At 48.8% G+C, this 115,343-nt stretch carries 108 protein-coding genes and 4 tRNA genes (1 of these 112 running past the window's edge); 40 read left to right on the plus strand and 72 right to left on the minus strand.

Going from position 1 to position 115,343, the window contains the following annotated elements; all coding sequences use genetic code 11:
• Positions 1-409: 409 nt before the first annotated feature.
• The gene (gene pssA, locus ACXAH4_RS11690; RefSeq protein WP_474842426.1) at positions 410-1,231 is read right to left on the minus strand and encodes a CDP-diacylglycerol--serine O-phosphatidyltransferase; all 822 of its coding nucleotides are present in this window, start codon (positions 1,229-1,231) and stop codon (positions 410-412) included.
• 329 nt (positions 1,232-1,560) lie between these two features.
• Between pssA and xdp1 (ACXAH4_RS11695) the strand changes: the two genes are divergently transcribed.
• The 3 genes from xdp1 (ACXAH4_RS11695) to xdp1 (ACXAH4_RS11705) all read left to right on the plus strand — a co-directional run bounded on the left by xdp1 (ACXAH4_RS11695) (position 1,561) and on the right by xdp1 (ACXAH4_RS11705) (position 6,610).
• Positions 1,561-2,463 carry an exosortase-dependent surface protein XDP1 gene (xdp1, locus tag ACXAH4_RS11695; RefSeq protein ID WP_474842428.1) on the plus strand — a complete coding sequence of 301 codons (903 nt, stop codon included), beginning with the start codon at positions 1,561-1,563 and terminating at the stop codon, positions 2,461-2,463.
• 83 nt (positions 2,464-2,546) lie between these two features.
• The gene (locus tag ACXAH4_RS11700; protein WP_474881999.1) at positions 2,547-5,357 is read left to right on the plus strand and encodes a tetratricopeptide repeat protein; all 2,811 of its coding nucleotides are present in this window, start codon (positions 2,547-2,549) and stop codon (positions 5,355-5,357) included.
• 314 nt (positions 5,358-5,671) lie between these two features.
• Positions 5,672-6,610: an exosortase-dependent surface protein XDP1 gene (xdp1, locus tag ACXAH4_RS11705; protein WP_474882001.1), complete on the plus strand. Its 939-nt coding sequence runs from the start codon at positions 5,672-5,674 to the stop codon at positions 6,608-6,610.
• A 96-nt stretch (positions 6,611-6,706) separates the two neighbouring features.
• Here the strand turns inward: xdp1 (ACXAH4_RS11705) and clpB are convergent, their stop codons facing one another.
• From clpB to rluD, 3 genes are all read right to left on the minus strand, one after another.
• Complete coding sequence (gene clpB / locus ACXAH4_RS11710; RefSeq protein ID WP_119501907.1) at positions 6,707-9,277, minus strand: ATP-dependent chaperone ClpB; 2,571 nt, start codon at positions 9,275-9,277, stop codon at positions 6,707-6,709.
• 169 nt (positions 9,278-9,446) lie between these two features.
• Positions 9,447-10,190 (minus strand): peptidoglycan editing factor PgeF, encoded by a 744-nt coding sequence (gene pgeF, locus ACXAH4_RS11715; protein WP_474842434.1) that lies wholly within the window; start codon positions 10,188-10,190, stop codon positions 9,447-9,449.
• Positions 10,191-11,174 (minus strand): 23S rRNA pseudouridine(1911/1915/1917) synthase RluD, encoded by a 984-nt coding sequence (gene rluD / locus ACXAH4_RS11720; RefSeq protein WP_474848084.1) that lies wholly within the window; start codon positions 11,172-11,174, stop codon positions 10,191-10,193.
• 169 nt (positions 11,175-11,343) lie between these two features.
• On the opposite strand from rluD, the gene ACXAH4_RS11725 reads away from it, so the two are divergent.
• Entirely contained in the window at positions 11,344-12,111 is a 768-nt protein-coding gene (locus ACXAH4_RS11725) for an outer membrane protein assembly factor BamD (RefSeq protein WP_119501909.1), read from the plus strand.
• A gap of 74 nt (positions 12,112-12,185) precedes the next feature.
• Here ACXAH4_RS11725 and ACXAH4_RS11730 read toward each other — a convergent pair whose 3' ends face one another.
• From ACXAH4_RS11730 to ACXAH4_RS11740, 3 genes are all read right to left on the minus strand, one after another.
• A complete protein-coding gene (locus tag ACXAH4_RS11730; protein ID WP_474882003.1) occupies positions 12,186-12,896 on the minus strand; it encodes a ChrR family anti-sigma-E factor in 711 nt (236 codons plus the stop codon).
• Entirely contained in the window at positions 12,889-13,500 is a 612-nt protein-coding gene (locus tag ACXAH4_RS11735) for a sigma-70 family RNA polymerase sigma factor (protein ID WP_119501911.1), read from the minus strand. The genes ACXAH4_RS11730 and ACXAH4_RS11735 overlap by 8 nt, the downstream gene beginning before the upstream one ends.
• Positions 13,501-13,612: 112 nt before the next feature.
• Complete coding sequence (locus ACXAH4_RS11740; RefSeq protein WP_474882005.1) at positions 13,613-14,188, minus strand: LON peptidase substrate-binding domain-containing protein; 576 nt, start codon at positions 14,186-14,188, stop codon at positions 13,613-13,615.
• A 180-nt stretch (positions 14,189-14,368) separates the two neighbouring features.
• On the opposite strand from ACXAH4_RS11740, the gene ACXAH4_RS11745 reads away from it, so the two are divergent.
• The 5 genes from ACXAH4_RS11745 to ACXAH4_RS11765 are packed head-to-tail and all read left to right on the plus strand — an operon-like array spanning position 14,369 to position 18,814.
• A complete protein-coding gene (locus tag ACXAH4_RS11745; RefSeq protein WP_474842444.1) occupies positions 14,369-14,797 on the plus strand; it encodes a nuclear transport factor 2 family protein in 429 nt (142 codons plus the stop codon).
• Positions 14,794-15,513: an SDR family NAD(P)-dependent oxidoreductase gene (locus ACXAH4_RS11750; protein ID WP_474882007.1), complete on the plus strand. Its 720-nt coding sequence runs from the start codon at positions 14,794-14,796 to the stop codon at positions 15,511-15,513. Before ACXAH4_RS11745 ends, ACXAH4_RS11750 begins: the two co-directional genes overlap by 4 nt.
• Positions 15,514-15,525: 12 nt before the next feature.
• Positions 15,526-16,797, plus strand: coding sequence for an NAD(P)/FAD-dependent oxidoreductase (locus tag ACXAH4_RS11755; RefSeq protein WP_474882009.1), 1,272 nt, complete (start codon positions 15,526-15,528; stop codon positions 16,795-16,797).
• Positions 16,794-17,555, plus strand: coding sequence for a DUF1365 domain-containing protein (locus ACXAH4_RS11760; protein ID WP_474882011.1), 762 nt, complete (start codon positions 16,794-16,796; stop codon positions 17,553-17,555). The genes ACXAH4_RS11755 and ACXAH4_RS11760 overlap by 4 nt, the downstream gene beginning before the upstream one ends.
• Positions 17,555-18,814 (plus strand): class I SAM-dependent methyltransferase, encoded by a 1,260-nt coding sequence (locus ACXAH4_RS11765; RefSeq protein ID WP_474842452.1) that lies wholly within the window; start codon positions 17,555-17,557, stop codon positions 18,812-18,814. The genes ACXAH4_RS11760 and ACXAH4_RS11765 overlap by 1 nt, the downstream gene beginning before the upstream one ends.
• A gap of 31 nt (positions 18,815-18,845) precedes the next feature.
• Here ACXAH4_RS11765 and ACXAH4_RS11770 read toward each other — a convergent pair whose 3' ends face one another.
• Complete coding sequence (locus ACXAH4_RS11770) at positions 18,846-19,772, minus strand: flagellar motor protein MotB (protein ID WP_119501917.1); 927 nt, start codon at positions 19,770-19,772, stop codon at positions 18,846-18,848.
• 6 nt (positions 19,773-19,778) lie between these two features.
• On the minus strand, positions 19,779-20,540 hold the full coding sequence (pomA, locus tag ACXAH4_RS11775; RefSeq protein WP_474848069.1) for a flagellar motor protein PomA: 762 nt from the start codon (positions 20,538-20,540) through the stop codon (positions 19,779-19,781).
• 236 nt (positions 20,541-20,776) lie between these two features.
• Here pomA and xseB point away from each other — a divergent pair, with 236 nt between their 5' ends.
• The 3 genes from xseB to dxs are packed head-to-tail and all read left to right on the plus strand — an operon-like array spanning position 20,777 to position 23,865.
• Positions 20,777-21,022, plus strand: coding sequence for an exodeoxyribonuclease VII small subunit (gene xseB, locus ACXAH4_RS11780; protein WP_119501919.1), 246 nt, complete (start codon positions 20,777-20,779; stop codon positions 21,020-21,022).
• 51 nt (positions 21,023-21,073) lie between these two features.
• Complete coding sequence (locus tag ACXAH4_RS11785; RefSeq protein ID WP_474882013.1) at positions 21,074-21,967, plus strand: farnesyl diphosphate synthase; 894 nt, start codon at positions 21,074-21,076, stop codon at positions 21,965-21,967.
• Between the two features lie 32 nt (positions 21,968-21,999).
• Positions 22,000-23,865, plus strand: coding sequence for a 1-deoxy-D-xylulose-5-phosphate synthase (dxs, locus tag ACXAH4_RS11790; RefSeq protein ID WP_474882015.1), 1,866 nt, complete (start codon positions 22,000-22,002; stop codon positions 23,863-23,865).
• 79 nt (positions 23,866-23,944) lie between these two features.
• Here dxs and ACXAH4_RS11795 read toward each other — a convergent pair whose 3' ends face one another.
• The 10 genes from ACXAH4_RS11795 to lpxD form a co-directional block, all read right to left on the minus strand.
• Positions 23,945-24,436 (minus strand): phosphatidylglycerophosphatase A family protein, encoded by a 492-nt coding sequence (locus tag ACXAH4_RS11795; RefSeq protein WP_474842461.1) that lies wholly within the window; start codon positions 24,434-24,436, stop codon positions 23,945-23,947.
• The gene (thiL, locus tag ACXAH4_RS11800) at positions 24,436-25,401 is read right to left on the minus strand and encodes a thiamine-phosphate kinase (protein ID WP_349587900.1); all 966 of its coding nucleotides are present in this window, start codon (positions 25,399-25,401) and stop codon (positions 24,436-24,438) included. The genes ACXAH4_RS11795 and thiL overlap by 1 nt, the downstream gene beginning before the upstream one ends.
• Before the next feature lie 61 nt (positions 25,402-25,462).
• Entirely contained in the window at positions 25,463-25,882 is a 420-nt protein-coding gene (gene nusB / locus ACXAH4_RS11805) for a transcription antitermination factor NusB (protein WP_119501924.1), read from the minus strand.
• A gap of 11 nt (positions 25,883-25,893) precedes the next feature.
• Complete coding sequence (gene ribH, locus ACXAH4_RS11810) at positions 25,894-26,367, minus strand: 6,7-dimethyl-8-ribityllumazine synthase (protein ID WP_119501925.1); 474 nt, start codon at positions 26,365-26,367, stop codon at positions 25,894-25,896.
• Positions 26,368-26,452: 85 nt separating this feature from the next.
• Entirely contained in the window at positions 26,453-27,553 is a 1,101-nt protein-coding gene (gene ribBA, locus ACXAH4_RS11815) for a bifunctional 3,4-dihydroxy-2-butanone-4-phosphate synthase/GTP cyclohydrolase II (protein WP_119501926.1), read from the minus strand.
• An 18-nt stretch (positions 27,554-27,571) separates the two neighbouring features.
• Positions 27,572-28,237 carry a riboflavin synthase gene (locus ACXAH4_RS11820; RefSeq protein ID WP_474848063.1) on the minus strand — a complete coding sequence of 222 codons (666 nt, stop codon included), beginning with the start codon at positions 28,235-28,237 and terminating at the stop codon, positions 27,572-27,574.
• A 21-nt stretch (positions 28,238-28,258) separates the two neighbouring features.
• Positions 28,259-29,380 carry a bifunctional diaminohydroxyphosphoribosylaminopyrimidine deaminase/5-amino-6-(5-phosphoribosylamino)uracil reductase RibD gene (gene ribD, locus ACXAH4_RS11825; protein WP_474882017.1) on the minus strand — a complete coding sequence of 374 codons (1,122 nt, stop codon included), beginning with the start codon at positions 29,378-29,380 and terminating at the stop codon, positions 28,259-28,261.
• Positions 29,381-29,388: 8 nt separating this feature from the next.
• A complete protein-coding gene (gene nrdR, locus ACXAH4_RS11830) occupies positions 29,389-29,838 on the minus strand; it encodes a transcriptional regulator NrdR (protein WP_119501929.1) in 450 nt (149 codons plus the stop codon).
• Between the two features lie 102 nt (positions 29,839-29,940).
• Complete coding sequence (glyA, locus tag ACXAH4_RS11835) at positions 29,941-31,197, minus strand: serine hydroxymethyltransferase (RefSeq protein ID WP_303573109.1); 1,257 nt, start codon at positions 31,195-31,197, stop codon at positions 29,941-29,943.
• Between the two features lie 193 nt (positions 31,198-31,390).
• Positions 31,391-32,428, minus strand: a complete 1,038-nt coding sequence (gene lpxD, locus ACXAH4_RS11840) for a UDP-3-O-(3-hydroxymyristoyl)glucosamine N-acyltransferase (protein ID WP_474842470.1) — start codon at positions 32,426-32,428, stop codon at positions 31,391-31,393.
• Positions 32,429-32,647: 219 nt separating this feature from the next.
• Between lpxD and ettA the strand changes: the two genes are divergently transcribed.
• On the plus strand, positions 32,648-34,321 hold the full coding sequence (ettA, locus tag ACXAH4_RS11845) for an energy-dependent translational throttle protein EttA (protein WP_119501932.1): 1,674 nt from the start codon (positions 32,648-32,650) through the stop codon (positions 34,319-34,321).
• 143 nt (positions 34,322-34,464) lie between these two features.
• Positions 34,465-34,866, plus strand: a complete 402-nt coding sequence (locus tag ACXAH4_RS11850) for a PilZ domain-containing protein (RefSeq protein WP_232373373.1) — start codon at positions 34,465-34,467, stop codon at positions 34,864-34,866.
• A gap of 4 nt (positions 34,867-34,870) precedes the next feature.
• Here the strand turns inward: ACXAH4_RS11850 and radA are convergent, their stop codons facing one another.
• Entirely contained in the window at positions 34,871-36,235 is a 1,365-nt protein-coding gene (gene radA, locus ACXAH4_RS11855) for a DNA repair protein RadA (RefSeq protein ID WP_474882018.1), read from the minus strand.
• Positions 36,236-36,402: 167 nt separating this feature from the next.
• Here radA and ACXAH4_RS11860 point away from each other — a divergent pair, with 167 nt between their 5' ends.
• Complete coding sequence (locus tag ACXAH4_RS11860; protein ID WP_474842476.1) at positions 36,403-38,931, plus strand: PilZ domain-containing protein; 2,529 nt, start codon at positions 36,403-36,405, stop codon at positions 38,929-38,931.
• Between the two features lie 54 nt (positions 38,932-38,985).
• Here the strand turns inward: ACXAH4_RS11860 and serB are convergent, their stop codons facing one another.
• The gene (gene serB, locus ACXAH4_RS11865) at positions 38,986-39,996 is read right to left on the minus strand and encodes a phosphoserine phosphatase SerB (RefSeq protein WP_474882020.1); all 1,011 of its coding nucleotides are present in this window, start codon (positions 39,994-39,996) and stop codon (positions 38,986-38,988) included.
• 135 nt (positions 39,997-40,131) lie between these two features.
• On the opposite strand from serB, the gene ACXAH4_RS11870 reads away from it, so the two are divergent.
• The gene (locus ACXAH4_RS11870; protein ID WP_474882022.1) at positions 40,132-40,737 is read left to right on the plus strand and encodes a hypothetical protein; all 606 of its coding nucleotides are present in this window, start codon (positions 40,132-40,134) and stop codon (positions 40,735-40,737) included.
• 10 nt (positions 40,738-40,747) lie between these two features.
• Here the strand turns inward: ACXAH4_RS11870 and ACXAH4_RS11875 are convergent, their stop codons facing one another.
• The 10 genes from ACXAH4_RS11875 to rpoE form a co-directional block, all read right to left on the minus strand.
• Positions 40,748-41,554 carry a TatD family hydrolase gene (locus tag ACXAH4_RS11875; RefSeq protein WP_474842482.1) on the minus strand — a complete coding sequence of 269 codons (807 nt, stop codon included), beginning with the start codon at positions 41,552-41,554 and terminating at the stop codon, positions 40,748-40,750.
• Positions 41,527-42,165 (minus strand): pyridoxamine 5'-phosphate oxidase, encoded by a 639-nt coding sequence (pdxH, locus tag ACXAH4_RS11880; RefSeq protein WP_119501938.1) that lies wholly within the window; start codon positions 42,163-42,165, stop codon positions 41,527-41,529. Before pdxH ends, ACXAH4_RS11875 begins: the two co-directional genes overlap by 28 nt.
• Positions 42,166-42,199: 34 nt before the next feature.
• The gene (gene era, locus ACXAH4_RS11885; protein WP_119501939.1) at positions 42,200-43,111 is read right to left on the minus strand and encodes a GTPase Era; all 912 of its coding nucleotides are present in this window, start codon (positions 43,109-43,111) and stop codon (positions 42,200-42,202) included.
• Entirely contained in the window at positions 43,098-43,787 is a 690-nt protein-coding gene (gene rnc, locus ACXAH4_RS11890) for a ribonuclease III (protein WP_119501940.1), read from the minus strand. The genes era and rnc overlap by 14 nt, the downstream gene beginning before the upstream one ends.
• The gene (gene lepB, locus ACXAH4_RS11895; RefSeq protein WP_474882024.1) at positions 43,787-44,695 is read right to left on the minus strand and encodes a signal peptidase I; all 909 of its coding nucleotides are present in this window, start codon (positions 44,693-44,695) and stop codon (positions 43,787-43,789) included. Before lepB ends, rnc begins: the two co-directional genes overlap by 1 nt.
• Positions 44,695-46,491, minus strand: a complete 1,797-nt coding sequence (gene lepA / locus ACXAH4_RS11900) for a translation elongation factor 4 (RefSeq protein ID WP_474842491.1) — start codon at positions 46,489-46,491, stop codon at positions 44,695-44,697. Before lepA ends, lepB begins: the two co-directional genes overlap by 1 nt.
• A gap of 172 nt (positions 46,492-46,663) precedes the next feature.
• Positions 46,664-47,137 carry a SoxR reducing system RseC family protein gene (locus ACXAH4_RS11905; RefSeq protein ID WP_474842493.1) on the minus strand — a complete coding sequence of 158 codons (474 nt, stop codon included), beginning with the start codon at positions 47,135-47,137 and terminating at the stop codon, positions 46,664-46,666.
• Positions 47,130-48,344, minus strand: coding sequence for a MucB/RseB C-terminal domain-containing protein (locus tag ACXAH4_RS11910; protein ID WP_474842495.1), 1,215 nt, complete (start codon positions 48,342-48,344; stop codon positions 47,130-47,132). The genes ACXAH4_RS11905 and ACXAH4_RS11910 overlap by 8 nt, the downstream gene beginning before the upstream one ends.
• 7 nt (positions 48,345-48,351) lie before the next feature.
• Complete coding sequence (locus ACXAH4_RS11915; RefSeq protein ID WP_119501945.1) at positions 48,352-48,942, minus strand: sigma-E factor negative regulatory protein; 591 nt, start codon at positions 48,940-48,942, stop codon at positions 48,352-48,354.
• Positions 48,943-49,038: 96 nt separating this feature from the next.
• Positions 49,039-49,617 carry an RNA polymerase sigma factor RpoE gene (gene rpoE, locus ACXAH4_RS11920; RefSeq protein ID WP_119501946.1) on the minus strand — a complete coding sequence of 193 codons (579 nt, stop codon included), beginning with the start codon at positions 49,615-49,617 and terminating at the stop codon, positions 49,039-49,041.
• Between the two features lie 220 nt (positions 49,618-49,837).
• Here rpoE and nadB point away from each other — a divergent pair, with 220 nt between their 5' ends.
• Complete coding sequence (nadB, locus tag ACXAH4_RS11925) at positions 49,838-51,529, plus strand: L-aspartate oxidase (RefSeq protein ID WP_474869935.1); 1,692 nt, start codon at positions 49,838-49,840, stop codon at positions 51,527-51,529.
• Positions 51,530-51,540: 11 nt separating this feature from the next.
• Here nadB and ACXAH4_RS11930 read toward each other — a convergent pair whose 3' ends face one another.
• From ACXAH4_RS11930 to ACXAH4_RS11940, 3 genes are read right to left on the minus strand one after another with little or no spacing between them, the layout of a single operon-like run.
• Positions 51,541-52,428 (minus strand): MaoC family dehydratase, encoded by an 888-nt coding sequence (locus ACXAH4_RS11930; RefSeq protein WP_474882026.1) that lies wholly within the window; start codon positions 52,426-52,428, stop codon positions 51,541-51,543.
• 6 nt (positions 52,429-52,434) lie between these two features.
• Complete coding sequence (locus tag ACXAH4_RS11935) at positions 52,435-52,875, minus strand: protein YgfX (RefSeq protein WP_474842502.1); 441 nt, start codon at positions 52,873-52,875, stop codon at positions 52,435-52,437.
• Positions 52,862-53,113 carry an FAD assembly factor SdhE gene (locus tag ACXAH4_RS11940; protein ID WP_119501950.1) on the minus strand — a complete coding sequence of 84 codons (252 nt, stop codon included), beginning with the start codon at positions 53,111-53,113 and terminating at the stop codon, positions 52,862-52,864. The genes ACXAH4_RS11935 and ACXAH4_RS11940 overlap by 14 nt, the downstream gene beginning before the upstream one ends.
• A gap of 142 nt (positions 53,114-53,255) precedes the next feature.
• Here ACXAH4_RS11940 and ygfZ point away from each other — a divergent pair, with 142 nt between their 5' ends.
• Positions 53,256-54,218: a CAF17-like 4Fe-4S cluster assembly/insertion protein YgfZ gene (ygfZ, locus tag ACXAH4_RS11945; RefSeq protein WP_474882028.1), complete on the plus strand. Its 963-nt coding sequence runs from the start codon at positions 53,256-53,258 to the stop codon at positions 54,216-54,218.
• A gap of 53 nt (positions 54,219-54,271) precedes the next feature.
• A complete protein-coding gene (locus ACXAH4_RS11950; RefSeq protein WP_303573091.1) occupies positions 54,272-54,757 on the plus strand; it encodes an FKBP-type peptidyl-prolyl cis-trans isomerase in 486 nt (161 codons plus the stop codon).
• A 55-nt stretch (positions 54,758-54,812) separates the two neighbouring features.
• Here ACXAH4_RS11950 and ACXAH4_RS11955 read toward each other — a convergent pair whose 3' ends face one another.
• Entirely contained in the window at positions 54,813-55,151 is a 339-nt protein-coding gene (locus tag ACXAH4_RS11955; RefSeq protein ID WP_119501953.1) for a P-II family nitrogen regulator, read from the minus strand.
• 247 nt (positions 55,152-55,398) lie between these two features.
• Between ACXAH4_RS11955 and ACXAH4_RS11960 the strand changes: the two genes are divergently transcribed.
• Entirely contained in the window at positions 55,399-55,941 is a 543-nt protein-coding gene (locus ACXAH4_RS11960) for a GspH/FimT family pseudopilin (protein ID WP_303573090.1), read from the plus strand.
• Here ACXAH4_RS11960 and ACXAH4_RS11965 read toward each other — a convergent pair.
• The gene (locus tag ACXAH4_RS11965; RefSeq protein ID WP_474882030.1) at positions 55,938-56,324 is read right to left on the minus strand and encodes a type IV pilin protein; all 387 of its coding nucleotides are present in this window, start codon (positions 56,322-56,324) and stop codon (positions 55,938-55,940) included. The genes ACXAH4_RS11960 and ACXAH4_RS11965 overlap by 4 nt on opposite strands.
• A gap of 83 nt (positions 56,325-56,407) precedes the next feature.
• On the opposite strand from ACXAH4_RS11965, the gene ACXAH4_RS11970 reads away from it, so the two are divergent.
• From ACXAH4_RS11970 to ACXAH4_RS11985, 4 genes are all read left to right on the plus strand, one after another.
• Positions 56,408-56,917, plus strand: coding sequence for a prepilin-type N-terminal cleavage/methylation domain-containing protein (locus tag ACXAH4_RS11970; protein WP_474842513.1), 510 nt, complete (start codon positions 56,408-56,410; stop codon positions 56,915-56,917).
• Positions 56,911-57,516: a hypothetical protein gene (locus tag ACXAH4_RS11975; protein ID WP_474882031.1), complete on the plus strand. Its 606-nt coding sequence runs from the start codon at positions 56,911-56,913 to the stop codon at positions 57,514-57,516. Before ACXAH4_RS11970 ends, ACXAH4_RS11975 begins: the two co-directional genes overlap by 7 nt.
• Before the next feature lie 73 nt (positions 57,517-57,589).
• On the plus strand, positions 57,590-58,627 hold the full coding sequence (locus ACXAH4_RS11980) for a hypothetical protein (protein ID WP_474842517.1): 1,038 nt from the start codon (positions 57,590-57,592) through the stop codon (positions 58,625-58,627).
• 14 nt (positions 58,628-58,641) lie between these two features.
• Positions 58,642-59,160 (plus strand): hypothetical protein, encoded by a 519-nt coding sequence (locus ACXAH4_RS11985; protein ID WP_474882033.1) that lies wholly within the window; start codon positions 58,642-58,644, stop codon positions 59,158-59,160.
• A 6-nt stretch (positions 59,161-59,166) separates the two neighbouring features.
• Here ACXAH4_RS11985 and ACXAH4_RS11990 read toward each other — a convergent pair whose 3' ends face one another.
• The 11 genes from ACXAH4_RS11990 to murJ form a co-directional block, all read right to left on the minus strand.
• Positions 59,167-59,637: a type IV pilin protein gene (locus ACXAH4_RS11990; RefSeq protein ID WP_119501960.1), complete on the minus strand. Its 471-nt coding sequence runs from the start codon at positions 59,635-59,637 to the stop codon at positions 59,167-59,169.
• Positions 59,637-63,704 carry a PilC/PilY family type IV pilus protein gene (locus ACXAH4_RS11995; RefSeq protein ID WP_474882035.1) on the minus strand — a complete coding sequence of 1,356 codons (4,068 nt, stop codon included), beginning with the start codon at positions 63,702-63,704 and terminating at the stop codon, positions 59,637-59,639. Before ACXAH4_RS11995 ends, ACXAH4_RS11990 begins: the two co-directional genes overlap by 1 nt.
• Positions 63,705-63,715: 11 nt before the next feature.
• A complete protein-coding gene (locus ACXAH4_RS12000) occupies positions 63,716-64,288 on the minus strand; it encodes a PilX N-terminal domain-containing pilus assembly protein (protein ID WP_119501961.1) in 573 nt (190 codons plus the stop codon).
• Positions 64,288-65,127, minus strand: a complete 840-nt coding sequence (locus ACXAH4_RS12005) for a PilW family protein (RefSeq protein WP_474848027.1) — start codon at positions 65,125-65,127, stop codon at positions 64,288-64,290. The genes ACXAH4_RS12000 and ACXAH4_RS12005 overlap by 1 nt, the downstream gene beginning before the upstream one ends.
• Positions 65,124-65,744 (minus strand): type IV pilus modification PilV family protein, encoded by a 621-nt coding sequence (locus tag ACXAH4_RS12010; RefSeq protein ID WP_303573082.1) that lies wholly within the window; start codon positions 65,742-65,744, stop codon positions 65,124-65,126. The genes ACXAH4_RS12005 and ACXAH4_RS12010 overlap by 4 nt, the downstream gene beginning before the upstream one ends.
• A 156-nt stretch (positions 65,745-65,900) precedes the next feature.
• Positions 65,901-66,845, minus strand: coding sequence for a 4-hydroxy-3-methylbut-2-enyl diphosphate reductase (ispH, locus tag ACXAH4_RS12015; RefSeq protein ID WP_119501964.1), 945 nt, complete (start codon positions 66,843-66,845; stop codon positions 65,901-65,903).
• A 17-nt stretch (positions 66,846-66,862) separates the two neighbouring features.
• Complete coding sequence (gene fkpB, locus ACXAH4_RS12020) at positions 66,863-67,309, minus strand: FKBP-type peptidyl-prolyl cis-trans isomerase (RefSeq protein WP_119501965.1); 447 nt, start codon at positions 67,307-67,309, stop codon at positions 66,863-66,865.
• Between the two features lie 14 nt (positions 67,310-67,323).
• Entirely contained in the window at positions 67,324-67,842 is a 519-nt protein-coding gene (gene lspA / locus ACXAH4_RS12025; RefSeq protein ID WP_303573080.1) for a signal peptidase II, read from the minus strand.
• A complete protein-coding gene (ileS, locus tag ACXAH4_RS12030) occupies positions 67,835-70,654 on the minus strand; it encodes an isoleucine--tRNA ligase (RefSeq protein ID WP_474882036.1) in 2,820 nt (939 codons plus the stop codon). Before ileS ends, lspA begins: the two co-directional genes overlap by 8 nt.
• 54 nt (positions 70,655-70,708) lie before the next feature.
• Positions 70,709-71,641, minus strand: a complete 933-nt coding sequence (ribF, locus tag ACXAH4_RS12035) for a bifunctional riboflavin kinase/FAD synthetase (RefSeq protein ID WP_474842535.1) — start codon at positions 71,639-71,641, stop codon at positions 70,709-70,711.
• Between the two features lie 90 nt (positions 71,642-71,731).
• Positions 71,732-73,291 (minus strand): murein biosynthesis integral membrane protein MurJ, encoded by a 1,560-nt coding sequence (murJ, locus tag ACXAH4_RS12040; protein WP_474842537.1) that lies wholly within the window; start codon positions 73,289-73,291, stop codon positions 71,732-71,734.
• 308 nt (positions 73,292-73,599) lie between these two features.
• Between murJ and rpsT the strand changes: the two genes are divergently transcribed.
• A complete protein-coding gene (gene rpsT, locus ACXAH4_RS12045) occupies positions 73,600-73,860 on the plus strand; it encodes a 30S ribosomal protein S20 (protein WP_119501969.1) in 261 nt (86 codons plus the stop codon).
• Positions 73,861-73,934: 74 nt separating this feature from the next.
• Here the strand turns inward: rpsT and ACXAH4_RS12050 are convergent, their stop codons facing one another.
• On the minus strand, positions 73,935-75,113 hold the full coding sequence (locus ACXAH4_RS12050) for an alpha/beta hydrolase (RefSeq protein WP_474882038.1): 1,179 nt from the start codon (positions 75,111-75,113) through the stop codon (positions 73,935-73,937).
• A 434-nt stretch (positions 75,114-75,547) separates the two neighbouring features.
• Here ACXAH4_RS12050 and ACXAH4_RS12055 point away from each other — a divergent pair, with 434 nt between their 5' ends.
• The 5 genes from ACXAH4_RS12055 to ACXAH4_RS12075 all read left to right on the plus strand — a co-directional run bounded on the left by ACXAH4_RS12055 (position 75,548) and on the right by ACXAH4_RS12075 (position 80,355).
• Positions 75,548-75,739 (plus strand): hypothetical protein, encoded by a 192-nt coding sequence (locus tag ACXAH4_RS12055; protein ID WP_474882040.1) that lies wholly within the window; start codon positions 75,548-75,550, stop codon positions 75,737-75,739.
• 168 nt (positions 75,740-75,907) lie between these two features.
• The gene (locus ACXAH4_RS12060; RefSeq protein ID WP_474842544.1) at positions 75,908-76,708 is read left to right on the plus strand and encodes a UDP-2,3-diacylglucosamine diphosphatase; all 801 of its coding nucleotides are present in this window, start codon (positions 75,908-75,910) and stop codon (positions 76,706-76,708) included.
• A gap of 127 nt (positions 76,709-76,835) precedes the next feature.
• Positions 76,836-78,554 carry a bifunctional ornithine lipid synthase OlsF gene (gene olsF, locus ACXAH4_RS12065; protein ID WP_474842546.1) on the plus strand — a complete coding sequence of 573 codons (1,719 nt, stop codon included), beginning with the start codon at positions 76,836-76,838 and terminating at the stop codon, positions 78,552-78,554.
• Positions 78,555-78,758: 204 nt separating this feature from the next.
• Positions 78,759-79,154, plus strand: a complete 396-nt coding sequence (locus ACXAH4_RS12070; RefSeq protein ID WP_474882041.1) for a BlaI/MecI/CopY family transcriptional regulator — start codon at positions 78,759-78,761, stop codon at positions 79,152-79,154.
• Positions 79,147-80,355: a M56 family metallopeptidase gene (locus ACXAH4_RS12075; protein WP_474842550.1), complete on the plus strand. Its 1,209-nt coding sequence runs from the start codon at positions 79,147-79,149 to the stop codon at positions 80,353-80,355. Before ACXAH4_RS12070 ends, ACXAH4_RS12075 begins: the two co-directional genes overlap by 8 nt.
• A gap of 65 nt (positions 80,356-80,420) precedes the next feature.
• Here ACXAH4_RS12075 and ACXAH4_RS12080 read toward each other — a convergent pair whose 3' ends face one another.
• The 4 genes from ACXAH4_RS12080 to ACXAH4_RS12095 form a co-directional block, all read right to left on the minus strand.
• Entirely contained in the window at positions 80,421-81,941 is a 1,521-nt protein-coding gene (locus ACXAH4_RS12080; RefSeq protein ID WP_474882043.1) for a DHA2 family efflux MFS transporter permease subunit, read from the minus strand.
• The gene (locus tag ACXAH4_RS12085) at positions 81,942-82,994 is read right to left on the minus strand and encodes an HlyD family secretion protein (protein WP_474882045.1); all 1,053 of its coding nucleotides are present in this window, start codon (positions 82,992-82,994) and stop codon (positions 81,942-81,944) included.
• Positions 82,995-83,007: 13 nt separating this feature from the next.
• The gene (locus tag ACXAH4_RS12090) at positions 83,008-83,481 is read right to left on the minus strand and encodes a MarR family winged helix-turn-helix transcriptional regulator (RefSeq protein WP_303573068.1); all 474 of its coding nucleotides are present in this window, start codon (positions 83,479-83,481) and stop codon (positions 83,008-83,010) included.
• A 120-nt stretch (positions 83,482-83,601) separates the two neighbouring features.
• Positions 83,602-83,916 carry a hypothetical protein gene (locus ACXAH4_RS12095; protein ID WP_474842558.1) on the minus strand — a complete coding sequence of 105 codons (315 nt, stop codon included), beginning with the start codon at positions 83,914-83,916 and terminating at the stop codon, positions 83,602-83,604.
• Between the two features lie 219 nt (positions 83,917-84,135).
• Here ACXAH4_RS12095 and ACXAH4_RS12100 point away from each other — a divergent pair, with 219 nt between their 5' ends.
• Positions 84,136-84,312 carry a hypothetical protein gene (locus ACXAH4_RS12100; RefSeq protein WP_474882048.1) on the plus strand — a complete coding sequence of 59 codons (177 nt, stop codon included), beginning with the start codon at positions 84,136-84,138 and terminating at the stop codon, positions 84,310-84,312.
• A 73-nt stretch (positions 84,313-84,385) separates the two neighbouring features.
• Here the strand turns inward: ACXAH4_RS12100 and ACXAH4_RS12105 are convergent, their stop codons facing one another.
• The 4 genes from ACXAH4_RS12105 to lon all read right to left on the minus strand — a co-directional run bounded on the left by ACXAH4_RS12105 (position 84,386) and on the right by lon (position 90,521).
• The gene (locus ACXAH4_RS12105; protein WP_474842560.1) at positions 84,386-85,372 is read right to left on the minus strand and encodes a glycosyltransferase family 4 protein; all 987 of its coding nucleotides are present in this window, start codon (positions 85,370-85,372) and stop codon (positions 84,386-84,388) included.
• A gap of 80 nt (positions 85,373-85,452) precedes the next feature.
• A complete protein-coding gene (gene ppiD / locus ACXAH4_RS12110) occupies positions 85,453-87,345 on the minus strand; it encodes a peptidylprolyl isomerase (protein ID WP_474848009.1) in 1,893 nt (630 codons plus the stop codon).
• Between the two features lie 235 nt (positions 87,346-87,580).
• Positions 87,581-87,853, minus strand: coding sequence for a nucleoid-associated protein HU-beta (gene hupB, locus ACXAH4_RS12115; RefSeq protein ID WP_119501982.1), 273 nt, complete (start codon positions 87,851-87,853; stop codon positions 87,581-87,583).
• Between the two features lie 313 nt (positions 87,854-88,166).
• The gene (gene lon, locus ACXAH4_RS12120; protein ID WP_474882050.1) at positions 88,167-90,521 is read right to left on the minus strand and encodes an endopeptidase La; all 2,355 of its coding nucleotides are present in this window, start codon (positions 90,519-90,521) and stop codon (positions 88,167-88,169) included.
• A gap of 302 nt (positions 90,522-90,823) precedes the next feature.
• On the opposite strand from lon, the gene ACXAH4_RS12125 reads away from it, so the two are divergent.
• Complete coding sequence (locus tag ACXAH4_RS12125) at positions 90,824-91,339, plus strand: prepilin-type N-terminal cleavage/methylation domain-containing protein (RefSeq protein WP_349588024.1); 516 nt, start codon at positions 90,824-90,826, stop codon at positions 91,337-91,339.
• 106 nt (positions 91,340-91,445) lie between these two features.
• Here the strand turns inward: ACXAH4_RS12125 and clpX are convergent, their stop codons facing one another.
• The 7 genes from clpX to ACXAH4_RS12160 all read right to left on the minus strand — a co-directional run bounded on the left by clpX (position 91,446) and on the right by ACXAH4_RS12160 (position 95,601).
• The gene (clpX, locus tag ACXAH4_RS12130) at positions 91,446-92,720 is read right to left on the minus strand and encodes an ATP-dependent protease ATP-binding subunit ClpX (protein WP_119501985.1); all 1,275 of its coding nucleotides are present in this window, start codon (positions 92,718-92,720) and stop codon (positions 91,446-91,448) included.
• 74 nt (positions 92,721-92,794) lie between these two features.
• Positions 92,795-93,421: an ATP-dependent Clp endopeptidase proteolytic subunit ClpP gene (clpP, locus tag ACXAH4_RS12135; protein ID WP_119501986.1), complete on the minus strand. Its 627-nt coding sequence runs from the start codon at positions 93,419-93,421 to the stop codon at positions 92,795-92,797.
• Between the two features lie 98 nt (positions 93,422-93,519).
• Entirely contained in the window at positions 93,520-94,824 is a 1,305-nt protein-coding gene (gene tig / locus ACXAH4_RS12140; RefSeq protein WP_474882051.1) for a trigger factor, read from the minus strand.
• 276 nt (positions 94,825-95,100) lie between these two features.
• Positions 95,101-95,177, minus strand: a tRNA-Pro gene (locus ACXAH4_RS12145).
• Positions 95,178-95,269: 92 nt separating this feature from the next.
• Positions 95,270-95,345 (minus strand) — tRNA-His (locus ACXAH4_RS12150).
• 78 nt (positions 95,346-95,423) lie between these two features.
• Positions 95,424-95,500: transfer RNA gene (locus tag ACXAH4_RS12155), tRNA-Arg, on the minus strand.
• Positions 95,501-95,524: 24 nt separating this feature from the next.
• Positions 95,525-95,601: transfer RNA gene (locus ACXAH4_RS12160), tRNA-Pro, on the minus strand.
• Between the two features lie 232 nt (positions 95,602-95,833).
• On the opposite strand from ACXAH4_RS12160, the gene folD reads away from it, so the two are divergent.
• Both folD and ACXAH4_RS12170 read left to right on the plus strand, forming a co-directional pair.
• Positions 95,834-96,688 carry a bifunctional methylenetetrahydrofolate dehydrogenase/methenyltetrahydrofolate cyclohydrolase FolD gene (folD, locus tag ACXAH4_RS12165; protein WP_474882053.1) on the plus strand — a complete coding sequence of 285 codons (855 nt, stop codon included), beginning with the start codon at positions 95,834-95,836 and terminating at the stop codon, positions 96,686-96,688.
• A complete protein-coding gene (locus tag ACXAH4_RS12170) occupies positions 96,685-97,239 on the plus strand; it encodes a DUF1415 domain-containing protein (RefSeq protein ID WP_474882055.1) in 555 nt (184 codons plus the stop codon). Before folD ends, ACXAH4_RS12170 begins: the two co-directional genes overlap by 4 nt.
• Positions 97,240-97,252: 13 nt before the next feature.
• Here the strand turns inward: ACXAH4_RS12170 and ACXAH4_RS12175 are convergent, their stop codons facing one another.
• Genes ACXAH4_RS12175 through ACXAH4_RS12190 form a run of 4 tightly spaced genes read right to left on the minus strand, consistent with a single transcriptional unit; the run spans position 97,253 to position 101,761 of the window.
• The gene (locus tag ACXAH4_RS12175; RefSeq protein ID WP_474848003.1) at positions 97,253-98,245 is read right to left on the minus strand and encodes a DUF4340 domain-containing protein; all 993 of its coding nucleotides are present in this window, start codon (positions 98,243-98,245) and stop codon (positions 97,253-97,255) included.
• Complete coding sequence (locus tag ACXAH4_RS12180) at positions 98,242-100,101, minus strand: GldG family protein (protein WP_474848001.1); 1,860 nt, start codon at positions 100,099-100,101, stop codon at positions 98,242-98,244. The genes ACXAH4_RS12175 and ACXAH4_RS12180 overlap by 4 nt, the downstream gene beginning before the upstream one ends.
• Positions 100,102-100,103: 2 nt before the next feature.
• A complete protein-coding gene (locus tag ACXAH4_RS12185) occupies positions 100,104-100,835 on the minus strand; it encodes an ABC transporter permease subunit (protein WP_119501991.1) in 732 nt (243 codons plus the stop codon).
• A complete protein-coding gene (locus ACXAH4_RS12190) occupies positions 100,835-101,761 on the minus strand; it encodes an ABC transporter ATP-binding protein (protein WP_474847999.1) in 927 nt (308 codons plus the stop codon). Before ACXAH4_RS12190 ends, ACXAH4_RS12185 begins: the two co-directional genes overlap by 1 nt.
• Before the next feature lie 329 nt (positions 101,762-102,090).
• Between ACXAH4_RS12190 and tsaA the strand changes: the two genes are divergently transcribed.
• The 4 genes from tsaA to ACXAH4_RS12210 all read left to right on the plus strand — a co-directional run bounded on the left by tsaA (position 102,091) and on the right by ACXAH4_RS12210 (position 106,449).
• On the plus strand, positions 102,091-102,816 hold the full coding sequence (tsaA, locus tag ACXAH4_RS12195; protein ID WP_474847997.1) for a tRNA (N6-threonylcarbamoyladenosine(37)-N6)-methyltransferase TrmO: 726 nt from the start codon (positions 102,091-102,093) through the stop codon (positions 102,814-102,816).
• A 94-nt stretch (positions 102,817-102,910) separates the two neighbouring features.
• Positions 102,911-104,605: a proline--tRNA ligase gene (locus ACXAH4_RS12200; RefSeq protein WP_474847995.1), complete on the plus strand. Its 1,695-nt coding sequence runs from the start codon at positions 102,911-102,913 to the stop codon at positions 104,603-104,605.
• 69 nt (positions 104,606-104,674) lie between these two features.
• The gene (locus ACXAH4_RS12205; protein WP_303573055.1) at positions 104,675-105,514 is read left to right on the plus strand and encodes an MBL fold metallo-hydrolase; all 840 of its coding nucleotides are present in this window, start codon (positions 104,675-104,677) and stop codon (positions 105,512-105,514) included.
• Between the two features lie 11 nt (positions 105,515-105,525).
• Positions 105,526-106,449: a phospholipase A gene (locus ACXAH4_RS12210; RefSeq protein WP_474847993.1), complete on the plus strand. Its 924-nt coding sequence runs from the start codon at positions 105,526-105,528 to the stop codon at positions 106,447-106,449.
• Between the two features lie 6 nt (positions 106,450-106,455).
• On the opposite strand, the gene ACXAH4_RS12215 is transcribed toward ACXAH4_RS12210, so the two are convergent.
• The 3 genes from ACXAH4_RS12215 to ACXAH4_RS12225 all read right to left on the minus strand — a co-directional run bounded on the left by ACXAH4_RS12215 (position 106,456) and on the right by ACXAH4_RS12225 (position 110,281).
• The gene (locus tag ACXAH4_RS12215; protein WP_474847991.1) at positions 106,456-107,367 is read right to left on the minus strand and encodes a histone deacetylase family protein; all 912 of its coding nucleotides are present in this window, start codon (positions 107,365-107,367) and stop codon (positions 106,456-106,458) included.
• 60 nt (positions 107,368-107,427) lie between these two features.
• Positions 107,428-109,050, minus strand: a complete 1,623-nt coding sequence (locus ACXAH4_RS12220) for a methyl-accepting chemotaxis protein (RefSeq protein ID WP_474847989.1) — start codon at positions 109,048-109,050, stop codon at positions 107,428-107,430.
• A 208-nt stretch (positions 109,051-109,258) separates the two neighbouring features.
• Positions 109,259-110,281, minus strand: coding sequence for a zinc-binding alcohol dehydrogenase family protein (locus ACXAH4_RS12225; RefSeq protein ID WP_474847987.1), 1,023 nt, complete (start codon positions 110,279-110,281; stop codon positions 109,259-109,261).
• Between the two features lie 264 nt (positions 110,282-110,545).
• Here ACXAH4_RS12225 and katG point away from each other — a divergent pair, with 264 nt between their 5' ends.
• The gene (gene katG / locus ACXAH4_RS12230; protein ID WP_474847985.1) at positions 110,546-112,786 is read left to right on the plus strand and encodes a catalase/peroxidase HPI; all 2,241 of its coding nucleotides are present in this window, start codon (positions 110,546-110,548) and stop codon (positions 112,784-112,786) included.
• 227 nt (positions 112,787-113,013) lie between these two features.
• The gene (locus ACXAH4_RS12235; RefSeq protein ID WP_474882057.1) at positions 113,014-114,060 is read left to right on the plus strand and encodes an NAD(P)-dependent alcohol dehydrogenase; all 1,047 of its coding nucleotides are present in this window, start codon (positions 113,014-113,016) and stop codon (positions 114,058-114,060) included.
• Between the two features lie 51 nt (positions 114,061-114,111).
• On the opposite strand, the gene ACXAH4_RS12240 is transcribed toward ACXAH4_RS12235, so the two are convergent.
• Together ACXAH4_RS12240 and guaA are read right to left on the minus strand one after the other, a co-directional pair.
• Positions 114,112-114,837, minus strand: a complete 726-nt coding sequence (locus ACXAH4_RS12240; RefSeq protein ID WP_474882059.1) for a PEP-CTERM sorting domain-containing protein — start codon at positions 114,835-114,837, stop codon at positions 114,112-114,114.
• Positions 114,838-115,080: 243 nt separating this feature from the next.
• Positions 115,081-115,343: the 3' portion of a glutamine-hydrolyzing GMP synthase gene (guaA, locus tag ACXAH4_RS12245; RefSeq protein ID WP_474882060.1), read on the minus strand. 1,315 nt of this gene lie beyond the right edge of the window; 263 of the gene's 1,578 nt are visible here — the last part of the coding sequence; its start codon lies beyond the right edge, outside the window — the gene reads right to left on this strand; its stop codon occupies positions 115,081-115,083.

Here is a 115,343-nt window from a genome sequence, read left to right on the forward strand (position 1 = left end):
AAATATATCGAAAAACTTTTATGAATCGTCGGTTGACACTCTTAACGAGTGCCCACACAGATTGTCTTGTTATAAATTTTTAAAGAACAATTGCTTAAGCCTTGCTGTTAGCCGTCTCAAGCGGGATGCGTATGTTACTCTGCATCATTTTTTTGTCAATCATTTTTTTGAAGTTTTTTCTTCTCAAAACGCTTTCCAAAAACTCGTTTCCGGTGCTTTGTGTCAGCTCCCTGAACCGAGGACGCGCATTCTACTCACATGAACCTTCCCGTCAACCCTTAATTACCGTAAAAAGTAAAAAAGCGACCTGAGCGGTCGCTTTTTAAACACATTGATAATTAAATAAACAAAACGTCTTAATTTCGTCTGTTCTGATATCTCTTTTCTAGATTATTTCAGGTAACCGGTGCTATGACTTATGCTCTGGTTCATCATTATCAATAGTTTTTTCATCTGCCTTATCATCATCAACAGAAAAATCGGCGTCCTTCTCTTCATGGTCCCCCACTACATCCTGAAGCGTTACCTTATCAACCGTACGGAATGTATTAATGGGTCCGGCAAGTGCATAAAGGGCAAAGACAAGGAAAAGCACTAATGCAGGCTCTGTCGCCACAATTACAAACACAAGCATAATAATAAGAAGCGCAACAAAAGGAACTTTGCCGTTCCAGTTTACTTCTTTAAAGGAGTTATATTTGAAGTTACTCACCATGAGTAAGCCGGCCGCACCGGTTATCAGTGCTACAACAAAACCGTAATCGTTGCCATTCACATCATATTCAACGCCTACCCAGACCAACCCGGATACAACGGCTGCAGCAGCCGGGCTTGCCAACCCCTGAAAGAATCGTTTGTCAGCAATACCCACCTGCGTATTGAACCGCGCCAGACGTAACGCTGCACCAGCTACATATATAAAGGCGGCGAGCCATCCCAGCTTACCTAATTCACTTAAACCCCAGTTGTAAGCAACCAGCGCCGGAGCAACCCCAAAGGACACCATGTCGGCCATAGAGTCGTATTCAGCACCAAACGCACTTTGGGTGTTGGTGATCCTGGCAGCCCTTCCATCGAGCCCATCAAATATCATTGCAACGAAAACGGCAACCGCAGCAGCTTCGAAACTGCCGTTCATAGACGCGACTACGGCATAAAAACCCGAGAACAACCCTGCGGTGGTAAGTAAATTAGGCAACAGGTAGATGCCTTTCCTTTTTGTGTCCGTCATAAAACCTCAAGTTAATTAATACTGACCAATCCATTATTTCATACATACCCGCACTACGCACGGTTCAAATATACCAGAGAATGCCTATTACTTAGTATGGGCTGACATACCTCAATTTAATTCACGAGATCTTTCATTAACACATTGAATTATAATAAATAAATCAACTTTAACTACTTTTGTATCATGTCAGTATTTTTTACGTAGGAATTTTTAAACCTAAATCCAACCTAAATTTTCCCTATAAAAATCAACACAATAACAAGTGGCACGGTAAGTGCTTAGATCGGATTGAGGTATGAAATCGAGGTATAAAAGGGGTTTTTAATATGAAGATAAGTAAGATCGCGTCAGTGACGACACTCGTCCTTGCAAGCGCTATTACTGCACCTGCTATGGCAACTAACTATTCTGGTGGTTGGCACAGTGGTTGTGGCAATGGTGGCAACACAGGTGATGGCTGTAATGCAGCTGACTATTTCGCAGATGACTTAATGTACAGCCTGGCCAGCGATGGTATCAGCAATGCAGTAGTTGATGGTGTAACTATCAACGCTTCTGCTTATTCTGATACCAAAGGTATGGAGAAGGTAGGTACGAAATATGGTTACTATGACATTGTCTCCGACGTAAACGTCGAAGAAGCCAGCCTTAAACAATACGGTAATGGATACGGGATCGTTAACGAAGATGAAAAGGCGAAATATTCGCCGGACCATTCAATTGACAACGAGAAAGAAGAAGGTTGGTCAAATTACCAATACGTAATTGATACTGACTTTGACTATGTGCTTATTTCTTTCGACGAGGACGTAAACGTAACTGGCGCAACATTTAGCTGGCTATGGAAAGAAACTGAGACACAGGTTTCTGTTGCAGCATTGAGCGACACATCTATGCTTACTTCAGGCGTGAATACATGGGGCGAGATTGCAGGTGATGCGCTGGCAGTAGGTTCGTTTGATGTTCTTAACTGTGACGATACTGATTTAGCAGAAATCAGCGGTCTGGATAATGTTTATTCTCAATACTGGATTATCGGAGCGTATAACACAGTCTTCGGCGATATCGGGCATAGTATGTACGATGACGGTTTCAAGTTAGCCAGCGTAGGCTTTAATAAAAAGCCTGGTGAAGAGCCACCAACAACGCAGGTAACTGAACCCGGTACATTCGCGATGTTGTTCATGGGCGGTGCCCTGGCAATGTGGCGCAGAAAACGTAATGCTTAGTCAATTTGATTAAGCCTTAACAGGCATTACCCGTAAAAGGTGGCTTAATGCCACCTTTTTTGTTCGGCAAATTCAGGTGAATTATGAAAAATCAACGGATGTTAGCTTCACGCGTGCGCAGCGCGCTTTTCGGTCTGGCCGGACTGAGCCTTATTGGATCAGCCCATGCTACAACCTTTGAAGATTATGAACAGGCACTGGAAGCCTACAATGCAAAACGATATGAAGAATCGTTTGTTCACCTAAAAAATAGTCTGCAAAAAGATCCTGATAACCTGACTGCCAAGATATTAATGGGTCGCCTGCTTCTGCAAAACGGTTATGTGCGTGCTGCTGAACTGGAGTTTCAGGAAGCCATCGACATGGGCGCTGACCTGAATCTGGTTGCAGAACCGCTGGGAACAGCCTGGTTGTTTATGAACCGCTTCCGCGACATTCTTGATTTTCAGGAGTACAAGCGTCTGGGCTCTAAACAAAAATCAAGCTGGCTACAGATCCGGGCAACAGCCTGTACAAAACTTGACGATGATGTCTGTGCTGAACAAGCTTATCAGGACATGCTTGCCATGCCCTACAATAAGGACAACGCGCTGAACGGACTTGCTGCAATTGCAATGCGGGCCGGTGATACAGAAATCGCTGAAGACTTTCTCGCACAATCCCGCGAAATTGATGATAACAGTGCCATTCTGTGGCGCCTGACAGGTCAGCTCAGCTACCGTCAGGGCGACGTTGATACCGCTATCAAAGACTTTAAACGTGCACTTGAAATAAATTCAGACGATCCCATTGCTCTGCGTAATCTGGTTAATATCTACATTGCCAGAGATGACTTTGAAAGCGCCCGTGCATATGTGGATGAAATCATGTCCCGTACTCCGGACGATCCACTGGCTATTCTGCTTAACAACTGGTTGATGACACAGGAACAGACGGTCACATCAAACAGTACTGAAATTCAGAAACTGAGTAATACACTCTCCGAGTTGTCGCCGGACGTAGTTGAATCCCAACCGCTACTTATTTATATCAGCGGCCTTACTGCCTATTTTAATGGCAACATCGAAAAAGCGGTTGGCGATTTCGAACGTTACCTGGGTAAGGTGCCTGATGACTTGCAGGCAATAAAATTACTGGCCAAAGCATATATTTCTACTCAGCGCCCTAAACTGGCGTTAACACTGCTGGAGAAAAAACAGTCATTGTTGATGCAGGATTTAAACGCAGCCCTTTTGCTGGGTGATTTGCTGATAGATCAGAACAAAAGCTTCCGGGCAGACAGTCTTGTTCGCGCATTGGAAGAAGAATTTCCAAATACCCTGCAATTGCAACTATTTAAAATTAAGCTGATGACAGTGCGGGGTATGGAAGAACAGGCACTGGCACTGCTTGATAAAAATTATCCTGCTCAGCAGCTTAATCCGACTTTCCTGTTTACCTACGCATCTATGAAAATGCGATTCGGCATGTACGATGACGCTCATAATGCGGTAGATGCGCTCATCGACATTTTTCCGGACAAAGCCGATGTTTATAATCTAAAAGCTACTTTATTTATACAACAGGAAGAATTTGCCAAAGCCCGTAACTTGCTGGATAAAGCCCTGAGTATCAATGAGAGCAGTTTTTCAGCCAGATTCAACCTTGCAGCTCTGGATGCTAAGACGGGTAACCTGCCTGCATCGCTGGAACTCCTCGATGCGTTACTGGCACAAGTTCCCCGTCATGTTCCTTCGCAACTGTTGAAAGCACAAAACCTGCTAAGACTTAAAGATATTGATAATGCGGTACTGATATACAAAGATGTGCTTACCTTGCATCCCAACAATCAGGAAGCGCGGGTAAAACTGGTTCAGGTTGCCGCAGCCAAAGGCGACATGAGTGGTGCACTCTACCAGCTAGACAAGCTCCTCAAAGAGGATTTTGATAATCCTGCATACTTGCTGCAGAAAGCCGATATCCTTATCGGGATGGACAGAGTTGACGAAGCCGAACAGGCTATTGTGCTTGCCAGGGATGTTATTCAGACTAATCCCAAATATCTGGAGCGTTATGGCAACATCCTGATTAAACTTGGACGTCCTGATGAAGCACTGGCAGCATTCACAACTGCCAGAGAAATCTCTCCTTACGATAATGATCTTGCCCTGCATACGGCTAAACTGCAGATCGCAATGGGTAAAGTATCTGACGCGGCGAACACTATTGCTTCACGTATTGAGAAAAACCAAAATAACGCGGACTTCTGGTATGTGGCTGGTCTGCTGGCAGAAAGTCGCAACAGTTTTGATAAAGCTGCACAGGCGTATGGCCGTTCACTGACTATCGCACCTGTTTATGCTCAACCCCTTCTGGCGGCTTATAAAATGGCTGAGCGGGGCAACAACCCTGAAGGTTTTGTATCAATTGCCAGAAAATTAATGAAAGACCACCCTGAATATCTGTTACCGGCCAACTTACTTGCACAGTATTTCTATAATGCCGGGGAGTTTGAGAAGTCGATACCTGTATATATCGAGCTGGCTAAATTACCCAATGTACTGAACAAACCGAAAGTACTGAACCGTCTGGCAGAAATGTCAGCTCAGACAAATACCATTCAGGCCAGTCAGTGGATTAAAGAGGCATTTCAGTTGAATGCCAGCGATCCGGAAATACTGGATACTTATGGCTGGGTACTGGCGAACGAAGGAAAATATGCTGAAAGCCTGGAAATGTTGAGACGGGCGTTCAGTCGTCAGGCGACTAACCCGAAACTCCGCTTCCACCTCGGGTACACGCTGGTGAAGATGGGACGCGAAGCTGAAGCGCAGGAACACCTTGAACTGGCTGCCAACTCTGAAGTGGAATACAACGGCAAGACGCTGGCAGTCAGACTACTTAACGGTATATGACACACCGCACCTGACTCTGAAATAATCAGGCCGCACTGAACCCCATTTTCCGTGCGGCTTTTTTGTTCTTTTATCATGCACAGCACACCCGCGCTCTGTATTCATCCTGTCCCCTTTGTATAAAGACGCATACTTCATAAAGGGCCCGCCCAAACTACAATACAAGCCTGTATTCCGTTCAGCATACGGGTGCCTCCAGGCGTCACGTAAGAGATTTCTGTCGCAACCCTCCGGGTGTAAGAGCAGGAAGATAAACGGTTAATTGTACTCAAAGTGAAGACAGTGATTCATTGTCCCCACGTAAGGTTTTATTTATGAAGTTTAATAAAATTATGAGTGTCACCACACTGGTTGCGTCAGGGGTATTCATCGTACCTGCACAGGCTACCAGTTGGAGCAGTAAGTGTGGCGATAATCACACCGGCTGCTCAGCCAGTGACTACTTTGCTGAAGATTTGCGTTACATGATTGCCAACGATGGTATCAGCAGCGCCGTTGTCGATGGCGTGACAATCAGTACAACAGCGTATTCGGATACGGGAGGCCGGGGCTTTTCTTCCCGTAATTACGATTACACCTACAACCAGTCCAACGGCAAGCACTACCTGAGCGACGACATTGTAGAAACAGCCAGCCTGATTAATTATGGCGAGGGTTACGGTATCATCAATAAAGATGTGACTAACACGCCGTTTACCAGTGACACCCGCAGTGGCGAATATGGTGTCCCCCAGCATGCCGCAGACAATATTAATCTGGACTGGTATGCCAGCGGTTATCACATAATTGAAACCGATTACGATTTTTACATTATCTCCTTTGATGAAGAGGTTAATGTAACCGGAGCAACGTTCAGCTGGCTCTGGAACAGCGGTGATACACAGGTATCTGTAGCAGCTCTGAACGACACCTCTATGCTGACATCCGGTGCAAACACCTGGGCAGATATAGCCGGAGAGGCGCTGGCAGTGGGTTCGTATGACGTACTTAATTGCGAAGACACCAATCTGGCGATGGTGGATATGGATACAACCTATTCCCAATACTGGCTGATTGGAGCGTATAATCTGGTGTTCGGAGATATTGGCGGAACCTTGTATGACGATGCCTTTAAACTGGCTTCTATCGGTTTTTCCAAAAAAGAAATGCCACAAACCGATGTACCTGAACCCGGTACTCTGGCGCTGTTCCTGATGGGTGGCTCACTGGCATTCTGGAGACGCAAACAACAAAAGTCTTCAGTGACTCAATGAACTCAGATCATTAATGAATAAAAAAGACCCCTCTGCCAGGCAGAGGGGTCTTTCATTTTTCCGGACATCTTATTTCCAAACCAGAGACGGAATGGCTTACATCACGATAAGGTGATCGTCCTTCACATCAATACGAATTGTTGATTCAGGTAACAACACACCGGATAACAGCTGCTGTGCCAGCGGGTTTTCGATTTGTGTCTGAATAGCCCGCTTCAGTGGACGGGCACCGAACACCGGATCAAAACCTGCGTCCGCCAGCTTATCCATGGCCGCACCGGACAACTCCAGTTTGTAACCTTTTTCAGATAAACGCTGACGTAATGATGCCAGCTGTATTTTAGCAATGGATTTAATTTGCTCTTTACCCAGCGGATGGAATACCACCAGATCATCCACACGGTTAATAAACTCGGGCCTGAAGTGCTGTCCGACCACGCCCATCACACGTTGCTTCATTTCATCGTACTGACTGTCGTCGTGGGTGTCCTGAATCACGTCAGAACCCAGGTTTGATGTCATGATCACAACGGTATTTTTGAAATCTACCGTACGCCCCTGCCCGTCTGTCAGACGACCATCGTCTAACACCTGCAACAAAATATTAAACACATCAGGATGGGCCTTTTCGACTTCATCCAGCAGGATCACGGAATACGGTTTACGCCGCACGGCTTCAGTGAGATAACCCCCTTCTTCGTAGCCAACATAGCCCGGAGGCGCCCCCACTAAACGGGATACCGAATGCTTCTCCATGAACTCAGACATGTCGATACGTACCAGTGCATCTTCCGTGTCAAACAGGAAACCGGCCAGTGCCTTCGACAGTTCGGTTTTCCCTACCCCGGTAGGCCCCAAAAACAGGAACGAACCAATGGGTCGGTTTGGATCTGCCAGGCCAGCCCGTGAGCGTCTGATAGCGTTGGACACAGCATTTACCGCTTCCGCCTGCCCCACTACCCGCTTATGAAGTACATCTTCCATTCTGAGTAGTTTTTCCCGTTCACCCTCAAGCATTTTGGATACGGGAATACCTGTCCAGCGGGACAGCACATCTGCAATTTCAGCGTCGGTAACCTTGTTTTTCAATAAGAAGGTTTCTTTTGTTTCGTTCTCCGCCGCTTTTTCCAGCTTCATTTCCAGCTCAGGAATACGACCGTACTGCAGCTCTGACATACGATTCAGATCTGACGCCCGGCGGGCGATTTCCAAATCGAGTTTCGCCTGCTCCAGTTCAGACTTGATGGTTTGCGTGCCCTGCATCGCATCCTTTTCTTCGCGCCATATTTTATCCAGACCGGACAATTTGTTTTCAGCCTGTTCACGCTCCAGCTCGATCATTTCCAGGCGCTTGTGGCTGGCATCGTCTGTTTCTTTTGCCAGTGCCTGCTCTTCCAGTTTTAACTGGATGATGCGGCGCTCAAGCCTATCCATATCTTCAGGCTTGGAATCAATTTGCAGACGAATGCTGGAAGCCGCTTCATCAATAAGATCGATAGCTTTATCAGGCAACTGACGGTCACTGATATAACGGTGTGACAATGTAGCCGCCGCGACAATGGCCGGGTCGGTGATATCTACCGAGTGGTGAAGCTCATAACGTTCTTTCAAACCACGTAAAATGGCGATGGTATCTTCCACACTCGGCTCATCCACCAGCACTTTCTGGAAGCGACGTTCAAGAGCAGCGTCTTTCTCGATATACTGACGGTATTCGTCCAGCGTGGTTGCGCCCACACAATGCAGTTCACCGCGAGCGAGCGCTGGCTTAAGCATATTACCGGCATCCATCGCGCCGTCGCCTTTCCCGGCGCCGACCATGGTATGAAGCTCATCAATGAACAGAATGACACGGCCTTCTTCTTTGGCCAGTTCATTGAGTACCGCTTTCAGCCGTTCTTCAAATTCACCACGGTACTTCGCACCGGCCACTAACGCGCCCATGTCGAGGGACAGTACCCGCTTATCCTTCAGCCCTTCCGGTACTTCACCATTAATAATACGCTGGGCAAGTCCTTCAACAATGGCGGTTTTACCTACACCGGGTTCACCAATTAACACCGGGTTATTCTTGGTCCGGCGTTGCAATACCTGCACGGTGCGGCGGATTTCATCATCACGGCCTATCACCGGGTCCAGCTTGCCCTGTTCTGCCCGTTCGGTCAGATCAGTGGTGTATTTTTCCAGCGCCTGACGCACATCTTCAGCGTTAGGATCTGTCACTTTCTGACCGCCACGCATTTTATCAATGGCCGTTTCGATTTGATCCTTTGTCACATTCAGGCTTTTCAGCAAATCACCTAATTTGCCTTTGTCCTGAAGCGCTGCCAGCACAAAAATTTCAGATGTGATGTATTCATCTTTGCGCTGCTGGGCAATCTTGTCGCACAGGTTCAGCAAAATTCCGCTGTCCTTGCTTAACTGTACATCGCCACCGATGCCGTCAACCCGTGGAAGCCGCTCGATCGCTTCAGCCAGAGAAGAGCGTAATGCATTCACATTTACGTGGGCTTGATCGAGTAACGGACGTACAGAGCCGCCCTGTTGATTCAGCATGGCTGTCATCAGGTGCACGGGCTCAATAAACTGATGATCCCGACCCAGTGCCAGAGACTGTGCGTCGGAAATCGCTAATTGAAATTTACTGGTAAATCTATCTAATCGCATGAAAAATCCCCTGCAATAACGTTGCTAATTTTATGGGTATTAATCTGCTGTGATTCAAGTTATCTGATTAAAAAATAACTCAAGACCAGGTTAATTTGTTGATTAACATCAATGTTGGGATCTGCCCGGCTCACAAAACAAATGATACCGGGTGACTGATTGAAAAGGCTTAACGCAAACCTATGACAGACACGATGCGGCCGGTTTGCCCCCTGCCTTCATGCGTTGCCCGACGGTGTGAATAAAATTGGCGGGGATCGGAATAGGTACAGAGACCCGATTGCGTCACGTTTTTTATGCCGGCATCGTTCAATTGTTTAAGTGCAATCAGTGGTAAATCAAGCAAACATTTATCGCTGCCGTCTATTTTCCCAATCGCTTCAGGGTAACGGGCAAAACGCCCGGCCAGAGAACGGGGAACTTCATAGCAAGGTTGACTGATAGCCGGTCCGATCCAGGCCATTAGATTATCCGCAGATGATTTCATCGCGCTGACGGTGTGTCCGATAATCTCCTTTTCCAGTCCCTGCCAGCCTGCGTGAATTGCAGCCACTTCCGTACCGGCAAGATTACACAGAAGAACCGGCACGCAGTCTGCTGTCATAATGGCACAGGTGCGTGCCGGGGTCCTGCTGATACAAGCATCGGCCTGTAAAGGCGACGCCGGTAAAGGGCCGGTCACGTCTGCACCGAAAGTAACGCAGTGTTCTCCATGCACCTGATCCAACCAGACAATGGAGGCATGGCCGGGCAATAACGCACGGTTACCGGCCACTAATTGCAGATCGTCACCCACGTGGGCACCGGTGTTTAAACTGGCGTAGTTCCCGCTGCTGAGTCCGCCGTTGCGGCAACTGGTATAAGCAAACACATTGTCCGGAACAGGCCATGCCGGTTGGATCAGGGGTATCACTTATACGTCATCCATACCTTTGATTTTGGTGTCTTCACGCACAGTGGCAATCAGCTGAACCATGTCATCAGGAAGCGGCGCCTGCCAAGTCATCCATTCATCGGTTTCAGGGTGGAACAGAGACAATTGCGCAGCATGCAAGGCCTGGCGGGGGAAAGCACGTAATGCCTCAACACACTCCTCCGTAGCGCCTTTTGGCAAACGGGTTCTGCCGCCATAGGCAGTATCACCCACCAGCGGGTGCTTGAGGTGTGCCATGTGCACGCGGATCTGGTGTGTACGGCCAGTTTCCAGTTTCAGGCGCAGGTGCGTATGTGCGCGGAACTTTTCGATAACCCGATAGTGAGTAACTGCCGGCTTACCGGTTTCGCGAACGGCCATGAGTGTACGCTTAGTTGCATGACGGCCGATAGGCGCATCGACGATACCACCGGCAACCATAGTGCCGTATGCCAGTGCTTCATACTCCCTGCTCATCACCCGGTCCTGAAGTTGATTAACCAAATGCGTTTGCGCCGGTACGGTCTTCGCCACCACCATTAATCCGGTGGTATCTTTATCCAAACGATGCACAATGCCAGCCCGTGGCACCACTTCAATACCCGGTACATGGGCCAGCAACGCATTCAGCAAAGTGCCGTCCTGATTACCTGCCCCGGGGTGAACCACCAGATCAGCAGGCTTATTAAGAATTAAGATCGAATCATCTTCGTATACAATGTTCAGGTCGATTTTCTGTGGCAGGCTGGCGGTCTGCACTTCCATTTCAGCCGTGACCTGTACATATTCATCACCCAGCATTTTTTGCCGGGGAGTGGTCAAAACATCGCCATCCACAGTGACATTCCCTTCCAGAATCCAATTTTTTAACTTTGAACGGGAATATTCAGGGAACAAATCAGCCAAAACCTGATCTAACCTCTGACCAAAATGGTGTGGCCCGGTGTTTGCCTCAAGCTTGACGGTGTTTACAGGCTGGGTCATATAACTCTTTCGCTGTTACAAAAAAGCGCATTATACCAATCTTTACGTTAGTTAAACGGAAAGTTTCCGGTTTTTATGTGGAGTTTGCGTGTTTGAGTGCGCTAGAATGCCGCTATAATGAAAATGCAGTTAAACGTATCAGTCGGTTAAGCAGGAATAGACAACAGATATGAAATCAATTCGATTAGTGATGCCCCTTGTTGTTGGTGTCATGATTAGCGTAACGGGCTGCAGCTCGTCTGACGATTCAGAACAACGCGCGGCGCTGGCGAACATGGGTTCCCAGCAAATGTATGATAATGCCAAACGTAATATGCAGAACGGAAATTTCGGTGCTGCGTCTACCGCACTCAGTGAACTGGATTCACGCTACCCGTTTGGTCCGTTGTCTAATCAGGTTCAACTTGACCTGATCTACAGCTACTACAAGTCAGGTAAAATTGATGAAACGCTGGCGACCATTGACCGCTTCATCCGTTTGAACCCGAACCACTCAGACGTGGATTATGCGTTCTACATGCGCGGACTGACCAACATGGAAGCCGACGCAAACATGTTTCAGCAATTGATGCAGATTGACCGCTCAGACCGTGATCCCAGTAAATCGCGGGAAGCTTTCACAGATTTCAGACGTCTGATCCAGCAATACCCTGACAGTAAATATGCTGCTGATGCTAAAAAGCGCATGGTGTTTATCAAAGAAAGGCTGGCGAAGTATGAAATTGCCATCGCCCGATTCTATATGCGCCGGGAAGCTTTTGTCGCGGCGGCAAATCGCGGACGCTACGTACTGGAAAACTACTCCAATACAGATCAGGTGCAGGAAGCGCTGGAAATCATGGTATCAAGCTATGACCAGTTAGGTCTGACTGAGCTGAAAGAAAATGCTATGAAAACACTGCGTCTGAATTTTCCGGACAGTGATTTCATCAGTTAATCAGATGATAAACGAAAAAGCGCTACGGCGCTTTTTTTGTGTCTTAAGCATGCTCACAGAGCCGCGAGGAAGGCTTATCTGAAGAAAAGATGACTAAACGGATTCAACAGTCTGGCGATACCTGATGTGAAATGCAGCGGTTCATCCAGTAAGGTAAATACCAGACAGCCACTGATGTGATCCGAATAAGGCGCATGGGTATCCTTGCCATCCATCACCACAAAGTCTCCGGTACGGTAATGGTGCTTGCCGTCATGAAATTCACCGTCAAGTACCAGCGTATACTCGACACCGCGGTGTGTATGCTCTGGTACACTGCCTCCCCGCCCCATGTAAATAAAGTTGGCGACACCGGTATATCCGAGATCGACCGGAGCCTGCCACAATTTACCAACAAGCCCTGACCATGAACCCGTTTTGTGGATAACACGCTGTAACGTCGGCGGGAGTTCGAAAGTCTGACCATCCAGTTCAATGGTTTTCTCTCCACGTCCGCGTTTCGCAGTGATAGAGCTTACAGAGGCGGCCTTTGTTGCCGGCTTTGCCTTAGCAGGGAGTTGGGTAATGTCAGCAAGCATGGCGCTGTAACTTTCCAGTTGCTCGTCTTGAGACAGTGATGAAAAATCAAATACCTCTGCAGCGAACCGTGAAGTTTCTTCTGACACTATTTTTCTACATCTGGGACACAGATCGCAATGCGCCGAGACAATGAATGACTCGGCGGGGGATAAACTACCTTGAACAAATTGTGAAAGCTGGTTTTGTTCCGGATGGTGATTAATCATGATCCTGTAGCATGCCTTTCAGGCGTTGCAGTGCAAGTCGGGTACGGGATTTAACAGTACCCAACGGAATATGCAGTTCATCTGCAACTTCCTGTTGAGATTTACCATCAATATAGATGGCTTCAATAACAGATTTTTGTTTCTTCGGTAACTCTTCAAACATATACCCGATTTGTTCAAGGGTAATCTGTTCGTCCAGCGACTGTTCATTCACGTCTGGTGTCTGCTCACAAAGAACCGGCCACAAGTCGTCAGAACACACGTCTTCTTTTCTGTTCTGTAATTTCCGTAACATATCAAAACGGATGTTACGGGCAATGGTAAAAATCCAGGTTGAAGGACTTCCCTTCTCTGCATTAAACAGATGTGCCTTTTGCCATACGTTGGACATGGTATCCTGGACCATTTCCATGGCTAAAGCTTCATTACCCATCTGCTTTAACGCATAAGAACGTAAACGCGGAGCAAAATATCCAAACACCCTTGCAAACGATGCTTTGCAGCGCTGTTCGGCAACTTTAACAATATAGTCTGACATTTCTGCCGCACAATCTTTCGGCTTAATTACACTGTTACTTTGTTCCACTGGGATTCCAACTAACATAAGTATTTGTCCATATCCTATCAAGTTAATAGTTGCTACAGACGGGTGTTTCAAGCAGATTACAGAATTGTAATGGTTTCATGCCCCAACCATGTAAAGTTTACACGGTGATTTACTGCACAAGTGCCTTTAAGTAATCCAGTAACTTATGGCAATCGCGTTGAGCAAGAAAATACTGTTTCTGTTTAGCGTCTACGGGCAATAATTCGAGCCAGCGGTACATTACCCAAATGGGATTCCGGAACTCCGGAACATCATATAACTGGCCTACCTCAGCGTAGCGCTCAAAAATCTCCTGCAAACGTTCGTCTATAGGTGAAATTTGTTGAGAAGTAATATCACAGTGCCAGTCTGGTAGTGGCTGACAGTGTCCTGTACGCAGCCCGTCGGGCTCAGTCTTCACATTACTTATCTCTACACAGTTAACACCAGCAACCTTTATGCCAAGCAACCCGTCATCGAGCATATCGAAGTCGATAACAGTCGCTGCAGTGCCCACAGGATAGAAGTGTGTGTTGGCTTCCTTTTCACCCTGTGTGTTGAGCATACAAACCACCAGTTGACCATTACCGGCACATACCTCTTTAACCATGCGCACGTAGCGTGGTTCAAAGATTCTGAGTGCCATCCGGCCACCGGGAAGAAGGTGTGCTGACAAGGGAAATAAAGGGAGATTTTGAGCCGTCATAAACACAGTATTTTCATTATTCACTGAGCTTAACTACGGCGAAAAATAAATTTGGATCGGAGTATTTACACGCTTTAATAATTCGTCTGCCGGCCTGATTCTGATCCGCGTGTAAGTAAAATTGGTATACATTCAGGACGATTTTACATACTTCATTACTCAGTCAGTAAATATTGCATCATGAGCATCATTGAACGGTTTTGTGAATTTTATTCCGAATTACATAAGGTCAACCCTGACCACCTTGATAGCATTTATACAACTGATATCGAGTTTATAGACCCTATCACCACTCATCACGGGCTGGATAATGTGATTGGGTATTTCAGAAAGTTGCTGAATGAAACCCAATCATGCCGGTTCGATATTCACGAAACCCTGCTGTCTCAGAAAGATAACACCAACGCATATACCGTTATCTGGACAATGCATTTAGTGCTGGCGCAACCGGCAAAAACTATCACGCTGGACGGTGTCAGTATTGTAAGGGTTCGTGATGACAAAATTTTCTACCACCGGGATTACTACGACATGGGAGAAATGGTTTATGAGCACATTCCGCTTCTCCGCTGGATTATCAAAAAAATAAAGGCAAGGTTGGCTTCATGAAAACAATGTTGGTTACCGGGGCAACGTCGGGCATAGGAAGGGCTTTCACACTTCATGCCGCCCGTCAGGGATATCATGTTATTGCTTGTGGCAGAAATGAGGAAGCGCTGTCGGAGCTGGCATCTGAATCCAATATCACCACCGCAAAATTTGATTTAACAGACCTTGATGCTACCCGCACCGCCATCGCGCCGCTGCAATTTGATATCGCAGTACTGAATGCCGGCAATTGCGAATATGTAGACGTAGATAAATTTGAACCTGACATGTTCAGACGGGTGTTTGAGATCAACTTTTTCGGGATTATTCACAGCGTCGACGCATTATTGCCTAAACTTAAAAAAGGCGATCAGCTGGTAATCGTAGACAGTATGGCCAGGCTCATTCCGTTTACCCGCACAGAAGCTTACGGAGCAAGTAAAGCGGCTGTGCATTATTTTACTAAGAGTCTGGATGTGGATCTGGCGAAAAAAGGCATTATTGTTCAGTCAGTGTCTCCGGGCTTTGTAGAAACACCGCTGACAGATAAAAATGATTTTGATATGCCTATGAAAATAACGGCAGAAGAAGCGGCAAAAGCGATGCTCGACGGCATTGAAAAACAAAAGAAGAGTCTGTTCTTCCCTACAGGGTTTGGCTGGATTATGCGCACGCTGCATAACCTGCCAGCAGGCATACAGAGGTGGCTGTCTCTGAAAATGAGACAACAGCAGTAAGGTACGAGAATAATGCATCGGCGAATTGCGATTATCGGAACAGGGATTTCCGGACTCACGTGCGGACATTTATTGCACAAAGAACATCAGATCACTGTGTACGACGCCAACGATTATATTGGCGGACACACGGCAACAAAATTAATAGACGTAAAAGGCAGACAGTGGCCCGTGGATACGGGCTTTATCGTTTTCAATGACTGGACTTACCCCCGCTTTATAAAATTAATGGATAAACTTGGGGTCCGGCGGCAGCCCACTGAGATGAGCTTTTCTGTCCGCAGCGAAAAAACCGGCCTTGAGTATAACGGTAACAACCTGAATACTCTGTTTGCACAAAGACGTAATCTCTTCAGACCACGGTTCTGGCGGATCGTACGGGATATTTTGGCATTCAACAAAGCCTGCAAAGAACGCGCTGCGGAAAATCAACAAAGTGATTTCGACATCACACTCTTTGACTATATTAAGTCCCTCGGGCTCAGTGACGACTTCGCTAATTATTATATTCTGCCAATGTGTGCGGCAATATGGTCTGCCAGTCTGGAGCAAACGAAGCAGTTTCCTCTTGCCTTCTTCCTGCAGTTCTTCAACAACCATGGTCTGCTTAACGTCACTAACCGCCCCCAGTGGTACACCCTGATTGACGGCTCTCACAGCTATATTCCTAAGCTGACAAAAGGGTTTGAAGACAATATAAAGTTGTCGACACCGGTTTCACGGGTAGAAAAAAACGGTAACGGCTGGCTGGTAACGGCAGGCGGTCTGGAACCTGAGCAATATGATGAGGTCATCTTCGCCTGCCACTCAGATCAGGCGCTGGCCATGCTGGCTGAGCCTACGCCTTCACAATCTGCCATTCTCAGTGCGATTCCTTATGCTAAAAATGAAGTCGTGCTGCACATGGATACCACCCAGCTACCCGACAGAAAGCTTGCATGGGCAAGCTGGAACTACCGACTGAAAGAAACACCTGAAGAAAATCATGCCCCGGCGGCTGTTACCTATAATATGAACATATTGCAGCGTTTCGATACCGCACCGGTGACCTTTTGCGTCACGCTCAATAATACTGCTGCCATTGATCCGGCAAAAATTCTGCGACGCTACGATTACGCCCATCCTCAATACAGTGCGCCCATGGTCGCAGCCCAGCAGCGGCGCGCCGAAATCTGCGGGAAAGAAGGTCTGCATTTTTGCGGCGCTTACTGGTACAACGGATTTCACGAAGATGGCGTCAGAAGCGCTCTGGATGTGTGCGAACGCTTCGGGGCAACTTTGTGAGTCAGCAAGTGGTTTCTCAGACGGAAAGCGGCATCTACCTGGGCAAAACGTTCCACCAGCGGTTCAGGCCGGTGGAACACAAGTTTGAATACGATATCGCTTTATTCTGGCTGAAACTGTCGGAAGCAGACAGTCTCGGTGAATCACTTAAGTGGTTTTCCGTACACAGGAGAAATTTCACCCGCTTCTATCGACCCGATTATTGTGGCGACGCCAGTGTGCCCCTTGAAACTGCGGTAAAGTCTAAAATGACGTTACTGAACAAGGGAGCTGAACTCGACGGTGATGTTTACTTTCTCGGCCAGTTGCGCACCCTTGGCATGTACTTCAGTCCGGTAAATTTCTATTTTTTACGGCACCCTGCCTCAGGCATCTATACTCACATGATGGCTGAAGTCAGTAATACACCCTGGAATGAAAGACATTATTATCTGGTCGATATGGCCAGCCAACAGGATACGGAAAAAGCATTTCATGTGTCGCCGTTCAACCCGCTGGAGATGACCTATAAATGGCAGATAACGCCGCCGGGTGAGCGCTTTTCCTTATCCCTGTCCTGTCACACGGAGAAAAAGGATTTTGTAGCCGGCGTGAACATGACAAGAATTTCACTTAATAATGAGAATCTGCGCTCTACACTGAGACGTATACCCAGTATGACAATAAAAACCGTAGCCGGTATCTATTGGCAGGCACTGAAATTATTTATCAAGCGCGCGCCAATTTACGATCACCCTAAAAGTCAGGAACCGAGATAATGTCACACGGCGAATCCACTTTTATATTTCAGCAGGAAGCCAGCAGTATTGACCGCGCTTGCAGAAGTGCATTTTTTAAAGTGTTGTCACTGTTACCCGAAGGTCACATGACAATCAAAGAACATGGCACTACCGTAGCCCAATTTGGCGATCCGGAAAGTGAGCTTAAGGCCGATGTAAACATACTCAACGTAAAAGCTTACCGACATTTGCTGTTTGGCGGCAGTGTGGCATCAGGTGAAACTTACACTGACGGTTTATGGACCAGCCCGGACCTGACTTCAGTGATCAGAGTGTTCGCCCGTAACTTACCCGTACTGGACAAATGGGAAGAGAAATTCCGTCTGCTGGTGCTCCCTCTCCAGAAGGTACAGCATTTTTTACGCCGTAATACTGAAAGTCAGGCGAAGAAAAATATTGAAGCTCATTATGACCTGGGTAACAAGTTATATACGCGGTTCCTTGATAAGACCATGATGTATTCTTCGGCTATTTATCCGGATCCTAACGCTTCGCTGAGCGATGCCCAGACTCACAAACTAAAAACAATCTGTGACAAATTACAGCTGAAACCATCGGATCACCTGATGGAAATCGGCACCGGCTGGGGCGGTCTGGCTGTTTATGCAGCAAAGCACTATGGCTGCAAAGTCACCACCACAACCATCTCTGAAGAGCAACATGCTTATGCTGCGGCCTGGATAAAAAGAGAAAATCTGGGTGACAGAGTCACCCTGCTAAAACAGGATTACCGGACACTCGAAGGCCAGTATGACAAACTGGTGTCCATCGAGATGATTGAAGCTGTAGGTAAACGTTACCTGGGCAACTTTTTTGATAAATGTGCCTCACTACTGAAAGCCGATGGTTTGATGCTATTGCAGTCGATTGTCATTGATGACCGTCGTTACGACAGTTACAGCAAGAGTGTGGATTTTATTCAGAAATATATTTTCCCGGGCGGGTTTCTGCCCTCACAGCTGGTTATCAACGACTACCTCAAACGTTTCAGTGATTTATCTGTAAGAGATTTACAGGATATCGGGCTGGATTATGCCAGGACGCTGGATGACTGGTACAAGGCTTTCATCAATGCCAAAGAGCCGTTGATGCAGGATGGTTATGACGAGCGCTTCATGCGCATGTGGACTTACTATCTTAAATATTGCGAAGGCGGATTTCTGGAACGGACTATCTCGACAGTTCAGCTGGTCCTGTCAAAACCTCACTTCAGAGACACAATACAACGGGGAGCGTAGCGCCTAAGCGCTGCGCCCTTCTCCCGCCCTGCTATTCTTCCAGTACCGAAATAGGTTCAGACAATAACGGTTTGCCCTGATTGATGTTAATTTCTACCCGGCGGTTGCGGGCACGGTCGTCAGCAGTGGCTGCGTTTTCAACCAGAGGTTTGGTGTCAGCCAGACCGGTCACGGACATACGTGACTCATCAAATCCCGGCGCTTTGCGGATCTCTTCCGCCACGGCCACAGCGCGTTGTGCTGACAAATCCCAGTTAGAGCGGTACAACTCATTGGCAATATGCTGGCCGTCACTGTGTCCTGAAATTTCTATTTCACCGGGCATTTCTGCCAGTAAGGTGCCGATTTTTCTCAACACAGGCTTAAACTGAGGCTGCAAAAATGCCGAACCGGCGGAAAATGAACCGTTTTCTCTGATCCGGATAGTCAGTTGCTGACCCAAAGACTCCATTTCAATAGAGCCGTCCGCCACTTCTTTTTGCAGTTGTTCAGCCACCTTCTTCATCATTTCGTTGTCCTGCTCTTTGTCAGAGCTTTGTGACGATGAAGCCGCGGAGTCTGATGCAGTTTGCTGAGCCTGACCACCACGCTGGGACCCGCGCTGTGTCTGCCGGCCACCGGATGAGTCCTCATCCCCGGCCTGAAATTCCAGCGTTGGCTGAGTCATATCGATGGTTTGCTGCTGAATGGTTTCAATAGGCGTCGGATCCGGACGGCCCGGGCGAAACTCCATCGCGATAACACTGGTTCCCTTGGGAATGTCTTTAACTTCAATTTTATTCTGCACGCCGAAGGCAAACTTCATGGAGCCGGCGATCTGCTTAAATTTCAGTACATCCATTTCCGAGAAAGACAGCAGCAGAACGAAGAAGCACATCAACAGTGACATCAGGTCAGCGAACGTCCCCATCCACGCCGGCAGGCCGGGAGGGGGACATTTAGGGCATTCATCTGACATAGCAGATTACTCCTCGTCCCCGCCGCCACGTTTGCCGGCAGCGATGTAGTTTTTCAAAATTCCCTCAATGACTTTCGGGTTCTGACCGTCAGCAATACCAACGATACCGTCCAGGACCAGAGACTGATTCAGTTTCTCTTCCTCTTTACGGTTGTCCAGTTTAGCTGCAATCGGCAAACAGATAACGTTTGCCAGGAAGGCGCCGTAAAGTGTTGTTAAAAGTGCTACCGCCATGGCAGGACCGATTGATTTAGGATCATCCATGTTTGATAACATAGCAACCAGACCAACCAGTGTACCGATCATCCCCATCGCCGGCGCAACATCGGCCAGACCTTTAAAAATTGAACCACCGAACTCATGGCGCTCGGTGGTCATCTGAATATCTTTTTTCAGCGTTTCTCTGACCACTTCAATGTCGTGGCCATCTACCAGCATATCTACGCCCTTTTGCATAAAGGCATTATCGATTTCGGCTTCTTCAAGTGCGAGAAACCCGCCCTTACGGGCCGCATCAGCCATTTCAACGATTTTTTCAATCAGCACTTCCGGCGGATCGATTTTGAACATGAACGCTTTGCCGGCCACTTTACCGGCACCGAAAAACTGACCCAGCGTAAACTGAGACATTACTACGAAGATAGAACCACAGAATACAATGAGCACTGAGGCAACATCGACGAACATGCCCAAATCCCCACCCAGGATCATGGCCATGACAATAAAGCCGATACCACCTAACATGCCTATGACGGTTGCTAAATCCACTTATTGCTCCTCAAAAAACTCTCTTATCGCGATGCCATTAACTCTATCGGCCGGTATTATGAATTCTATAATCAAAATACAAGATTACCAGATGAATGCTGATTATTAGGTATCACCAATAAAACCAGAGAGATACCCGCCGTCTGACCACACAGGAACAGGACAAACCAATTGACCCCGCGTGCCTGCCCGGTTAATGTGCGCGATTATCATTAAAACTGCACCGGGTATCCGACGTGACCACAGAAAAAACGCCATCTGCGCCCTCTTTTGAAGCATCACTGGCTGAACTTGAAGCCATTGTGACGGAAATGGAATCGGGAGAATTGCCGCTGAATGAAGCTTTAGAAAAATTCGAACGTGGCGTAAAATTATCCCGTCTGAGTCAACAGGCTCTCGCGCAGGCAGAACAGAAAGTCAAAATATTGCTCGCTGAGCAAGGTGAACAAACGCTGGTTGATTTCACCCCTTCTGAAGACTGATAAAATCTGGCGGAGAGACCGCTCCGCTCCACCTTGTTATACAGGTAATTCATGACAAATATTGACAGCTTACGTCAGAAGATTAAGCACGACACTGACGAAAGCTTGCTGCGCCTCGTTGCCGCACTTCCTGATCACGCACCACAACTTCGCGCAGCCATGGAATATGCGCTCCTTGCCGGTGGCAAACGTATGCGTCCGTTACTGGTGCATATCATCGGAAATACACTGGATATTCCCGGTCAGGATCAGGCCGCAGTGAGCATGGCGATAGAATGCATTCATGCCTATTCTCTGGCCCATGACGACCTGCCGGCAATGGACGATGACGATCTTCGCCGTGGAAAGCCCACCTGTCACATTCAGTTTGATGAGGCGACGGCTATCCTTGCCGGAGATGCCTTGCAAACCCTGGCGTTCAGTATTCTTGCTGATGCTCCCATGAGCGACTACGCCAATGGTCAGCGCTCAAAACTGGTCAGTATTCTTGCCAGAGCCTCTGGTTACGCCGGCATGTGCGGTGGCCAGGCGATAGACCTTGCAGCTACCGGCTCCACCATCGACATTGCGTCTCTAACCCGTCTGCATCGCCTTAAAACCGGCGCATTGCTACAGGCCTGCGCGGAAATGATTACGGTACTTTGCAGTGATCTTAAACCGGAACACCGCGAAGCACTGACGGGTTACGCGGGAGACATGGGACTGGCCTTTCAAATTCAGGATGACATTCTGGATGTGGAAGGTGATGCCGAAATCACCGGCAAACCGCAGGGTTCCGATATTGAACTTGGCAAAAATACGTTTCCGGCATTACTGGGAATGGCACAGGCGAAGGCTGAATTAAACCGTCTTCATGCCAGTGCCCTTCAAGCTTTAGACAGTTTGCCCTACAATACCGGATTGCTGTCTGAGTTTACGGACCTGATGGTAAAACGGACATACTGATTTATGCTAAACAACATAATGAAACGATAACAATGAGTTTAGAATTAACGCACTATCCTGTTCTGGCACAGGCACTGACGCCGGATGAACTCAGAAAGCTGCCACAGGAAAAACTCCGTGAACTGGCTGATGAGTTGCGACAGTTTTTACTGGCTTCAGTTAGTCAGACCAGTGGCCATTTTGCTTCCGGCCTTGGCACAGTAGAACTGACCGTGGCTTTACACTACGTGTATAACACCCCATTCGACCGTTTATTATGGGATGTAGGCCATCAGGCTTACCCGCATAAAATTTTGACCGGCCGTGCCGGCCGCATGTCGACGATCCGACAAAAAAATGGTTTGCACCCGTTCCCCTGGCCTCCGGAAAGTGAGTACGACACCTTTGCTGTCGGTCACTCGTCCACATCCATCAGCGCCGCGCTGGGTATGGCTGTCGCAGCAGATAAAGAAGGCAAAGACCGCAAAGTGGTTGCTGTTATCGGCGACGGTGCGATGACAGCAGGTATGGCGTTTGAAGCGTTGAACCATGCCGGGGACATTAACAAAGACCTGGTGGTGGTACTTAACGACAATGAGATGTCTATCTCGGAAAACGTCGGTGCACTTAACAGTCACCTGGCGCGTCTGCTTACCGGTAACTTTTTCAATAAAATCCGCGATGGCGGTAAAAAGCTGCTAAGTAACGTTCCGCCGATTAAAGAGTTCGCCAGCCGTGCAGAAGAGCACATCAAAGGCATGGTAGTGCCGGGCACTATTTTTGAAGAACTCGGGTTCAATTACATTGGTCCCATCGACGGCCATGATGTTAACGGCATGGTCGATACCCTGCGCAACATGCGTCAGTTCTCAGGCCCGCACATCCTGCATGTGGTTACACGAAAAGGGAAAGGCTATCCGGTAGCGGAACAGGATCCGATTAAATTCCACGCTGTACCAAAATTTAATCCGGAAGATAACGCCCTGCCTAAATCTGCACCTTCAGCCCCCACGTTTTCGGCCATTTTCGGCCAGTGGTTGTGCGATATGGCGGCTCAGGATCCCAAACTCATGGCTATTACCCCTGCCATGCGTGAAGGATCTGGCATGGTGAAGTTTTCCCAGCAGTTCCCTGAACAATATTTTGATGTGGCCATAGCAGAACAGCACGCTGTGACCTTCGGTGCCGGCCTTGCCAAAGAAGGGTATAACGCCGTTGTTGCCATTTACTCTACCTTCTTGCAAAGGGCTTACGATCAGTTGATCCATGACGTGGCACTGCAAGACTTACCTGTGCTGTTTGCCATCGACCGCGCCGGTGTGGTTGGTGCAGACGGTCCCACTCACCAGGGCGTATTTGATATTGCGTTTTTACGCTGTATACCTAACATGATCATTATGACCCCTGCTGATGAAGATGAATGCCGTCAGATGCTTTATACCGGTCATAAGGCGCAGAAGCCGGCTGCAGTGCGTTATCCCCGTGGTGCCGGCAAAGGCATCACGCCGCAGCAAAGCATGACTGAAATCCCGTTAGGCCAGTCACGTACGCTTCGCAAAGGTAACAAGCTTGCTATTTTGAATTTCGGTACATTGCTACCTTATGCAGAGAAAGCCGCTGAAGCTCTCGATGCCACAGTGGTTGATATGCGGTTTGTTAAACCTCTGGATACTGCGGTTATTGATGAAATCTGCAAGGAGCACGAAGGCATCGTGACCCTGGAAGATGGCTGTATCATGGGCGGTGCCGGTTCTGCAGTAACAGAATATCTGCAATCTGCGAAGCAAAGAATGCACACACTCCATCTTGGTCTTCCTGACAGCTTCATTTTGCAGGGTACCCAGCAGGAAATGTATGCTGAACATGGTCTCGACACCGCCGGTATTATCCGTCAGGTAAAGTCGTATTTTGGCGACTGAGAAAGGATACTGTAATAGATAAACGAAAAAGCCGTTCTGCTTCACACAGAACGGCTTTTTTTTCGATAAGCCCGTGAAGTTAACCTATGGCGGGAACCAGCCATATAAGAGCATGCAGGCACACACAAGCCATAATCCCCGCAAGAATATCATCCAGCATGATGCCAGGTCCCCCGTGAACCGTTTTATCAACCGGTCCGATAGGCCAGGGCTTCAAAATGTCAAAAATGCGAAACAACACGAAACCGGCAATAAGCGTAGACATACTCAGCGGAACAAATAGAAAAGTGAGAAGCATACCGGCCACTTCATCCCAGACGATGGAGCCGTGATCATGAACGCCCATATCTGTGGCAGTTTTACCGCAAAAGTAAACGCCGGCAATGCAGCTCAATATCGTCGCCGTGATAAAAATAAAGTTACCAGCCGGCGCAAGGAGCAGAATTAAGGGAATCGCTGCCAGAGAACCAAACGTCCCCGGCATCAACGGGATCAGACCGGAGCCAAAGCCCAGTGCACAAAAATGCACCGGATTTTTCATTGATACTCTTGCACGGTACTCAGGTTGCATTAAAAATCGTGCTCGTAGCCCGCAACGTCTTTCAGTTGATACGGCTCGTCATACAATTTTAAGTCTGTTTTGCCTGCCTGGCCGGTTACCTGACCGATACAGGTAGCCTTTACACCTGTGCTGGCCAGAGACGTTTCCAGATTGCCACGCTGCTCTTCGTTTACAGTGAACACCAGTTCATAATCATCACCGGCAGTCAGCGCATAACGGTAGGCATCCTGTGCACCCACACAATTGAACAAGGCCGAAGACACGGGTAAGCGGTCTACGTGTACAGTTGCACCGCAATTTGATGCTTTCAGAATGTGATTTAAATCAGCCAGCAGGCCGTCTGACACATCTATACAGGAAGAGGCAATGCGTCGCAGCGCCGCTCCGACAGCTACTCGCGGAGTGGGATACAAATGACGTTTAACCAGAAACTCCCTGTCTTCCTCTTTGGCTTCACGTGACCCTTTGAGAATATCCAGACCAGCGCCGGCATCACCGGTAGTGCCGGTCACATATATCCAGTCGCCGGGTCTCGCCGTGCTGCGCTTCAACGCTGCTTCGGGGGGAATAAAACCCTGCGCAGTGATAGTCATCGCCAGAGGACCGCGTACCGTGTCACCGCCAATGAGCTGCACAGAATAGTATCTGGTGAGCTCATACAGGCCACTGGCAAATTCTTCCATCCAGGCCTCGTCCACATGAGACATAGACAGGGAAAGAGAAATCCAGGCTGGCTCTGCACCCATTGCGGCGAGATCACTGAGATTAACAGCAACTGCTTTATAGGCAACGGATCTGGCAGGCGCATCTTTAAGGAAATGCACGCCGGACACCAGTGTATCAGTGGTAATGGCGAGCTGCTGATTTGCAGGAACAGACGTAACGGCACAGTCATCACCGATGCCGACGATTACGTCTTTTCGTTGATGGCCGCCATTTGCAAAGTAACGGCCAATAAGATCAAATTCTTTCACGTTTTACCGGTTAATTCAGTGTCGTCGTGTCATTACGTACAGGTACGTAAATAGATCGCTGTTAACGCTCGTGCTGACGTAACGTCTTCACCGCTTTATCTAACGCACCATTGATAAACTTATGGCTTTCTTCGGCACCAAAAGATTTAGCAAGTTCAATGGCTTCGTTAATAATTACACGATAAGGCACGTCCATGCGCTCAGTTAATTCATAGGTAGCAATACGCAGAATCGCTTTTTCGATAGGATCCAGTTCTTCCGGTAAACGGCCAAGGTATGGCTTAATTTTTACGTCTAATGCTTCTGCATTTTCCGCAACACCGCGCAACATGGCCTGGAAATACACCATGTCGACTTTCTGCATATCGTTACTGGTCGCAAGTGATAACTCCACCTGGGCGATATCGTTCTTGCTCATTTGCCATGAATAAACACCCTGAAGGGCAAGTTCTCTGGCTTTATGACGTGCGGATACTTTCACGTAACCCCCGGTTAAAGATCGTTAAGCGCTGAAACAACGTTCACCATCTCAAGGGCACCCAGTGCAGCTTCTGCACCTTTGTTCCCCGCTTTGGTACCGGAACGCTCAATAGCCTGTTCGATAGAATCTGTGGTGATAACACCGAAAGAGACCGGAATACCATACTCCAGTGATACTTGGGCCAGACCTTTGTTACACTCACCGGCAACAAAATCAAAGTGAGGCGTACCACCGCGGATCACCGCACCTAAAGCGATAATCGCATCGAACTGGCCTTTTTCTGCCAGTTTTTTCGCTGCTACAGGTAATTCATATGCACCCGGTACGCGAACCAGGGTGATGTCATTGTCGCTGACTTCACCGTGACGCTCTAACGTATCCAGCGCACCTTCAAGCAAGCTTTCTACAACAAAACTGTTGAAACGTGACACAACAATCGCGAATTTCTTGCCTGTCGCGCGAATATTACCTTCAATTACCTGCATGGTATTCCACCCCTATGAAAAAACGGCGCGCAGTATAGCATAACTGCGCGCAAACTAAATCGAATGTTCACGAATTACACGGGAACTAATTATGAATGTATTCCACCACATCCAGTCCGAAGCCGGACAGCGCATGGTATTTGACCGGCTTGCTGAGCAAACGCATTTTTTTAACGCCCATGGTCGCCAGAATCTGGCTGCCAACACCTACGGTACGTGATGAACCGGTCCAGGTTTTTCCTTCCGGCTTTTCACCACGGTCTTCTGCAGCAAATTGTCTGACCTGCCCTTCCAGGTCTTCTTCTTTACCCAGCACCACCAGCACACCACCCTCGTCTGCAATGCGCTTCATGGCATCAGGTAAAGTCATGGTACGGTTTATCGCGCGGGTAGAACCCAGTAAATCACTAAGCGTATTATGCAAGTGAACACGCACAAGTGTAGGTGTTTCCGGGTCAATGTCACCTTTCTTCAGCGCAAAGTGAATCTGATTATCGATAACATCTTTAAAGGTATGCAGTTCGAACTCACCATATTCCGTAGGCAGGCTGCACTGGGCAACTTTCTCTATTGTGGTTTCGTTCAGATTGCGATATTCAATCAGATCCGCAATTGTGCCGATTTTTATATCGTATTTTTCGGCGAATTTTTCGAGCTCAGGACGACGGGCCATGGTGCCGTCTTCATTGAGGATCTCGACAATAACAGCAGCTGGCTCACAGCCACCAAGGCGGGCAAGATCGACGCTTGCTTCGGTATGACCTGCACGATTCAGCACACCGCCTTCTTTAGCAATTAACGGAAAAATGTGGCCCGGCTGCACAATGTCAGTTGCTTTAGCATCTTTACCTACCGCGGCCAGAATCGTGGTCGCGCGGTCTGCAGCAGAAATACCGGTGGTTACGCCACGTGCTGCTTCAATGGAAACGGTAAAGGCGGTATGAAATTGTGCGCCGTTTTTATCTACCATCAGCGGTAAATTCAAACGTTCACAGCGCTCCTGCGTCATGGGCAGGCATACCAGTCCGCGGGCATGAGTAACCATAAAGTTAATCGCTTCCGGCGTCACATGCTCAGCGGCCATGATGATATCGCCTTCATTCTCGCGATCTTCATCGTCCATCAGGATAACCATTTTACCCTGACGGATATCTTCAATTATTTCAGCTGTGGTGTTGAGTGCCATAATTTCACTTATGTAGGGTTATTTTCTAAGAAAACCATTTTCGGCCAGGAAGGCCATACTAATGTCTTTTTTGGTGGTCTTTTCTGCTGCCTTATCACCCATCATCAGGCGTTCCAGATAGCGGGCAACCACGTCTACTTCCAGATTGACCCGACTGCCGGCTTTATACGTGCCGATAACCGTTTCCTGCAGGGTGTGAGGGATGATCCACAACATAAACTCATTGCCATCCACCTCATTCACAGTCAGGCTGACGCCGTCCACCGTGATACTGCCTTTATGGGCAATATACTTTGCTAACTCAGTGGGGGCAGAAATCCAGATTTCAATGTAAGTACTGTGTTTAACAATCTTTTTGACTTCACCAACGCCATCCACATGGCCGGATACAATATGACCACCAAAACGATCTGTGGGGCGCATGGCTTTTTCCAGATTCACGGTACTGCCGGGCTTATAATTGGCAAAACCGGTGTAACGGATGGTTTCGGCTGACACGTCAGCACAATAATAATCTGTACCGAAGTCGGTTACTGTGAGACAGACGCCGTTTGTGGCAATACTGTCGCCAAGGGCCACATCAGACATATCCAGCTTTTCCGACGACACAGTCAGCTTGATGTCTTCGCCCCGGTGATCAAGAGACTGAATCGTCCCCAGGGCCTGAATAATTCCGGTAAACATCGTATACCCTCTACAAAAGCGTTACTTAATTATATCGTATGACAAGCGGATATCAGGGCCGGTTTGCCGTACGTCAGTCAGTGACAGTACCGGCGTTTCATCCAGCGACACAAATTCATCCAGCGTGAGCATGCTTTGTGCTTTGTCACCTAACAGTTTGGACGCCTGATACACCACAAGCCGGTCAACTTCACCGGCAGTAAACAATGCACCGGCAAGACCCGGGCCGGCTTCCACCCACACATCATTAATTTGCCGCTCCCCCAGCTTCTCCATGAGCTGAGACAGGTCTATGTAATTGCCACGCATGGAGACGGCTAGTGCAGGGACACTGGTTTGCGGCGCAACTGGCTGACCGGTTACCCGCAGGGTTTTGTGTCCGTCTGTGAATACTTGCAGATCGTCCGGTAACCGGTTGTGGCTGTCTATCACGACCCTGAGCGGCTGCCTTACCGGCGAAACAGGATAATCAGAAAAATTGGCTTCATTTTCCCTGACCAGCAAAGACGGATTGTCGGCCAGTGCAGTGCCACTGCCGGTTAGAATGGCACAACTTGCAGCACGGTGTAATTGCACATCGCGACGGGATTCGGGACTGGTGATCCATTGACTGACGCCGTTAGACAACGCGATTTTGCCATCAAGACTGATACCCAGTTTTACCGTTACCCGCGGTTTGCCTGATACCATGCGTTTGATAAAACCGGGGTTCAATGCTGCCGATTCGGCCGCCAGAATATCAGACACCACATCAATGCCGGCATCCTGAAGTTTTTTTATGCCACGGCCGCTCACCTGAGGGTTCGGATCAGTCATGGCGATAACCACTCTGCTGACACCAGCCTCCACTAAAGCATCGGCACAAGGAGGCGTTCGTCCGAAATGACTGCAGGGCTCAAGTGTGACATAAGCCGTACCGCCACGGGCCTTATCGCCCGCTTCACGAAGAGCATGTACTTCCGCGTGGGGAGTGCCGGCCTGAATATGGTAACCCTGTCCGGCTAAGTCGCCGTTACTGTCAAGAATAATACAACCGACACGGGGATTCGGAGATGTGGTGAACTGACCCTGCGTAGCCAGTCTGATGGCTTTCGCCATCCAGGCGTAGTCCTGAGAAATGGAAACAGCTGACGTGGTTTTCATGGCGGTTATCAGTCTCCTAAACGGGCAATTTCCTCACCAAACTCACGAATATCTTCAAATGAGCGGTACACTGACGCAAACCGTACATAAGCGACTTTGTCCAGCACCTTCAGTGCATCCATAATCAGATTACCAAGGAATTCACTGGAGACTTCCCGCTCACCGGTAGCACGCAATGCAGATTTCAGCGACAAAATCACTTCTTCCACTTTCTCCGTGCTCACAGGGCGCTTTTCCAGTGCCCGCTGCAAGCCGGCGCGCAGCTTATCTTCATTGAACGGCTCTCTCGAACCATCCCGTTTAATGACTCTCGGCATCACTAATTCAGCACTTTCAAAGGTAGTAAAGCGCTCGTGACAGATAACACATTCGCGACGGCGACGTACCTGATGCCCTTCTGCCACCAGACGGGAATCGATAACCTTGGTTTCCTGTGCCGAACAAAACGGGCAAAACATAGCAGGTCCTTTTAACAACAAAGCCGCCAGGCAGCACAGGCTGCTCTGACGGCATAAACTCTTACTGACTAAGAGCGGGAAATTTCATACCGATAAAGCGGCTTACCCGTAAACCGGGAACGCTTTACACAGTTCAACAACTTCACCTTTAACACGCTCAACAACACTTTCATCACCCATGTTGTCCAGAATGTCGCAGATCCAGGTCGCAACCTGTTTCGCCTGCTCTTCTTTGAAGCCACGACGGGTAATCGCCGGACTACCGATACGCAGACCACTGGTCACGAACGGTGAACGTGGATCTTTTGGTACAGAGTTTTTGTTTACAGTGATGTTTGCACGGCCAAGCGCGGCATCAGCGTCTTTACCTGTGATATCTTTCTTAATCAGATCCAGCAGGAACAGGTGGTTTTCAGTACCGCCTGACACTACGTCGTAACCACGCTCCAGCACCACTTCAACCATGGCTTTTGCGTTTTTCACAACTTGCTGCTGATATTCTTTAAATTCAGGCTGAAGGGCTTCTTTGAACGCTACCGCTTTAGCTGCAATAACGTGACACAGTGGACCACCCTGGTTGCCCGGGAATACAGAGCTGTTCAGCTTCTTGTAGATGTCTTCGTCGCCACAGGCAGACAGGATCAGACCACTACGTGGACCCGCAAGGGTTTTGTGAGTCGTGGTAGTCACTACGTGTGCATGAGGCAGCGGGCTCGGATAAACACCGGCAGCAATCAGACCGGCAACGTGTGCCATGTCGACCAGCAGGTACGCACCTACTTTATCTGCGATTTCACGGAAACGGGCCCAGTCAACCACTTTTGAATAAGCAGAGAAACCACCGATAATCATCTTAGGCTTGTGCTCTAAGGCCAGTGCTTCAACCTGCTCGTAATCGATTTCGCCGGTTTCTTCATTCAGACCATACTGTACCGCGTTGTAGGTTTTACCTGAGAAGTTTACGTGAGAACCGTGAGTTAAGTGACCGCCTTCAGACAGACTCATACCCAGAACAGTATCACCGGCATTAATTAGAGCCATAAACGCAGCAGCGTTGGCCTGAGAGCCTGCATGGGGCTGAACGTTGGCGTACTCAGCACCAAACAGTTGCTTAGCACGGTCAATCGCCAGTTGCTCTACCACGTCTACATGCTCACAACCACCATAGTAACGCTTGCCGGGATAACCTTCTGCGTACTTATTCGTTAACTGAGAGCCTTGCGCCTCCATGACACGTGGACTGCAATAGTTTTCTGATGCGATGAGCTCAATGTGATGCTCCTGACGCTCAGCTTCTTTGGCCATGGCATCTGCCAGTTCCGGATCGTAATCCGCAATAGTCATATCGCGAGGTAACATGAAGGCTCCTTACTCTGCGTTTTATGGACAGCTAAAAAATGAGGGGCATATTTTAGTCATTTTAAGCCGCATGTATACTGCTTTATGCCCGTTTCGTTTATATCCGCAGCGGCAGCATTTCTTAACACTGCCCTACCGCTTATACGCCGCGGCCTGCGGCCATATATAACGTTTAATTACAATTCAGAAAGATTTAACCTTTTTCCAGCGCTTTCACACGGTTAAAGAGATCATCGATCTGACGGGTCCGTACAGTCACTTTACGCCAGTCGCGGTTTTTCATGGCCGGCTGACCGGATGAATAAACGCCGGACTCGGTAATATCCTGCACAATCATGGTATAACCGGTTACCTGCACATTGTCGCAAATGCTGATATGTCCATTCACACCACAGCCTCCGCCAAGTATGACGTATTTGCCGATATGACAACTGCCAGCAATGCCTGTAGCGCCGCAAATACAGGAGTGATCACCAATGATACAGTTATGTCCTACCTGTACCTGGTTATCGATAATCACATTCTTACCGATGATGGTATCTTCCATTGCGCCACGGTCGATGCTGCTTGAAGCACCAATTTGTGAATCATCGCCAATCTGTACACTGCCGGTTTGCGGAATGGGCAGCCATGTTCCTTTGTCGTTTGCGTATCCAAAACCTGCCGCTCCAATAACGGTCTGGCTGTGAATAGTCACCCGCTTACCAATCACAATATCGTGATACACGGTGACGTTGGGATAAATGGTCGAACCCTCACCAATTTTCGTGCCTTTTCCAATCACGGTATTTGCGCCGATTCTGACGTTATCACCCAGCATGACATTATCTTCAACAATGACATTGTGACCCAGCGACACATTGGTTCCCAGCGTAGCAGAAGAAGCCACAACCGCTGTTTCAGCGATACCGGATGCCACCTCCGGGGTGGTGTCGAACAACTGGGCTATGCGGGCAAAGGCTGCGTGGGGATTACTGTGAACCAGCGCGGGAACCGGACAGTCGTCCAGCATTTTCTCATTCAAAATCACCGCTCCGGCGGCCGTATCAGCCAGTTGCGACTTATATTTTACGTTGGTCAGAAATGAAATCTGGTGGCCTTTGGACCCGGCCAGAGTGCCCACACCACTCAGCTTTGTTTCGTTGATACGGGCTTCATCACCCGCCACACTGCCACCCACGTGGTCAGCCAGCTCAGTTAAAGTGTATGTGCGTTTTGCGTGTGCCGTCATAGCTTAACCTGTTAGTCAATTTCCTGTGTGTATGGTAATGCAAAATCCCGGATTCGTCCTGACCCTCACCATTAATTTCCTGCCATCCGCCATGTAAACGTTCAAAATTAACCCATTATTGAAAATCACTGCTGGCTTTACTGGTCAGATTGAGGACAAAGCGAGTACAATAGATGGCATATCATTTACTTATATTGAAGCAAGGACACTGTTCGGAACATGTCATCACAATACGTATATTCCATGCACAGGGTTGGCAAAATTGTGCCACCCAACCGTCATATTTTAAAAGATATCTCTCTGAGCTTTTTCCCTGGCGCCAAAATCGGTGTTCTGGGTCTTAACGGTGCGGGTAAATCTACCCTGCTCCGCATCATGGCCGGCGTGGACACCGAAATAGAAGGTGAAGCCCGCCCGCAGCCGGGTATCAACATTGGTTACCTGCCACAGGAACCTAAGCTGGACGAGTCCAAAGACGTACGCGGCAACATCGAAGAAGCGGTTGCTGATGTAAAACACGCCCTTACCCGTCTTGATGAAGTGTATGCCGCCTACGCCGAAGCAGACGCCGATTTTGATGCGCTGGCAAAGGAACAAGGTGAGCTGGAAGCGATTATTCAGGCGAAGGACGGTCATAACCTGGACAACGCCCTGGAACGTGCTGCGGATGCCCTGCGTCTGCCGCCATGGGACGCCGATGTTTCCAAACTGTCCGGTGGTGAACGCCGCCGTGTAGCATTGTGTCGCCTGCTGCTTGAGAAGCCGGATATGCTGCTGCTTGACGAACCGACTAACCACCTGGACGCAGAATCTGTTGCCTGGCTGGAACGCTTCCTTCACGACTATGAAGGTACTGTGGTAGCCATTACCCACGACCGTTATTTCCTTGATAACGTTGCCGGCTGGATCCTGGAACTCGACCGTGGTCACGGTATTCCGTGGGAAGGTAACTATTCATCCTGGCTGGAACAGAAAGAAGCCCGTCTTGCCCAGGAAGAACGCACTGAAAATGCCCGCGTGAAATCCATGAAACAGGAACTGGAATGGGTGCGCTCGAACCCGAAAGGCCGTCATGCTAAATCGAAAGCACGTATGGCCCGCTTCGAAGAAATGTCCACGTCTGATTACCAGAAACGTAATGAAACCAATGAGCTGTTCATTCCACCGGGTGAGCGCCTGGGCGATAAAGTCATTGAAGTGAAGCACCTGAAGAAAGCTTACGGTGACCGTGTACTTATCGATGATATGGACTTCGTAGTACCGAAAGGCGCTATCGTCGGTATTATCGGTCCTAACGGTGCGGGTAAATCTACCCTGTTCAAAATGATCTCAGGTCAGGAGCAGCCGGACGAAGGTGAAGTGGTTATTGGTGATACCGTTCATCTTGCCAGTGTGGAGCAGTTCCGCGACCACATGAATGACAAGAATACAGTGTGGAAAGAAATCTCTGACGATTCTGACATTATCCGCATCGGTAACTTTGAAATTAACAGCCGCGCTTACTGCAGCCGCTTTAACTTCCGTGGCAGCGACCAGCAAAAGTTCATCGGCGATCTGTCCGGTGGTGAGCGCAACCGTGTTCACCTGGCCAAACTGCTGAAAGCCGGCGGCAACGTGTTGCTGCTCGATGAACCGACCAACGACCTGGACGTTGAAACCCTGCGTGCACTGGAAAATGCCTTATTGGAATTCCCGGGCTGTGCCATGGTTATCTCGCACGATCGCTGGTTCCTCGACCGCGTAGCCACGCATATCATTGACTACCGCGATGAAGGTAAAGTTAACTTCTTTGAAGGAAACTACACCGACTACGAAACCTGGCTGAAAGAAAACTTCGGACAGGATGTGGTAGAGCCGCACCGCCTGAAATATAAGCGTATGGCGAAGAAGTAATACACAGGCCCCGCATTTGCGGGGCTTTTACTATCTGGTTGATTAATTTTCCGGCTTTCACAGGATTAATTTGAACGATCAGGTTGACCTTACCCCGTTGTTTACACTAATAATTAAGGGGTAAGTTATCAGGAAGAACAATTGTGGATAAACGACAGTTTCAGCGTGTAGATTTAAAGGTACCGGGAGAGCTCAGTCTCCACGGTAACAGCATACCTGTTACTGTTGAGGATGTATCACTGCAGGGCCTGCGCCTCAGCGCTGCAGAAGCCATGTTGGACATGTTGCCCTTCGACAGTCACGACCCTTACACAGTGATGTTTAAAGCAAATCCCGACAGTCCGTTAATGACACTGTATCTGATCCAGCTTTACCGCCAGTCTCCGCAAAAAGCCGGCGTCATTTATATCGGCTGTAAAGTTGATCACATCGATGTGGAATGTCTCGCCGAACTGCGCCGCCTGATCAACCTGAACAGCGGCGACGATGCGCTAAGCGAAAAAGACATGGACGCCCTGCTCAATGCAGTCTATCCCGGCAACTGAATGCTTAGCTGAGTGCATCCAGCGCTTCTGACAATTGACTCACCGGCACGACCTGCAATCCGGCTACCGGCAGTTTGGGCGCATTGGATTTGGGTACGATAGCCCGTTTAAAACCGTGCTTGGCGGCTTCTGTGATCCGCTCACTGCCGTTCGGTACCGGTCTGATTTCACCGGCCAGACCCACCTCACCAAATACAATCAAATCTTTTGGTAAAGCACGATTGCGGAAACTGCTGACCATCGCCAGCAATAAGGCTAAGTCAGCACTGGTTTCTGAAATTTTTACACCACCCACCACGTTAACAAATACGTCCTGATCGTTCATCTGTACATTACCGTGACGGTGCAACACTGCCAGTAACATGGCGAGCCGGTTTTGTTCCAGACCAACTGCAATCCGGCGGGGATTAGCCATCTGCGAATAGTCCACCAGCGCCTGAATCTCTACCAGCAACGGTCTGGTGCCCTCCCAGACTACCATCACACTTGAACCCGGCGCCTGATTTTCCCCCCGGCTGAGGAAAATAGCGGAAGGATTGCTAACTTCTTTAAGACCTCTTTCCGTCATGCCGAAAACGCCAAGCTCATTAACAGCACCGAAACGGTTCTTATGACTGCGTAATGTTCTGAAGCGCCCGTCACTCTCACCTTCCAGCATCATTGAACAGTCGATACAGTGCTCAAGGACTTTCGGGCCGGCCAGATTGCCGTCTTTCGTTACGTGGCCAACGATAAACATGGCGATATGATGTTGTTTCGCAAAACGGGTCAGATAAGCGGCACTTTCCCTCACCTGCGATACACTGCCGGGAGCTGACTGTACATCAGCTACATTCATTACCTGAATCGAATCAATAACCATAATTTTAGGCTGTTGTGTCAGTGCCAGTTCGCAGATAGTCTCCACATTGGTTTCTGCCAGCATCATCAGCTTATCAGTGGGCAACCCTAATCTTTGAGCGCGCATGGCCACCTGTTGCAACGACTCTTCACCGGTAACGTAAAGCGCGCTGCGTTCTTTGGCTAACTGACACATCACCTGCAGTAACAGTGTACTTTTACCGGCACCGGGTGAACCGCCTATTAACATAGCCGCGCCGGGTACAATGCCACCGCCAAGTACCCGGTCCAGCTCTTTGAAGCCGGAGCTGAATCTGGGTAATGCTTCCAGATCGATGGCATTAAGAGGTTCTATACGGGCATTCGTCTGACCGGCGTAACCGCTGAATCCGGCCTTTGCTGTTTTAGCAGGGGAAACCACAAACTCTGAAATGGTGTTCCAGGATTTGCATTCGCTGCATTGTCCCTGCCACCTTGGAAACTCTGCGCCACAGTCAGAACAGACGTAGGCTGTTTTACGTTTTGCCATTTGAATTAATTTAAAGGTATTATTTTGGGCTATTCTAACGTTATTATGAAGGCACTGCATACCGTATTAAAGTAGGGATGGAGTCCGGGTAAATGTTCACTTACAGTCTCAGCGAAGTCTGCCGATAAGAAATACAACAGGGCAGCCAATTAAGATCAGTAGTTAAAATGGAAAAAGAACTTCAGCAATATGCAGACATCATAGAGCAGCTGAAATCATCAATCGGCGCCCCTGAATTCAATCAAGTTTTGATGCAACTGACGCAGAACCTTCCGTCAGAAAAACGCTTTCTCATCAAAATGGAGTTGAAAAGACTGGCCAAGCCCTGTGTACGCTCAATTGATCTGCGCGGTCAGGTGGACGGTGAATGCAAGCTCTTCGAATACCGTGGCAGGAAGCACTATCTCGATGACGTTGCCATAGACGTTTTTAACCGCCAGGTGAATATCTTCGGAAATTACACCTTTGGTGTTTACGAAACGGTGATGGCAACAGAAAATAACTTCAGAGTGATGCGGGAGCGGGCTGAACAACAAGCTCTGCAGGGCACGGTTAAATCTGACGCTGAAACCAAACAGGAAAATCTTCATCAGTACTCCATTCCTGTTGTTAATTTGCTGAACTATGCTCACCGTAATCAGGAACGGATGAACTTTGCTGTCGCAGTTGAAATACAGGATGAGAGCGGTAGTCAGTACAAAGCCAGTAGTGTGGATATTTCTACTGAAGGGCTCAGGTTGAAGTTACCGAAAGAATACCGCTTCCGGCCAGAACAGAAGTTACACATATTCTTCCGGGGCCTGGAAGATGAGTTTGCCATGGATAAGCGCTCGGGTATTGTTTATGAAGTCATTACCACCAAGTTTGAAAAATCAAATTATTACCTCATTCTTAAACGTAACCGGCAATTCCCTTCCCCGTCATTCGACAAGTTTCTCGATAACTTCATTCATGGCAACAAACGCCGTTATAAAGTTAACCTGACGAACACCATTGATGCCATCGTCAATAAAACTGCAGAGCAGTATATTTCCCCCTGTAGTCCGTCGCTGCCGGTATTCATCGACAGTATCAATGACGCATTGCTTCCCCGTTATGCCATGCTCAATACCATCAACAAGGATATCCTGGATTACTGGAAGGATGAGACCGGTGAGATCAAACTGGGCTATTTGCTGAAACCTTCGCGACTGGCAAAATTGCAGGCTGATGCAGATAAACATAACGAACTGTATGTTTATTGTTTCACCCACATCCAGAACGGTGCGGTGTATTTCTACTCGGCGTCCACACGTGAACTGGAACAAAAAGAATCACTCAAGTCTGTTTTCATCGGATTTGGTTCCCGGAAAGTCAGCTGGCGGGTATTTAAACTGACAATTAGCACCATGTCACCGGATGAAGCGCATTGTCCGCTTTCTATTCCGGATGACGTAGGCAGTGTGGCAAAGAAACAAAACACGCCGCCTTCAGCCCGCCTGATGGCAAAACTAAAACGTCTTCAATACCTTGTGCATATTACAGATGTCACCTCTGAAAGCGGACAACGGCAATATGCGGCGTTAAAATTTGACCGTAGTAACCTCGCCCATCTTCGCATTTTTGCTCACCCCAGAAATAAGCAACCGGCCCCTATCCGCCCTTATCGTTATCGTTTTCAGGAACAACGGATGGAAACCCGCTACATTCTGCGGTCGCCAGTTGTGTTAAGTGGCCTGAATGAAACCATGCAGTGCAAGGGGATTTCTGAAGATATCTCCATATCCGGCCTGCGCCTTGAAATTCCCGGCGAGTTTGACGGAGAAAAAGGCAGCCTGGTGAAAATTGCGCTGCCTGAACTGCAAGCGCTGACGACCAGGCACGATGTGACCGGATTGATTTACGAAGTGGTTTATTACAATACAGACCGCAATATTGTGCATCTTCGTGCCGCCGAAGGTGAACCGGGCGCTGCAGCCAGAAAGTTTTTTGATAATCTGATCAAGCAGAACAAACAGGCACTGCAAACCTATCCGGAAGAAGAGGAAATTCCGGGTATCGGTCATGCCCTGCGTTGTATTAACGCCCGTCACACACCTAATTTCGCTTTTCTGCTGGCCAAAAACGGTATTCGCTACGAGGCGGATATGGCTGTCATGAACGGAGTGAATTCTGTATCAGCACGCATGCTGACCCATTTCACCGGCAGTCGTAAAACCAACGTTGAGTTTCTCTACCGGGATAAGAACCTGGAAGCTCCGCTCATGCTTCATGGCATTAAAACCATGAGACTGGAAAATCAGCCATTACGGCAAGAGCTTTTTGTTGCTTATGATCCGGCCCGTAAGAACAGCAAACTGGCCATATTGCCTAAGCTGGATAAAGATTTTGCCAATGATGACACCAGAAAGTCCTTTATCACTGAAGCGCTGGCAAGAGGTCACTTTATTGCCATGCAGGTTATTTTAACGACCACAGGTAAACCGGATCTGGACATGCTGCAAGCCGAATTAAGCTATGTCAGCATGTACGCATTGCACCGCGCTAAAGAACTGGAAGAGAAGATCTGGGGTATGGGCGCATCTGTGCACCTTGTCGATATGACCAGCGAAGTAATGACGCGTTTTGGCTATGACAAAGCAACCATATCCCGTAACAGTCAGCTAAGAGCCGTCAGCGAATCGACAGCGCAGATTGAAAAAATCCTCAACAATTAAACAAAGAAGGCATGCTCACGGCATGCCTTCATCGCTTTGCTCTGTTTCAGGTTGTTATTCAGCCAGCAAATACAACATGCCGTGCAAACCTGAGAACCGGATGGCCGTATCAGCTTTTTCCCTTACCAGCGGTTTAGCATGACAAGCCACACCCAATGCTGCTTTTGCCATCATTACCAGATCATTAGCGCCGTCTCCCATAGCGACGGTTTGTGACATAGGTATTTGCCATTCGCTGGCCAGAGACTCAACCGTGCGCGCTTTCACTTCAGCATCCACGATTTCACCGGTCACCTCTCCGGCAAGCACGTCGCCATCGGTTTTCAAGGTATTGGAGAATGCTGCATGCAGGCCAAGCCGTTCTTTTACGTGATCGGCAAAATAAGTGAACCCGCCGGAGGCAATAGCGATTTTCCAGCCATGCTCTTTTAACACGGATACCAGTGGTACAACGCCCGGCATTAACGGAATACTGTCACGGATTTGGGCCAGCTGTGAAACCGGTACACCTTTCAGGCAGGCCACCCGTGATATTAAACTTTCACTAAAAGCCAGTTCCCCGCGCATGGCCCTTGCGGTTACAGCGGCAACCTTGTCACCGAGGCCGGCCAGTTTGGCTATCTCATCAATACACTCAATTTGTATGATGGTGCTGTCCATGTCCATCACCAGCAAACCGGGCGCAGACAACGATGGCCGGGCAGCCTGAACCACTACATCTACCCACAACGATTCAGCCAGTTTTTCCAACAGCGGCTTTAATGCCTGCACATCAGCCGTCTTTATTGACCCCGTTACGACGGTTTCGTGGAACTTACCGCTAAGGGCATGTAACCGGAAACCGGACAGCGTTGCGACTGGTGCCAGTGCGTCAGACACTTTTTCAAGTTGCCAGGCTGTGAGCGCCGGCGCATAGACAGTGATAACAGCGTCATTATTGTCTGAAGAGACTGCACCTGTGCTCTGCCACTGTCCGCCTGAAAAAACGATGCCGGCAGGATGCGTTTCCAGCGCAATAATTAGCGCAGTATGTGAATGTACTGAAGATAAAGCTACTGAATTCAATGTAGGAGGTTCCGCTACTCAAAGTATGCGTATCCTAGCGAATTCAGTGACCGGGGAAAACTGCCATTTATGAATAGATTATGCTCATGATGGCAAAAACGGTATGATGACGGCAAATGCGCTTTTTCTCTGACTATGACTGATAAATACGCGGCCTGGAGAACACCGGCCCCGGAAAAGAAACACTGGTTTGCCTGGTTGCAACGCAGAAGTGTGCACATTACTGCATTCACCCTGCTGATTATGGCACTGGTGAGCCTGTGTGTGATTGAGTCGCGGCATGCTTTACGTGAAGCGGGACAGGCAGCGTCAGCCCCGGTCGACGTGCTGGGCGAACAATACGCCCTTATTCTGGCAGGTCCGGTTTATTCAAAGAATGGCGATGTCATTGCACTACATTTAAGCCGCCTTGCAGAAACAAACTTCATTCTCGCTGCGGCAGTATTCGATAATAAAGGCAAACGCCTCGGTGTGGTGACACAGAAATCTTCAGTAACTGAAGAGTCTCCGGAACAAAATCAGCTGGTAAGATTATTTTCCATAACAGACGACAACGGCAGTCAAACCGGCGTGTTGCAGATCACCGTTGACAGTGCCCGACTTCTCAACGACGAATACGCACTAATGCAGTCTGAACGTGCAATTCAGGCGGGGATCTTAATGACCGGATTATTTGCCGGATGCATTCTGACCGCAGCGGGCTGGCGATACCGCTACTATTTTATCAATAAAATGCGTTAGCCAGTGCAGCTCAGGGCTGAACAAACAGGTCACGGAAATTGGCAGTGGTTTTCGTTGTAACCTCAGCCACAGACACACCAAATGCTTCTGCCAGCACCTGTGCAATTTGCACCAGCCGCGCCGGTTCATTCCGTTGCCCCTGAAACCCTAGCAGGGGCATGTCCGGAGAATCGGTTTCCAGCAGAATATTATCCAGCCCGGTCTCAACCAGAGCATCCAGTGTTTTCTTACCACGGGGATAGGTAATTGTGCCCCCTGCACCTAATTTAAAGCCCATTTCAACATACTGAGCAGCGACCTGTGTATTGCCGGAAAAAGCATGCACCACACCGCCACAGGAAAAGCCTGCCTGTTTAATCATTGCGGGCAAACGATGATGAGTTTTAAGGTGGTGAAGGATAACCGGTAATTCACACTGCTTTGCCACGTCCAGTTGTGCGAGTAACCACTTCTCCTGTTCCGCAAGAGGCAGTTCTATTGTGGCATCGAGACCAATTTCGCCGATAGCGCATACTGACTGGCGGTGTTCTGCGACCGCCTTTTGCAATTTTGACACAGCATCATCAAGGGAACCGCGAATAAACCAGGGGTGGATGCCAAAGGCGAGGAAGATATCAGAATGGCGGGCCTGGATGGCAAGCTGTATTTCCCAGCCTGCCGGTGTGGTGCCGGGGATCAGGAAGCCACTGATACCTGCCTCCCCTGCCCGTTTAAGCACACCGTTAAGATCATGCTCAAAGGCGGGTAAATCAAGGTGACAGTGGCTGTCTATCATGTTGCGGGCATATCTCAGGGCATAAGCCGCTGAGTACTCCATGTACCGTCTTCTGTTTTATTGTATTCGAAACGATCGTGAAGCCGGTCTTCACCACCCTGCCAGAATTCAATCTGATGCGGCTTTACACGGAAACCTCCCCAGAAATCCGGCACAGGAAGTTCTTTATTAGCAAACTTGTTTTTCAGTTGCTGAAATTGTGTCATCAGCAATTCACGGGTAGCAATGGGCTGGCTTTGTTTTGATGCATATGCTGCCAGCTGGCTGTCTTTCGGGCGGGAAAAGAAGTACTTTGCATTTTCCGCAGTACTCAATTTTTCGGCCACGCCGCATACCCGCACCTGGCGCTCCATGAAAAACCAGGGAAAATGCAGAGAGATTTTATTATTCTGTCCCAGCTCTCTGGCCTTACGGCTGCCAAGGTTGGTATAGAATAAAAAGCCTTCTTCACTCACATCTTTCAGCAGCACAATACGCTGAGATGGTTGCCCGCTGCTGTCTACCGTTGCCACAGTCATGGCTGTAGGATCCGGAATATTTGCGTTAATGGCATCGTTCAGCCACTGCCGGAACAACGCTACCGGATGCTCAGTTAACTGAGTATCATCCAGACGGCCAGCAGAATATTGCCGCCGCATATCAGAAAGAGACATAGCACCTCCTTACAACGGTGAAACAAAAAGTAGATTAATCGTCGCCGTAGCCTAATGAACGCAAGGCCCGGTCATCGTCCGCCCAGCCTTGTTTCACTTTAACCCAAAGTTCAAGAAACACTTTGTTGTCGAACAGGTTTTCCATATCTTTGCGGGCCTGCTCGCCGATAGTTTTAATATGATTTCCGGCTTTGCCGATGACCATGCGTTTCTGGCTGTCACGCTCAACCAGGATAAGACCGTTAATACGGTATACCCCGTTTTCCATCATTTTGAATTGTTCTATTTCAACCGTAGTGGAATAAGGCAGTTCATCACCGGTGAAGCGCATCAGTTTTTCACGGATAATTTCCGCCGCCATGAACCGGCTCGAACGGTCGGTAATGTAATCTTCGGGGAAGTAAAATTCGCTTTCCGGCAAAGACTGCTGCACGGTTTCCCGTAACGCATCCACCTGCTTGCCGTTTTTCGCACTGACGGGGAAAATATGCTCAAACGTGTGCAGTGACGACAGCTTCTGGATCTGAGCCATCAGACTTTCTTTGTCTTCTACCTTGTCGACTTTATTGACCACCAGGTAACAGGGTAAACGGCTGTTTTTAACCTTTTCCAGTACCATGGCATCGTCTTCGGTCCAGCGTGTGCCTTCCACCACAAACAGAACCAGACCCACTTCAGCCAGTGAGCTCGATGCAGCACGGTTCATGTAACGGTTAATGGCCCGTTTCTCGTCCTGGTGCAACCCGGGCGTATCCACGTAAACTGTCTGGCATTGTGCCTCGGTATCGATACCCAAAATACGGTGACGGGTGGTCTGGGGCTTTCTGGAAGTAATACTGACTTTCTGACCCAGGATACGGTTCAGTAATGTAGATTTACCCACATTCGGACGGCCGACAATGGCCACCAGGCCACAGCGGGTATCAACATCTTCATTCAGATGCATGTTCAAGCTTCTCCAACGTTTCTTTTGCAGCTTGCTGTTCTGCTTTACGCCGGCTGTTCCCTGTGCCGAAAACGGGCTTTTCAAGTTGCGCTACAGTGCAACTGACTTCAAAAGTCTGCGCGTGATCCTTGCCGCTTATTCCTACCACTTCATACACCGGAAGAGGTTCACGGCGTGACTGTAAATATTCCTGTAAACGGGTTTTACTGTCTTTCGGGTGTTCATTCGGATCGAGCCGGTCAATACGGGCAGACCACAAACTCAGAATCACTTTGCTGACGGTGTCTATTCCGGCATCCAGATAGATGGCACCCAGTATGGCTTCCACAGCATCAGCGAGGATGGAACTGCGGCGATGACCACCACTTTTCAGTTCACCCTGCCCCAGTTTAAGCAATTCACCTACGCCGGCTTCTTTCGCCATTTCAGCCAGGGTATCGCCCTTCACCAGGGTTGAACGCATGCGGGTCAATTTCCCCTCCGGTACAGACGGGAAACGGGCGAATAACGCATCTGCGATGACCATGCCTAATACGGCATCGCCCAGAAATTCCAGCCGTTCATTGTGCTTTTTCGCTGCACTGCGGTGGGTTAACGCCTGCTCAAGCAAACCTTCGTCTTTAAAGCGGTAATCCAGTAATTTTGATAACCGTGCGTATCTGTCGATACCCTGCATTACTCTATGCCACCAATCCGGTTAAATCTGATACCTGTCGGTACCCATCCCGGTAACACGCTGTCTGCCGGACGTTCAAACTCAAAACTGATCCAGATAGCAACGGCTTTACCTACCAGATTATCATCAGGAACAAATCCCCAGAAGCGGCTGTCACGGCTGTTTTCACGGTTGTCGCCTAAGACAAAGTATTGTCCTTCAGGAACAATCCATTCATTACTGCGGGTACCCGGTTGCGTGTAAAAATTTGATGCCGGAATACTGCGTCCGGGATTGCGCAAAATGTCGTGGGTCACATCGCCAAGTTGCTCGGTGTAACGCAACAACGGCACCATATCCTGCACAAATTCGCCGCGCTCTTTAAATTCCAGAGGTACCGGTTGCTGTTTCGGGCAGTCGCTGCCGCCGCTCTCACAGTATGGCTTAATAAAAACTTGTTTGTTCTGATACACAATGGTGTCGCCCGGCAGACCCACTACACGTTTAATGTAGTCTACATTCGGATCTTCGGGGTATTTGAATACCACGACATCGCCACGCTCCGGTTCACCGGTTTCCAGAAACTTGCTGCGGAACACCGGGTCTTTTAAACCGTAGGCATACTTTTCTACCAGAATGAAATCGCCTACCAGTAAGGTAGGCATCATAGATCCGGAAGGGATCTGAAACGGTTCGTACAAAAATGAACGTAACACCAGTACAAACGCGATGACCGGAAAAATTTGTTGTGATGTATCCACCAGCCAGGGCAACTCACTTTGAGGACCCGTTGATGAACCACCGGCTACCGCTTCACCACCTGCGAGCTTTTCCTTTCTTGCCGGTGCCCACAGCAAACTGTCCAGCAGCCAGATTAATCCGGTTGCTACTGTCAGGATCACCAACAAAATTGAAAAATAATTTGCCATTACTTACCTACCTTGAGAACAGCGAGGAACGCATCCTGAGGTAATTCAACATTACCTACCTGCTTCATGCGTTTCTTTCCTTCTTTTTGTTTTTGCAGCAGTTTTTTCTTACGGCTCACGTCACCACCATAACACTTGGCGATAACGTTTTTGCGCAGCTGTTTAACTGTGCTTCGTGCAATAATATGGTTACCGATAGCAGCCTGAATAGCGATATCAAACATCTGGCGCGGGATCAGTTCACGTAACTTTTCAACCAGTTCACGGCCACGACCCTGACTGTTTTCACGGTGCGTGATCATGGCCAGTGCATCCACACGTTCGCCGTTGATAAGTACATCAACACGCACCATGTCAGACTGCTGGAAGCGCTTGAAGTTATAGTCCAGTGAAGCAAAACCACGGCTGGTTGATTTCAACCGGTCAAAGAAGTCCATCACGACTTCAGCCATCGGTATTTCATAGGTTACCGCGACTTGCTTACCATGATAAGTCATGCTGGTCTGCATACCACGCTTCTCAACGCAAAGTGTGATGACATTACCGAGGTATTCCTGAGGAACGAGAATGTTTGCCTCTACCATCGGCTCGTGAATCTCTTCGATTTCATTCACCGGCGGTAAATTAGAAGGGTTATCAACCTGTATGGTTTCCCCTTTGGTTGTAACAACCTGATAGATTACGGTTGGTGCGGTGGTGATAAGATCAAGATCATATTCCCTCTCCAGACGCTCCTGAATGATTTCCATGTGCAGCATGCCAAGGAAACCAATCCGGAAACCAAAGCCAAGAGCGGCCGAGCTTTCCGGCTCGAAAAACAACGACGCATCGTTAAGGCTTAACTTAGATAATGCATCACGGAAATCTTCGTAATCGTCTGAACTGACCGGGAACACACCGGCATAAACCTGAGGTTTTACTTTCTTAAAGCCCGGCAGCGGCTTGTCAGCCGGTTCACGTGCCAGGGTGATAGTATCACCCACAGGGGCACCGTGGATTTCTTTAATACCGGCAATGATAAAACCAACTTCTCCGGCACGAAGAACACCGGTTTCAGTTTGCTTAGGAGTAAAGATACCCACTTTGTCCGCCTGGTGAGTCTGCCCGTTAGACATGATTTTAATTTTGTCTTTTACGTTCAGTTCGCCCTGTACAATCCGTACCAGAGATACAACGCCCTGGTAGTTATCGAACCAGGAATCAACAATCAGCGCTTTCAGCGGTGCATTTCTTTCACCTTCCGGCGGCGGAACACGGTTAACAATAACTTCCAGTACGTCTTCAATACCCACGCCGGTTTTGGCTGAGCAACGCACAGCATCGATGGCGTCAATGCCGACGATGTCTTCAATTTCTTCTGCTACACGCTCAGGTTCAGCCTGCGGCAAATCAATTTTGTTGAGGATTGGCACCACTTCCATATCCATATCAATGGCGGTGTAGCAGTTTGCCAGAGTCTGTGCTTCTACGCCCTGTCCGGCATCAACCACCAGCAGCGCACCTTCACAGGCTGCCAGTGAGCGGGATACTTCGTAAGTGAAGTCCACGTGTCCCGGCGTATCGATAAAGTTTAACTGATAGGTTTCACCATCTTTCGCGGTGTAGTTCAACGTTACACTTTGCGCTTTGATGGTAATACCACGTTCGCGCTCAATATCCATCGAATCCAGCACCTGTTCGGCCATTTCCCTGTCAGTCAGTCCTCCGCAATGCTGGATAAGACGATCAGACAGTGTAGATTTACCGTGATCGATGTGTGCGATGATGCTGAAATTACGTATGTGCGACTGTTGCATAATGCTGGAAAATGTCCTGCGAGAATTAAGTTAAACAAACCGGATTTTATTTGAACCGGCAAAACCACAATACTTCTGCCCGGGAAAGTTAATACGGCAGCGCAAAGCGTGCGGATTTTACCTATTTCTTCACTGAAAAGCGAATCAGTATACAAGCCTTTTCTGGCTCAGTTCAGGGCTGATGTCGCTGAACGGCTCCGTTAGCAGGAATGGAAGAAAGAATAACAGGACGGAAACGGGTCTGGTCGCGCTTTTTCAGGTAACCTGAAATTACCGTGAAGGCGAGAAAAGTCACACACAGGCTACCCAGTAAAACCCAAAATTCGCCGCTGAGTCCCACAGCCGGCAGCAGTGCAGTAAAGCTCAGCGCACTGGCAATAAAGATAATGAGAGGTATGACGTAAAGCCAAAGAGAAGCAGTCACAATGCCGGCTTCCGGCACGCCGATACTAACTTTGTCTCCCACCTTACAGGGCACCGGCGATTGTAAAGTCAGTTGCTGGGTTTTCGGCGACAATGCGCGGGAAATCACACCGGAGCCACAGTCAGATTGCGCCTGACAGGATGAACAGGTGGTTTTGATAGCGGCTTCGACGGTGATCACGTCACCGTCAACCGCAATAACCGTAGCGGTTTCTTTAATCACCGCTGACCTCTTTGAGCTTCAGAGAGGTGGCAATGGCATTAGCAGTCTGCAGAGGAATTTCCCCGATGACTGTTACCTGGGCCTTGCCATCGGTGAGAGTCAGAAACGTACTCAGGTCATGGCGCAGGACTAAATCGGAACCGATTGCGTCACTGGCAGGCTGTACATATACAGACACATCCACCAGCCCGTCAGAGAACAGTTTGTATTCCACCACTTGCCCTGTCATCGCCAGGCGGCGGATATCTCTTTTCACTTCGACCATACCATCAGGAAGATAATCAACTTCCCAGCCTTGCTGACGATTTGTCGACGGCGTCAAAGCCAGCGGCCTGGGAAGAGAAGCACGGTTCACACGGGCAAAGTACGCAGGCGGCGTGTCTGACATTGTCAGTGATGTAACCTGAATTTGCTCCAGCACATTGCCCTGTAAATCCAGCGTATTAAGTTTCAGCAACATCCCCGACTGTTCGTCCAGCCAAAGCTGGTAACTGAAACGGGTATTATCACGACTGACGATCCTGATCTGCTGAGCTGGCCGGCCGGCCACACGGGCTCTGCCCACAGACACAAACTCGTAGCCTTTGGTCAGAGAAACCGGTTCGTAAAGCAACTCTCCGGGTATAGGACCATTGATATACTGAGAGTGCAGACTGTAAGGCTGGGTATCCGGTTCAAATATACTGACCACATCCCCTACCCGGATGAGCTCTCTTCCGGGGCCGTTTTGCAGATTCAACTGCTCAACGCTGGTACCGTCTTCAAGTACACCGTGTCGCCACAAATAGGGCACAGTTTCCTGATTTAACCGGCTGACGACATAGGCCACCTGAAAATTCAGTGTACGGGTCGCTGCAGTCATTTTCTCCAGCCATCCGGTCACCGACTCCGGCTTAACCTGCGCTGATCCAACAGACTCCGGTTCTGCGCTGTCATTGTGTGCTGCGGCTTTCTGGCTGATAGCTTCTTCCGCTGTCACGATAGAATCGGGAGGTAAAATATCCTGAGACACCGGATTCTGAGCATCAGATTCTGCTTCGATTTCAGCAACAACCTGCCGCGAAGCCCCTTCAGTCCCGTTTTCCTGAGCAGGAACAGGAGAAGAAAAAACGATAAAGGAAAATGTGCATGCCAGAAAAGCATGCCCTGAAAACGCGCGTACCAGCTCCACTGGAGCTGGTACGCGTTGTATAAATGATTTTGTCATTTAGCTCTTAATTTGGATTAGCGTCAGACTCAGCACGTTCTTCTACGGCTTTACTTTGATCTTCTGCCTGCTTCAGCTGAATCTGTTGTTCATGGTCAGCGATGATAGCATTGATCTTACGCTTTTTCTCCAGCACAACATTCATATCATTGCGCGGAATCGTACGGGTCTGTTCCAGACTAACCGGAGAAAGACCACCCAGACGGGTATTCGTCTCAAACGTAGAGAACGGTTCTGCAGGTTCCGGCTGATTCATTTGTTGAACACCCAGAATCACCGCCACAGCTACAGAAGCAGCAACGGCGAATTGTCCACCTTGTTTGGCGAATGGCACCACACTACCAACCAGCGGCAATGATTTCCAGCCTGAACGCTTCGGCGCCATCACTGTAGGTTCACTTTCTAAGGCAGCGGCTACCGCAGCAGTAATGTCTAACTGAGGTGCGACCGTGGCTTCTTTACGTAAACCACTACGAATAACATGATATCGCTTCCACTTTGTTTTTAGCTCTTCATCATTAAGGATTGCATCCATGATGTCAGCGCTGTTTGTCTCGCCATCCATAAAGGCTGACAATTTTTCTTGCTGTTGCGTCATATTATAAAATCCTGATCGAAATGATCGTTTACCACCTTAACACAGCTAGTTAGTTCGTTTCATCCCGTGAAAGTTCAATTTCATCGTGAAAAAAAATCAATTTTCTAACAATGGCTGTATGACCTTGTCGATTGCCTCACGTGCCCGGAAGATCCGGGAGCGGACTGTACCGACAGGACACCCCATTACGCTGGCGATTTCCTCATAACTTAAACCTTCAATTTCCCGCAGGGTAATTGCCATACGTAAATCGTCGGGTAACTTCTCCACAACACGGAATAATGTAGCTTCGAGTTCATCAGACAACAAACTGCGTTCCGGCGTGGATTGCTCTTTCAGCGCATCACTGCCTTCATAATAGTCTGCGTCTTCAGCGTCGACATCATTTGCAGGCGGCTTTCGCCCCTGTGCCACAAGATAATTCTTAGCGCTGTTAACGGCAATGCGGTACAACCAGGTGTAAAACGCACTGTCGCCGCGAAAATTTGGTAACGCGCGGTAAGCCTTGATAAACGCATCCTGAGTGACATCTGCAACGTCACCGGAGTTTTTGACATATCGAGACACCAAATGCATTACTTTATGCTGATAACGGGTTACCAGTAAGTTAAATGCATTTTTATCACCGCTTTGTACCTTTTCAACAATCTGTTGATCGGTTATCTGCTCGCTCATCCGAGCTATTTCTCCTTAACATCTACCACATAAACAGCTCATGCAAGCATCAGGTAGACTGCATTATTCCCAATAAGTTCGCAAAAAATGCGGACAATCTTTAAATTATCAATAAATAATATAAGAAAAATCCTGCAGACGCGCGCTCTATGCTTTGCGTTTTGCTGTGCTTCCTTTAGACTTGCCGGACCTTAGCCTACAAGTAAACCGCTAAAATACCATGAAATCAGTGGCTTCTTCACTAACATCAGCGGATCCGAAAGGAATTGAGCACCAATGTGATGTTTTAGTCATCGGCAGTGGTGCTGCCGGATTAAGTCTGGCGCTCAAACTGGCAAATCATTGTAATGTGATTGTGCTGAGCAAAAGCGACCGCAATGAAGGATCGACCCGATACGCCCAGGGCGGTATTGCCGCCGTTTTCGACGAACATGATTCTGTTGAAGCACATGTTGCTGACACATTAAATGCCGGCGCAGGATTGTGTGAAGAAGACGCAGTACGCTTCACAGCCCAAAATGCTAAAGATGCACTGAACTGGCTGATAAATCACGGCGTACCTTTTGATACTGAAACGAATGAGCAGGGTGAGGAGCGTTTTCACCTGACCCGTGAAGGTGGTCACAGTCACCGCCGTATTTTACATGCTGCCGATGCAACCGGTGAAGCGCTGCAAATTACTCTGAATGATGCGGTGTCATCCCACCCCAATATCCGGTTTCTGGAACGGTACAACGCCATCGACTTAATTAAGTCCCGCAGTAATAACCTGCACTGTACCGGTGTGTATGCGTGGAATCTGGAACAGGCCCATGTGGAAGTTATCCGCAGCCGTTTCATTGTGCTGGCCACGGGCGGCGCGAGCAAAGTGTATCAGTACACATCTAATCCGGATGTGTCCAGCGGTGACGGTATTGCCATGGCCTGGCGTGCTGGTTGCCGTGTGGCGAATATGGAATTCAATCAGTTCCATCCCACCTGTTTGTATCATCCTCAGGCAAGAAACTTCCTGATTACCGAAGCACTGCGGGGTGAAGGTGCACAGCTGTGCCATGCTGATGGGACACGCTTTATGACACGCTTCGATGAGCGGGGCGATTTAGCGCCCAGGGATATTGTTGCCCGTGCCATCGACTACGAGATGAAACGTCTGGGTGCTGACTGTATGTATCTGGATATCAGTCATAAGCCGGCTGACTTCATTGAAAAGCATTTCCCGAACATTTACCGCAAGTGTCTGTCTGTGGGCATCGATATCACTAAGGAGCCTATTCCTGTGGTGCCTGCCGCGCACTATAGCTGCGGTGGTGTGATGACTGACTTTAATGCCAAAACTGACCTCGATAACGTTTATGCCATTGGTGAAGTAGCTTATACCGGCCTGCATGGTGCGAACCGCATGGCATCAAACTCTCTGCTGGAATGTGTGGTCTACGCCGCAGCTGCCGCGAAAGACATCCTTACTCATTTGCAGGACGACTACACTGAAGAGACGATTGCGCCCTGGGATGAATCACAGGTTACGAATTCAGACGAAGAAGTCATCATTCAACATAACTGGCATGAACTGCGTTTGTTCATGTGGGATTACGTGGGTATTGTCCGCACCAACAAAAGACTTGAGCGCGCACTGCGACGGATCCAGTTGCTGAGTCAGGAAATTCAGGAATATTACGCACACTTCCGGGTCAGCAATAACCTGTTGGAACTGCGTAATCTGGTGACGGTTGCAGAGCTGATTGTACGTTGCGCAATGAACCGTAAGGAAAGCCGGGGCCTGCATTACAATGTGGACTATCCGGACCTGCTACCGCAAGCCAGACCCACAGTACTCAAACCATTACCGGCCAAATGTCAGCCTGAACCCGGTTCACTGGCCACCAGTACTTACCGGGAAGAAGAGCAGCTTTAACAACCGCCGGTTCAGTTTTTCGCTGAACCGGTTTCGCCGGATTTAACGGCACCTTTTATTAATGGCTCACCATTTGCTGAATTTTCCAACAGGAAATCTGTTGTGCCCTCTCCCCTGCTAATTTTAAGGTCCGCATTGCCGGGCAAAAAAAGTGGACGCTTAAAATCACAATTTATATCAGTGCTGTGATCAGCTTTATCTGTTTCTGCATAACTCACCGCCATGGCCAGCGTCCACATGCCGTGGGCAATCGCTTTGGGAAAACCAAACAGCTTTGCTGTAAATGCGCTTAAATGAATGGGGTTGGCGTCTTCTGAAATCTTTGCATAACGCCGGCCGGCATCCGCCGGGGCAGAAAAACTAGCAATGCTCTGCCAGCGTTTTGCAACCTCTGTTTCCTCAGAGTGTTTAGTCACTTGCGCTGAAGGCTCCACACCGTCGCCCACATGTGGCGCTTTTACCCGCACCAGATAAGTAGCTTCTGCGCGGTAGCATTCCCTCTCTTGTTGTGTTGCAGTGGTATACATATGAATATCCCAGCCCCGCCGGTGAGGTGTAACCGCAGAAAAACCCGTGCGTAAAGTGACAGGTTTAGACAGCCTGATCCCGCTTTGCTGGCTGATTTGGTTTTTCCTGTGTACCAGGCCAAATAAGGGGAACGGACTTCGCGGGTGTGCCAGACACCGCATCTGCAATGGCAGAGACAGCATCTGCAGATAACAGGGGTGCAGTCTGTCCCCGTGCTGCCAGTGGGTAATATCACAGTACCGGTGATAATGTGAGGGGTTAATCAGTTGTGTTTTCCCCCCATGAACACCCGGCACCGCAGGAGGCTTAAATTGCTTCAGCAATTGTTTGTCAGGCCGGTGCGTCAGCGCCCGGTACAATAAACTCATCATAGTTACTCAATCCCCTTGTGACTGATGCTGAACCAGTCTCACCAGACGACGATAATAAAGCTTCTTACATTCCCCCGGTAACACCCAGCGATAGCAAGCTGTGCCATCATAATCTGTACCGGCAAGGTAAATACCGAAAATCGTCACTTTGCTGCCGGATGATATTGTCAGCGGCCTCACTGTACCGCTGCGGGCAGGCTCATACCACCGGTTGCCGTCCACCGATATGCTTTCACAACCTTGCCGCATCTTTTGTTGTCCGGCAAGCAGGATTAGCAGAAAGGCCGGCACAACAGAGCACAGGAATACGGAAATAGTGTAATCAGGAAACCACGAAGCGGCGCTGGCAGGCAATGACCATATCGCGATGCCTGCAGCCACAAGAGGGATAGCTACTGCGGCCATCCGGATGGCACGGTAGCGGATAACGAAGCTATACTTTGACACGATCCAGAATGATTTTGACCATTCTTGCCAGCTCAGGGTCTTCACATTTCTGATGGCCCATGAACCAGGCAAACAAATCGGGGTCGTCACAGGTAAGTAAACGTTCAAATAAAACCTGATCGTCGTCGTTTAAGTCGTCGAATGCTTCTTCTACGAATGGCAGAAATAATACATCCAGTTCCAGCATGCCCCGGCGGCATGCCCACTTTAGCCGGTTACGTCTTTTCTCAGTGAACATCAATTAGGACCTCTTCATTGAACGGCAGCACTATACCAGAAGAGTTACGCCGGCTCACCGTACTTTTTGTCAGATTACCAACTTGTGAATTACAATTCGCCCCCCATAGTTAGAGTTCACGTTTAAAAGTTACGGACGGTTTATGTCAACGCCAGATTCACTTAATGAGTTAGTTTCAGACTTTGTTATTCCTCTGACGGGTTCCTCAGTCATTGCTGTTGAAGGTGAGCAGCAAAATGATTACCTGCACGGACAACTGACCATCAATGTAAAAAATCTTGCTGACAATACAGCCCGCCATGCTGCGCATTGTGACTTTAAAGGTAAGACATGGTCGCTTAGCACTGTTTGCCGCTGGCAGAACAGCATTCTGATGCTGATGCCATCGGGTTGTGCAGAAACCTCTCTGGAACAGTTAAAAAAATACGGCGTATTTTCAAAAGTTACCATTGAGAAAAAAGACAGCCAACTGAAGCAATATGCAGTGAAAGGCAAACAGGCAGAGCAATGGATAAGCGAGTTTTTCGGCTCACTGCCAGAGCAGACACTGGCCACTGTTCAGCACTCTGACGGTGTAGCGATCCGCGCAGATTATCCGCAGGATGTGTTTATTTTGCTTATCAGTGAAACCGCTGCCGGCACGCTGGAACAATGGCAGGCAGAACAGAACATCCAAACTTACAATTATTGCGTTTATGACGCCTTAATGGTGTCTCAGGGTATTCCTGAAGTCAGCGGTGAAGTGGTTAATGAGTTCGTTCCCCAGATGATGAACGTACAGGCGCTGGACGGCATCGATTTTAATAAAGGCTGCTATATGGGTCAGGAAGTCGTAGCCCGCACCCGTTACCTGGGAAAAAATAAGCGCGCGGGATACGTCTTTTGTTTACCCGCGGCAATTGATGTTAAAGTAGGTGATACCGTTGAGAAGGCACTGGATACAGGATGGCGCAGAGGCGGCACTGTTATCCGCTGTGCTACATTGGGCAAAGAGACCTGGTTCATGGCCGTGCTGCCCAACGACACAGAAGCAGACACGCCACACAGACTGGCGGACTCGCCTGACGTTCAGGCATGTTTTTACGCATTGCCATATACTGTATAGCAGGCAATGCAAATTCACGTGTTGAGAAAACACACCCCAAAACAGGAAATATTATGACAATCACGTCAGACAGTGTGGTAACACTACACTATACCGTTTCAACAGAAGACGGCACTACACTGGACTCTTCAGAAGGCAAAAACCCGTTGGTTGTGCTGCTCGGCAGACGCTTCCTGATTGAAGGTCTGGAAGATGCTCTGATGGGCAAAAATAAGGGTGATAAATTCGACGTCGCTGTAGCGCCTGAAAAAGCTTACGGTGAGCGTGCAGATGAACTTGTACAAAGCGTACCTAAGTCAATGTTTGACGGTATGGATGTGCAACCCGGCATGTCTTTCCGAGCTACTTCTGAGGGCGGCGAACAATCTGTGATCGTAATTGAAGTCAGTGAAGAAGAAGTGATTGTGGATGGCAATCACCCACTGGCAGGCGTACCTTTGAAATTTGATGTGGAAGTAGTAGATATCCGTGAACCGACTCAGGAAGAGCTGGAACATGGTCATGTACATGGCGAAGGTGGCTGTGGTCATAACCACTAAGCCCTGAACGGAATAAAAGAAGCCGGTGCAGCGTCAGCTCACCGGCTTTTTTGTATCAGATCGCTTCTTCGTTCTGTTCACCGGTACGAATACGGATAGCCGTTTCAACCGTGGTAACAAAGATCTTCCCGTCACCAATCTTGCCAGTTTTTGCTGATGACTCAATGGCTTCAATGGCCTGCTGAACCTGATCGTCTGCAAGTACCAGTTCCACTTTAATCTTTGGCAGAAAATCTACCTGATATTCAGCACCACGATAAAGCTCAGTGTGCCCTTTCTGACGTCCAAAGCCTTTTACTTCGGTGACAGTCATGCCGGCAATTCCTACTTCGGCCAGTGCCTCACGAACATCATCCATCTTGAACGGCTTGATAATCGCTTCAATTTTTTTCATAACTTGCTACTCGTTGTTTAGTGAACTGATACGACTAAGTCTATGTCGTTATTGCAATAGTTTACACAAAGATTGCCTGACGTACATAGACAAAGCATCTCTTTGACCTGCAAATTACCACACCGGAACTGCATTTTACTTTGCTCGGTAAAGTATAGAGATCCAGCCGTTTGCTGTCTTTTATATACGCATTTTCTGTGCATTTCGGTTAATCTGACCTTCGGGTAACTGAATAATTGCATCAGGTATGAACGCGCAAAAAGGACTGTCTCTGATAGAACTGATGATCACTGTAGCCATCATGGCTCTGCTGATCACTGTCGGCGCACCTGCCATGCAGTCCGTTCTCCAGCAAAACAGGGTGATAGCGGCAGTAAATGATATCAGCGGCGCTGTGCGGATGGCCCGTTTCACCGCCATTGATCAGGAGCAGACTACCCTGCTTTGCCCCACATCTGACTACAAAAATTGTTCAAATGACTGGACTCAGGCAAAAATCGTTTTTATGGATGCCAATCTGAATGGTGCCAGAGACAACGATGAACCGCTTATACTCTCTACTGATCCTCTGGGTACCGGCCTTGGACTGGACGGAGTATCAGGCACCCTGACGTTTGCCGCTGATGGCAGTGTCAGCAATGCTGTCACCATCAAAATTTGCCCGTCGTCAAAGGATGCCAAAGCCGCATCGGCCGTGCTGATTACCTTATACGGCCGCGTATCTGTTGCCACAGATGCCAGTGGTAACGGCATTAAAGAAGATCTCAACGGCAGCGATTTGTCCTGCTAATGCCAGCATTTTACAGGCGCATATGTGCCTGCAGCATCCAGCGTCAACGTATCGCAGCCATCGTTTAACCCTTTAATCCGGTCAGCACGAAGTACATACCCGCCTGCAGAAACATTAATGACCGTGAACGTATACTTCTTAATGACCGGGGCCGATAACGCCACCTGACCGGCATAACCCGCATTCGCCAGACGAAACCGTATTTGCTCTGCCTGCCACCGCAGCAGCTGACTTCTTGCCTGTTGCTGTTCGTGCCGGTTTAGCAAATCAACGAAGCCGGGTACTGACAATGCACTGAGAATACCGGTGACAGCCAGTGCCATCATCAGTGACATCAGCGTCACACCCCGCTGAGATAAAAAATCTTTCCTTTGGTACAGCATACAATTCCCTGCTCACAAAATAGACTGACATCACTTTATCAAAACGGCAGACCAGTTCGCTGCCGCCTATAAGGACAGTTGTCATGCGTCAGGGATTTTCGCTTACAGAACTGCTGGCCGGACTTGCCATAACAGCGATAGTCGCGAGTCTTTCTTTGCCTGCTATTCAACATCAATATCGTCTGGGACAACTGACCAGGTTGCTGGATGCAGTACAACTGCAATTCAGACGGGCGCAGTCTGTGGCACTTGCCGGCGGCCAGCACGGTTACATTGCCATCCATGCCGGCACATCCTGGTGTACGGTGGTTACGTCAACGGTGTGTCATTGCAATATTCCTGCGTCCTGCTCAGCCTCAGCACTTTTTAAGCCGGTGAACAGTGGCGGCTACCCGGCCACATCACTGGTTAATAATACTTTTAACCCGGCTCATTTTGCCCGGTTCAGCAAGGGTAGCGGCAAAGCTTCCGGTAATGCAGGCTCCCTGACATTCGATGTGTCAGGACTTCGGGGCAAGATGATTGTAAGCAGCCAGGGCCGCATCCGCGTTTGTCTTGAAAATATGGACTACGGAGGATACCGGGCATGTTAAAAATTCAGGCGGGCTTCAGTCTGTCCGGCATGCTCATTTCCATGGCGACCGGCCTGACGCTCATTGCCACCTCAGCATCACTGATTGCTTCAGTGAAAAACAGTCAGCAACGCCAGACAAGTGCTCTGTTGCTGGAAGATGAAATGGTTCGTGTCACATCGTTACTGCGGCAACAGTTAAGGGAAAGCGGTAAAACGGGAAATTACCTGCAAACGCTCATTCAGTCAGGGAATCCGGATACAACGTTCACCTCAAAGCTGGCAAGCGGCGCTTACGGAAATGAACCCGCCGGCAGTTGTATTATTTATGCATCAGATCTCAATCTGAACGGCGTCATTGACAGTCAGCCTGTGAATGAGAGAAGAGGTTTCAGACTCAGAGGCAAGGCGCTGGAAACGCGGATTAACGGCCGCACATGTACTCAGTCCGGATGGCAGGATATTACCGATCCAAATTTTGTGACTGTCAGTCAGTTTACTGTGAGTCTGGACAGGAAACAGCAAACCACCGATATCATCGTTTCTCTTGCCATGGGTCTCAAAACAGCCAGTGACATTTCCAGACAAAATACATTCATTGTCACGGTATATCATGATTAGACTGGCCCGAAAACACAGGCAGCAATGCTCCGGCATCAAATTAGTACCGCACGGAGCAATATGGACCGGCACAGTGTTACTGTTATTGCTAATTGTTGTACCGGCAGGTGCCACACTGACTGTTATGCTGTCCGGATCTGCTACGCAGTTTCTGTTACGTAAAAATGCAGTAGTTACCCGTGCAGATCTTGCCGGTGATGTGATTCAGGCTCAGGCCGAAATTAATTATGCCGCCAGCTGGCCACCTGCCCCGCTTTCCGGCGCGAACATGGTGTTAAGCCAGCCGGGTGTTCAGACTGTCCGCCATGCAACAGTTCACAACATCACTCTGGATGTCAGCCGCGCAGTGGACAATGGTATGCTCAGCTCCCGTGTGGAACTGACAAAGTTTCCTTTTTTGCTCTCCATTCCGGCCGCACCTGTGGTGTACAACGGTTCAACGCCGTTACTGGGCACATTTGCGCTGTATCTCCCGCCGGCAGGGTCTCATCCGGATTTTGTTTATTCATTGTGGTCCGCAGCTTCTGTTGATATGTCAGTCAATGGCAGGATGACCTGTGCAGATTCATTTACCGGTCAGGACTTATGTCCGGTATCACCGCTGAGTAATACGCCGTTTAAAAGTGCTGATATCAAAGATGCAGATAATAAAATCGCTATACCACCGGGAGATTATCTCTTCGGGCTGGATTTGGATAACGCTGACTTAACCATCATTGCTCTTCTGAGCCGCAATATCTACACGGACTGTCAGGCTCTGCCCGCCACAGATGTCATCGTATATGTAAAAGGTGACTGTACGCTTTCAGGTAACAAAACCCTGGGCAACAATGCGTCGCCTGTGTTGCTCATTATAGAAAATGGTCATATCAAAATGGAAGATAATGCGGTGGTGAACGGCGTTGTTGTCAGTTACAGAAACAACAGCGGTTTTAGCCGTAAAATACAGATTTCAGACAGTGCCATTATTAACGGCAGTTTGCTACTTAATCATCCCGCCACGGCAGACAGTCACCTCCGTGTGGCCTATCACTACACTATTCTGCAAAACCTGCAACACCACCCTTTTTTACAACAAACCGGCATAGTACCCGGGACAGCACATCCATGACGGGACAGTTAACGATGAAAGGATTTATACAGACTGAATTGCTGGTGGCATTTATTCTTTTAACCGGCTCTCTCACTGCCAGCCTGATGACCATGCAATCAAGCATTTCTGCAGCGCTGGCACTTCATGACGCAAGTCAGGGATTACTACTCGCGCAGACACTGGGCAAACAATTGTCAGATACCGGAAGAAACGGTACCAGTGAAATGGCTGACTTTTTTAATCAGGGAAATAACCTGTCAGCCAACGTGGTCAGTGGTACGCATACAGTGAACAGCGGACCGGTTGCGCCGGCAATGCAGTTCACAGTCAGTTGGCAAATCCAGCCCCGCTATATCCATTCAGGAAATGTAACCGGCACTGCGGCAACAGCAGATGTTCCCTGGCCGGTACTGAAATCCGGTACCCTGTCGGTGAAATGGAAAAGTCATGACGGCATTCAAGCCAGTAGTCCGGTCACGGTGAGCAGCCCTCACCCGCTCATTTCTGCAGATGTGCGTAAAATCAGCCGGCTGAATGCTTTAACACCATGAGAGGGATCAGCAGGACCAGCAATACTCTGAGCTGTCGATACTGCCGCTGTTATTTTCATCCCAGGCTTTACGCCCGTCGCTGTAATACAAAATGATACCATCCGATGCCTGACTGGTACCGGACACCGGCGTAGCTTTTATCTCGTAATCTGTTGCAGAGGCAGCCTGGATGGTCAGGGTATAGCGCTTATCTGAGGCACTTTCAGAGGCCGGTGACCAGTTATTAAAAATAGTTGGTGTACCGGTATCACTACCACCCGATGCAGCGCCCTCATAAGTAAAACCACCGGTATGATGACGTTCCATTGCTGCTGCGAACGCCATCAAATCAGACTGTGCCGTCTTACGGTAGCTTTCCTGAATAACACCCTGATAAGCGGGATATCCTACCGCCACCAGGATGCCCGCAATAGCCACCGCAATCATCAGTTCAATCAGAGTAAAACCACGCATCTCTTTCATTTTATCCTTTTTCATTATTGGCGCTCTTTCTCTGTGGTCCAGCTGTTTTGCTGTACCCGTTCGAAGCGGCCGAAGATATTTTGTGCCAGACAGGCAAAGGCCGATGTGCACTGCTCTTCGTTACCATCCTGGTCGACGCTGATCACTGCAGACACACACTCTGTGCCCAGACAAACTACCGGTTCCACGATTTCCTCAATGAGAATTTTCGTTTCAGGCGCAATACCGGTCTGTTTCAGCTCAGCGTAGCGATCCTTTTCATCAATATCACCGTCATTATTCAGATCATCCACTGCATTACCCGTCAACATATCTACCAGATACGCACGGCTGTTACCGGTAGGTGGCGCACAGTCACTTTCTGAGCTCGCAGCAGGTACATACGTGGTAAAGAAAATTTTGTAATCAATGATCAGAGGTGAAGACAACACTTTTTCCCCTCCGGTAGTCAGCTTTATAAACCAGCCATCTTTCCCTGCAAGCTGGGTTGCCGCCACACTTTGTGTGTTGGCGTCTGAACTGCTCAGTAGCGAATTAGTGGCATCGTACAGAGTGGATTCAGTTACGCCTGTGTTAAACACATATTCGCCGTTGCTGTCGTGTTCAAAAACACCTTTGTCTTTAATGAAATAGAAACGGTCATCCACATCTACATCCAGCGGCGAGGCGCGCCAGCCAGAGCCGATAGCGACGCCGTAGAATAACTCATCGCCCAGCGCGATTTCAGAGACATCTGCACCGTAATAGAAACGGCGGTTATCTGTATTGGTTGCCCCGCCTAAATCAGCGATACGGGCACCTTTAACAAAGTCGCTGCCAGTTTTGCCGTTGTAGATATCCATACGGAACAACTGCCCGCCCATGTCTGACACATACATATGGTCTGCATATCCATCGTTATCACGGTCAATCACTGAAATCCGGCTTGGAATGCTGTACTGCATCTCAGCAATATTGAGGTTTGCATCACTGTTACTGGCGTGCCAGAGCAACGCACCGGTATCGGCATCAAACATGTACACAGCATTACCAATACCGTCAGGATCCCTTGTCAGCTTTGTATCGTGACCGTCTGCGTAACCACCACCCACAATCATGACATTCTTTTCGGTACTGCCCATTTTCACTTTGGTAATGGTAGGACGGGACCAGGTTTGTCCCATTTTCTCAAGTCCGGTTGTGCCGCCACGGATTGCAAATACCAGTTTGGGAGATGTTTTGCTGGTTACATCGAATACATAATAATTACTGCCACCACGACGCATGCCAAGATACAGGTAGGTTTTACTGCCGACTGTGCGCAGAACCATATCACCGTCAAGGCCATAGATGTGTGTATACGAAGAGGCATTCTGGTAAAAGTCGTGCAGATTGGCCATCAGCTCTTTCGGAATAATCGCGAAGTTTTCTTTACCGGTGGCGGCATCAAAGGAATGCAGGAACCCCTGATTGGTTGCAACAAAAATGGCTGAATCATTGGTACCGTAGTTAACAATGACCGGCTGAGAGTGAATTGGGTCGCCCATTTGCAGGCGCACATCAGAGGAGTCGCCGTCACCGTCAGAATCTTTAACGTCGACCCCCCGTGACCATTTCAGCAACTCACTTCTCAAGGTTACCGGATTAGATGACGTGGTAATTGCCAGATCTGCGGTGGTAATGAGCGCATTGTTCTCATGCACGGCATTCAGACTGGATGCAATAGAACCGGGTGAGTCAAAGAAATACACATTACGGTTGATATTCATCTGGCTGGCCGTTCCGCCTTCCCTCACATCGTTGCCATCGGCCAGCGTGGACCAGTAGCTGTGAGATGAATCTGAGAAGAATCCTGTTACAGAGTCCACTGCTCCTGCGCCATTTTTATCCAGAATCGTGTCACCGCTAATTTTGTATTTTTTCACGTTACCGGGCCAGATAGTGCCCTCTGATGGCTTAAATAAAGCAAAATACAGCTCGTCTTTGTGGGTCAGACGGTTCATCTGGTTAACGGCCACACCCGGTGACACAAAGGTAGCATTTACATCTTTTACTGAACGCAGGATAGTCTGGAAAGCCGTAAGCAAATCATCACTGTTATCCACCTGATAGAAACCACCGCCGCTTTGCAGCGCGATCTGGTTAAGGAAGTTGTTCGCATTGCTGTTGGCAGCAAAACCGATAGTGTGGGTGATAACACGACGGTCTATCACAGACGTTTCGGTTTTACTGATGTTCTTCACCAGGTCCAGACCGCACTTTTCACCACCGGAACCGGTGCAGGACTTACCCAGCATAGACTGAATTTTACTGACACTGTGGTTACTGTTTGCTTCACCGTCAGACAGTAACACGATGTGGTTATTGGTCTGACACTGCAAATCTGTGACCGGAGAAATATAGGTTGCACCGGATGGAATGTATTCGTTAATACAATCCGCATCACTCAGGTTGTCATCACTGCATCCGTAAGGACGAACCGGATCTGAGCCGCTGTAAGAATTACGGTGGCTGACACGGGTACTCTTACGCACATCACCTGACACATTGTTGTTACCGCGGGTCAGGCCATAGTCCACAGACAAGCCGCCATAATAGCGGGTTGCCTCGTACAGGGTATCCACAATGGGGGTGTAACCACTGGCTTTAAGTTCGTCCACTTTGCCGATAAGGTGTTCACGTACGGTGGAAGAAACCCCCGGCGTTGCATTGCCGTTAAATTGAATGTAAAGCTGTGGTGCACGTGACGCACTGCCATTCACCGAATAAGCTCCACGGTCACCGTAGAAATCACTTAATATCAGCATTAAATCATTCCCGGCGCTCCAGCCACCACGATTAACCACTTCCTGAACCACGCTGGAAATATCCGGAGAGACATGCTGCCATTTACGATAAAAGGTGGGCATGTTCCAGGTAATACCACTGGTCTTAGACTTATTTCTAAGCAGATAGCGGCTATAGTTCTTAAAATTCTCAGCATCATTTTCTGCTGATGCTGAAATTTTCATGGACGCACTGCCGCCGTGATAGTCATAACCGGTAAAGACGAGATAAGCTTTATTGATGGTAGCGTCCTTTGGCACATTAATATTGGTAAAACGCATGCCGATGTACGCGTTGTAGTTTGAATTCATGGTCAGCTCAGTACCGGTGGACTGATAGCCATTGTTCTTTTCCTCAGCGTTGTCCCTGGTGGAAGACACCTGAAACAGGCTTTCACCTGAAATACAGCCTGTGGCGGTAGATTCATCATAGGTGACCACCAGCTGCGGTGAGCCTGTGGTGCCGTAATCTGCCGATCTGGCTTTGCGCTCACTGCTGCTGTCAGTACTGCTACCTTCAAGAATAAGACTCAGGTTCTGACCGCCACACCAGCCCGCCTGATCAACGATTTCCTGTATGACTGGTGAAAAATCCGGTGTTGAAATCACATCATCAGTGACGGGAAACTCATTATCAGTGGTCCAGTCAACCTGACTTGCGGTTGTGGCTCTTGATGAAATATCAGATGATGCTGTGGAAAACGGCTGACTGTCGGCCGCCAGTTCACCGCGAATAGTGATCACAGAAGCCGCTGAGTTTAACTGTGAGGACGTCAGACGCATATAAGCGCCGGTAATCGTGGCGCCCTGAGGAATATTTAAACCGGTAAAACGCAAACCGCTTGTTACCGTCGCCGTACCGTAGGTGAAATAAACCGCATTGGTGTTCACATACACCGAACCATTTATCTCGGAAGCATCGTCAGTACTGCCGCCGGTTGACGTGATCAGCTCAGGATTGATGGCTTCATCAATTCCCTGTAACGGAAAGAGTACTGGGCCGCCATAATCAGAGAAACGCATCAGGCCGGCATTAATATTGGTTGCCTGGTCCAGCGCCGCTTTCAGCGCATTTTGTACTCTGAGCATCCTTGTCTGACTGGTGTTGTCATAAGCCGCCATACTGCCCGATGTATCCATAATGAACAGTACATTCGGCAAATAGGTTTTCGATGAGTCTGCTGTCCCGAGATAAATATCCAGATCGTCACCCCATGCCGCGAAGCCGATGCACGACCACATAAGAAATGAAATAAACCAGCGTGATACTTTTTTCATTTTCATAATTCCTACTGCGAAGCGGGCGCGATAACAGCGGCAGTCACGGTATTTGCCACCACCGTTGAACGCTCGGCTACCTTGCCACACCCTCTGACAACAAACACGTGACAGTTAACGTTACTACCACCAATCACATTACTTGAGCCTCTGCAGGCCTGCTCACGTACGAAAGCGGTTTTCGACCAGCTTTCAGTACGCATATCATTCTGATAATTACCGCTTCCGTTGTGTTCTGAGCCGGTATTCAGTACTGAGGTAGTTACCCGACGGTCAGTCCAGTTCTGATCAGAACAACTCAATGTATCGGAATCCGGATCAAACTGAGTTCCCTGACGGGCTTCTGACAAGGGATCGGTTTTACTGGAATCGGTCAGTAAAATTTCGTCTTCAGCTTCAAAAAACACCCCGGCCAGTGCCGCTTCCGCAGCATCGAAAGCCTGCCCGGAACGCTGCATCGACACAGCCATTTTACTCTGCCCAAGACTTGACGACACAGCACTGACACCCAGGATAGTCAGTGATAATAAAATAAGCAGCGCCAGAATAAGTACCATGCCTTGCTGAGGCTTTAATCCTTGCATCACAGGCTCCTCACAAAATTCTTCATATTGCGTAACGCCAGTGTTTGCGTGAACACCTGAAAATAGTGCCCGCTGTCAGTAGTTACCGCGCTCTCATTCAGTACGGCTATATTGCGGCTGGCGATATTTGAGACCTGAGAGGCATCACTTTTTAACAACACCCCGATGCGTACCGATACAACCTGACGGTTAACCGCCCGCAATGCTGACAACTGGCTGGCGGTGACGTACTGAACAGCTTGTCCCTGAGAACCGGTGGCGGTGGCCGTAACCCCGTACTGCACCTGAAAACTCACGACATTGTCCATCAGAACCACTGACTTGCTGGTACCTGTTGCCGTTTTTACACCACGCAATGCCCTGCCATCGTATCCTGAACAATAGAGTTTTTCTCCGGACACGTAGTAACGGTTAACCACGTGAAATTCGTCATTGCCTGTGTAGCCATAACGGTTTCCGGTGCAATCCTCCCGCCCCAGAAAATTCACTACCAGTTCATCATCAGCGCCGCTTCCGCCCTGGCTTGAGCCAAGGGATGCGCTGGACAGATAATCCCCCGGCAAGCCGACAGGACGGTTCTGAATAAATGCCGCTTCAACAAGGGGGTCTACCGTGGTATCCACTCTGGCTACTACCTGGTCGTAGCGCCCGGCCTCAATAACTTCGCGGTTCAGCCTTGCCATAACAAAACGTCCTGACTCCTGCACCTGGCTGACCGCCTGATTCAGGGAATTTGTCACTCTGGAACTGACCATTGTCTGGATCACTGCACCGCTGATCACCAGACCCAGCACCAGCGCGATCATCATTTCGATTAAGGTAAAGCCCCGCTGATTCATAGTGTGATGTCCTTAACCACGCAGGCATTACTGTCGCCGGAGTCAGGGTTACACCGGGTATTTAACGTGTACTGTTGCCTGGAGGAAGACGAAACCGGCCAGGTCAGCATAATATGAATGCGGGAGCCTGCTGAGCAGGTGTCAGCATCTCCGCTGTTACTGTCAGTGCAGGACACATCCAGTGTAATGGCTTTATTAGTTTGTACTGCTGCACAGGACAATGACCACGCATCGTACTGCGCTATCTGTGCTTCGCTGCATGTGCCGCTTTCACAGTCGGGAATGGAAGAAGGCAGGCTCAGACAGTGACACGCATACGTATCACCGGAACCACAGGACAGCGTGGCAAAATTATAATTGTTACTGGTGAAATAAGCGTTATTCACTACCATTCCGTCGCCTGCCGTGGCCGGCCGCGTGGCAGCCCGTAACCGCTCTGCTACCTGTTCGGCAACCAGTTCAGACTGTGTGCGGCTTATCGCATCCCTGTTCGCAAAAGAACCCACAAATTGCAGAGATGCAACGCCAAGCAGACCGATAGCAAGCACGAACAACGTTATGAGGACTTCAATGAAGCCCACACCGGTTTGCCGTTTTTGCAACGTATGCTGACGCATAACTAGTCTACCTGTTCAAAAATTAAACTTACCCCGCATTTATCCTACATCAGAGGGGCATTTTAATAAGTATCGGCAGAAATCGTTGGGTATTGAAAAGTATAATTCGCGGAGCAGCAACACTCCGCGATGAAGAAAGGCGTAACGGTGAAGGAGTTAACTGACTTGTTTAATACGTAACTCTTTAGGCACGGCAAATTCTACGTTTTCTTCACGTCCGGGACGTTCAGAAGCACTTTGCGCTCCCCATGCCTTAAGCTGATTGACTACCCGCTGCACCAGCACTTCCGGCGCAGAGGCACCGGCGGTAACACCGATGTGTTCAACACCTTCAAGCCACGCTTTCTGAATACAATTTTCATCGGCAATAAGATGCGCCTGCGCCCCCATTTTCTCCGCGAGTTCACGCAGACGGTTGGAGTTGGAGCTATTAGTAGCACCGACAACCAGCAACACTTCGCAATCTGTCGCCAATTCACGCACGGCATCCTGACGGTTTTGCGTAGCGTAACAAATGTCGTCTTTGCGTGGACCGCTGATTGCCGGGAATTTGTCTCTGAGTGCATCGATAACATCCGCAGTATCATCTACCGATAACGTAGTCTGACTGCAGAAATACAAATGCTGCGGATCCTTCACTTCCAGCTTTGCAACATCTTCGCTGGATTCCACCAGATAAATGCCACCTTCCGGATTATTGTACTGCCCCATTGTACCTTCTACTTCAGGGTGTCCGGCGTGACCGATGAGGATACATTCCGTGCCGGTTTTACTGGCGCGTGTCACTTCCATATGCACTTTCGTTACCAGCGGACAGGTTGCATCAAACACTTTCAGTCCGCGGGCTTCTGCTTCTTTTCGTACTGCCTGAGAAACGCCGTGAGCTGAAAAAATAACGATGCTGTCATCCGGCACTTCATCAAGCTCATCAACAAACAGTGCGCCACGCTCTTTTAGTCCGTCCACAACAAATTTATTGTGGACCACTTCATGACGTACATAGATAGGCGGGCTGAACATTTCCAGTGCACGTTCAACAATTGTGATGGCACGGTCTACACCCGCACAGAAGCCACGGGGGTTGGCAAGATGTATTTGCATAAAAGCTCCGCTAAACCTTACGCTGCAGAATTAATAACGTCGATTATCTCGACATCGAAAATCACCGTCTGACCTGCCAGCGGATGATTGAAATCTACGGTAACAGAATCTCCGGCAAGACTTCTGACAATGCCCGGTACTTCGCTGCCGTCAGGCTGTGAAAACGCCACGATCATACCTTCCTCAAGGTTTAGATCATGGCTGAAACGGGTGCGTTCCATATGATGGATATTATCCGGATTAGGCTGACCGAAAGCGTCTTCAGGGGCCAGCGTAAAGGCCTTTTTATCGCCCTTACTCAAACCCAGCAGGCACGCTTCAAAGTTAGGTGTCAGGCTGCCATCGCCCATCACCAGCTTGGCCGGCTTATTCAGGCGGGTACTGTCAGCGGCAGAACCGTCTTCCAGCTTTAAATCGAAGTGCATGATCACTTCAGATTGGGCATTAATCACAAAATCACTCATACTGCGTGCTCCTGTTACGAATTTGAACCGGCGCTGTCAGACGCATTGCTTTCATCTTTACTGGTAAGCATGTCCCACACCAGTAAGGCAGCACCAATAAAAATGGCGCTGTCTGCAAGGTTAAAAGCCGGCCAGTGTGACTGACCAACATAAAAGTCTAAAAAGTCGATAACGAAACCGTGAACCAGCCGGTCATAAACGTTACCTATGGCACCACCCAAAATAAAACAAAACGCCACCGGTAACAGCTTCTGTCCTTTTCCGGCCTGTTTCAGCCACCATAGAATAACGGCACTCACCCCTACTGCAATAGCGGTAAAAAACCACCGTTGCCAGCCTGAGGCATCATGCAAAAAGCTGAACGCGGCACCGTAGTTACGTACATAAGTTAAGTTGAAAAACGGCAATATCTGAATGGACTCAGACAATGCCATTTTGCCGATAACTTCGTACTTGCTCCATAAGTCCAGTACCACCACGACAGCACTTATCCATAAAAAGCGCAGGCCGGTATCAGTCAACAGTTTAGGCATATTGACGATTTTCCCCTTCACCGTCGACGTTAGTTACGCAACGTCCGCATAATTCAGGGTGTGCTTCGTAACTGCCCACGTCATCACGGTGATGCCAGCAGCGAACACATTTTTCACCGCTGCTCTTCGTCACTTCAATGAACAGGCCATCCAGCTCTGTGGCTTTCGCGCTGTCTGTTTTTTCGCTTAACGGCAACAGCTCAACACCGGAAGTAATCAGGACGAAACGCAGTTCATCTTCCAGCTTGTCCAGTACAGATTTCAGTGCGTCATCTGCGAACAGTTTAATATTCGCTTCCAGTGAACCACCTAACTGACCGTCCTTACGCGCCTGCTCCATCGCCTGGTTGGCCGCGTCTTTCACTGTCATCACTTTATGCCAGTAAGCATCGTCGAAGCCGCCTTCTGTCGCAAAGCCAGCGAGGCCTTCGTACCAGGCTTCAGTGAATACAAATTCACTGCGCTCACCGGGTAACGCATCCCAGATTTCCTGGGCGGTGAAACTGGTGACCGGAGCCATCCAGCGAACCAGTGCTTCGATGATGTGGTACAACGCAGTCTGGCACGAACGACGGGCATTGCTATCCCCTTTCGCCGTGTATTGACGATCTTTAATGATATCCAGATAAAAACTGCCCAGTTCAATTGAACAGAAGTGAGTCAGTTTTTGTGATACCACCAGCATGTCGTAATTGTTGTACGCTTCAATGATTTCATTTTGCAGCTTTTCAGTGCGGGCAACGATCCAGCGATCCAGAGCAACCATATTGTCCGGTGCAACCGCATCTTTAACCGGGTCGAAACCATTCAGGTTAGCCAGCAGGAAACGGGCGGTGTTACGGATCCGGCGGTACGCATCAGCAGCACGTTTTAAAATCTCATCGCTCACCGCGATTTCGCCGCGATAGTCAGTCGACGCTACCCACAAGCGCAGTATGTCTGCGCCCAGCTTGTTTGTGACCTGCTGCGGCGCGACCACGTTACCGATGGACTTGGACATCTTACGGCCCTGCGCGTCCACAGTGAAACCGTGCGTCAGCACTTCTTTATAAGGAGCGTGACCATACATAGCTGTGGAGGTCATTAAAGACGACATGAACCAGCCACGGTGCTGGTCAGAACCTTCAAGGTACAAGTCTGCGCTGGCAGGAATATCGTCACGACGTTCAACAACAAAATAATGCGTTACACCAGAGTCAAACCATACGTCCAGCGTATCAGTCACCTTTTCATACTGCTCAGCATCAGCACCTAACAGTGCAGCATCGTCCAGATCCCACCAGGCCTGTATTCCTTTTTGCTCAACAGCTTGCGCCACCGTTTCGATGATAGCAGCAGTCTCCGGGTGTAATTCACCGGAAATACAGTGTACATAAAGTGGGATAGGCACACCCCAGGTACGCTGACGTGAAATACACCAGTCAGGACGACCCTCTACCATTTTCTCAATGCGGTTCTGGCCCCACTCAGGGATCCACTCTGTCTTCTCAATTTGTTCCAGAGACGCTTTTCTCAGACCTTTTTTATCCATGCTGATAAACCACTGAGGCGTAGCACGGAAAATGATTGGCGTTTTATGGCGCCAGCAATGGGGATAGCTGTGCTCATAATTGATATTCAGCAGCAGGTTGCCGTTCTCTTCGAGCTTTTCGATGATCGGTTTGTTTGCTTTGAACACGAACTGACCGGCAAACAGCGGCGTTTCGTCATTATAGACACCGTTGTTTGCAACAGGGTTGTAAACTTCGATGTCGTATTGCTTACCAACATTAAAGTCGTCTACACCGTGAGCCGGTGCTGTGTGTACAAGGCCGGTACCGGAGTCCGTAGTAACGTGGTCACCTAAAATGAACGGTACAGTGATATCCAGGAACGGGTGATTAACGGTCAGCTTTTCAAGTGACTGGCCCGTGCAGGTTGCCACTGTTTTAAAGTTTTCCACGCTGTAACGTGTCATACAGCTTTCAACCAGATCTTCCGCCAGAATTATCCAGTCGCCGCCGTCCAGTTCAACCAGTGAATACGTCAATTCAGAATGCAAACTAATCGCGCGGTTGGCAGGCAATGTCCATGGCGTGGTGGTCCAGATAACCGCTGACGCATTATGCGCTTTTAAGTCACCGGCAGACACACCAAATGCAGCAGCAATTGCGTCTGCATCCGCTACCGGGAATTTCACATCGATAGCTGGCGAAACCTTATCTTTATATTCAACTTCTGCTTCTGCCAGTGCTGAACCACAGTCTGTACACCAGTGAACCGGTTTGAAACCTTTTTCCAGATGTCCGGAGTCCGCAATTTTGCCCAGCGCGCGGATGATGTCGGCTTCAGACTTAAAATCCATGGTTTTATAGGGATTATCCCACTCACCAAACACACCGAGGCGTTTAAAATCTGCCATCTGGCCATCGATTTGCTTTTGCGCGTAGTCGCGGCACTTCTGACGAAACTCAGCCGCAGAGACTTTTACGCCCGGCTTACCGACTTTCTTTTCAACCATTAATTCGATGGGCAGACCGTGACAATCCCAACCGGGAACATAAGGCGCATCGAAATCAGATAAGGTTTTAGCCTTAACGATAATGTCTTTCAGAATTTTGTTTACAGCGTGACCAATGTGAATATCACCGTTCGCATAAGGAGGGCCATCGTGCAAAATAAATGGCTTCTTACCTGCTTTTGCTGCGCGAATTTGTTTGTACAGGTCTTTTTCCTGCCAATCGTTAAGCATCGCCGGTTCTCTTTGCGCTAAGTTGCCACGCATAGGAAAAGGCGTTTCCGGTAAATTCAATGTCGGTTTGTAATCGCTCATAAACTCGTTATTTCCGTCCACCTGCCGTTGCGAAAGGTCGCAACAATTTGATAATTAAATGCCGGCAATGCCAAACAGCGCTCTTGCTGCCTGCGCATCGCGCTGAATCTGTTGTTTCAATGCGTCAAATGACGCGAATTTTTCTTCATCCCGTAATTTCTTTACCGGATAGACTTTTATCTGCCCGCCGTACAGCGAACCGCTATAGCCAAATATATGCACTTCCAGTTGCGTGCGTTTGCCCGCCACAGTCGGACGGGAACCCACATTGGCCACGCCATAATAGCGGGTGTCATTGACATCCACGGTTACGGCAAATACGCCGTTAATGGCCGGGCGTGAACGTTTCAGTAATACATTGGCTGTCGGGAACCCGATTGTGCGCCCTTTTTTCTCACCGTGTACCACTCGACCGTCTATCACGAATGGCCGCCCCAGCATGTTACCGGCTTTTTCAAATTCACCGGCCGCCAGTACTTCACGCACTGCTGTGGAACTGATGCGGCAATCATCGACCATAAAGCTCTGGGTACTTGCGACTTCAAACCCCATGCTCTGCCCTGCCCGCTGCAACATGGAAAAGTCACCTCGGCGACCACGGCCAAAACGGAAGTCATCGCCTACCACCAGGAATTTCACGCCGAGACGCTCAACCAGCAACTCTTCGATAAAGGTGTCTGCAGACTGACTGGCAAAATACTCATCAAAGCGGACACACAATAAACGGTCAACATCCTGTGCTTTCAGTAACTGATATTTTTCCCGTAAGGTACTCAGGCGCGCAGGAGCTGTATCGGGACTGAACAGCTCTTCGGGCTGAGGCTCAAAAACCATAACGGTAGAGGGCAAGCCGAGTTCACGGGTTTTTTCATGTACATTTGCCAGTACTGCCTGATGGCCCCGGTGAACACCGTCAAACTTGCCAATAGTCAGCACGCACCCGCTATGATCGGGGCGCAAATTATGAAGACCGCGAATTAATTCCACTTGCTGCCGGGTTCCTGTAAGCCTGAGACTGAATGACAAAGCTCGCGATTATAAACGACCCGCACCGTAATACCAATCGTTGCGCATAGATTATCCGCCAAATGCCCGAAAGTGTCGTTTGCGGACACCTGAAACAAGCAAAACGAAGAGGAAAACAGCTACAGCGGAGCCAATAGTGAGAGTCACATGGTAAATTTGTGCAGTTAAATCCAGCGCATAAAATGCGTCACCCTGATCTAAATACACAATGACACCCGCCATCAGAGTGCTGGCAATCACCACCTTAATAAGGAAAAACAGCGTTTCTCTGCTGGCCCTGTACACACCGTTTTTATGCAGTGTTGTGTAAAGCAGACCGGCATTCAGTGTGGCTGACAAAGAGGTCGCGATAGCGAGGCCAATGTAGCCGTAAGGAATAGCGAAAATCAGGTTAAACACCATATTGGCAATCATGCACCAGATCCCGAATTTTACTGGTGTTTTGGTATCCTGGCGTGAAAAGAACCCGGGCGCGAGCACCTTTACCCACATAAAACTCACCAGTCCGAAGGCATAGGCCACCAGCGAATAGGATGCCATACGGGCCGTTTCAGCAGTGAAAGCACCACGCTGGAAAATAACTGTCATAATCGGCTCAGCCATAAATGCCAGACCCACAGCAGCAGGAATACCCAGTAACGACACCATACGTACGCCCCAGTCCATGTTGCCACTGAATGCTTTGGGGTCGTTCGCCACATGATTGCGCGACAAAGTCGGCAGAATGACCGTTGCGATGGCAATACCGAACAAACCGAGTGGAAACTCCAGCAACCGGTCTGAATAATAAAGCCAGCTGATTGAGCCGGTAACAAGAAAACTGGCAATGAGAGTGTCGAACAGCAGATTGATCTGCCCTACCGACACACCAAACAGTGCGGGGATCATTAATGTGCGTACTTTCACCACGCCGGGATCATGCCAGCCCCATTTTGGCTTTACAAGTAATCCGGCCCGGTACAGAAACGGCAGTTGGAATAGAAGCTGAACGATACCGCCAATAAAGACGCCCCATGCCAGCGCAAAAGCCGGCTGGGATAAAGCCGGTGCCACGAACCAGGCGCATAATATGATACAAATATTCAGTAATACCGGTGTAAAAGCGGCCACGGCAAAGCGGTTTAACGTATTTAAAATCGCCCCTGCCAATCCGGTTAATGTGATAAAGGCTAGATAAGGAAAGGTGATTTTAAGCATGACAGAAGCGAGCTCAAATTTTTCACCGGCTTCTTCTCCCTGCCACCAGGCGATGAACCAGCCTGTACCAAAAATGGCTGTGAGTACCGGGGAAGCAAGAACACCCAATATGGCTACCACAAAAACAATCGCACCCAGCGTACCGGAGACCCTCGCAATAAAAGCCCGCAGTTCTGCCTTGTCGTCTTGATGGTGCACTTCAGTGAGCACAGGAATAAATGCCTGGGCAAACGCACCTTCAGCAAACAGGCGTCGCAGGAAGTTGGGAATTTTGTTTGCGAAGAAGAATACGTCAGCTGCCGCGCCATCTCCCATGAGTTTCGCTACAACGACATCCCTGACCAACCCGAGTATGCGGGAGATAAATGTCATCACACTGACAATGATCCCCGACTTCAATAACTTTCCTGACACGCGCGCCCTGCTAACTGAAAAATTCAGACCGCCACTATAGCGGAAGCGGGGGTTTGACGAAATCTCCGCAGAGAAAAATTCTGTACCGTAACAGTGTGTTGAATTAAAGATGAAAAAAACATGACAGACAGATGAATTCCCCATTTTGCCCTGCTATAATCCGCGCATCTCACGGGGGATGCCTTTATTGCGCAATCTCAAAACTATTTTTCCTGAGGTGTCGGGCAAAATAGTTTGACATTTGGTCGCCGGATGAGCATAATCCGCACCCTATTTTTTAGACATGTATTTATTTTGGGAGTTACACCTTGGCTAACATTAAGTCTGCTAAGAAACGTGCAATTCAAGCCGAAAAGCGTCGTCAGCATAATGCCAGCCGTCGCTCCATGACTCGTACAAGCATCAAGAAAGTAGTTGCCGCTATCGCTGCAGGTGATAAAGAAGGTGCACAAGCTGCACTGGCCGCTGCTACTCCGGTACTTGACAGAATGGCAACCAAAGGTTTGATTCACAAGAACAAAGCTGCTCGTCATAAGAGCCGTCTGTCTGCGCAGATTAAAGCGCTGTAAGACAAGCTGACGAGAAGTAAAAAGCGCCTTAAGGCGCTTTTTTTATGTCTGCAATTTTACCCAGCTTTGAATTATCACTGACTATCAGTCTCCCCGCCCCTCATCAATTTCAACAGGTTTGCTTTGCGGGTTTTATACGCACCTGCCTCCACATTTTCAGATATACTTTTTTCCACAGCCAGCGTACGCATCTTTAATGCTTTGTCGAGTTCACCATTTGCCTGGTAGCCATCAGCTAAACTGTCATAAGCATCAGCCATTTCGGGAAAAGTCCTGACGTTCTTCTGAAATAGTGTAATCGCGTTCTTAAAATCCTTTTCACCCAACGCTTTATAACCCAAATAATTAATTGCTTTATAAACTGGCTTTGCGTTGAAGCTATACCGCTCTGACTGGTCTGCGTAGAATTGCAAAACCGCCTTCTCTCCCTTTTCCAGTACGTCAGGAGCCGGCAAAAGTAGATTATTAAAGTGCTTCAGTGCGAGAGCATGTCCGGCAAGCGCGATGGTGTTGTGTGTTTCAGAAGTATCTAAGTCCATGTTATAGAAAAAACCATCCGGCACACGCTCACCCAGTAAAGACGTAAAGCGTTCAAAAGCACTTTGCATTTGTCCGTCTTCACTTCCCTGATTTACGTAAAGGTATTTGTTCAATTCAGGAGTGTTCTGATAAAAGTCCCGTGCTTGCTTGAAAATCACCTCATCATGCCACCATAAACTGGGACTGAATGCAAAGTATGCCTGAAAAAGTGCAGGCCTCGTCTGAAGAGCATAAACGGTCAGTAGCCCGCCTAACGAATGCCCGGACAAAATCCGTAATCCATTTGTGCGGAAATTTTCATCTACATGAGGAATAAGCTCCTGACCAATAAATGAAAGGAAATCATCCGCTCCCCCGGAAATTCCCCACTCGTCATAATCAGGATTTCTTGTAGGTGTAAAATCCCTTGTTCTGTGGGTATTCATAATGGCTATGATTATCATCTCTTGCGCCATATTTGACTGGTTCAGTAAATCCAGTGTGCCGGCTACATGATTTAAATTTCTCTGTCCGTCCAGAAGAAACAGCACAGGATATTGCTTATTTTCATAAAGCCTGTAATTGTTAGGGAGATGGACAAGAAGCTCTCTCGTTTCACCGAGAATTTTGGAATCAATCAACACCGTTTCATTACTGCCACGAACAGCTGCGCAGGAGAATTGCGAATAGCCCGTAATGAGCAATGCCAATAAAATAAAAAACAAGTTCTGCATTAATAATCCTTTATCCGGTAAATCCTGTTTCTGCAAAGTCCCGCTGTGCAGCATTTTCCTGTTTTAAATAGCTTTACTTAATAGGAGCGGGACACCGTGGTACTGTAACTGAGGTACAGGTAATAATGCAAAATTGACGAGAGGCAATTCCCGCCGCTGCGAAAAAACTACACAAAAGTGTGTTGCCGGGTAGCAACGTTAACGTCATTTTCATTTGTTAGTGTCAGGTACTGTGCTGAACCTGACCGCACGATTACGTGCATTTCGGCGACTTTTGGCGAACTTTCGCTGGTGATAACAGTAGTAAGCTGAGCTGGTAGAAATTTTGCTAAGGTTGTTAGTGTTAAGAGCTTAATGCTGAGTGTCACTGGCGGGAGTTCCTGCTAAGAACCCGGTGCAGTTAACGAATTTGTACAATCAAAAGTGAGATTACAATGATGAAAATCCAGGTACACGATAACAAAGGAATTGAAACCCACGAATTGTCTGCAGACGAGCTCACACCGCAGGTAGAGCGCAAGCTGAAAGCGCTTTATTCATTCGGCGGATACTGCAAAATAGGAAACACACGATATCAGAGTGCAGAAGTGCTGCTGGCAGATATTGCCCCCCGTATGGCCGGATAAATCGCAAAACTGGCTGCGTCAGCGAATGCGGCCAGTTCTTTCTCCTCGCATAAGGCCGTTGTCACGATACTGTCAGACAACCTTCACTAACCTGTAAACCTGCGGTCACCTGACTGTCAATTAACCATCCTAAGATGTCCTTCCAAAGTTACTGCTTTGGGAACGGCTATGAAACGCACTCACTACCGCACACTGTGGTTATCTGACATTCACCTTGGCAATAAAGATTGCAAAGCTGAATACCTTCTCGACTTTCTTAACAATGTCACCGTCGACACCCTCTATCTGGTTGGCGATATCGTCGATATGTGGGAGATGTCGCGGCAATTTCGCTGGCCTGAGGCGCACAATCAGGTGCTTCATACATTTATGAAAATGAGCCGTGAAGGGACCAAAGTGGTGTATCTGCCCGGCAATCATGACGAGCCGTTGCAGTCTTACTCCGGAATGGATTTTGGCGAAATAGAGATCCGCAGAGAATATGTTCATACCACCCTGCAGGGCAAAAAGTACCTTATCCTTCATGGCGATCAGTTCGATGCTGATGTGACCCTGGGAAAATTCCACGCCTGGATTGGTGATAAAGGCTACGACCTGCTTCTGTTCCTCAACCGCTGGTTTAACCGCTTCCGTCAGTGGCGCAACAACCACTACTGGTCTCTGGCAGGCTACATCAAAAAGCATATCAAAGGGGCTAACGAAGCCATCAGCCGTTATCGTGAAGCCTGCTGCGGCAGGGCGAAAAAAATGGGGCTTGATGGTGTGATTTGCGGCCACATCCACCACCCGGAAAGCACCATGGAGAATGGAATCCACTATATCAATGATGGCGACTGGATAGAAAACTGCTCTGCCCTTGGTGAAGATTTGCAGGGAAATCTGGCGCTTATCAGCTGGATTGATCATATGCAGGCACAAGCTTCTGTTACCGAGTTCAAGCCACGCTCAAAAGCAACGAAAGCGGCTTAATTAACAAATAATAACTGACCGGCAACGCTGCCTGCAGGTGAAGCACTCTGTCACGGAAATGCCATGAAACTGTGTAAAAAGCGTCACACTCAGTTGATATCGTTCGCTCAAAACAATGGGATAAAATATGTTTACTGTTGATGATGTACTGACCCGGCATTATCCGCAGGTTGCGGATAAACCCTGGCTATTTAAATCGCTGTCTTTTGTACTTCGCCACCTGCTGCATGAGCGGGAAATGACCGAGTTCAGTGAAACCTATCCTCACTACGTGGATATAGACTTTGTTGAACAGGTGCTTGAGTACTTTAATATCAGCTACTCTACCCGTGATGTGGAAAAAGAGCGTATCCCCACCGAAGGCAAAGTTGTCATTATTGCCAACCACCCGATTGGTACCCTCGACGGTCTTGCATTAATTAAACTGGTCAGTGAAGTACGCCACGACTTAAAAGTAGTCGCCAATCAGATGCTGATGGCCGTTGAACCTTTGCACAACATGCTGCTGCCGGTTAATAACATGCAGGGCGGCACACCTAAACAGCACCTTGAAGCCATACATAAGCATTTACACGGTGACGGGGCTGTACTGATTTTTCCGGCCGGAGAGGTTTCCAGGCTTCGTCCGCAAGGGGTACGTGATACCCGCTGGCATACAGGTTTCCTTCGTATCGCCAGACAAACCAAATCACCAGTGCTGCCGGTTTACATTGACGCTAAAAACTCGCCGTTGTTTTACGGCGTGTCTATGATTTACAAACCTCTGGCAACTGTGCTGCTGGTCAAAGAGATGTTTAAGCAGCGCAAAAAGCACTTACCCATGCGCATTGGCGAGGTAGTTCCTTACGAAGCATACAGCCAGCTCACCCTGCCTCTGAAAGAGCAGGTTAAGCTGTTTAAACGTCATTTATACCGCATCGGTGGTAACCGCAAGGGCGTACTGCCCACTCAGGCTCCCATCGCCACGCCGGAAGACCGCAAAGAACTGACCCGTGCCATTAAACAATGTGAGCACCTGGGTCATACTGCTGACGGCAAACATATTTACCTGTATCAGCATCAGGGCTATTCGCCCATTATGCGGGAAATTGGCCGGCTGAGAGAAATCGCTTTTCGCGCGGTGGGCGAAGGTACTAACCGCCGCCGTGATATTGACCAGTATGACTCCCACTACTACCACCTTGTCCTGTGGGATGAAAACGATCTTGAGATTGCCGGCGCCTACCGCTTCGGCGACGCATCCGTGTTGACGGAAGAAGGCCATCCCACAGGCCTGTATTCAGCTACCCTGTTCAATTATGGCAATGACAACGACGCTCTGTTCAAAGAAGGTCTGGAGCTGGGCCGGAGTTTTGTGCAGCCTCAGTACTGGGGTAAACGTAGTCTGGATTATTTATGGATTGGTATCGGTGCATTTCTGAGCCGTTACCCGAAATACCGGTATCTGTTCGGAGCAGTATCAATAAGCAACGCTTATCCGCAACCTGCCAAGGACTTGCTAGTGCAGTTTTACCGTACCCACTTTCCGGCAAAATTCGGCAGTGCTTCATCACGGCTACCCTATCAGGTATCACCGGAAGTGCAGGACATCTTCCCGGGTGAAGACTACAAAGCCGAATTTACCCAACTGAAACACTTGCTGGCGAATATGGGTGTCAATGTGCCAACGCTGTATAAGCAATATTCTGAGATCACTAAAGCCGGCGGCGTTGCGTTTCTTGATTTCAACGTGGACCCGGACTTTAATGACTGTATAGACGGGCTTGTCGTCGTCGATACTGACAGCCTCACTGACAAAAAGCGTAAGCGCTATCTTGAGGATGCTTCACTGGCGAAATCAGCCTGACAAGTTACTACAATAAAACCATGCCCTGCCTGTAAAAGCCCTGTTCATCAGGGCTTTTCATTATCCACTCCCTTTCTGCATTGATGCATGTCACTGGTGTTCTTCCGTTTAATTAAGCGCTGATTGAAAAATAAACTTGCACACATTGATTACATGTGTAATCTTAAATTAAGACTACAAGCGTAATCCATAAGAGACATAACAATGTCAGAAGATAAAAATCAGAAGCCCGATATTTCAAACGCTGAATTTGAAGTGCTGGATGCATTATGGGATGACTACCCTGCGACATCAGCAGACATTATTGCACGTTTAAATTCCCGTAAAGCATGGCATGAGAAAACCATCAAAACCTTGCTTAGCCGGCTAGTGAAAAAGCAGGTTATCAGCTTTGAGAAATTGAAGCGGCAATATTTGTACACACCGCTCATCGCCCGTGAAGATTACACCAAAAAAGAAACGGCCAGTTTTGTCAGCCGGATGTTCAAAGGCAAGATTGCGCCAATGGTTGCCGGCTTTGCCAACCAGAACAGTCTTTCCAGACAGGATGTGGATGAACTGAAAGCATTGATTGAAAAGTGGGAGAGGAACAATGACTGACTGGTTGCTGCAACAGCAGGTTGTACTGTCTGTTGCGCTTATTTTTCTGATTTTAAGCGTGCGCTTTCTTATTCCTGCTTTAGGCGCCGGCCGGGCGTATCAGCTCTGGCTGCTGGTACCCGTAGTGCTCATTGCCCATAATTTGCCGGCTTCAGCAGTGAGCTTACCGGCTGGTCCGGTAAGCCGCTATGTCACCGGAACCGGCTCTTTAATCGCCAGCCCTGCTGGCAACACCTTTCTGTTCATATGGGCTGCCGGCGCATTCCTGATTGCTGCCAGTGTTGTTTTTCGCTACGTGGCTCTGGCCAGGCACATCGCAAACAAACACCGAACAGCAAGTCTGCATTCAAGACACTACCTGGTCAGTCCCGCCGTTTCAACGCCACTGCTGTTCGGGATACTCCGTCCGCAGATGATCATGCCTGCGTTTTTCCACAGCGCGTTCACGGAAAGACAGCAATCAATGATCATCGAGCACGAACAAACCCATCTGCGCCGGGGCGACCACCTGTGGAATGCTTTAGCGCTGATATTACTGAGCCTGTTCTGGTTCAACCCTCTGGTCTGGGCAGCGCTGTCAGCTTTCCGCACCTGCCAGGAAGTTTCATGCGACGCAGCAGTGCTGAGACACAAATCTCAGGCAGACAAAATTCATTATGCAAAAGCACTTGTGCAGTGTGCTGAGCATACTACCGGCAATAACACCTTGTACCCCGCTTACGGAGAAAAGAAAACCATGCTTACACGCCTTACACAGATGCAAAAAACCACCACGGGCAATAAAACAATTACTCTGGCCACCTGCCTTGCTATCAGTATTTTTACAGCAAACACTGCGCTGGCAAAGCTCGCAGGTACGCCGGTGAAAGCAGAACAGGTTAATCTTGCGCAGCCTGTTATGCGAATTGACCCTGTCTACCCGGCTGAAGCCGCCGCAAACAATCAGGAAGGCTCGGTAATATTGAAATTTGATATTTCTGCCACCGGCACTACAGAGAATATTGAAATTGTGGATGCCTTTCCTGATGGCGTTTTTGACGAGAGTGCAAGAGCTGCGCTGTCTCAGTGGGAATATAAGCCACGGGTTCAGGGCGGTAAAGCCATGCGCCAGACAGGTATACTGGTTCAACTGGATTTCCGTCTTGATAACACCCGTGCATCAAACGCAGATGAAATGGAGAAAATCAGCGTAACGCGGTAACGTTTTATGAATGGAATGAGCAAAGCCGGGGCAAACCGTTGCCCCGGCTTTGTTATATTAACTGGTTATGCTGCTTTGGCCGGCGCAGTTGCAGGACGCATAAGCAACAAAAGCGGAACCGATGCCAGAGTGATCCACATCATCAGGCGAAAATCCTGCAGATAGGCCAGCGTGGTTGCCTGAGTAGTGACCAGTGTATTGAGGCTGCTCAACCCTGTACCCGACGTCGCATAAATTCCGTGAGCCACACTTTCCTTAAAGCCGGCATTATCCAGCGACATAAATTCTGCAAATACTGCATGATTCCGCTGTGCAGACTGAGCCAGATAGGTCATCACCACAGAGATGCCGATGCTGCTGCCAATGTTGCGTAACAAACTGAACATTGCTGTACCTTCATTACGGTACGAGGCCGCCAGTGTGGCGAAACTGGCGGTTGAGAGGGGCACAAAAACAAATCCCAGGCCCAGCCCCTGAATAACACCGGTACGGATAATTTCATGGGCACTGACATCCGCAGTAAACAGGGTCATCGCCCACAATGAGTAACTCATCAGCATGAGTCCGGTAAATATCATCAGCCGCACATCGACTTTACCTGAAAGGCGCCCCACCAGAATCATTGAAATCATGGTGCCTATTCCTCTCGGAGCAAGCAGGTAGCCTACGTCCACCACCGGATAGCCCATGAGGTTTTGCATAAACGGTGGCAACAGCGCCATGGTGGCCAGCAAAATAATACCGACGATAAAGATAAACAGCAGACCCACCGAGAAATTTCTGTCGCGGAACATGGCCGGTTCGATAAAAGGTTTACGGTGAGTGAATATATGCACAATAAAGAGATACATACCCAGCGCTGCCAGAGCCGCTTCGATAACGATTTCTCTGCTGGCAAACCAGCCCTGAGACTCTCCTCTGTCCAGCATCATTTGTAACGCGCCAATGGCCAGCGCCAGCATGGCAAAACCTGTGAGATCAAAACGTCTGTCAGGATCCAGCTCCGTTTCCGGGACAAATCGCATAAGGCCAAACCAGGCGAGAATACCGAATGGCAGGTTGATGTAAAACACCCAGCGCCAGTCATAATATTCTGTCAGTAGTCCGCCAAGGGTAGGCCCGAGAATAGGACCGAGCATAACGCCCACGCCCCACATGGCCATCGCCTGTCCATGTTTTTCTTTCGGCCAGGTATCCAGCAGTACAGACTGGGATAACGGCACCAGGCTGGCGCCGAATATCCCCTGCAGCAACCGGAAGATCACTATCTGATTTAAGTTCTGCGCTGCGCCGCAAAGCATGGATGCCACTGTGAATCCGACTACTGACCACATGAACAAGCGGCGGCGGCCAAATCTGGCACTGAGCAATCCGGTAAGCGGCATGAAAATCGCTGCGGCAACAATGTAGCTGGTCAGCACCCAGCTTATCTGATCCTGCGTGGCACTCATACTTCCCTGCATATGGGGCAAGGCCACATTAGCGATAGTTGTATCCAGCGCCTGCATGATAGTCGCCAGCATCACCGATAAGGTGATCATGACGCGGTTAGCAGATGATGATGACGTATCCGGCTGTGCAGACATCTACAGTGTCAGCCCTAATACTGAACGCTGATGCTGCGTGTCAATTTCCGTAATCACACTGAGCCCTGCTCTTAATAACGGCAAATCAGGCTCATCATCAAGCCGGATGCGCACAGGCAAACGCTGGGCGATCTTCACCCAGTTCCCGGTCCCGTTTTGTGCGGGCAGCACTGAAAATTCCGCGCTGGTTGCCGGACTCAAACTCTCTACGACTCCGTGCCACTGATGATCCGGATACGTATCGACGTTGATGGTCACATGCTGACCGGGCTTCACCCAGGTCAGATCGGTTTCAGTATAATTTGCCTCAATCCACATTTGCCGGTTCATGACCATCGACAAAGCCTGACTGCCGGCAGCAAAATACTGTCCGGCTTTAGGCGGTATACGCACTACCCCGTCCTGCGGTGCCAGTATCTGTGTATGTTTGTAATCAAGCAGTGCTTCCGCCAGCGTCGCTTTTGCCGCCAGATAATCAGGGTGTTGCTCAGCCGGCAGTGTATCGCTGCCTCCGAGAGACTCTGCGATTTGTTTAAGATCGTCTTTTACCGCCAGTACGTTAAGTTTGGCAATGGCCACATTTTGATGGGCTGCGTCAAAATCTGCATCCGACACATAGCGCTTTTTCAACAGGTTATCCTGACGAACTTCCTCTTTTTGCGCATAGGCCAGCTTACTTTCTGCCAGTTTCAGTTCCGTTTGCTTCTCAACGTAAGAGGCTTTCAGGGCAGACAGTTCTGTTCTGACCTGTGCCATATTCGCAGCAGCCTTCTCCATGGCTACCTGATAGGGTTCAGCGTCAATTTCAAAAAGAATATCGCCTTTTTTGACTTGCTGATTTTCACGCACATTGACGTGAATAATATTACCGCTGACCTGAGGACTGATTTGGATCAGATCGGCTTTAACATAAGCATTATCCGTTTCAACCAGTCGCCCGCCGTGTAACCAAGCCGCACCGCCGGCAAGACATGCCAGTACCGGGACAACGACCATAAATAAAAATCTTTTGCTGCGTGAAGACGGCGCAGCTTTTGTGGATTCTTCTGACATTTAATTCTCCGTATCAGAAAGACATTGACATAAGACGTTCACGAATGAGCGTCAGCACATCGACAAACTGTGCCCGTTGTTGCTCACTGAGGTCCTGCAGCATTTCCTCGCGCAATGCTTCAATTGTCACTTTGATGGTTTTTAACACGGGTTCTGCATCTGCGGTCAGGTTAATCAGGTGAGCACGGCGGTCTGCCGGGTCCTTATCCCGACGGACCAGCCCCCGTAACTCGAGATTGTCCAGCAGCTTTGCAATAGTCATTGGCTGGATTTCAAGCATCTGCGCAAGCGCTTTTTGCTGTACACCGGGATTCATGGCTATCAGTTTCAGTGCTCTCGCCTGTGAAAGGGTGAGATCACTGCCATCTAACCTGTCCTGAAAAGCGCCACGCATGCGCCTTGTGATATCAGCCAGTAAAAAACCTTCTACCGGGCCATGCCGGGTATCGTAGTAACAGGGGGTTTCACGGGATGTGGAATTTTCCATATCAACCTCAATTAGTAAGCAATGCTTATTATATGCTTCAATTACTAATCATCAACAGCCGGACACGGAGTTACGGACGAGTAACAGGAAAAGCAGGATGGATATCAGGGGAAGGTAGAATTAACCGGCTATATCAACAATTTCTCTGGTATCCGGGCGAATACGAACGGTTTGACCGGCAATGGCGATTGATACGGTACCGGTCAGCGGATCTCTGCCGACAACTTTACCTGTCCGGTATACGTCATAACCGAGGATCATGCCGGGTTGCAAAATCTCATCAGCAGCCGGTTCAGCCGGTGTCAGCGCTGACACTTCAGTTACGGGAAAACTGTAATCATCCAGTGTGATATTTTGTGCTCTGTCAGCGGCCAGTACAGGACCTGCAATCAAGGTAACGACGATTCCCGCACACAACGCTTTAAAACTGAACATTAACTGCCTCCATTGCAACTTATTTTCTGTCTGATTACCGGGTCAGACGTTAAGCCGGTTACTGAACTTGTACTTCTGATTAGAAGAGATGTAAGCAATTAGCACGCCATTACACATTTGTTAATAAAATCAGTAGTTAATGTAGATATAAGAGTAATGACTGGAAAATAGTGACGTTTTTCCGCATCATAATTGCAACACACAAGGAAAAGATTACCCGTGATAAAGATAATTGTACTGATCCCTCTTCTACTCAGCCTGCTCTGGTTTGCCTATCTGAAAGCTAATAAATGGACACTCGCTCAGGGTAAACAGGGATTTATTTATATTCTGGTGTTGTCTGCGGTCATTGCGGCGTTTTATACCCTGATGATGTTTTTGACACACAGGATCTGATAAGGATGTAGCTGTCCGGAAAAAGGGAATAAGCGGAACATTAAAATTCTGTTCCGCAGGCTGGCAGAGGAGGTTAATCCGTCATCGGGAGAATTTCTGATACATTCCCCGTGGCGTGAGGTTGTGCATCATTCAGCACGTGACCGTTAATCACCTCTTCGTAAAGCTTGTAATAACGCTGTTCCATCACTTCAGCATTAAACACATCACGGGCATATTCGTGGCAGGCCTGCCGGGAAAAACTGTCTGCCTGAGCAACAGCCTGCTCAAGCTCTTTGTAACTTGACGACAAAAAACCTACATCAGCATTGTTGATAAGTTCAGGCAATGAGCCGTAGGGTGTAGAAAATACCGGTGTTCCCAGGAACAAACTTTCTGTGATCGCCAGCCCGAAAGGCTCATGCCAGCGTACGGGAAAAATAAGTCCTTTTGAGCGCCGGATTAACCTGTGCTTTTCCTCTCCGCCCACCATACCCTTGAAACGGGTGTGAAGGTGAAAATCGAAATACGGATTTCTGCCAAAGTTAAACCGGTTTCCCCCCAGCACAGCCAGCTTCTCATTGACGTTGCCGGCAATGCGGACAGCACCGTCCAGGTTTTTCAGTGCAGAGCGGGCCTTGCCGAGAAAATGAAAATAATTATCCGGCTTACCGGTATGAGGCTCACCATAATCCCGCCAGTCCAGTCCGTTATAAACGTAACAGCTGGCATGGTGATTAGACGCATGTTTCTCCGAAAGGAAAACCGTATTCTGCGGATAAGTTCTGGCTTCCCCTGCATTACCATGCTCGGTGCACAGGAACGGTTTATCCAGCTCACCTTCGTAAGGCCAGTGAAAATGCACCACATCAGGCCAGTCTGTGATTTGCTCACTGACCGGCTTATCACGGTCATATTTCAATGTCTGAGAGGCCAGTTCACCGGCATTGCGGGCCAGGAATTTGACTTCATGACCTTGCCTCATCTGAGCCTGAGCCAGTGACCAGATAACCCTTTCCGTGCCACCGTACTTTTTAGCCGGTAACGGAAGTCGCGTTGCATAGGCGTGAAGAATACGCATTAAAAGTCCTTATATACCGGTTCTGCCGGTGGCAAAAAAAAGGTGCGCAAAGCGCACCTTCTGTGATTCAGCAATGTCGTTTAACGGGCCGTACCAAGGGTAACATCAGCCTCATCACGAAGCGCTTTAACAAAAGCTGCATAGGTAGACTGGCTGTTCGCCTGCGCCAGACGCTGACGGATGGCAGAAACTGTTGCATCATCCGCCGCTTCAGGCGCATGTACTGCAGTCAGTTCAATCAGTGCTACGTCGCCACTGCCTAACAGGGCCACACGGCGGGATTTGCCTTCAGCCGGCGCCAGAGTGAACAGGGTATCAAGCAGATTACGTGGTAATTGCTGATCACCACGATTCACGTTTTCAACGGTTTCCCAGTCCAGTGAACGGGCTGACAGAGAGTCTGCAATTTCATTACCACTTTCAAGCTGAGCCAGCTGAGCTTCCGCCCAGTCCTGCGCAGCCTGCTGCGCCTTTTCGCTGCGCAGAGACGCAGTGATAGACTCTTTTACTTCATCCAGTGACTTGGTGCGTTGGGCCTCATGTTCGTTAACACGTACCACCATTACGGTGCTGGCATCAAGTTCGATGAGATCGCTGTTCACCTGCTCTTCGATCAGTTCCGGCGAAAATACATCGCTGACAACCTGCGGGTTATCAATTTCGGCTGGTACGTCGTTACGGGTAAACAGCGGGGTAGTCTCAATCGATGTATTGGCAATGGCTGCCACTTCATCCAGAGTATCCGGTACTTCGAAGGCTACTTCTGCCATACGGGACTGAAGTTCATAGAAACGATCAGTGGCTTTTTCAGTGATGAGGTTTTCACGGATTTCACCGGCAACATCACTGAAAGGCTTAATGGTTTCAGGCTTCAGATCGGTCAGTTTGATGATATGGAAGCCAAACTCTGTTTTCACGACATCTGTCACATCACCCACATTCTTAAGTGAGAATACTGCTGAGTCGAAAGCGTCGTCCATCATGCCGGGCGTGATGTAATCAAGATCACCACCATTTTCAGCAGAGAAACTGTCTTCAGAACTTTCTTCTGCCACGGTTGCGAAGTCTGCACCGCCTTTAATTTCTGCCAGCAATGCTTCTGCTTTCGCTTTTGCAGCCTCTTCATCATCGCCGGTTTCAATCAAAATATGCGAGACGCGACGCTGTTCTTCATCACGGTACTGGTCTTTATTTTCTTCGTACCACGCAGACACTTCATCGTCAGACACCGTTACGTCGTCTTTTAAATCATCGACTGACAATTTGACATAGGCTACGCTGACTTTTTCTTCAGTATCAAACGAAGTGATGTTGGCATCGTAATAACCCTGAATGTCAGCATCAGAAATTTCAACTTCGTCAGCAAAAGGCGCTGCGTCCACTACGACATAGCGGGCATCGCGGGTCTGAGCCTGTAAGTCAAATACACGGCGGGCTTCACCGGGCAGGGCGAAGTCAGACACGCCAAGAGCGCGTGTCAACTGTTCACGGGTTAACTGTGTACGCAGGAAATCGCGGAAATCTGACGGCTGGTAACCGTTCTGACGTAAAAGGGCCAGGTAACGGTCGTTGTTAAACTGTCCGCCAAGCTGGAATTCAGGCATGCTGCGAATGGTGTCACGGATTTGATCATCACCCACACGTAAACCTAATTCGCGGGCTTTCTGCTCAACCAGCTTTTCGTCAATCAGGCTGTCCAGTACACCGCGGCGGAATTGCTGCATGTAACCTTCATCAGCAAACAGCGCTGATACGCTCTCACCGTATTGTGATTCCATACGGCTGCGCTGTGACTGATAAGCACGCTCCAGCTCATTCAGACCAATTTCTTCGCCATTTACAGTGGCGGCGACAGTTTCACCGGAACTGTTCAGGTAACTCCCTACACCGGCAAAAACAAAGCTCAGCACGACCAGACCAATGATAATCATTGCCCACGGGCCTTGCGAACCTTCTCGGATTCTCTCTAACATGACTTACTTTCAACTCCGTTGCTTACTGCTTCGCTCCGGCTTTGTTCAACACTCACCGGAAAAATATGGCAGATTATATCGATTCCCCGTGCCAAAGGCGATAATCCCGTCAGTCAATTTGCAGGAAATCCGTTGAATTCCAATAGATAGAGTTGGGTGACAGCGGAAAATGCGGGCAGGAGAAATAAAAAAGGCGATGGTACTGACCATCGCCTTTTATCGAATCTTTTTCTGCTTAGTTACAAGCGTCTTTCAGAGCTTTACCAGCTTTGAAAGAAGGAACTTTAGCAGCTGCGATTTGAATAGTCTCACCAGTTTGTGGGTTACGGCCACTACGCGCTGAGCGTTCGCGAACAGCAAACGTACCGAAACCTACCAGTGCAACCTGATCACCTTCTTTAAGCGCTGCGGTAACTGCATCAGTGAATGCATCTAATGCACGGCCTGCAGCAGCTTTAGAGATATCTGCACCAGCAGCGATTTGGTCGATGAGTTGAGACTTGTTCACAATTATGATCCCCTTCGATTGTTATTATACTCTTGTCCGAAAACAGTGATTGTCTTCAGAACGTTATAACAAGCTTGATTTCGACAATCAAGCTAAGTGTTACAATTAATTAACGTTTAATGAATCGCTGCAATCCCTTTAGAGACAAGGCTTCAAGCGAGTACGTAGTAAAGGTAACACAACTTCTGACAGTTGAAAGCCCTAAATTTAAAAAAAAAGGTTAATTTGGGGCTGTAATGGGTGTTTTTTGAGCAAACAGTTCAAAAAAAGGCTACATCCCGCGAATTTACTGGTATGCAGCCAATTTCTACCGTTACTTATTAGCGACAACTTTAAAAGACTCAACAGGCTCCTGCAGAGCAATATCGAGTACTTCATCAATCCATTTAACTGGATGGATAGACAAGTCCGCTTTCACGTTTTCAGGAATTTCTTCCAAATCACGTTCATTCTCATGTGGAATGACGACAGTTTTAATACCGCCACGGTGTGCAGCCAGCAGCTTCTCTTTTAATCCGCCGATTGCCAGCACTTCTCCGCGAAGGGTAATTTCACCGGTCATGGCAACATCACATTTCACCGGATTACCTGTGAGCGTGGATACCAGTGCGGTGCACATTGCAATACCGGCGCTCGGACCATCTTTTGGCGTGGCACCTTCGGGCACGTGTACGTGGATATCACGCTTTTCATAGAAGTCTTCGTTGATGCGCAGTTTTTCGGCACGGCTTCTTACTACAGTCATCGCCGCCTGAATGGACTCCTGCATCACGTCCCCCAGAGAACCGGTGGTGGTCATCTTGCCTTTACCGGGTACCGCAGTGGTTTCGATAGTCAGCAAGTCTCCGCCTACCTGTGTCCATGCAAGGCCGGTCACCTGCCCTATCTGGTTTTCTTTATCCGCTTTACCATAATCAAAACGCTGCACGCCCAGATAGTCTTTCAGGTTATCCTGCGTCACAACGACTTTGTCTTTGCTCTTACTTAGCAGAATATCTTTTACTGCTTTACGGCAAACTTTAGAAATTTCTCTTTCCAGGCTTCGTACACCCGCTTCGCGGGTATAGTAGCGAATCATGCCGATGATGGCGGATTCTGTGATATCCAGCTCTTTGGCTTTAAGGCCGTTACGTTCCATCTGTTTGGAAATAAGATGACGTGTCGCAATGTTCAGCTTCTCATCTTCGGTGTAACCCGACAGACGAATCACTTCCATCCGGTCGAGCAGTGGCCCGGGAATATTCATGCTGTTTGAGGTCGCCACAAACATAACATCAGACAGGTCGTAGTCGACTTCAAGATAGTGGTCGCTGAAGCTGCTGTTTTGTTCAGGATCTAATACCTCGAGCAGCGCCGATGACGGGTCACCACGCATGTCAGAAGACATTTTGTCGATTTCATCAAGCAGGAAAAGCGGGTTTTTCACCCCTACTTTGGCCATTTTCTGAATCAGTTTGCCCGGTAATGAACCGATGTAAGTACGACGGTGACCACGAATTTCTGCTTCATCCCGCACCCCGCCTAATGCCATACGCACGTACTTACGTCCGGTAGCTTTGGCAATAGACTGACCCAACGAGGTTTTACCCACACCCGGAGGACCGACTAAGCAAAGGATTGGACCTTTCAGCTTTTTAACCCGTTTCTGTACCGCCAGATATTCAACAATGCGCTCTTTTACTTTCTCCAGACCATAGTGATCTGCATCCAGTACTTTCTCGGCCAGTGACAAATCTTTCTTCACTGCACTGCGCTTATGCCAGGGAACATTGGTCAGCCATTCAATATAACTGCGTACCACGGTGGCTTCTGCCGACATGGGAGACATCATTTTCAGTTTCTGCAACTCAGCCCGTGCCTTATCTTCGGCATCTTTAGGCATCTTCGCTTCTTCAATCTTTTTGCTCAGCGCCTCAAACTCGTCCGGTGCATCATCCAGTTCACCCAGTTCTTTCTGAATGGCTTTCATCTGTTCATTCAGATAATACTCGCGCTGGCTTTTTTCCATCTGCTTTTTCACGCGGGTACGAATTTTCTTTTCGACCTGCAGCAAATCAATTTCGCCTTCCATCAGCGCCATCAGGTACTCAAGACGCTCGTTCACGCCTTTCATTTCCAATACCTTCTGCTTCTCAGCCAGTTTAAGCGGCATATGAGCAGCCATGGTATCGGCGAGACGGGCAGCGTCATCAATGCCGTTAAGCGAGGTTAACACTTCTGGCGGGATCTTCTTATTCAGTTTTACGTATCCCTCGAACTGGGATACCGCAGAGCGGATAAGTACTTCCTGCTCATTGTCAGACAGTAACTCATCTTCAACACGGCTTACTTGCGCCACGAAGAATGGCTCAGCCTGCTCGTACTGATGAATTTCACCACGAACATTACCTTCGACCAGCACTTTCACTGTGCCGTCAGGCAGTTTTAATAACTGTAAAATAGTGGCTAATGTGCCAACCTGAAAAATGTCATCAGATTCAGGCTCATCAACACTGGCGTCCTTCTGTGCAACTAAAAAGATTTGTTTATCATTTTCCATCGCTGCTTCAAGACAACGGATGGACTTTTCCCTGCCAACAAATAGCGGTATGACCATATGGGGATAAACGACTACGTCCCGTAAGGCAAGTACGGGGATCTCAATGCGATCTTCACGCTCAGCTGTCATACGTGTTCTCTGTATTGTTCATAATGTGAATTGATATGGGGATGCACAGGCAAAGTTCAATCAATCCTGTGTTAAACCTTGTTACTTTTACCATTATCGATTTTTAATGATGGTGCAACCTTTTTGTGCCGGAGAGCAGAGCAAAGTCAAACGACTGTACAAATATACGACGAAGGCAGGTTATTGCTTATTACAAATGATAACTATTCCCAATAAAATAAACCTGTTATGCTCAAGAAATTGGAAAAAATACAGTTAAAATCTTATTCTTCAAAGATATCAAGATTGCAGTGAAACTTGTTATGACATCATCTCCATCAAATTCCGGATTCACGCTCATTGAGCTGGTTATTGTTATTGTTATTCTCGGCGTACTGGCAGTCACCGCAGCGCCCCGTTTCATCGATCTTCAGGATGACGCTCAGGCGGCCAGTGTTCAGGGTGTGGGAGCGGCCTTTGCTTCTGCTATTAATCTGGCCCGTTTAAAGTGGCGTGCCGGTGGTCACACGGGGCCGGTGGATAATCTGGATGTGTTCGGCAACGGACAAAACGTCATTGATTTTAATCAGTATGGCTGGCCTGCACAGAGCTATACGCCGTATGAAGCCAGCCCGGTAACGGACAACGCCTGGGATTGCACATCGTTATGGAATGCCTTGCTTGCCAGCGGCAGCCCCACGGTTGCAGAAGATACCTCGGCGGACTACCAGGCCACCTATGCAGACGGTACCTGCACCTTTATTTTGCAGGCACAACCGGCGTTTTCCGTCTATTACAGTTCACTGACCGGTGAAGTCACCATCGATGACACCTTGTAACAGCCCTGCCTTTTCACGGTAATTACGGCTAACCGGATGCCGGATGACCCGGTGACAGATAACAAAAAAGGTCCCGAAGGACCTTTTTCTTTATCTTACATGACAATCACTCAGAGACCGCTTTCTTCTCTTCGTTCTTGTACATCAGAATAGGTTTAGATTCGCCTTTAATCACAGACTCGTCGATAACCACTTTGCATACGTTTTCCATTGAAGGTAAATCGTACATGGTATCGAGCAACACTGCTTCAACGATAGAACGCAGGCCACGGGCACCGGTTTTACGTTGCATCGCCTTTCTTGCGATGGCATGCAATGCATCGTCACGGAATTCCAGTTCAGTTTCTTCCATGGCAAAGAGCGCACCGTACTGTTTGGTAATGGCGTTCTTCGGCTCACGAAGGATCTGGATCAGCGCTTCTTCGTTCAATTCTTCCAGGCTGGTCACTACCGGCAGACGACCAATGAACTCCGGAATTAACCCGTACTTCACTAAATCTTCCGGCTCTACCCGTTTGAACAGATCGCTGAGTTCCTGCTTGCTTTCTTTAGACTTCACCGACGCACCGAAACCAATTCCGGTATCTTTATTTGCACGCTGCTCAATCACTTTATCCAGACCGGCAAACGCACCACCACAGATAAACAGGATTTTAGACGTGTCGACCTGCAGGAATTCCTGCTGAGGATGCTTACGTCCACCTTGAGGCGGAACGGATGCAACCGTGCCTTCAATCAGTTTCAGCAGCGCCTGCTGAACACCTTCACCTGACACATCACGTGTAATAGAAGGGTTATCAGACTTACGGGAAATCTTGTCGATTTCATCAATGTAGACAATACCGCGCTGGGCTTTCTCTACATCATAATCGCACTTCTGCAACAGCTTCTGAATGATGTTTTCAACGTCCTCACCCACGTAACCGGCTTCGGTCAGGGTGGTGGCATCGGCCATGGTAAACGGCACATCCAGTAAACGGGCCAGGGTTTCCGCCAGTAACGTTTTACCGCTACCAGTAGGGCCAATTAGCAGGATATTACTCTTACCCAGCTCAACACCCTCGTGCACATCACCATTGCGCAGGCGCTTGTAGTGGTTATACACCGCTACCGACAGCACTTTCTTTGCGTGTTCCTGACCAATGACATAATCATCAAGGTGTGTATGAATTTCTTGTGGTTTAGGAAGTGCATCCTGCTTTTGCTTTGGTGCAATTTCCTTAATCTCTTCACGAATAATGTCGTTGCATAATTCAACACACTCATCGCAAATAAAAACGGACGGTCCCGCAATCAGCTTTCTGACTTCATGTTGGCTTTTGCCACAAAAGGAACAGTACAAAAGCTTATTATCACCGTCACCGTTCTGCTTGTCACTCATTACTCTTTGCCTCTGCCTTTCCTGAACAAACGAAAATCGTGCGGGTACACGAGTTCAGGATTACTATAACTATACTACTTAGTGGCGGCTGCGTCAGATCGATTTGTTAAAATCTGATCGATTAGGCCATAATCCCTGGCTTCTGCTGCACTCAGGAAGTTATCCCGGTCTGTATCCCTTGCAACTTTTTCGTAATCCTGGCCAGTATGTTCGGCCATCAGACGATTCATTTTCTCTTTAATAGAAAGAATTTCTTTCGCGTGAATTTCAAAATCCGACGCCTGTCCCTGGAATCCGCCCAGCGGCTGGTGAATCATTACCCGTGAGTTAGGTAAGCAGAAACGCTTCCCTTTGGTACCGCCTGATAACAGGAAAGCGCCCATGCTGGCCGCCTGACCAATACAAACCGTGCTTACGTCAGGCTTAATGAAATTCATGGTGTCGTAAATCGCCATGCCTGCCGTCACAGAACCACCCGGAGAGTTGATATAAAGATAAATATCTTTTTCCGGATTCTCAGCTTCAAGGAAAAGCATTTGCGCGACGATGAGGTTCGCCATGTGGTCTTCAACCTGACCCACTAAGAAAATCACATTTTCTTTTAGCAGACGGGAATAAATGTCGTAGGAACGTTCACCTTTAGACGTCTGCTCGACGACCATAGGCACCAATGCATCTTGTGGTTCAAATGGGTTTATCATATCTACCTTGATTTCTTAGCGTTAAAAACAAAAATGCCCGGAAGGTTCCGAGCATTTAAGCAGTTGCTGACAGGTTAAGTCAATCAGAGGGTAATAAATTACGCCTGTTTGTTCATAACCTCGTCAAAAGCTTTGGTCACTTCCTGAGTTTTAGCATTTTCTAATACCCAGTCGATGGCCTGCTCTTCCAGTGCAACATTGCGCATCTGGTTCATCAGTTCTTCGTTAGCTTTATAATAGTCCACAACTTCCTGAGGATCTTCATAAGCTGACGCTGATGTTTCAATTAATTGCATTACTTTTTCGTCGTCTGCTTTCAGTTCGTTCTGCTTGATGATTTCACCCAGCAGTAAACCGATGCGTACGCGACGGATTGCATTGTCAGTGAACAGTTCTGCAGGCAGTTCTGGCATGTTCTGGCCACCAGCTTGCTGACTGAAACGTTGTTTTGCCTGTTCACGCAGTGCATTTACTTCCTGATCGATCAGTGCTTTTGGCACGTCGAATTCATTCTTTTCGATCAGCTTAGAAATAACATCTTCTTTTACGGTTGTTTTCAGCGTTTGAGTCAGTTCGCGTTCCATGTTTTTACGCACTTCCGCTTTCAGGGCGTCAACGCCGCCTTCTTCAACACCGAACAGCTTAGCAAATTCGTCGTCAACGTCCGGCAATTGCTTACCTTCTACTTTCTTAACGGTAACGTCAAATACTGCAGCTTTACCTTTCAGGTTCTCTGCATGGTAGTCTTCAGGGAAAGTCACTTCTACAGTCACTTCATCGTCTTTCTTAGCACCTACCAGCGGCTCTTCGAAGCCCGGGATCATGCGACCCTGGCCAAGCTCAAGGGTAAAGTCTTCTGCTTTACCGCCTTCAAATTCTTCACCGTCAATTTTACCAACAAAATCGATAACAACACGGTCATCTTTCTTCGCTTTACGCTTAACTTCTTTCCACGTAGCGTGTTGCTTTTGCAGCGTCTCCATCATGTTATCGAGGTCAGCGTCGGAAATTTCAACCACTGGCTTCTCAATTTCGATGTCTGCAACGCCCTGAACTTCAACTTCAGGATACACTTCAAATGCCGCAACGAACTCTAAATCCTGGCCATTTTCGTCTTTAACCAGTTCAAAAGAAGGCATGCCGGCAGGGTTAATTTTTTCCTGAACGATTGCCTGATAGAAGTTCTGTTGCATTACGTCACCAGCAACTTCCTGACGCACAGCAGCGCCAAAACGTTTTTGGATTACGCTTACTGGTACTTTACCAGGACGGAAACCGTTGATGCGTTGCGTTTTTGATAATTGTTGAAGACGCGCTTTAACCGCAGAATCAACAGAATCTGCTGGAACGGTAATAGTAAGACGGCGTTCTAAACCCTGGGTCGTCTCGACTGAAACTTGCATTATGTTACCTCAACTGTGCGTCTTAAAGTGACGCTTTGTTTGAATCCCCTTCCCGTCCTTGCCATATATCGGCGCGTTACACCGGGTTTAGAGGGAGTGTTATTCAACAGTGTTAAACCATTGTTTAAACACATTGGTTAAAAAAAGACGCGGTAGTATACAAGCAGGTTTTTACAGAGTCGAGAGGGATTAGCAACAAATAACAGGAAAAACCGGAGATAACGGGACATTTATCATCAGGTGATGACAATTAAGGAAATTATTGGGAATAAATAATGGTCGGTGAGACAGGATTTGAACCTGCGACCCCTTGGACCCAAACCAAGTGCGCTACCAAACTGCGCCACTCACCGAACTGAGTATTTCGAAGACGTGAGAAATGCTTCAAAAGACACCGGCATAACCGGCTAAAGATATGTTGCACTCACATTCCCTGAGGGAAAAGTGGGGTGGACGATGGGACTTGAACCCACGACAACCGGAATCACAATCCGGGGCTCTACCAACTGAGCTACGCCCACCACAGAGAGTGCAATTACAAACTTCTTAAGCCTACCCGAATACTGACATCTTGTCAGTATTTCCTGCGAACTCACCGATGGCGCGTCCGGCAGGATTCGAACCTGCGACCCACGGCTTAGAAGGCCGTTGCTCTATCCAGCTGAGCTACGGACGCCCGACGAATCGAAGCTTGCAATAGTGGTCGGTGAGACAGGATTTGAACCTGCGACCCCTTGGACCCAAACCAAGTGCGCTACCAAACTGCGCCACTCACCGACTGTGTAAGGCAGTTAATGTTCCCTGCCGTTACGGGGTGCGAATACTATAGCCAACATCCCATCCCGTCAAACACTTTTTTCAATAAAAATTCTGACCGCTCAGATTACGCGCAATCGTCTGTTTTTTTGACCAATCCGCTGATCTTTTAAGCGCATTTTCACTTTGGCAAGGTGTTGTAAGTTGTGAAACAATATAAGGGTTAACGTAATGAAATGAGAAGAACACATTCATGAGTGCCCACCTGATTGATGGCAAAGTCATTGCCAAACAAGTTCGCCAGGACGTAGCAAGCTACGTTGAATCTTTAAAAGAAGCCGGAAAGCGTTGCCCCGGTCTGGCTGTTGTACTGGTAGGCAGTGATGCTGCCTCACAAGTATATGTGTCTAATAAACGTAAAGCCTGTGAAGAAGTCGGGTTTGTTTCCCGTTCTTTTGATTTACCGGCGAGCACCAGTGAAGAAGAATTACTGGCTGTGGTAGATCAACTCAATCAGGATCCTGAAATCGACGGTATTCTTGTGCAATTGCCGCTGCCTGCCGGTCTCAATGCTGAACGTGTACTGGAACGTATTGAGCCGCACAAAGATGTTGACGGCTTCCACCCTTACAATATTGGTCGCCTGGCGCAACGTATCCCTGCTCTGCGTCCTTGTACGCCTAAAGGTATTATGACCATGATTGCTGCCACAAAACGTCCTGTAAAAGGCCTGGACGCGGTTATTGTGGGTGCCAGTAATATCGTTGGTCGTCCTATGAGTCTGGAATTACTGCTTGCCGGCTGCACTGTGACAACTTGCCACAAGTTTACACAGGATTTAAAAGCCCACGTCAGCCGTGCAGACTTGCTGGTTGTGGCTGTGGGTAAACCCAACTTCATTCCCGGTGAATGGATTAAACCCGGTGCGATTGTGATTGATGTGGGTATCAACCGGGTGAATGACGGTTCTCTGGTTGGCGATGTTGATTTCGAAAACGCGAAGACCCGCGCGGGTTGGATCACGCCGGTACCGGGCGGCGTAGGCCCTATGACTGTTGCCAGCCTGATTGAAAACACGCTGGAAGCGTACGTTAAGTACCATTCATGACATACAATCAGAGGGTGGCTGCTGCCACCCGCGACTGGGTAGAAAAAGTAGTGATAGGCTACAACTTCTGCCCTTTCGCCAAACCCGTATTCACACCGGACCTGATCCGCTACGAAGTGGATGATTCCGGTAATCCTGCAGACATCCTTGAAACCGTTTATCAGGCTTGCCAGACGTTGCGTGAGTCACCGGAAATAGCTACGACACTGGTTATTTTCTATCGCTGTGGCAATGATTTCGACGATTATCTCGACATTCTAGGTATGGCGGAGCGCCTGCTGGACGCATCCAGTTTCAGCGGCGAGTTTCAGCTGGCCAGCTTTCATCCTGATTATCTTTTCGAAGGAGAAGACCCGGATGATGCCAGCCATTACACGAACCGGAGTCCCTGGCCGGTGCTGCACATTATCCGTGAAAAGGATATTGAAGAGGCCATGAAGAACAAGGACGAATCATCCGCAATTTACGAGCGTAATATGCGTAAAGCGGCAAGCCTTGGCAGCCAGCATCTTGCACAGTTGCTGGCATCACTGCGTAAAGGTCAGGGCTGAAGCGTCCGGAATTTCAGATAGCGGATGTCAAATTTTCCAGCCCGGGCAGAAAAGCACGGGCCTGATATTCGGAAAGCTCAAATACCCATTCGGATATCCAGCGTGGTGAGTCCGGGGTATCAATCCACAATTGAAAACGTCCGCGCGGGTCCGGTGCTGAAAGATAAGCCATGACTTCACTGCCATCTTCCAGAGAAAAGATAACCTGACTGATCAGTGATACCTCACTCCACTTATGCTGCAGGAAGGGTTTGACACCATCAAAGTCGAAGCGCAGCATCTTATCAACTGTCTGACCTACTATGGTTGGATATCTCAGTGCGGGAGTAGCCTCATCATTGCCTGCAATCTGCCAGCCATCAGCGGTCTCTCCTTCACGGTTTAACGTCAGCAGGGGCTGCCCTTCAATTTCAACATCCACAGCATTGATATCTGAACTGTTAAAAGCGAAAATCTCACGGCTTAACCAGTCGCTGCGCTTTTCCGGTAACGGCAAAGTTTTGTTTACCAGCAGGCTGGTAGATGCTTCAGGCTGCCGCACATATGTGCCACGGTTACCACTGGCCGCCCTTCCCACGAGCAACGAAAAGGCTTCCTTTTCGCCGCCAATCTCAATCAGCAAAGAGCGGGCATCACTATCTCTGACACTTTCAACGCCCAGACGGTGATAAAATTCCGGCTGTGATGTTTTAGGCTCCAGCACTTCCAGACTGTTCAGGGCATTAGCAAATTTCGCCAGCTTTTTCATGTCCACCGGAAAGGTCATAATGGTGTCGAGGTGAGTTGCAATCCACCTGTCAGTATCTTTCACGGCAGCAAATACCACCCCTTCGTGGGTTTCAATTTTGATCCGCTGAATATCTTTTGCCGCTGTCGCCAGCTCGCTTTGCAATTCATGTTCTGCGGATGCTTCCCGGGTAGTGCGGTCAGAATGACTTTGTAACCAGCCGGCAACACCGGCACTGGCAGCAACTAACCCCGATAATATAAGAATGCGTAAATTCATGACTGAGTTTCTGTCCGGTATGCTTTTCCTGCTCTGCGTTTGAAGATAAACGCCAGTAACCATAACAAGCCCGTCAGCACAGCAGGTGCCAGGGCTATATTCACTATTTTCAGTTTATCGCCAAGACGGTCTATCTCGCGGTCAAGCTGATAGCGCACTTCGCGAAGTTCACGGCGAATTTGAACTCTGCGGGCAATATACTTATCTATTGCCTCCTGCTGCTGACCGGTAAAGACAATGGTACCGCCCTGCCCCTGTTGTCCCTGAAGCTCACGTAGTTTTTGCTCCGTCTGGATCAGCTCTTCCTGCAACTGTTCTTCCTGCTCGCGGTATTTACCTTCCGCCGCTGTCTCCAGGGCCTTTACCCTTTCAAAGGGGCGCACATAGGTGCCACGGGAGCGGATACTGATAAGCGCATCGCTGCCGGTGAGGTTTTCAATTGCATTGACAATAAAGTCACCGTTATTCGCAAACGGCGTAAATACCGTATCTCCGAAGAACGCCGTTTGTTGCACCCAGTAACGGTCTGAAAGCATATCTGCGTCTGCCACCAGCACCAGATTCAGATTATCAGTCTGCCCTTCATAGGTCGCCGCTTTCGCCGGATCTTTCGGTGCACTGAAATATGAGCGGGCTTTACCACGGTAACGGGCGGCAACGGTGTAGGTTTCTGTGTTTCCGCCGAATCCACGGTGCAACGCTACCGGGTTAAGGGTCTGGGCATAGTTATCTGCATTGGTCAGCCCTGAGTTAACGGAAGAACGTATTAGCGTATGCATAGACAAGCCGGCTTTTTTCACCGTTTCCAGGGCACCGAAGGATGCGCCGTTTACTGAGTCCAGATTGGCAGTGATCACATCATTACCATCGAGCTGAGCTGCGGTGAGCCCGAGAATGCCAAAATGCTTCACTATCGCACCGTTTTCATTTCGCAAATCAAAAGCCAGTTGAGCATCAAGGACGATATTGGTTAAATCCGCCTTAATTCCCCAGGCCTTCAGCAACGGAAACGAAGACGCGTTGGCACCCACTTGTCGCAACGAAGAAAGCGCATTTCCTTCATAATGAGGGTCAATAAAGGCCAGGATCCGGCCATTGTGCATGGCAAACTGATCAATGGCATACAGCAGGCCGTCTGACAGCGCTTGCGGATGCGCCAGCAATACCACATCGGTATCTTCCGGTAATCCATCAGCAGTACTGTTCACAATACGAATGTTATACAGCTGCGCCAGTTGCTGATAAAACACCATGGGACCGGTGTATCGCCCGGTCAGAGGATCTTGTCCGCCGGCAACAGGTAAATCAGTGACCAGCGCCAGCGTCAGCGTATCCGGATTACTCAGGCGATAAATCAGTTTACTGATTTCATATTCAAGAAACTGCTCGTTCTTAGGATCAAAGAACGGGATGGTGAACTGATCATCCAGTAAATTCGTGCCGGCAAGACCAAAGTAAATCTGTTCTCCCACATTACCCAGTGCCGCTCCTGTGAGACCGAACTGATTGGCTTTATCTTCGTTTTCCGAAAAAGGTACAGGGTCAACGATTTGCAGTTGAACTTTACCGCCGGACGCCTGTGCATATTCACGCAACAAACTTTCTACTCTGGCGGCATAGTTACGCATTTTTGTCATACCCGTCGTCGCCGAATCGGAGTAGAAGAAGTACAACGTGACCGGTTCATCCAGACTGGTGAGCACATTACGGGTTCCCTCTGACAACGAGAACACCTTGTCTTCTGTCAAATCAATGCGATATTTGCTTAACAATTGATTGTTAATGAAAACCAGCAATACAAACAGCACTGCCAGCAGGCCAAGACTTAACACAGACAACCATTTTTTCTTCATCATGATCACCCTGCCTTGTTCTGTTCAGTAATCACGGCGTTTGCGGTCAGCCACACAAAGATGACCAGCAGAAAATACACCACATCATTCGCAGCCAGCACACCTTTTGACATAGCTTCAAAATGGGTGAGGAAACTGAAAGAAGCAACGGTATCCACCACGAAATTAGGTGCCCAGTTTTTAAACACATCGACCACGATTTCCGAACCGCTGACCAGAAAGAGAAAACACACCAGCACAGACATAACAAAGGCAATAACCTGATTATGTGTTAACGCAGACATACACTGACTGATGGCAAGAAAAGCGCCGGCCATCAACCAGCTGCCGGTATAAGCGGCAACGATGATTCCGTTATCCGGTGAGCCGAGATAATTAACGGTTAACCACAAGGGCGTGGTCATCAACAGAGCCAGTCCGAGAATTCCCCAGCAGGCCAGAAACTTGCCGGCTACAGCCTGCGTTTCTGACACCGGCAATGTCATTAGTAATTCAATGGTGCCGGATTTTCTTTCTTCAGCCCAGCTACGCATGGCAATGGCTGGTACCAGAAACAAATAGAGCCAGGGATGAAAATTAAAAAATGGCAGTAAATCAGCCTGTCCTCTGGCGTAAAAATCTCCCATAAAGAAGGTAAACACGCTGCTCAGCACCAGGAACATTACCAGATAAACATACGCCACAGGTGTAGCAAAAAAGCTGCCGAACTCCCGTCGTGCAATGGTTAAACTTCTCATTACTGCACACGCTCCCCGGTAGTAATTTCACGGAATACATCATCCAGGCGACCGGTTTCAATGGTAAATTTGTCCACCGGCAGCCGGTAATGACTGACATGTTCGGTGACCGGCGTCATCAGCAACTTGCCATCTTCAGGGAACAGCGTGACATCGCCGGTTTCGCGGTTAACCACCATTTCATCGACACCATCAATTTCCGCCAGCCCGGAAATATCGGCGGCATAACTGAAATGCAGTGTGATGGCCTGGTGATAGCGGGAACGGTATTGCAATTCCTGGGGTGTTCCGTCAAACAACAATTTGCCCTGAGAAATGATCATGGCGCGGTTACACACAGCGCTGACTTCTTCCAGGATGTGGGTGGAAATGATAACGATTTTGTCTTTCGACAACGCCTTGATAAGTTCCCTTACCTGATATTTCTGATTCGGATCCAGTCCGTCTGTGGGTTCATCCAGAATAAGAATATCCGGATCATGCATGATAGCCTGAGCCAGACCAATGCGATGGCGGAACCCTTTTGACAATTTATCTATCTGCCTGTTCAGCACGTCTCCCAGCTCCACCTGCTCTATAACATGTTTGAGACGCTTCTGACGATGCTTACCTTTCAGTCCCCGTACACCGGCCACGAAATGTAAAAACTGAAACACTGTCATCTCACCATAAAGCGGCGCGCCTTCAGGCAGATAGCCAATACGCTCCTGCAATGCTTTCGCTTTGCCGGGCATATCCGCGCCGTCTATTTTGATTTTACCTGATGAAGGGTCCAGAAAACCGGTAAGCATTTTCATGGTAGTGGACTTACCGGCGCCATTTGGCCCCAGAAATCCCACAATCTCTCCGGCTTTTATGGTGAAGGACAGGTTATCGACAGCGACAAGCTGATTGAACCGTCGGGTCAGATTTTCTACAACTATCATAGCGTTCCGTCTGCTACTGCTGGTAATAAAGGAAAAAGCGGTGGTAAATCGTATCCGGCACCCGCGAAGGGAAACACTTTGCTGTGTCTTCATCTCAGGTCACCGTTCCGGTGCCGTAGTTTGACATATTCAGCAAGACCATTCACTGCCTGATTGCTAAACCCGGGAAAAAAGAAACCCCGTTGCACGCAACGGGGTTAAAGGAACTGGGATCCAGGGAGACCGCAAGCTGCCCAGTCAGGCTTGTGGTGGTAAACAACGGAGCATACCTTAGCGGTATTTTATGAGATAATTATGACAATCAACCATTTATTTCAGGTAACCAGGTCGTGAGCTTTCCTGAATCTGCCACTATTGAACCTGTTGGCATTATTCACACACCGTTCAGGCAAAAATTTGCTATTCCCCGCCAGCCGAACCTTGCCGGAGCTAAAGGTCAGATTGTCATGCAGACTGACTATGCCAACCCGCAGGCCTTTAAAGGTATAGAGGCGTTCAGTCATGTCTGGTTATTGTTCTATTTCCATGAAACCGCTGCCAGAGGCTGGAAACCCGCCGTCAAAGCACCACGCCTGGGCGGTAATGCCACACTGGGCGTATTTGCCAGTCGCAGTACGCACCGGCCAAACAGCATTGGTATGTCAGTGGTTAAAAATGAAGGTCTGTCAGAGGATGGCGACCGTGTTGTGCTGAATGTGTCCGGCGTTGATTTACTTGATGGCACACCGGTCATTGATATTAAGCCGTATATTCCATACGCCGACGCCGTGAACGAGGCTGACGATACGCTCACCTCAAGCTCCCCCATTCCCCGCCGCAATGTCATTTTTACTGCAGAAGCAGACAGACAATGCCACGCGCTTTCTGCCAGATGGCCGGATATCATCCCGCTGACGCAGGATATACTCAGCCAGGATCCCCGCCCCGCTTACCGGCATAAACTGGATGATGATGACAAAGTCTATAAAGTGAGTCTGTACGACGTGGATGTCAGCTGGCAAATTATCAATGGTGACGTGGTGGTTTTATCACTCACGCCACTACCTGCCGGATAACAGAAAACTTAACCGGAAAAACGACTTTTGCGGCCTTTTCTATACTGCTAGAATGGCGCCGTTTTTATTTTTCTCTATAGGATGAACCACCGTAATGCGCACGAGCCAATATTTGTTGTCCACGCAAAAAGAAACACCTGCCGATGCTGAAGTTATCAGTCATCAGCTCATGCTGCGGGCAGGCATGATCCGCAAACTGGCTGCCGGTTTGTATACCTGGTTGCCGAGTGGTCTGCGTGTGCTGAACAAAATCGCAGATGTGGTGCGTGATGAAATGAATAAGGCCGGTGCAGTGGAAGTGTTGATGCCGGTGGTTCAGCCTGCTGACTTGTGGGAAGAATCCGGTCGCTGGGAAGAATATGGTCCTGAGCTGTTGCGCATCAAAGATCGCCATCAGCGCGACTTTGTTTTAGGCCCGACTCACGAAGAAGTGATTACCGCACTGGTGCGTAACGAAATCAGCAGTTACAAACAATTACCGCTGAACCTGTATCAAATCCAGACAAAATTCCGGGACGAAGTTCGTCCCCGTTTCGGCATTATGCGCGGCCGTGAATTCACCATGAAGGATGCATACAGCTTCCATATGGATGAAGCGTCGCTGCAGGAAACTTACGATAAAATGTATCAGGCTTACAGCAATATCTTTACCCGCTTGGGTCTGGATTTCCGTGCTGTTATTGCCGACTCAGGTTCAATTGGTGGCGCGGTCTCTCACGAGTTCCACGTGCTGGCAGAGTCCGGTGAAGATGATATCGCGTTTTCGACAGAATCTGACTATGCAGCCAATGTGGAAATGGCTCAGGCTGTTGCACCCGCAACGAAAGCCGTGCCGTCAGGTGCTGAGGCAGAAGTTATCGACAAGCCAAAAGGGATCAGTGCAGAAAACTTCCTGAAGGAGCAAAATACCGCATTAAAAGTCGTGCTGGTTAAAGGGCAGACTGAAGAAGATGCTCCGGAAAAGTGGGTGGCGCTGGTCTTACGTGACGAACACACTTTAAACGATATCAAAGCAGAGAAACTGCCACAAATTGCATCACCGCTGGTCATTGCCACTGAAGAACAGGCTAAAGACATTTTTGGTTGCTTCCCGTTGTACGCGAATCCGCTGGCATCAGGTTTAGACGTTATTGTTGACCACAGCGCAGCGGCAGCAGCAGACTTTGTTTGCGGCGCAGGTGAAAATGGTAAATTCATCATTAATGGAAACTGGACCGGTGATATTGAAAGCGCTGATATCCGTGATGTGGTTGCCGGCGATCCTTCACCCTGCGGAAGAGGCACAATCGAAATCAAACGTGGTATCGAAGTAGGTCACATTTTCCAGTTAGGCGATAAATATTCTAAAGCCATGAACTGTGGTGTACTGGGTGAAACCGGTAAGCATCAAATTCTGACTATGGGTTGCTATGGCATTGGTGTGTCACGCATTGTGGCAGCAGCCATTGAGCAGAACCATGACGAAAACGGTATCATCTGGCCTGACCCGGTTGCACCGTTTAAAGTGGCGCTTATCCCGATGAATATGCATAAGTCTCAGCGCATCAAAGACGTTGCAGAGTCGTTGTACGAAACATTGACTGCTGCCGGCATTGAAGTGTTATTTGACGACCGCAAAGAACGCCCGGGCGTCATGTTTAACGATATGGAACTGGTAGGTATTCCCCACAGCATCGTTGTGGGCGAGCGCAATCTGGATAACCGGCAGGTAGAATATAAAAATCGCCGCACCGGCGAAAAAACCTTACTCTCTATAGATAACGCCGGTGAATTTATTGCCGGTCTGTAAAACAGACAGAGATTAACACGGAAATTGCCGGGCTGCTGACGGCCCGGCGGCAATGCTGCAGGAGAAGGCATGCGAGTTACCTTTTATGGTGTCAGAGGGTCTATTCCCACGCCGGGCGCTGATTTCGTGCGTTATGGTGGTAATACGGCCTGTGTTCATGTTCAGTTGTCAGACGGTACAGATATCATTCTGGATGCCGGCACAGGGATCAGGGCGCTGGGCAACGAGCTTATAAAGAAAACAACGCCTGTTCATATCCTGCTTACTCATAATCACTGGGACCACATTCAGGGCTTCCCCTTCTTCGCCCCGATTTACCAGAAAGATCGCGAAATTAAAATCATTCCCGGCATGACCACCCTGCCCGAGCACGACCGGATCCTTACCCAGATGCAAGGTTCCGTCTTTCCCGTACCGGCCAGTGCGCTGGCTTCTGATGTGACGGTAACCCCCATTCCGGAAGAGATTGACAGCTGGCGTTTAGGCAATGCGACAATTTCCAGGCTGCCTATGAACCACCCGGGAAAAGGCAGTGCTTATACGATTACTGAAAACGGTAAAAAGTTAACCTATCTCACTGATAACGAGCTCTACCCTCCCTATAAAAAAGAAACGGATTTTCTCAGTTTCGTGGACTTTGCCCGCGATGCTGACCTGGTTATCCACGACGCGCAGTATATGCTGTCAGATATGCCGGCTAAATCTGGCTGGGGACACTCTGTGGCTGAGGAAGCGGTGAAACTGGCGATGGCATCTAATGTTAAACAACTGGCATTGTACAGCCACGACCCGGACCGTACTGACGATGACATTGACAAGGTGGTTGCTCACTGTCAGGAATACATTGAAATAGCGGAGTCGCCATTAGGTTTATTTGCGGCGGCTGAAGGCCAGACTCTCGATCTGTAAAGGATTATACGATGAAAATTTGCCGTTACTCAGCTCTGCCCGCTCTGTTACTGACAGCAGTATTATGCAAAGGTGCGTATGCGCAGGAGGAAGCGGATAAATCATCCACCGATGCGCAGAAAGATGCTCCGGGTATGCTCAGTTCACGTTTTGAGGCCGATCACCGGGCACTGGATAATTACTTTGCCATCACACAGTACCAGACCAACTACCTTTTACCTGTTACCTATGTGACCAATCCGAACTCCGCCGGTAATCAGGATCTCACTCCTGAAAATGTTGATAACAGCGAAGCCAAGTTTCAGTTAAGTGTAAAACTGCCCCTGTATCTGCGGGGCGACACGGCCGATGGTATGTATTTCGGTTTCACCCTGACCTCCTTCTGGCAACTGTATAACAGCGAAGTATCGAAACCCTTTCGGGAAACCAATTATCAGCCTGAAGTGTTTTATCAGCAGGAAGCCGACATTACCCTGCTGGGATACGACTTTAACGCCTTCCAGGTAGGTTTTAATCATATGTCGAACGGACAGAGTGGCGAGCGCTCCCGCAGCTGGAACAGAATTTTTGCCTCGGTATTGTTCAGTGATTTTGATGACGTGTATTACCTGAAAACATGGTATCGCATCCCCGAAGACACCAAAGTGGACGAAAACGATCCTGCCGGCGACGATAATCCGGATATCAATGATTATTACGGCCGCATGGAATTGGGTTACGGCACCCGTCTTGGCAACTTCAAGGTGCTGGCCCTGTTACGCAATAATCTGAATTTCGGACACAACAGAGGCAGTATTCAGCTGAACCTGACCTATCCCCTTTCAAACCGGTACGAATTGCTGCTGCAATACTTTAACGGTTACGGCGACTCCCTGATTGACTACAACCGCAGCCAGGAACGCGTAGGTCTGGGCTTCCAGCTAACCTTCCTGTAGGTGATTTTACCGGATGACGCCTGCCGCTCTGAACAGTTGCAGGTGTACATCTACCAGCGCAGCGATATCCCGCTGGTAACCACCACCGATCACACAAGCTACCGGCAGCCCTTTTTGCTTACACATATCCAGCACCATTTTATCTCTGGCCAGAACACCCGGTGTGGTGATGTGCAGGTGCCCTAAATCATCATTGATGTGCACGTCGACGCCGGCATCGTAAATAATGAAGTCAGGAGAACACTGTCGAAACGCTAAGTGCAGCGTTTCATCAAGCGTCGTCAGGTACTCATCGTCCCCGGTGCCTTTCGCCAGGCCGATATCAATGTCTGAAGTTTGTTTGCGGTGGGGAAAGTTCTTCTCACCGTGCACTGATACGGTAAAAACCGAGTCGTCATGCTCAGCCAGTTTAGCTGTACCGTCCCCCTGATGCACATCAAGATCGATGATCATCACCGTATCGCAATCATCGCGGGCTTGCGCCCTTTTCGCTGCCAGATACAAATCGTTAAATAAGCAAAATCCCGAACCGGAATCAGCAAAAGCGTGGTGGTAACCACCGGTAAGATTAAGTGCCAGTCCGTGTTCCTGTGCCAGTGCGGCTGTCAGACAGGTCCCGCTGACAGCGGTGAGGGAACGGCGGATTAATTGCTCTGACCAGGGGAAACCTATTCTGCGCATGGCCTGGTGATCAAGGGTGCCGCCGCAAAGTGCGCTGACATAGTCTTGCTGGTAAATTGCCGTCAGATCAGCGGCTGTCAGCGCTTCAGGGGTTGTGAAATGGCCGGGCGGCACGCCGCAGGCTACCAGCGCATCATGGATCCCCTGATATTTTTCGATGGGAAAGCGGTGTCTGACCGGCAGATCAAGCTGACTGTAAACAGGATGAAAAACTAATGGAGGATAGGACAAATTCATAAGCGGCTGACTGCGTTTTCTTATACGTTAACATGAGCCGGCCGCTTTGTTGTAGTCCGGTTAATGCGTCAGTGACATCACCACCTGCTTCACATTTCCTTCCATTTCTCTCACGGCATCGGAAATATCGTTTCGGCGTGACAAGGCATGATACTTTTCTGACGATGTCACAGAGTTATTGATAACCTGTTCAACCTGTTTAAGCACCGCTTCCTGTTCATCGGCGGCTTCGTTCAGTACAACGACAACGCTGGCGGTTTCCTGTATATCTTTCACCACCAGATTCAGTGTTTCCAGCGCCGCGGCCGCTTCTCTGGCATTCACATCTGCCAGCGATTTACCGGATTGCATGGCCACTACCGCACCCTGCGCGTCAGACTCAAAGCTTGAAAGGATGCCGTTGATTTCCCGCGTTGACTGCTGGGTTTTGGCTGCCAGTGCCCGCACTTCGTCGGCAACCACGGCAAACCCCCTGCCATGCTCCCCTGCTCTGGCTGCTTCAATAGCCGCATTCAGAGCCAGCAAGTTGGTCTGGTCGGCAATTTCATTGATGACATTAACGACTTTGAGGATGTCATTACTGCGGGATTGCAGGGCATCAACAATGTCACTGGACTGATTTACTGTCTCTGCAAGTTGCCTGAAGCCGTCATTAGCTTTTGAAAAGGTAGCGTAACAGGCAGCAACATTGGTTTCAGAGCTGTTAGTGGCGACGGCCACCTGGTTGGTGATGGCAACCAGACTCTGTACAATTTCTTTCAGTTTATCGGTACTGCTGTCCAGCGACTGACTGGTCTGGTGCTGTTCTTCTGCGCCGGCCAGAATAGCCTGACTCACATCACTCAACGTAATAACAGCGTGAGCGACCTGAGACTCTGCCTGTTTGAGTTGTTCAACTGAGCCCCGCAACTTGTCCTGTAACAAGCGTGCAGAATCCGCCAGCGAGCCCAGTTCGTGCCCGCTGCGGTAATCAAGCTTGTAGTCATACCGGCTTTTTGCCAGAGCCGCAATGCAGGCTGCGATTTGCTTAACCGGTTTAATGACCTGTTTACGTAAACGTTGTACCACATACCAGGTAGTCAGTGCTGATAACACAAGTGCAGCGATCAGGATCATCCATAATGTGCGGCGGGTATCCGTTCTCAGGTTTTCAAAAGCATTGAAAGACTGCTCAGCGATGTTTGCTGCCACCGCTTCAAGTAATTCAGCAGGTTTGCGGTCAATGCCTTTCACGTAGGCGTCTGCCACTTTAGCATCGTAACCCGCTGCCACGAACGCGTCGAAGCCTTCACGGTACTTTTCTGCCATATGATTATGGGCATCCAGAAATTCACGGATAGTGCTTCTGGCTTCCGCGTTTATCGCCTGATTCGTTAATAACTTGCGGAACCCCTCCTGCACGTCAGTTTCCCGTTGTTGAAACCGCTGCCAGTACTTCTCCCTGTTGTCATCGTCATAACCACGTAGCAACGTATTTTTCCATTCCTGTACCTGCGTTTTAAAGGTATTCAGGATAGCTGTTACATCACGCTCTGACTGAACCAGACTGTTTTCCAGTTCATCAAAATGGTTGAGTAAGGCAAAAGATTTATACAGTGATGCAGAGTTAAGCATCACTAAGATAATAAGAGCTGCCATCACGGGTGTCATGACAAGCCGGCTGATACTGGAATATTTCAACATGGGAACCTGGTAAAACGCTTTTCGGGTAAATGTAATACTGAATCATTTAGACGAAAGTATTAGATGATGTTTTTATGACAGCAACATGACAGCAGGTTGCGAATGTCAGTTGAGGGAGTTTGAAAAAGGGAAAGTCAGTATGTGCATTTATACGGAAGGTAGCGGCGAACCGGAACAATTCGCCGCCAGAAGTGACTGAATCTCAGGGTTATTCGGTTTCGAACGGTGCCAGTACCAGTTTGCCGATGGCTGAACCACTTTCAAGGATTTGATGGGCTCTGAACAGATTAGCGGCATTGACCGGGCCCAAATGCTGGCCGAGTGTGGTTTGAAGCTCCCCCGCAGTAAGCATTTTGCTCACATCGCTGAGGATTTCATGTTGTTTAAGCATGTCACTGGTATTGAACAGAGAGCGGGTGTACATGAACTCCCAGTGAAGCGAAATACTCTTGCGCTTTAACAGACCGATATCCAGCGGGCCCGGATCGTCAATCAGACCGAACTTGCTTTGCGGCTTCATTAAATCGGCCAGCGCGGCAATATGTGACTGCGTATGCGTGAGGCTGGCGACATAGTCAACCCCCTCTAATGACAATGCTTCATACTGCGGAGCCAGAGGTTGTGAATGGTCGAGTACATGATGTGCGCCCATTTTACTCACCCATCCCTTCGTTTCCGGTCTGGATGCCGTTGCCACAACAGTCAGCCCCGTAATTTTACGGGCAAGCTGAATCAGAATGGAACCCACACCACCGGCAGCACCGGTGACAAGCAGCACTTTATCTTTACTTTCTTCGCCCGGGGCAACTTCAAGACGATCGAATAACAGCTCCCACGCCGTCAGGGAAGTCAGTGGCATGGCCGCAGATTCAACATCCGACAGCCCTTCGGGTGCCAGCGCAACAATACGCTCATCCACCAGCTGATATTCCGCATTGGTACCGCTACGGGAAATATCACCGGCATAAAATACCTTATCGCCTTTTTTGAACAACGACGCATCGCTGCCTGTGGATTCAACGATACCCACCGCGTCCCATCCGAGGATTTTTACCTCATCAGCCGGAGGAGACACACTACGACGAATTTTGGTATCTACCGGATTCACTGAAACGGCAAGCACTCTCACCAGCAGATCTCTTCCTGCCGGCACAGGAGTTGCCATATTGATTGCCTGAATTGCGTTTTCAGTCAGCGTTTCAGACGCCTGCTTATAACCATATGCGCGCATGTTCTATCCCTTTGTTCAGCAAACTGCTCTACAAGAATGTGCTACACGATAACGCTTCCTGACACGCAGACGCCAGAGGAAAATCGTCGCAGTTGCTCAATAACGGGATAACATGACTCTTAATTAAAGTTAATAAATTGTTAATTCACAAATGATAAAAACAGATTGAAGTAATCGGTTTATCCAATTTTCTCTTATCACAAATCTGAATCATATTCTTATGGCCTGAAGTGTGACCAGAAACTATTCAATAAGGATAAACACATGAAAATGAAACTCTTACCCGTTGTTGCAGCTATCGCCATGGCATTATCGCCAAATGCGTACTCTGCCACTATGGATCAAAATGCGAAAGTAGTGGGCGAAGCCCCGAAAGGCAACAAATTCTGGTGGCCGGAACAACTGGACCTGTCCCAGTTACGTGCCCACGGTGTTGCATCGAACCCTTACGGCGAAAACTTTAATTACGCAAAAGCGTTTGAATCACTGGATTTAAATGCCGTTAAAGCCGATATCCGCGAAGTGCTTACATCTTCACAACCCTGGTGGCCTGCAGACTATGGTCATTACGGTCCGTTCTTTATCCGTATGGCGTGGCACGCAGCCGGTACTTACCGGACTGTTGACGGACGCGGCGGTGCCGGTGGTGGTCAGCAACGTTTCGACCCGCTGAACAGCTGGCCTGATAACGCTAACCTGGATAAAGCACGTCGTTTACTGTGGCCAATCAAACAGAAATATGGCCGTAATATTTCCTGGGGTGATTTAATGGCCCTCACCGGTAACGTGGCACTGGAAGACATGGGCTTTAAAACCTATGGTTTCGCCGGCGGCCGTGTGGACGACTGGGAACCGGATCATGTTTACTGGGGCCCGGAAGAAGAAATGCTTACCGACCAGCGCCGCGACGAGAAAGGTAACCTGAAAGGTCCTCTGGCTGCGGTAGAAATGGGTCTGATTTACGTCAATCCGGTTGGACCTCACGGCAAGCCTGATCCGATTGCAGCTGCTCACGACATCCGGATGTCTTTCGGCCGCATGGCGATGAATGATGAAGAAATCGTAGCGCTTATCGCGGGTGGTCACACTTTTGGTAAAGCTCACGGGGCCAAAAAAGCAGACTGTCTGGGTAAAGAACCTGCTGCCGGTGATCTGGAAGATCAGGGCTTTGGCTGGAAAAACAGCTGTGGCAAAGGTAATGCAGAAGACACGATGACCAGCGGACTGGAAGGTGCCTGGACGGTGACACCGACACAGTGGACAACAAATTATCTGGATAACCTGTTTGGTTTCGAATGGAAACAAACGAAGAGCCCTGCCGGCGCTATTCAGTGGATCCCTACTGCAGAATCCGCGGCGAACATGGTTCCTGACGCCCACGTTCAGGGTAAGCGCCACGCTCCTATCATGTTTACCACTGACCTCGCGCTGAAAGAAGATCCTGAATTCCGTAAGATTGCCAAACGCTTCCAGCAGAATCCGGAAGACTTTGAACTGGCCTTCGGTAAAGCCTGGTTCAAACTGAACCACCGTGATCTGGGACCGAAAGCCCGTTATCTGGGTGCTGAAATCCCGGCTGACGACCTTATCTGGCAGGATCCAATTCCTGAAGTTGACCACAAGCTTGTTTCAGACAAACAAGCTAAACAATTGAAGAAGGACATTCTGAAGTCAGGTCTGTCTGTACAGGAATTAGTGCGTGTCGCCTGGTCCGCTGCAGCCAGCTACCGTGATACGGATATGCGCGGTGGTGTAAACGGTGCCCGTATTGCTCTTGCTCCGCAAAAGGACTGGGCAATTAATAATCCGGCAGAAGTACAAAAAGTGCTGGGCAAGCTGAAAGAGATTCAGGCCGGTTTCAATAAGAAATCGAAAAAGGTCAAAATATCTCTGGCCGACATGATTGTACTGGCAGGTGCTGCAGGTGTTGAACAGGCAGCGAAAGACGCCGGTGTTGACGTGACCGTTCCGTTCATTCCGGGTCGTATGGATGCCACACAGGAAATGACAGATGTTGAGTCGTTCGCGGTACTGGAACCGACTGCTGATGCTTTCCGTAACTACTGGGCTGAAAGTAACTACCGCTCACCGGCTGTGATGATGGTCGACAAGGCAGACATGCTGTCACTGAGTGTGCCTGAGATGACAGTCCTGCTGGGCGGAATGCGTGCCATGAACGCAAACGCTGATGGTTCAGCCCATGGTGTACTGACAGGCAACCCTGGTCAGCTGACAAACGATTTCTTCGTTAATCTGCTGGATATGTCTACAGAATGGAAAAAGTCAGAAGATGATGCAGCCATTTATGTAGGTACAGACCGTACTTCAGGCGAACAGAAGTGGACTGCCACACCGGTTGATCTGATTTTCGGTTCTAACACAGAGTTACGGGCCATTGCCGAAGTGTACGGCTCTGAAGATGCGAAAGAGAAGTTTGTTACCGACTTCGTAGATGCCTGGGTAAAAGTAATGCGCAACGATCGCTTTGATCTGAAAGGTAGTTAATCCCTGCCCTCTTTATACCTCTTTAAACCATGCCCCCGCTAAGGGGGCATTTTTATTTCCCCGCTTATGAATGAACCTGTCAGCAGGTCTTCCCGTAAAACCTCCGGCAATCTGCACAATCAGGCAATCATTAGAGAGCATCAGGCATGCACAGCCCGGGTGTTTTTATTTAAAATTTCCGTTATCAGGATATGCCTGAGCATGTAACGACAAATGAGGCTATAGTTATGAAAACAATTGGATATGCGGCTCACTCGTCAGACGCCCACATGGTTCCTTATCATTTCGAAAGACGGAATCTGCGCGACAATGACGTGGCCATCGAAATTCTTTATAGCGGCGTTTGCCACTCTGATCTTCACACCGTAAACGGCGACTGGGGCGACCAGCCTTATCCGTTAGTACCGGGACACGAAATCGTCGGTAAAGTCATAGAAGTTGGCGCAGACGTTAAAAACTACAAAGTGGGCCAGCACGTAGCTGTAGGCTGTATGGTCGACAGCTGTCAGTCCTGCGACCAGTGTGACCACGGTGAAGAGCAATTTTGTCGCAATGGTATGACGCCCACTTACGGTGCACCGGACCGCATCAGCGGTGAAATTACTCAGGGCGGTTACTCAAAGCACATTGTCGTGCGCCAAGAATTCGTTCTGAATGTACCGGAATCATTAGATCTGGCCCGTACTGCACCTATTCTCTGTGCTGGTATCACCACTTTTTCTCCTCTGCGTACCTGGGGCGTTAAAGAAGGCAGCCGCGTAGGCGTAATTGGCCTGGGTGGTCTGGGTCATATGGCGGTTAAACTGGCCGTCGCCATGGGCGCAGAAGTGACCGTTCTCAGCCGTTCAAATTCTAAGGAAGAGCAGGCAAAAGCGCTGGGCGCGAGTGGAATTCTGGCTTCTACTGACAAGAGCGCAATGCAGGAAGCTGGTTCATCATTTGATTTAATCATCGACACGGTGCCGGTTAAACATGATGTAGATGTTTATATGCCACTTCTCGACATTGACGGTACGCTGGCTATTGTTGGTCAGGTTGGCCCCATGGAAGATTTTATGACCATGCCGTTAGTAATGGGCCGCCGCCGCGTAGCAGGCTCTCTGATTGGCGGTATCAGGGAAACTCAGGAAGTACTGGATTTCTGTGCTGAGCACAACATTCACCCTGAATGTGTGATGATTAAAGCTGATGAAGTGAATGATGCATTCGCAAGCCTGGCAAAAGGTGACGTAGCCCACCGTTACGTGATTGATATGTCGAGTCTGGAAGTGTAAAGCTTCGGACAGTCAAAAATAACAAAGCCCGCAAAATGCGGGCTTTTCTGTTTAGCTACGCTTTCTTCGGGTAAAGAAGCCAGCCATAGCCAGAGTAATCAATATCAGAGTGCCGGGTTCAGAAACACTTACCGGACCTGTCGCTCCATTTAACAAGTAGTTGATACTATTGGAGAGGAGAATATTACCATCAGATACATCATAGGTATCGAACAAGCCACTTAACAGTAATGAATTGCCACTATTTCCCTCAACAACTGCACAACCTGAACCCAATGTCCCCAGGCATTGAGATGATGAGGATGCTATCCAGCTACTGGAAAAAATACCCCAGCCCGGGTTTGCCAGCATAAGCGGTGAAGACAGACCCGCAAAAATGGGGTGTGAGTCAATCGCAATATTTGTCCCGTTTGTACCTGAACGACCTGAAGCTCCCAATAATGCAGATAAACCTGAATTATCAAGCCAGGTTGTACCTAATATAGAGCCCCCGTTACCTATATAAGTATCAAGACCTGAAATACTGCTAAAAATATCGTTATTCTGTTCGCCAAGGATTACCAGATCCCAGCTTTGTGAAGCAAGCTGGGTATTGAACTCTGTCACCGACGCTACAGTTGTCGTTTGACCATCCACACCGGATAAAGTTAGTGCGCCAGGTACAGACGATGTGGCAATAGTGTCATCTTCAAAATAAAGAACAGACGCTACTGATACTGATGTGTGTCCTAAAATCAAAGCAATTAATAATAGTGATTTTTGTATATTTAGTTTCATTTTCCACTTCCTGTATTTATCAAAACCTCACGTTTGCATAACAAGATTCGAGCCAAAAAAAATAACCCCAAAATTTCAGTTAGATAGAGCCTTGTTAATATTTAGTTGCAAAATAAACTGACAGTTAAAAATGCGATAATTGATAATTTAGAGACGAGAGCCCTAAATTTAAGAACAAAAAAGCCCTGCATTTGCAGGGCTATATAATTATTTGAGCACTGTTATTGAGACTAATGAAAGAACTTATTCCCACTCAATAGTAGCAGGCGGCTTACCGGAGATATCGTAAACCACGCGGGAAATGCCGTCGATTTCGTTGATGATACGGTTAGACACCTTACCTAAGAAATCGTATGGCAGATGCGCCCAGTGCGCAGTCATGAAGTCGATGGTTTCAACGGCACGCAGTGATACAACCCAGTCGTATTTACGGGCATCACCCATTACGCCAACAGAACGCACCGGCAGGAATACGGTAAATGCCTGACTGACTTTGTGGTAAAGGT

The sequence above is a fragment of the Alteromonas sp. ABV2_168 genome, from assembly GCF_056161165.1.

Coding starts and splice junctions, on each gene's coding strand:
- pssA (WP_474842426.1), bottom strand. CDS start 1,231: ATGACGGACACAAAAAGGAAAGGCATCTACCTGTTGCCTAATTTACTT.
- xdp1 (WP_474842428.1), top strand. CDS start 1,561: ATGAAGATAAGTAAGATCGCGTCAGTGACGACACTCGTCCTTGCAAGC.
- ACXAH4_RS11700 (WP_474881999.1), top strand. CDS start 2,547: ATGAAAAATCAACGGATGTTAGCTTCACGCGTGCGCAGCGCGCTTTTC.
- xdp1 (WP_474882001.1), top strand. CDS start 5,672: ATGAAGTTTAATAAAATTATGAGTGTCACCACACTGGTTGCGTCAGGG.
- clpB (WP_119501907.1), bottom strand. CDS start 9,277: ATGCGATTAGATAGATTTACCAGTAAATTTCAATTAGCGATTTCCGAC.
- rluD (WP_474848084.1), bottom strand. CDS start 11,174: ATGACCCAGCCTGTAAACACCGTCAAGCTTGAGGCAAACACCGGGCCA.
- ACXAH4_RS11725 (WP_119501909.1), top strand. CDS start 11,344: ATGAAATCAATTCGATTAGTGATGCCCCTTGTTGTTGGTGTCATGATT.
- ACXAH4_RS11730 (WP_474882003.1), bottom strand. CDS start 12,896: ATGATTAATCACCATCCGGAACAAAACCAGCTTTCACAATTTGTTCAA.
- ACXAH4_RS11735 (WP_119501911.1), bottom strand. CDS start 13,500: ATGTTAGTTGGAATCCCAGTGGAACAAAGTAACAGTGTAATTAAGCCG.
- ACXAH4_RS11740 (WP_474882005.1), bottom strand. CDS start 14,188: ATGACGGCTCAAAATCTCCCTTTATTTCCCTTGTCAGCACACCTTCTT.
- ACXAH4_RS11745 (WP_474842444.1), top strand. CDS start 14,369: ATGAGCATCATTGAACGGTTTTGTGAATTTTATTCCGAATTACATAAG.
- ACXAH4_RS11750 (WP_474882007.1), top strand. CDS start 14,794: ATGAAAACAATGTTGGTTACCGGGGCAACGTCGGGCATAGGAAGGGCT.
- ACXAH4_RS11755 (WP_474882009.1), top strand. CDS start 15,526: ATGCATCGGCGAATTGCGATTATCGGAACAGGGATTTCCGGACTCACG.
- ACXAH4_RS11765 (WP_474842452.1), top strand. CDS start 17,555: ATGTCACACGGCGAATCCACTTTTATATTTCAGCAGGAAGCCAGCAGT.
- ACXAH4_RS11770 (WP_119501917.1), bottom strand. CDS start 19,772: ATGTCAGATGAATGCCCTAAATGTCCCCCTCCCGGCCTGCCGGCGTGG.
- ACXAH4_RS11785 (WP_474882013.1), top strand. CDS start 21,074: ATGACAAATATTGACAGCTTACGTCAGAAGATTAAGCACGACACTGAC.
- dxs (WP_474882015.1), top strand. CDS start 22,000: ATGAGTTTAGAATTAACGCACTATCCTGTTCTGGCACAGGCACTGACG.
- ACXAH4_RS11795 (WP_474842461.1), bottom strand. CDS start 24,436: ATGCAACCTGAGTACCGTGCAAGAGTATCAATGAAAAATCCGGTGCAT.
- ribH (WP_119501925.1), bottom strand. CDS start 26,367: ATGCAGGTAATTGAAGGTAATATTCGCGCGACAGGCAAGAAATTCGCG.
- ribBA (WP_119501926.1), bottom strand. CDS start 27,553: ATGGCACTCAACACCACAGCTGAAATAATTGAAGATATCCGTCAGGGT.
- ACXAH4_RS11820 (WP_474848063.1), bottom strand. CDS start 28,237: ATGTTTACCGGAATTATTCAGGCCCTGGGGACGATTCAGTCTCTTGAT.
- ribD (WP_474882017.1), bottom strand. CDS start 29,380: ATGAAAACCACGTCAGCTGTTTCCATTTCTCAGGACTACGCCTGGATG.
- nrdR (WP_119501929.1), bottom strand. CDS start 29,838: ATGTTTTGCCCGTTTTGTTCGGCACAGGAAACCAAGGTTATCGATTCC.
- glyA (WP_303573109.1), bottom strand. CDS start 31,197: ATGTTACCTCGCGATATGACTATTGCGGATTACGATCCGGAACTGGCA.
- lpxD (WP_474842470.1), bottom strand. CDS start 32,428: ATGACGGCACACGCAAAACGCACATACACTTTAACTGAGCTGGCTGAC.
- ettA (WP_119501932.1), top strand. CDS start 32,648: ATGTCATCACAATACGTATATTCCATGCACAGGGTTGGCAAAATTGTG.
- radA (WP_474882018.1), bottom strand. CDS start 36,235: ATGGCAAAACGTAAAACAGCCTACGTCTGTTCTGACTGTGGCGCAGAG.
- ACXAH4_RS11860 (WP_474842476.1), top strand. CDS start 36,403: ATGGAAAAAGAACTTCAGCAATATGCAGACATCATAGAGCAGCTGAAA.
- ACXAH4_RS11870 (WP_474882022.1), top strand. CDS start 40,132: ATGACTGATAAATACGCGGCCTGGAGAACACCGGCCCCGGAAAAGAAA.
- ACXAH4_RS11875 (WP_474842482.1), bottom strand. CDS start 41,554: ATGGAGTACTCAGCGGCTTATGCCCTGAGATATGCCCGCAACATGATA.
- pdxH (WP_119501938.1), bottom strand. CDS start 42,165: ATGTCTCTTTCTGATATGCGGCGGCAATATTCTGCTGGCCGTCTGGAT.
- era (WP_119501939.1), bottom strand. CDS start 43,111: ATGCATCTGAATGAAGATGTTGATACCCGCTGTGGCCTGGTGGCCATT.
- rnc (WP_119501940.1), bottom strand. CDS start 43,787: ATGCAGGGTATCGACAGATACGCACGGTTATCAAAATTACTGGATTAC.
- lepB (WP_474882024.1), bottom strand. CDS start 44,695: ATGGCAAATTATTTTTCAATTTTGTTGGTGATCCTGACAGTAGCAACC.
- lepA (WP_474842491.1), bottom strand. CDS start 46,491: ATGCAACAGTCGCACATACGTAATTTCAGCATCATCGCACACATCGAT.
- ACXAH4_RS11910 (WP_474842495.1), bottom strand. CDS start 48,344: ATGACAAAATCATTTATACAACGCGTACCAGCTCCAGTGGAGCTGGTA.
- ACXAH4_RS11915 (WP_119501945.1), bottom strand. CDS start 48,942: ATGACGCAACAGCAAGAAAAATTGTCAGCCTTTATGGATGGCGAGACA.
- rpoE (WP_119501946.1), bottom strand. CDS start 49,617: ATGAGCGAGCAGATAACCGATCAACAGATTGTTGAAAAGGTACAAAGC.
- nadB (WP_474869935.1), top strand. CDS start 49,838: ATGAAATCAGTGGCTTCTTCACTAACATCAGCGGATCCGAAAGGAATT.
- ACXAH4_RS11930 (WP_474882026.1), bottom strand. CDS start 52,428: ATGATGAGTTTATTGTACCGGGCGCTGACGCACCGGCCTGACAAACAA.
- ACXAH4_RS11940 (WP_119501950.1), bottom strand. CDS start 53,113: ATGTTCACTGAGAAAAGACGTAACCGGCTAAAGTGGGCATGCCGCCGG.
- ygfZ (WP_474882028.1), top strand. CDS start 53,256: ATGTCAACGCCAGATTCACTTAATGAGTTAGTTTCAGACTTTGTTATT.
- ACXAH4_RS11950 (WP_303573091.1), top strand. CDS start 54,272: ATGACAATCACGTCAGACAGTGTGGTAACACTACACTATACCGTTTCA.
- ACXAH4_RS11955 (WP_119501953.1), bottom strand. CDS start 55,151: ATGAAAAAAATTGAAGCGATTATCAAGCCGTTCAAGATGGATGATGTT.
- ACXAH4_RS11960 (WP_303573090.1), top strand. CDS start 55,399: ATGAACGCGCAAAAAGGACTGTCTCTGATAGAACTGATGATCACTGTA.
- ACXAH4_RS11965 (WP_474882030.1), bottom strand. CDS start 56,324: ATGCTGTACCAAAGGAAAGATTTTTTATCTCAGCGGGGTGTGACGCTG.
- ACXAH4_RS11970 (WP_474842513.1), top strand. CDS start 56,408: ATGCGTCAGGGATTTTCGCTTACAGAACTGCTGGCCGGACTTGCCATA.
- ACXAH4_RS11975 (WP_474882031.1), top strand. CDS start 56,911: ATGTTAAAAATTCAGGCGGGCTTCAGTCTGTCCGGCATGCTCATTTCC.
- ACXAH4_RS11985 (WP_474882033.1), top strand. CDS start 58,642: ATGAAAGGATTTATACAGACTGAATTGCTGGTGGCATTTATTCTTTTA.
- ACXAH4_RS11990 (WP_119501960.1), bottom strand. CDS start 59,637: ATGAAAAAGGATAAAATGAAAGAGATGCGTGGTTTTACTCTGATTGAA.
- ACXAH4_RS11995 (WP_474882035.1), bottom strand. CDS start 63,704: ATGAAAAAAGTATCACGCTGGTTTATTTCATTTCTTATGTGGTCGTGC.
- ACXAH4_RS12000 (WP_119501961.1), bottom strand. CDS start 64,288: ATGCAAGGATTAAAGCCTCAGCAAGGCATGGTACTTATTCTGGCGCTG.
- ACXAH4_RS12005 (WP_474848027.1), bottom strand. CDS start 65,127: ATGAATCAGCGGGGCTTTACCTTAATCGAAATGATGATCGCGCTGGTG.
- ACXAH4_RS12010 (WP_303573082.1), bottom strand. CDS start 65,744: ATGCGTCAGCATACGTTGCAAAAACGGCAAACCGGTGTGGGCTTCATT.
- ispH (WP_119501964.1), bottom strand. CDS start 66,845: ATGCAAATACATCTTGCCAACCCCCGTGGCTTCTGTGCGGGTGTAGAC.
- fkpB (WP_119501965.1), bottom strand. CDS start 67,309: ATGAGTGATTTTGTGATTAATGCCCAATCTGAAGTGATCATGCACTTC.
- lspA (WP_303573080.1), bottom strand. CDS start 67,842: ATGCCTAAACTGTTGACTGATACCGGCCTGCGCTTTTTATGGATAAGT.
- ileS (WP_474882036.1), bottom strand. CDS start 70,654: ATGAGCGATTACAAACCGACATTGAATTTACCGGAAACGCCTTTTCCT.
- ACXAH4_RS12050 (WP_474882038.1), bottom strand. CDS start 75,113: ATGCAGAACTTGTTTTTTATTTTATTGGCATTGCTCATTACGGGCTAT.
- ACXAH4_RS12055 (WP_474882040.1), top strand. CDS start 75,548: ATGATGAAAATCCAGGTACACGATAACAAAGGAATTGAAACCCACGAA.
- ACXAH4_RS12060 (WP_474842544.1), top strand. CDS start 75,908: ATGAAACGCACTCACTACCGCACACTGTGGTTATCTGACATTCACCTT.
- olsF (WP_474842546.1), top strand. CDS start 76,836: ATGTTTACTGTTGATGATGTACTGACCCGGCATTATCCGCAGGTTGCG.
- ACXAH4_RS12070 (WP_474882041.1), top strand. CDS start 78,759: ATGTCAGAAGATAAAAATCAGAAGCCCGATATTTCAAACGCTGAATTT.
- ACXAH4_RS12075 (WP_474842550.1), top strand. CDS start 79,147: ATGACTGACTGGTTGCTGCAACAGCAGGTTGTACTGTCTGTTGCGCTT.
- ACXAH4_RS12080 (WP_474882043.1), bottom strand. CDS start 81,941: ATGTCTGCACAGCCGGATACGTCATCATCATCTGCTAACCGCGTCATG.
- ACXAH4_RS12085 (WP_474882045.1), bottom strand. CDS start 82,994: ATGTCAGAAGAATCCACAAAAGCTGCGCCGTCTTCACGCAGCAAAAGA.
- ACXAH4_RS12090 (WP_303573068.1), bottom strand. CDS start 83,481: ATGGAAAATTCCACATCCCGTGAAACCCCCTGTTACTACGATACCCGG.
- ACXAH4_RS12095 (WP_474842558.1), bottom strand. CDS start 83,916: ATGTTCAGTTTTAAAGCGTTGTGTGCGGGAATCGTCGTTACCTTGATT.
- ACXAH4_RS12105 (WP_474842560.1), bottom strand. CDS start 85,372: ATGCGTATTCTTCACGCCTATGCAACGCGACTTCCGTTACCGGCTAAA.
- ppiD (WP_474848009.1), bottom strand. CDS start 87,345: ATGTTAGAGAGAATCCGAGAAGGTTCGCAAGGCCCGTGGGCAATGATT.
- lon (WP_474882050.1), bottom strand. CDS start 90,521: ATGACAGCTGAGCGTGAAGATCGCATTGAGATCCCCGTACTTGCCTTA.
- ACXAH4_RS12125 (WP_349588024.1), top strand. CDS start 90,824: ATGACATCATCTCCATCAAATTCCGGATTCACGCTCATTGAGCTGGTT.
- clpX (WP_119501985.1), bottom strand. CDS start 92,720: ATGAGTGACAAGCAGAACGGTGACGGTGATAATAAGCTTTTGTACTGT.
- clpP (WP_119501986.1), bottom strand. CDS start 93,421: ATGATAAACCCATTTGAACCACAAGATGCATTGGTGCCTATGGTCGTC.
- tig (WP_474882051.1), bottom strand. CDS start 94,824: ATGCAAGTTTCAGTCGAGACGACCCAGGGTTTAGAACGCCGTCTTACT.
- folD (WP_474882053.1), top strand. CDS start 95,834: ATGAGTGCCCACCTGATTGATGGCAAAGTCATTGCCAAACAAGTTCGC.
- ACXAH4_RS12170 (WP_474882055.1), top strand. CDS start 96,685: ATGACATACAATCAGAGGGTGGCTGCTGCCACCCGCGACTGGGTAGAA.
- ACXAH4_RS12175 (WP_474848003.1), bottom strand. CDS start 98,245: ATGAATTTACGCATTCTTATATTATCGGGGTTAGTTGCTGCCAGTGCC.
- ACXAH4_RS12180 (WP_474848001.1), bottom strand. CDS start 100,101: ATGATGAAGAAAAAATGGTTGTCTGTGTTAAGTCTTGGCCTGCTGGCA.
- ACXAH4_RS12185 (WP_119501991.1), bottom strand. CDS start 100,835: ATGAGAAGTTTAACCATTGCACGACGGGAGTTCGGCAGCTTTTTTGCT.
- ACXAH4_RS12190 (WP_474847999.1), bottom strand. CDS start 101,761: ATGATAGTTGTAGAAAATCTGACCCGACGGTTCAATCAGCTTGTCGCT.
- ACXAH4_RS12200 (WP_474847995.1), top strand. CDS start 102,911: ATGCGCACGAGCCAATATTTGTTGTCCACGCAAAAAGAAACACCTGCC.
- ACXAH4_RS12205 (WP_303573055.1), top strand. CDS start 104,675: ATGCGAGTTACCTTTTATGGTGTCAGAGGGTCTATTCCCACGCCGGGC.
- ACXAH4_RS12210 (WP_474847993.1), top strand. CDS start 105,526: ATGAAAATTTGCCGTTACTCAGCTCTGCCCGCTCTGTTACTGACAGCA.
- ACXAH4_RS12215 (WP_474847991.1), bottom strand. CDS start 107,367: ATGAATTTGTCCTATCCTCCATTAGTTTTTCATCCTGTTTACAGTCAG.
- ACXAH4_RS12220 (WP_474847989.1), bottom strand. CDS start 109,050: ATGTTGAAATATTCCAGTATCAGCCGGCTTGTCATGACACCCGTGATG.
- ACXAH4_RS12225 (WP_474847987.1), bottom strand. CDS start 110,281: ATGCGCGCATATGGTTATAAGCAGGCGTCTGAAACGCTGACTGAAAAC.
- katG (WP_474847985.1), top strand. CDS start 110,546: ATGAAAATGAAACTCTTACCCGTTGTTGCAGCTATCGCCATGGCATTA.
- ACXAH4_RS12235 (WP_474882057.1), top strand. CDS start 113,014: ATGAAAACAATTGGATATGCGGCTCACTCGTCAGACGCCCACATGGTT.
- ACXAH4_RS12240 (WP_474882059.1), bottom strand. CDS start 114,837: ATGAAACTAAATATACAAAAATCACTATTATTAATTGCTTTGATTTTA.